Source organism: Pseudoalteromonas sp. PAR1, assembly GCF_947311895.1.
GTDB lineage: Bacteria > Pseudomonadota > Gammaproteobacteria > Enterobacterales > Alteromonadaceae > Pseudoalteromonas > Pseudoalteromonas lipolytica_C.
Genome location: NZ_CAMZMY010000007.1, coordinates 1 through 115343 on the forward strand (window position 1 = coordinate 1; position 115343 = coordinate 115343).

Genomic DNA, 115343 nt, shown 5'->3' on the forward strand with positions numbered 1-115343 from the left:
CAGTAGTGAAACGAAACAGCGCCGATGATAGTGTGGCATTTGCCATGTGAAAGTAGGACATCGCCAGGCTCCAAATTAAAGAAAGCCCGATTCGAAAGAGTCGGGCTTTTTTGCGTTTAGAGCTGTCAGCTTTCATGATCCAAGTTAAGAAAACTAAATAATAAAAATCGCGAAAAATACGGGATAGGCTGGGATGACTTGGGATTTAGTGGGATAACATTTTAAACAGTCTTTCAAATATTGAAAGTTTGGAGGGGCGGGCAATATTGCTAATGCCCACCCAAGAAAATCTAAATTGCAGCCTTATTGAAGTTTTGTATTACCTTATACTTTATATGTTCGTTTGTTGCTTCGATGATCTCAATTCTGGCACCTTTGTAGCCAATCACTTTTGAAGAGTCTAGATCGTATTCCACATCGTTATTAAACGCAGGTCTTGCGTGACTATTTGAAAACTCACGATAGCCGATGTTTACTTTACTACCAACCTTACCGCTATAAATTAATGTCTGCTGAAAAGAGTCATGCGTCAAGATAGGTTTTTTACGTCTCTCAAAGTTTGCATTATCTGTACATGAAGCAGCGTTAAAAGCAGTTATCACACAAAGTTCTTGTGTTCCTTTATAAGCCATTACTGCTCTCCAAGGATCTGCAATAGCGGCTTTATCTACCATACCACCTTCGTTGTCATTACTCGGCATGTAGGTTTCAGTGTCTTTATCTTCTCCCTTCTTAATGTAATAGCCAGCATGTAGGTCATACGCCCAACTAACTTCTACTTTATAAGGTAAATATATAGCATCATGTTCTGAGTATTTCCCCTGTCTGAGCATGACATCGCCGACATACGCAATGTTTACACTGTCAATTGCAGGCTCACTAATTTGAGTCGACACTGGGATATAGTTGTAATCTGGGGAGGCGCATCCACTAAGAACAGCTGCACATGCAATGGCTAAAGTTGGTTTCCAATTTGATTTTGACAAAAACATATATAGTTCCATTTATTGTAGTTAATGTAGTTGTACATATTGTACAGCTGCACTTAGTTTAAGATATTTAAAGTAAATTATCACTTGAATAAAAAAACAACAGGGAAAATTCATGTTAATTTTTGCCATAAAAAAGCCCCTTTCGGGGCTAATTGGTTGGTTAGAATAGTTCAGGTTGTATGCGTTTTGATTCAGCTGCATGTATGGCCCGAACAATTTGATAGATGCGTTGTTCAGAATATCCATATTTCTTAGCAAGCTCTGTGTGGTTATTACCGCGAAAGTCTTGGTAAATTTGGTTGTGCTTAAGTATGGCATCAAGCCCAACACCTTTAGGGATATAAACACTCATACCACCACACTGGTGGCGAAAGTCATCGACTATTAACGTTGCCAATTTTGTAGCTTGTTCTTCATCGACTTTATTCTCTAAAAGCTTACGTTCTATCGAGTCAAGGAGTACTAATAGAGTTTCAGCTGTTTGCGCTTTGCCACTCATGTTACCTCCGGTATTTTGCTATATTCTCTTGCCACTTACGGGTTGACTCTTCTAACGTTTCCGGTCGTTCGGTTCTTACTTCGATTGACTTGTTAGCAGATACAACGGTTTGCTTAGGGTGGCTTTGAATAAACTTTTGTTGCTCAGTCTCAAGCACCTTTTTAAGGTAGGCATGATCATCACCCATACGTCGATAGCCATTGCGTTGCCAATGATCTCGAATACTCGTAACGGTAATGTTTAATGACTGGGTGAATACTGCTAAATCGAACTCTTTGGTTAGCTCAATAACATCTTTGCTAAGTTTTAATTGTCTAGCGCTCGATAGGTCTGACTTTTCAGGCGTGAACAATTGAACATAATTAGCAAGCGCAGCACTTGCTTGACCTGGTAATGCTGTATAAATGCAAAGCAGCTCGTCAGATGCTTTATTAATAGCTACTGCAGATATATCTAATAGACCACGACAATGTGGGCATTTAGCGAGCTTTTGCATTACTTACCCCCTTTATGTCATCTGAAGACTTACCAAAACGGCGAATAAACTCGTTGCAGTCTTCATAAGCTTGTAGCAAGTCTAAATAGCGAACACGTTGCATGTGTGTAGGCATATTTAAACGGCTAGCTTGTAACTTGGTTTGAATGGCAAACATTTCGCTAGGTTCATCAAGCTCATCTGTTTTTAGCTCTTTGTAGTAGCGTAAAACAGCGGGGATCTTAACCATCATTGCTTGTTTCATTAAGCGTAAGTGGTAGCGTTTAAGGCGCTCAATTAACTGGTTGGCTATTGGTACCATCCAATCTAGTCTCTCAATCTCTTTGCCATCATTTAAGCCTTTTGATTGCTTAGCAGCCCACTTTTCAAGAGCAATATAACTACCGTTCTCGATTAACTTATGGGCTTTCATTACTGTCCAAACTTGACCTAGCTTTTTAAGTAATGGTTCTTTATCAAGTAATGCCTGGTCTACTTTACGGCGAACAGGTTTTTGCTTTTTAAAGCCGAGCTTTTCCATGCCTTTGATTACTTTATCTAACTGCTTTTTATCCATTTGCGTGGTGCTGTCACAACCAGCCCAAGCTTTTAAGTTGGCGCGATAAACATCGTCTTCCATATTCAGATCACGCTTAGCAATTTGGATTAATTGTATTAACTTTTTCATTGGTCCTCCAAAGCCGCCCGAAGGCGGCTAATCGTTAAGCAGATTGGCTAATGGGTTGATGCACTGCTAAGGTTTCCTCTTTAATAAACTCAACCTTTGATCCTGCATTATTGATTTTCGCTTTGTTGAAACTCTTAAGCGATTTTTTATATGAGGGAGACGAAAACATAGCTCCACCATTCACACGCACTTTAAATGTTTCGGTACTCATGCTGTTTGCTCCGTTTCATTTAGGTGCTCAATAGGCACATGAACAGGTTTAATAAAGAACTGTTCTTTTTGGTTAAATGTGATGCCTGGAATATCTTTAATTTTTTCACGGTGCTTGATAAGGCCAGGCTTATTTACGGATGTTTTAACGCTGAGTAGATCTGATAGCTTAAGTTGTTCTTGTAGCTTTTTAAGAGCATCAATCACATCTTGGCCGTTCTTCACTGTTACTGATAACGGTGGTGTGCGAGTGCCAATTTCGCCTACATCAAATACACGCGACTTTTTGCCTGCAGGTACTATGTCTTGCTGGTTTGCGGTAAAGAAAATTTGTGCTGATTTACTCAGTACTTTAATTTCGTTGTTGATCGCCGTTGTTTTATCTTTTAAAGACGCTTTGGCATCTTCAATAGTTTGGTTCGTGTGAGCTGTGGCAATTTCTAGTTCGGTTTGCAATTGGCCAATCCGAAAAATTGTTTGCTCGAGTTCTTCTGAGCTGCTTACAGACAGCATATCGTCTGACTTTACGCGGCGGTTTGGTTGTTTAGCCATGGCTTTCATCCTTCATATTATGGATTTGGTTTTCAAGTTTGTGGGTCGCATCTTGCAATTGCGCTAAGGTATTAAGCGCATCTTGCTTACGGCCCGATAAAATCTCGCCATTAACCAGCTCAGTAAGTTGTGCAATGGTATAAATTGTTGGCGCGGTAGAATGGGTAAAACGTTGAGTGCTTATTTGGGCTGTTGCACTATTCATGGTTACTTCCTCAAGCTGCTTTTTCTTGAAGCCAGGCACGCGCATCTTTTATAACTTGTTGTGCGTCATCGCCTGTGAATGGCAAACCAATATCACCAATAACAGCTTGTGCTTTTGGTGTTAGGTTCTCGATAGTTACGCGGGTAGTCACTTCAAACTGAAGCAAGTACTTTGCACGTTCTTTCTCTGTTTCTAACTGGCTTAGTAGTGCTTTGTTAAGCTCAGTAATTGATAAATAGGCCACGTTAAGCTCCTAAGTTGTGGTTTAGTTTCTGGTGCTCTTGTCCGTTAACAGGGCGATGCAAAGACTCTTGACGGCCTGCAGCTATGCCGTCGAGTACAGCCTTTTTGGTATTAGCTTTCTTGCCACGCTTTAAAGTTGCTGAACTGGTTAGGTCGGGGAACTCTTGCGCCAAATAACGCTCAATAATGCTGGTTTCTTTTTCGCTAAGGGCGAACTCTTCAACCGTGCGAGCAATACCAAACACCCAGCCTTCAGCAAAGCGATCGCCTCGCGCTACTTTAGTTGCACGCTTACATTGTTTAGGTTGCTGCTTTACATAGTCTTGGCGAGTTTGTTTTAGCTTGGTCCAAAGTACCTCGTAGCAGTATTTAGCAAGTTCTGGCTGCGGGTTAATACCAATAAATGAGACTTCAGAATTGCTAAACAAACTTGACGACATTACAAAGCGCACACCAAATACACGCTTGATTAAATGCAATAAAGCAGCGTGGTAGCTCACTACTTTTTTGCAATCCGTTTCAACGCGTTCATGCTGTACATAGCTAAAATCAATGTCGCTTTCGCTAATCTTATGTTTGCGCATTAAGTTTTGTGCTTGGCGCATAGCCGCAGCTGCTTCGTGCTCATTGGTTGCCTGTTTGGCAAGCGCTAAACACTGACGAACTTTTTTTAGAATGCGAGAATCCATCACTAAACCCTCACGTATTCTTCAGCTAACTCAGCCGTAATACGCTCTTCACCTACATCAGCGGCTTCGTTCATTAGGTTTTTCATTAGCGTGTTAACGTTAAGTGGATAACTCATATCAACCATTTCATCCGGTCGGCCTGTTGTGCGGCCAAACTTGCGAATACCACGTAGTGCTTGTTGCATCTTTTCGATAGCGGCAGGCTCTATCACTTTTTCTGGTACCAGATTGGCGGCTTTGAGTTTGTGATCGATGTACTCTTTTAACTCGGTACCAAGCGGCGGCACTTGTAGCTTATTTACACGGTATGCAAATTCGCGCACGTTCATTGAGTTAAGTACTTTGTCGAGTTCGGTTTGGCCGATGATGCAAATGCCAATTAACTTAGTGAAACCTTCGCTTAGCTCCCACAGCACTTTTAATTGCTTAATGGTTTCTTCATCTAAGCGGTGGCCTTCATCAATAAGCAAAATGTGACGGTTGCCAGCGTTGCAGCTGCGCGTTAGTTCTTCACGAATAATTGCATCACGGTCTTCGCTACTACGTGGCAGCTTAGAAATATTCAGCTCACGACAAATAGCCTCACTTATGGTGTTTGACGCTATTTGTTTTTTATCGATACGGGCAGGTCGAATAACGCGAATGTTTGGATGCTTTGCGCGTATCTCTTCAATGGTAAAGTTCATCATCACAGTTTTACCACTGCCGCACTCACCGACAATCGCCATTAAGGTACCAACTTTTGCACAGTTGATAATTGACTCAATTACATAACGTTGCTGTGTGCCTAAGTAAACGTGATCAATGCTGTAAATCTCGTTATCCCATGGGTCGCTAAGAACCTTAAAATGTTGTCTTGCTCGTGGTGTAAGCATTTTTGCCTCCGGTGTTTCAAATACAATGTGCCCGTTAATTGAATCTTCATGACCAATGATCAGGCGTCTGGTTTTATTGCTATGCTTCCACTGGCTGCCAGTGGTTACTGCATTGCTGTGTGGATCATCCAAATAGATTTGGTAAACGTTGCTTTCGGTTACTAAGCCATTCTCAATTGCATAGCACTCAAGGCCGCGTTTAACTGCTTCGCGGGTTTTTTCGCGTTTAGGAAATTCAGACTTAGTCACAATTTTGTTAAGCGTTGCTTCGCTGGTTTTCACATCTGCATGTAGGTCTAACCACTGCACTAACTGCTTGTAAGTGATATTGCGGTTCGCCATCATGCGGCCTAGTTTTATCTTCCAGGTCTTTTGGCTGATCTTCTTTTTGTGCTCATTAGGTTCGTTCATGCCACCTTCCTGTATTGGTTTGGATAAGTGGCGAGTACGCGCTCAAAAAACTCGTCGCGTTCTTTTTCGTCATTGAAAATGTACTGGCCTTTTTCGTCGGCAAGTTCAGTCCAGCGCTTTGCATCAATAAGCTTTACATGCACCATGTACACTGTGCGTGTACGGCCAGATACAACGTTAAACGGTGCGCGCTCTGCTTTGCGTAGTTGATGTTTTTTACTGCATCCCATGGTGGTTCTCCTAACGGGTAAAATTAACCACGTTTAAGTGGTTTGGTTTGTCTAAGGTTGCTAGCTCGTCAAGTAAGCTAGGTAATTGGTTTGCCTCGATACTGCGATCAGCAAGGTATGTTTTTTCTTCGGGGGTAATTGGTGTGCCGCGCTTGGCCACAATGGCTTTGCGTAAAGCAACACCGCTTAATCGGTTAGTTGGTTGCTGCAGGCCTGTATCAACTTGCTCACCACGAACACGCATAAAGTCTGGTGTTTGCAGTTCGTTTAAATGGCTATGCGCATCGAGTGCGCCACCAAAAGGCACCGCTTTTTTGCCGCGTTTGGCTTTTGCTATTTGCTCATCGCTCATGCCAGGGTAAGCATCACGCTCAGCTTGTTTACGAGCAGTATCAATGGCGGTGTCTTTAGGCGCTTTCATCTGTTCGCCAATCACAGCCCCAGTAATATCAAAGCCCGCATCATCAACTTCTATTGGTGCAACAGTGTGTATTTGCTGCTCGCCTTGATACTTGCAGTACACTAAAATTTCGCCACTCTCAGAGAGCGCCATAGGCAGCACAAGTACTTTTAGGCCTTTGTAAATACCAACCAAACCATCAAGCGCATATTTTTGGCTGCGTTTAACAGTAGGGTGTACAAAGGTGATCGATAAGTCGGGTTTAACCGTGCGGGTTTCTTCTTTATGAGTAAGCAGCCAACGACAAATGTCTTCGCTTGGTAGGTCACGTACTTTGCCGTGTGCCATACGTTTCATCCAAAACTCATAGCGGCCTTTACCATGGCGGCTGTGTTTTGCTGAATAGTTAGGTATTTGGTCGGCGTTGTATGCGTTTTGCCATGCAATAACACGTTCGTTCAGTTCTGCTACGCTGTTTACAGGCTCAAACATCAAACGTGATTCAAATAGCTTCTCAACTAAGTTGTTCGCGTTTTCTACTTGGCCTTTCGCGCGAGCGCGGCCCACTTCATGATCAATTACATCAACACTTAGTGCATCAAGTGCGCGAATAACAGCCCCAGCGGTGTTTGCTGAGCCTTTATCCATTACTAAAATGTCGGGTAAACCACGCATTGGGCACTTTTCATCATTGTGTAAGCCCCAGCACCACAGCAAAAAGTCATATAGGTTTGCCATGGTTTCACCCGCACTTTCGTAATAACGAACACGAACTGCACCAGAGTAATGATCGGTAAGAACATAGCGCCAAACGCGTAGGTTCTTTATCTTTTCAAGGTTCTCTGGCTTGTTTTTATAAAACTCGTCATCGCTCATAAAGCGCTGAACACGGCCTTTTTTGCCACCAGGTGGGTAGTAAATTAAGCATAAGCTTGGATCTACTTGATGTACGTGGTTTGGATAAAGGCTACGTAACTGCACATGTGCTGTGCTTTGGTTAAGCATTCTTGCTGTGGCGTTTTGCTCACGTAATAACTTACGCACTGTGCTTGCGCTTTTAAACTCACAGCCATTGGCCGCTAAAATGCTCATAGCATTTGGCGTCTCAACGATTTGTTTGCCATTTTTACGACTGCCTACAGCCAGCATGGCTTTTAGTTTATCGAGGCTTTCAGGGTCTTGGCTGCTTTGGCCTTTGTCAGCTCGCGCTTTACGGCCACTGCTGTAACCGAGTTTTGCTAACTCACGGTAGAAGGCATCTTTACTTAGCCCTAGGCGCTCTTTAGCTTCAGCTAAAATCTTGCCTTTTTCGCCGTGCTTTGCGTTTTCGATTCGCTGTTTAAAACCAAGTAAAATATCGTCAGCCATGATGCTTACTCCTCGTTACTCATGGCGCTGTCGTTTAGCTCTTGCAATACATCAAGGCTTGGGCGCATTTTTGGTAGGTAGCCCTCAAGAATGCTTGATGTTTCAAGCCAAGCTTGCGCAAAGTCTTCTGCTAAGGTCTTAAAGCTATGCAGTAAACCAGCAGCAAGGTGCTCTACAACTTGTGGCGATAAATCGTCGTTATCTAAAAAGTGATCACGTAAGGCCATTAAACGGCTAAGTGATTCTATAGCATTGCTTTCATACTTAGTGGCTTCAAATAGCAGGTGTTTAGTTTGGTCTTTCCAGGCATCGGCTTTGAACTTGGTGCTTTCAAGTTCTGTTTGATAGTCCATGGCTTTCATTTGGTACTCGTCGCGCATACGAATAGCCACTTGGCGCTGTGAGTCTAACTCTTTGGTTTTTAGCTTCTCGGCATCTAACTCTTTTTTGTGCTGCGCTTTTAGGTCATCAATTAGCTCTTTTACCGCCTCTTTGTCACCTGTCTCTACTGCTTCAGACTCCATAACAAGCGTTTGGGCTTCTTCAGGTAATTGACGTAATGCTCTTAAATCGCGGTAACCTAACTTCATTTGCTGAGCTGCTTCGAAAAATTCTTCACCGAACTGTTGAAGATTGCGAAGTCGGTTATCTATATTTTGCGAATCGGTGTGCAAAAAATGTTTGCAGCATTCGTCCCAAGTCGTAACTGTTACGAGTTCGCCATTTTCATTAGAATAAGTTAGTCCTTTGTAACTCTTAGATTCTTTTATTTGTTGAACAACCTTTAACTCCGTAACAGTTACGAGTTTTCCTATAAAGTTGAAAGCTTGAATTTGACCAAGTTGTAGAAGTGAATCTTGCTTCGAGGCAAGTATCTTAGTCGCTTCGACTGTAGCTTGCTGTTGTTGGGGTGATAATTCGGTTGTCATACGATTGCTCCGTAATTTTTACGATCTTGTTCAAGTTGCATAGCACGCTGATTAATCGCCAGTTGTGCGCTGTTGGCGATGGTGATAAGGGCAGGCCCCAAACGTACTTTGTTTTGGTCCCATGGGCAGTGCTCAGCAAAACCTGCATGGATCAGATTTTTAATAACTGACGTTGCTTGTGGTTGACTGATACCCATACGCTTGGCTAGTTCGCCAGGGCGCATACCATCGGCTTCATGACCACTTAACGCTTTAATAGCGTTCAAACCACGTTGCATGGTGGTTGATAGGTATTGTTCACTCATGCTGGCACCTGCTGAGTTTGGTAAAACTCTTTTAGCTCTCTTACACAGCTTGGACAGGCGCTATCTATGTCGATATGGCTGGTTTTAACTTGTCGCCAACCCATGTGATTAGCAGCTGCTATAAAGGAGTTTTTCGCTATGGTGCCGTGCTCTTTGCGTTTACAGCAGTTGCACTGCAAAGTGAACGTTGCAACAAACATATCCAGCTGCTCAGTGGTGATAGGCTGAGTTAGTAAAATAGTGTTTTGTAAATTTGCTTTTCTACTTGCAAAGGTTGTTTTTTGGACAAAAACGCGTTTTTTAGATAGATCTTGGTCTTTGATGGTCATGGTTTTTTCCTTAATTAGAGACGTTCTGGATCGGGGCTGAGGTCAAAACTTGTTTGCGGTTCATCTAGCTTTTCAGCTTCAAGTTTTTGATAGGCGAGTTGTTGCATAAGCAGCACGATTTGTTCTGCGACATATTGTGCATTGCCTGCACCTTCTTCTAGCTGCATAACCATACCGATCACTTGATTAGCGAATTGATTTAAGTGTGTAAGGTTACTGCTACTAGGCTTTTTGCCTTTGGGCATATCCACAATGAGTTTATCTAGACTGTGTGCCATATACATTAACGGGTATTCGCGCCCAGTAGCTGCCATATAAGGAATCAGTAAGCTGGTGGGCATATCGCCGCTGCCTAAATGTTTATAAAGCATATCAGTACTAATTCCTGTGCGGTCTGCAATACGTGGTACGCTCATTTGACGTGTCGCTTGTGCATGCTCTTTACATAGCTGAAGGGCTTCAGGCAGGCTTCGCGCAACAATACGGCCCCACTGACGGCGTTTTGGCTTAGTCATAACATGCTCCAATTTGCAAGCTTGAGCAGGTAAAAAACACGTTCCAAAAATAAACAATTTTTAGAACTTCACATTTAATACCCCTTAACACTAGGCTGAATAAAACACCGTAACTTGAGGGGAAAACATGCAAAATTACACTGTACAAAATGTGTTGGTTTGGCTCTGTATTGACGATAAACCCATGCCCAACATTACGTTTACGGCTTGTAGTGCTGTAACACTTAAGCATTTGATTATTGACTTGAGCCGCAAGCGGTATATGCAGCGGCGTATTACTGTGCGCACACTGTATAAGCAGCGTAGCAATCAGTTGCTGACCTTGCTGTGGTTGTGTGAGCAGCGACGAGCGCATTTTAATCATGGTTCTGGTCCTTTGGTTGACTTAGTTCTTAACTGGTTACTTAAGCCTTATGAGGCGAGTAATTGTTTAAGCTCTTCAACACCTTGTTGTCTCTGTTTACCTTTTAAAAACCTAGGGCGAGAATATGACTCAACATGTGGAAAAACTTCTTCAACAGATTTATCAAGGAGTTTAGAAATGGCTTTTGCAACGCGAAGAGATTGTGTATGCCCACAAACTACGCCAGAAACAGTAGCAAGATTGACGTCTAGCGCATCAGCAAGCATTGAAAGGGTATAACCTTTAGCTTTAATAGCTTGTTTAATTTCTTGTGCTTTCATAGTACATTACCTTTTGAAGTAACCCTTTTATGTGGTTTTGGCGAACAGTACATAAAACGGTTTAGTTAAGATTCGGGTCAAGTATAGGGTTCATATGTGAACCCTGTCAATAATAAAGATAAATATATGAAACCTTTTTTGTTGCAAGAAAGAGAAAGGCTTAACCTAAAGCAAAAGGATGTCTTTGAGTCTATAGGTGTAAGTAAGGTCACATACTACCGTTGGGAATCGGGCTCTCCGATACCATCTGATAAGCTAGCAGAACTAGGGAAGATTGGTTTCGATATTCACTTTGTAGTAACTGGCGAGAGTTCAAAAAAGTTTGAAAGTGAAGAAAAGGTGTCTAAGGGTTCAGAAGTGAAACGTCTAGTTGAGCCTGATGAGTCAGATTTTCTACCTTCGAATTTATTTTATGTACCAGTAATTGATGTGGAAGCTTCAGCTGGTCACGGTTCAATAGTTGTAAATGAAGCCTATACTGAAAAGAGTATGGTGTTTGATTGCCATTGGTTATCTAAACGAAATTTAAATAAAAATAATTTAGTGGTTATTACAGCTAAGGGGGATAGTATGCACCCAACTATCCTCAGTGGTGAGCCATTAGTGGTTGATACATCTCCCTTAGATAACTTTGTAGATGGTATATACGTAATAGATTTAGATAGTCATTTGTTGGTTAAACGCTTGCAAAGGCAGTTTACCGGTGGAATTAAAATACTATCAGATAACCCAGCATACGAACCTCAATTTGTCCCTCAAGATAGTTTAGATCAACTCCATATTGTTGGTCGAGTTGTTTGGATGGGAAAGGACTTGTAAACAATACATGGAACCTCTAGGGCAATGCAATAAGCAAGGATGCGGCAACACATTTCAGTTACCCCTCCTTTAAATTTTAAAAAAATATTAGGAACTGCTATGGCAATAAAGCATGTAATTGTTCATCAAGTCAGGCGTGACAATACTGGCGACAAATTAACAATTCAACTACGTGATAAAGAAAATAGCCTTGATGGTTTAGCTGGTAAGCTATCTGAAGATTTGCTTGAGTTATTTAGTAGTGCAAGCCTTAGTATTGGTGAGTTTCAGGTTTTGGACGATAAAGAAGCTCAACCTGTTTTTGAGCAAAAACTGAATAAGTTTTATGACAACAAAGACAATTGTGCAAACTTCCCTGAACTAACTAAAGTTCTTGCAAGGCGATATGAAAGTATACTTGTAAGTAAGCAGTTAACCTCGGTAAAAGGTGGGTACTTGGTGTTTTATCACTATGAAACCCGAGGGGATAACTGGTTAGCAGTAGCAATACTAAATAAAACGGATGGCATTGATATTTCTAATAAACTAGATGTTATACCAAGTCAGGTTTTAGATTTGAAAAAATTACATCTTGGCGCTGCTATTAATCTAACACAGTGGCAAAGTGGCCTAAGTACACGTTATATCCGGTTTAGAACAGGCCTTGCTGTTGAGGTAAGGGATTATTTTGAAGAGTTTATAGGCTGTCAGCGTGATAAAGAGGCCGCTAAGCAAGAAACTAAAGCGCTCAAAAAAGCGATAAGAGGCTTTGCTAAAGAAAAATATGATTTTACAGATGAACAAATATCAGGGAAGATCACAGCCGCACACGACTTCATAACAGAGCAACAAAAACTAGGCAATCAAGTTCTTTTAAGCCAACTTGCAAATCGTGTTTTCCCTGATAAGCCAGACGAGTTTGTAAAAAATGCGCGAGATAAATTTGATTTACCAGAGGATCTTGCTATTCATAAGCCTAGCTTACGCTCCTATAAGAAGATTTCAGGGCGTGGTAAAGGAATGGCAATTAGCTTTGATAGTGATATGCTTGGTAAAGAAGTACAATACGAGAACGGAATACTCACTATTAAAAATATACCAACATCTTTAAAAGCGTCTTTAGATGAAGAGATTGCAGCAAGAGAGAAAGATTTAGAGTAATCATGTCTGCCAACATAACCGATGTTTACAGTATAGTTTTTAATAGGCTCCAAAATAAAGTTTTTGGGGCTGACACTGTTACGGGCTGGTTACAACTTGATGCGCAGATGCTCACTTTCTTAAGCAAACTCGAAAATGCTGAACTGACCGATGGTGGGTCATACGAATACACTAAAGCTAACAAACCATTAGGAGAAAAAGCTTTAGAGTTTATTGATGAAAAGTTTTTTGCTGAAGATGTTCTTTTTAAGGTAGAGCTGCACCGTAAGAAAATTCATAGTCGCTTTGTTGTGTGTAACAACTGGAATGAATTATTAGCTTATGAAGAATGCGTAAAGAAACCTGTAAACAGTGTTTTTCTAATTGAGGCAAATGAGGTTTTTGATGCAAATAGCGGCTCTGAGAAATTTATTAATTACCAAAATGTCAGTAAAGTTTTTACTTTAATTCATAATCTGGCGAAGGAAACTGAGGGGGGAGATAGAACAATCTTCTATGAGCGGCCTCTCGCATTTGAATTCACTTTATCAGAGTCAGACCTAGACCACCCAATTGATCTTGATGTTTTAGATAAAATCCTTAGTAAAGATTTACACAAAGAGGCTATCACCTGTTTGCTTTGCAAGGAATTAGTGAGCTTTTTAAAAGATGTTGATGTAAAAAAACGTTTTAGTTATTTAGTACAACACTTGAGCTCGTTAATTTTTAACGTTCAACTGAGCTACCAAGGGTATGTTGAAAACTACACTTTCGATAAGGTAAGAAAGGAGTATCAAGAAAAGCGCTCTGAATATACTCAGAAAGTTTATGACGTATTTGATAATGTAGCTACAAAGCTTTTATCACTCCCCGCCGGTATTTGGTTTGCTACAACTCAAGTTGAAGCTAGCACATTTGGGAGTATGGAATTTGCTAAAAATGTGACGGTGTTAGTCACTGTTACTTCCCTTGTAGCGATCTTAGTATTCAATCTTTTCGGGCAATTCTCAAACCTTAAAATACTAAAAAAAGAATACGTTAGTGTATTTGAGCAATTAGCTTTAAATTTTGAAGATGAAGCAGATGATATTCTCAGAGCAAAAGGTGAAATCTTAAGTGCAGAAACAAAAGTACAATTGAAACTGGGCTTTTCTATATTTGTTTCATTTGTCTTGCTAGGGTTAACATTTTGGTTATTTTGTAAAGCTTATAATTGAGTCTCTGGAACTATATGCGAGTAATGCCAAAAATAATTAATAATAATTATTATCCAATAGAAAAGTTATTATTGATGTTTAGGGAGCACCCAAATTTAGTTTTTGTAGGTAATGACTCACCCTTTAATCAATTTCCTGAATTAGTAAAAAGCTATGAAATTTTACTTGAAGCAATTGGTATAGATTTTAGTGATTTTCATGATGAAGATAAGCGACTAGAAGGTACCAAGATTTTAAACCAACTAACTAGAGATGAGTTCATTAATGAATGGAGACCAATAGCCCACAGAGTGGAGCTTGATGACTCTGGTGTTAATGCCAAAGTTCGCTATAGGAATGTTGCATATAATCTGACTAGCAAAGGTTTGGATTTGGTATTAAAGCTTGAAGCTCATAATGACGCCGAACGCAGGCATAACGATACTCATAAACACAATACATTAATGCGCTGGATTGCAGGTTCTTCTTTTCTCTTATCACTAGTGGCTGTTAGTGTCTCAGCATACTTGGCCTATATAGCTAACCAAAATATGCAACTAAACCAACAGCGCTTGGAAATACAGCAACAGCAAATTAAGTCATTAGGTGAAAAAGTACATCAGCAAGAAGAGCAGACATCTGAATTGGGCAAAACTAAGAAAGCAGATAATAAATGAAAGCAGATTTAACAAATATCAATCATTATCCGGTAGAAAAACTGCTTATAACGCTCCGTAAATACGATGAGTTGGTTTTTCCTGAAGCTGACTATTTCATTGAGTTATACCCTGAATACAAGAACAATTGCATCAAGTTATTAAAAGAATCAGGAGTTGATGTTACAGAAGTTCAAAATACAAATTTATTTGAATATTGTGAGATACAACTTGGAAAATTAGTTAAAGATGGCTTAATAAAGCAGTGGGAAAAACAAGAGGCTGTTAATAGAGTTATTGAAGCAAGTGACAATTCGCCCTTAATTCTTTCTCATAAAGTTTATACTCTTACAGCCAAAGGCCTTGATTTTGCGTTGAAGATAGAGGCTCACAATGACACAAATACTCATAACAAGCTGACTAGACAAATAGGTCTGGCTTCATTTTTGATAGCATTTTTATCTTTAATGGTTTCGGGCTATCTAACGAATAAAAACATTACTATCAGTGAAGAAAGGCTAAAAATATCACAAGCTAGAATAGAGACATTAGAGAAGCAGCTTCTAACTAATTTTTCTAAAGAAGAGCTTATGGAATCGGTTCTAGAAATTGTCGAAGAGCAAAAACAAACTGCTCAGAATGAGTCAACCAAAGAGACTCCACCATTTCAGAACTTGAAAGTTGAGGAACAAACAAAAACTCCCAACTAATTCTCATTTTTACTAAAACCCTTTAATTTAGCCCCCCAGCAAATAGCGCCACACTGGCGCTATGAAAACACAAAACTTTGCCGACCTTACCCCGAATTACAGCCGTGCGTTTTTATTTTGCATGGACTGGATATATGAGGCAGAAGGAGGCGACTCTGATCATAGCGCCGACAAAGGTGGGCGAACGCGGTATGGCATAAGCCAAGCTGCTTACCCGAATGTTGATATAGCTAATTTGACATGGCCTCAAGCCATGCGCATTTATCATCGTGATTTTTGGCGTGGTAGCCGTGCTAAAGAACTGGCTGAGTATGGTTTATATGAATTAGCCATGTTGCATTTAGATTCTGCTATTAACCATGGCGTGCCACTGGCCAATATGCTTTTGCAGCAAGTATTGCGAGTAAAGGTTGATGGCATATTGGGTTCACGCACCTTTGCTGCAGCCATTAACGCAAACCAAACGAACTTAATGGTTGACTACTTTGCACGCCGAGCCAGCAAATACAGCCGTATTGTAGTTAATGATCCTAGCCAAATTGCGTTTTTATTTGGCTGGCATCGTCGCTTATTTAAGCTTGAAAACCGCATCGAGCGCGTTATTCGTGAACTTAAAATGAGTGAGGCAGCATGAAAAGTTATCCTCACTACGTTAAGCGTGGTCGCGAAGCGCGCATTACTACTTACCAAAATGGTACCAACCCAGACCCACAGAGCATTTGCCCTGTGGGCGACCCCACTTTAGTTAATGCATTTTTAAAAGGCTGGCACTCAATTAGCGGTGTTCGCCTTGAAGCCGAAGCCCGCATTGCAAATACAGCAAAAATAAACAGGAGTAACCCCCGTGGATGAATATGTTAAGTGGTACCCGTGGGTACAAGGTGTAGTTTTATTGGTGTTTTTTGTGGTGGTGTATGCACTTAAAAAGTCATTTGCTAGCAAGGATGATGTGACGGCACAAGACAAGCGCTTACAAACGGTAGAGCAAACGTATGTGAAGAATGAAGATTTTACTGAAGTCAAAGCGGCTGTACAACGCATCGAAGTTGAGGTGAAAGACTTACCTCAAAATGTCAGTGCGTTAAGTAAAGAAGTCGCCAAGCTACAGGGTGAAAATAACCATTTACATGATCTTTTAAAACGCATTGAGCATCCGCTTAATTTGATTGTTGAATCAAAAATATCCGGTAAACAGTAATGCGAAATGAGCATGAACTAGAGCTTTGGAGTGTACTTTGTTTGGTAATCGCTGGGTTCTTTTTTTTCATGTACGTGTGTTTTTGGCTTGTTTTTGCGTTTGGCCAATTTGTTATTGCGTTTATTTATGAGCGCTTTTTTAAGGGTGAGGACAATGAAAAACCTATTTGATGCTGATCAGCGTTTAGTTATTTTGCGCGCCTTAAATGAGGCGGCAGGCTATAGCGCTAACTGCAGTATGTTGAGTTGTGTATTAGCAACCTATGGCCACAATATTAGTCGCGATAGAGTGCGTGCCCATATGCGCTTTTTAGAAGATGTGGGTTTGCTCACTATTGATGTGGTGGGTGATAAAACCTTGGTTGCACGGATCACTGAGCAAGGCGCTGATGTTGCCACTGGCCGTAAGTCGGTTGACGGTGTTAAGCGTCCAGCACCAGGAGGCAACTAACATGGCACGCGGCAATAAGATTGAGCGCTTACCTGAGCATATACGTGAAAACCTGCGCGAGATGCTAGGCACTAAGCAATACACTTGCCAGCAAATTGCCGATGCGATTAACGACGAACTGGCGAACATAAGTGGTGAGCAAACCGATGTTGAGTCAATTGATGACAATACGGTTTGGCGTGAAAAAAAGCGTATTGAACAAATTAGCCACGATATTAAACAAAGCCAAGCTTATGTTGAGGCGCTATCGAAACAATGCGATTTATCGAGTATTGGTGATACTGGCCGAGTGTTAATGAACCTACTGCAAAGCGCTGCATTTAAAACGACCTCTAATTTAATGAGCCAAGAAGATCCGATTGATCCTGAAACGCTTGGTGATTTGGTTTTAAGTATTAGCCGGTTGCAACGCAGTGCCAACTATAACGCTGACTTAGAAAAACAAATTGCTGAGAAAGCCCGAAAACAAGCGTTAGCCGAGGCACAAGAGCAAGCTGAAAGTGCAGCTAAAACGGCAGGTTTAAGCTCTGGCAATATTGATTTAATACGCCGTGCCATTGCTGGGGAGCGTTTGTAATGGCAATGGACACACAAGAGTTAACGTCGATTTTATTACCGTACCAGGCTGAATATGTTTGGGACCAGTCGCCCGTTATCATTTATGAAAAGTCGCGCCGTATCGGTTTAAGTTGGGGCGAGGCTGCAGCGAGTGTGCTTGATGCTGCGGCAAGTAAAGCAGCTGGCGGCATGGATTGCTGGTACATCGGTTATAACAAAGACATGGCCGAAGAGTTTATTCGTGACTGTGCGAACTGGGCTAAAAGCTTTAACGAAGTGTGTGATCACGTAAGCGAAGAGATTATTACTGATGAAGGTAAGGATATTCTTACTTATGTAATTCGCTTTGCCAGTGGCTTTCGAATTATTGCGCTGAGTTCCAGACCATCAAACTTACGTGGTAAACAAGGCCGCGTGATACTTGATGAAGCTGCATTCCACGATAATTTAGATGAACTTATTAAAGCCGCTTTTGCCCTGTTAATTTGGGGCGGTAAGGTGCGCATTATTAGCACCCATGATGGTGAAGAAAACCCATTTAACTTACTCATTAAAGAATGTCGCGCGGGGAAAAAACCATACAAGGTTTACCGCACAACATTTAGAGAAGCGCTAAGCCAAGGCTTGTATAAGCGCATTTGTGCCATGAAGGGCTTAGAGTGGACTCAAGAAAAAGAAGATGCCTGGGCGCAAGAAATATACGACTTTTATGGTGATGGTGCAGCAGAAGAACTTGATGTGATCCCAAGTGCAGGTGGTGGTGTTTACATTAATCGTATGCTGGTTGAACGTTGCCAGCATCCAGATAGCAAAGTCGTTCGCTTAGAAAAGCCTGATGATTTTGTTACGAACCCTGAGCGTACTCGCATAATTGATGATTGGCTGAAAGACACAATTAAACCGTTAATTGATGCCATGCCAGGTAAACGAACTGTGTTTGGGCAAGACTTTGGCCGAAGCGGTGACTTAAGTGTGCAATGGCTTATGCAGCAGGAAAGCCCTACTAAATATCACACGCCATTTTTAATTGAGTTAAGAAATATTCCGTTTGACTGCCAAGAACAAATTACCTTTTACCTGCTCGATAATGTGCCGCTGTTTTTTCACGGCAAATTTGATAGCCGAGGTAATGGCCAATCGTTGGCAGAAAAAGCCATGCAACGTTATGGCGAAAGCCGAATTGATTGCGTGATGTTATCGCGGCCTTGGTACAACCAATTTTTCCCTAAATATAAAGCTGCACTCGAGAGCAAATTAATTACCGTGCCTGAGAGTGAAGATCTAGTGGCTGATCATCGGCGCGTTATTTTAGATAAAGGCCAGCCAAAAATGGATGATGGCCGCGACAAAGGCAGTGATGGTAAATGGCGACACGGCGATACTGCTGTTGCGGGTGTACTGGTAAATGCAGCGACTTTGGAAGAAGGCGAGCCAGCTGCAGGTGTTAATGTGCCTAAAGCTGAAAACTCAATGAATACTCGACCATCTCGCTTGCAAGGCCGAACACGTGCAGGCGGTTTGTTTAGACGAGCAATTGGCTATTTAGCTCCAACTACCAAAGTAACACTTCAGTACTTTAACGGCTCTGAATGGATATTTATTGGCAACTTTAGAAATGAGCAACTTGCTTGGATTAGTTTAGGTGGCGATGACTTCAACTATCGAACCATAAATGAAAGTGGCCAAGTACTAACAGATAAGTCTGGGTAAAAATCAAAAACTAAGGGTGACGCTCTCAGAGCGATTTTAAGCGTTTGCAATGTGTTTTGAGTGCCATTGCACGGAAAATTTTATTTAGCGCCGCCTAGGCAAATGTAAAAGATTTACAAAAGGGTTAAAAAGCTATGTTTGGTTCAAAAAAGCGCAAGGCAAAACAAGAGGCAGAATTTGCAGCAAAAGTTGCTGCAATTGTTACTGAAACAATTGCAAGCAACACTGCTGCAAATGAATCAGCTACCACATTTAAAGAAGCAGCAGGTGCTATGGCTGGCTCAATTGATGCTGATGACCACTTATATTCAAAGCTCTCTGGTGATTCTAATCGTAACTTAAGTGGGCCAACACGCGCGCGTATGAACAAAATAGCGCCTTACCTTTGGCAAAGTAACATGATTGCTAACCGCATTATTGAGTTACCGCTCGCGTATTTATTGGCGGAAGGCGTAAAAGTCACGAACGAGGATGAAGACTATCAAGCCGTCATCGATGCATTTTGGACGCACCCAATTAATAACATGGCTATTAAACTTGAAAAGAAAGTGCGTGAGCTGTCGATATTTGGCGAGCAGTTTTACCCTGCTTTTGTTAATCCGCTGAGTGGCGAAGTGCAATTAAGCTACCTAGACCCTGCCCATGTTGAGGAAGTTATTTACGACCCACGCAACCCAGAGCAACCAGTTGGTGTAAAAACCAAGCGTATGACAAATGGCCGACAATACATTTATAGAGTGGTCATCAATGGCCCAGAGTCGGTGTTTACCAAACAAACACAGCGATTACGTGAAGGTTTTAATGATGGCGATATTTTTTATTTTTCAATTAACAGCTTTTGCGCCCACGGACGGGGCAACTCTGATTTAACTGCGCAGTGTGATTTTTTAGATTTATACGACGACTTTATTTTTGGTGAAGGCGATCGTGCTGAAAACTCCCGGGCGTTTGTGTGGGATGTTACGTTAAAAGGCGCTGACCAAAATAAAGTAAATGAACGAGCTGCACAAATTGAAAGCAACCCGCCAAGACCAGGCTCAGCGAATGTGCATAACGATTCAGAAGAATGGAAAGCAGAAAGCCCCAGCCTAGGCTCTGGCGACACCGAAGCCTTAGCCAAATTATTTAGAAACCACATGCTTGGTGGTGCGACTATGCCACCAAGTTGGTTTGCTGATGGGGGGGATGTTAACCGTGCGAACGGCGAAGCCATGGCCGAGCCGACATTTAAAATACTTGCTATGCGCCAGCGCTACATTATTTACATGCTGCACGAAATAGCGACCTTTGTTATTCGTCAGTACTACACAGCAACCATGGGCATTGAGCCAGACCGCATGGTTGAAACTGATGTGTTTAAGTCAAAGGTGGTGATGCCAGAAATGACTGCCAAAGATATAAGCCGTTATGCTGCGGCACTGCAGCAAGTTGTGGTAGCGGTAAACCTTGGGATTACACAGGGCATTATGACCGAAGAAACGGGGTTAAGTGTGATTGCATCAATTGCGGACCGATTAGGTGTTGAGATTGACCCTGAGCAAGAGCTTATAAACGCGCAAGCTGCTATTGCCAAAAAAGCGAAAGACCAGGTAAAAGCCGACACCTTTAACGAGTTTGATGGTGCAGACGATGCAGGCGTAGATGATGACACCGAGTGAACGCACCAAGGCCTTTAATAAAGCCCGTACAGCACAGCTCAAAGCGCTACTTAAAAATAAGCAGGGGCTTTGGGATTCGCTGTTGCGATTGCTTGAGCTTGCTGAAGAAAACACGCAAACCATTTTACAAGGACAGCCGACAGATTGGCAGCAATGGCATTATGGCAAGTTGCAGGGGCAAATTAACCAGGTGATGCTTGAACTGGGTGAGCGAAGCGCTGCACAAATTAAAGCTTTTTCACAAACCACATGGGTGGCAGGTATTAATTTAATTGATGCGCCACTTAAAGCCGGCGGTGTAACGGTAAATGCTATGACGCAGCTTTTACAGCATCGTCAACTTGTGGCCATTGATAATTTTATGGTTGACCGAATTAAAGACGTGTTAAGCGGTAAGGCTGATTATATTCGATCGCAACTTGGGCTTGTGATGATGGGGGCGCAAGATAGCGAAACCGCTAAAAAAGCCATAGCAGAAAGTTTAGGCGAGAAAAAAATGTGGCGCGCTAAGGCGATTGTAAACACTGAGCTTAGTCGCTTGTATAACACAGCAAGCCATATGCGCATGAACGAAATTGGTGATGCAGTACCAGGCATGGAAAAAGAGTGGCGTTTAGGTCGGCGTAAAGAACACCGCGTTAGTCACTTGGCCGCAAACAATACTCGCGCTGCAGCAAATGAACCTTTTACTATTGGCGGCATTAAGATGATGCACCCTCATGACCCCAAAGCACCGGCAAAAGAAACAGTCAATTGCAGTTGCTTTACGGTACCCGTGATGAAGCACTGGGAAGTTGATCCGAATCTGACAGTAAAAACTTAGGCAAAGGTAATGATTTTTTTACGAAGGTTGTTGGCATTGGCCATAAGCGAGAAGGTTATTATTAAAGCGCCAGATGCGCCGCATATAGAAGATGTTATTTGTCGCGCACGATTTTCTGAAACCATCTCCGTTAGAGCTAATTGGTTTGGTAAGCCGCTTGTATTAAATGCTGATGGTTCAGTAATTGGTTTACCAACCGAGTGGAATGCTTACTGGGAAAAGTTAGAGGATAAAGCATGATCATGTTTGCATTTTATAAGGTTAAACCACCTAAATTCTTTGCGATGAAAGAGCAAGCTGGCTATACGCGTTTTAACATATGGAAATTCAATTTTATATGGATGGATAACACGCGAGCTTCAAATATGTTAACGACTGAAACACAGTCAACGTTTATTAAAGTGAGGAAACAGAAATGACACTATTAATTTTATATGCGTATTTATTTATAGGGTTTGGTTTTGCTTTGGCATCGTGGTTAGAAGCGGCCTCTACCAATGTTAAAAGTAAAAAGAGTGTACCGGCCTTTTTTAAGGTTGGGACTATTTTTATTTTGTGGTGGCCGTTCATTGCTGTTTACTGCTACCGTGCCTATGTAAAACGAACGGTACCACCTATCGATTGGGATGCGCTTAACAAATAAGAAAACGTGTTTGATTATGATGGCAAGGTCGTTATTATTTTAAAGGGACTTTTATTATTTTGAATTAGCCATCATAAGGACACGTTAAAAATGGACCAACTAGAAAGAATTTGGCAACAAGTATTAAAAAATAAAGATTCGGCAGCGGCATTACTAACACTTATAAATGAACATAGCGATTTACTGTATTTGTGGAAAGAACCTCGCTTTGAGAGTGAACCTCAACAATACCATGTAAAAATTATTGAAAAGTTAGATAACCCGTTTAGAGATGAAGACGATGCATTGTTTGATGAATACCAGCCTATTTTGATACCCGATATTGAAAACGACCTTACTGATTTAATCGAGAAAAGCGGCGTTAAACCCATGGACTGGGGAAATGAACTCACTTAATTTTCCTAAAACCCTTTAATTTAGCCCTTCAACAAAACCCCTTACCTTAAAGACTCATTAGCCATATTCACAACCATTGAGGGCAACATAATGAGTCTTTTTGCTTTACTTACTAAAGGCCATGCTGTTTTAGAAATTGCATCTAAAGCGCTTGAGCTATACGAAGAAGTCGTTGACTTAGACGACGATAATAAACCTAAAACCGATGAACGTGGCAACACGCTTACCAAAAAACAAACCCGCCAAGTTAAGCCAGATGAAGTGTTCGACTATAAAGTTGAACGCGAAACAGGCGTTGTTAAAGCGTTAACTAAAGCAGGCCAACGTGTTGAAGGTGTACTTGCTGTTGCAGACCTTGCTAAAGCGGTACTTGCCAGTGATGGTGAGAATACCAGTGAGCTTGCACACGCCTCTGATGATGCTGCTCAAGCATTGCTAGCTAAAGCAGAACAAGAAGCGGCAGCAAAGGCCAAAGCTGCCGCTGATGAAGCAGAAGCTATTATTGCCAAGGCCAAAGCAGAAGCTAAAGCACTTTTAGAGCAAGCTGAAAAAGACGCTACAGCAACAAAAAAAGCGCCAGCTAAAGCTGCGGCTAAGTAAGGGGCTAAATTATGTTGACCCTTTTACCAACAGGAACCGGCTTTTTAGGCAATCGCGCATTTGTTGAGGCTAAATCATCTGATTATCACGATGTGATGACGCTTGTGACTGCAGAGCTGCGTAAGTTGCTGGCAACTAACTCGCGTGATAGCTGGGTTGATATTACAGCTTTTTATGCTGACAAAGTGGTTGTTCGTAAAGATGGCCGCTACTGGGCATACCCTTATGCGGTGAGTGAGTTAAATCAGGTGACGTTTGAAAACGCCATTGAAGTCGTCAAAGAGTACAAGCCCTCTGACGTGGTTAAGTTAACAGAAGCCTGGTATGACGAAACTAAGTTTATTGAAGCCAGTAATGTTAAACCTAGTAAGTTTTTAGTGACCTTGATTGAGGTGGGTAAAAGCTTAAATGGTGTTGACTATCCTGCCCACGTTCTGCGTGAAGCAGCCCCTTTGTTTAACGGTGCTAAGTGCATGGTTAAGTCTGATGACGACCATCTTAAAGGCACTGCCCAACACTTTAATAACCTGATTGGCCAGTTCAGCAATGCACAATTTGTTGAAGGTGTTGGCGCAGGTAAAAAAGGTGCACTGCAGGCTGATTTAACTGTGCTTGAAAGCTCGGGTTATGCCACTAAATTGCGCGAAGCCGTTGATAACAATATGCAAGACCTGTTTGGTTTAAGTATTGATGTGGACGGTACGGCCTCTGGTAAAAAGGGCAGCCGCACAGCTAAGAAGTTCCTCAAAGTTAATTCCGTCGATTTGATCATGGTACCTGGTGCAGGTGGTCGGATCGTGTCATTTAAAGAAGCTCATAATCAAGGCAATGTCATGAATGAACAACTAATGCGCCTACTCGAAGCGCTTAAAAAATCGAACCCTCAGCTTGCAGCATCTGTGACAGCTGAAGATGATGAAACAGCCATTGTGCAATTAACTGAAGCACTGGCTAAACACGGTGCCCCTGATGCAGGCCAAGGTAAAGGTTTAACACTTGCAGACGTAAACAAAGTGATTGCAGACAGCCAGCGTTTGGTTGAAGCAAAGCAAAGTGCTGTGGCTTTAATTAATAAGTCGACTTTGCCAGACGCCGCCAAAACGCGCTTGGTAGAAAGCGTGCAAAGCAGCGAAGACGTAAGCACTGATAAGGTGCAAAAGCTGATTGATAATGAGATTAGCTATTTAAGCAAGTTTACTGAGTCGGGCAAAGTGAACATGCCTGAAGGCGCGCAATACTCCGATAACCCAAGCGGTGTAGAGCTGCTTACTGCACTATTTGATCCGGCTAATAAAGACGTAGTGAGCTTAAAAGAAGCTTACATTGATTTGACGGGGGATAAGCACTGTACAGGTCGTTTAAACGACTGTAGCCGCACGCGAATGGTCGAAGCACTTGATAGCGATAGCTTACCTAATGTGCTGGCCGATGTTGTAAACCGCCGAGTAGTTGAAGTGTATGGCAGCTTAGAAAAGTACCAGCTATGGCGCAAAGTATTCCGTGTTGCTACTGCGACTGATTTTAAAGATCAGAATGTGACTGAATGGGGTGGCTATGGCGACCTACAAGAAGTACTTGAAAGTGGTGCTTACCCAGAACTTGCGAAACCTACCGATAGCAATGCGAAGTATCGCGTTAGCAAAAAAGGTGGCTTAGCAACCATTACTATGGAAATGATTAAAAATGATGACCGCAACATCATTACGCAAATTCCTAATAAGCTGGCTCGTGCCGCTGCGCGCACACTTAGCAAGTTTGCGTGGGATTTCTACCTAAACAACCGCAATGCCCCAGATGGCAAAGCACTGTTCCATGCTGATCATAACAACTTGTTTAGTACAGCACTAAGCCAGGAAGAGTTAATGGTGCATTGGCGCGCCATTATGAATCAGCAAGAGCTTGATACAGGCGAGATGCTAGAAATTGAGCCAGCGTTCTTGTTGTGCTCGCTGGGTAATGTAGATGCAGCCTTTGACTTGTTCCAACGCATGCAAAATAACGACAAGGGTTTTGCGCAGCAATTAAACCTTGAAATTCTGCGTGTGCCTGGTGCGACTGATCCAAATGATTGGGGCTTAATGACCGACCCTAGTGAGCTTGCCAACTTTGAAATGGGCTTTTTAGACGGCATGGAAAACCCTGAGATTTTCACACAAGACATGCAAAACGTGGGCACTGTGTTCACGAACGACCAAACCACAATGAAGATGCGCCATATTTATGGTGGTCAGTGTACTGACTTCCGTGGTGCGACTAAAGCGCTGGTTCTTTAATTCCTTGGTTCCTCTGGTGATTAGATGACACGGTTGCGCACGGATGCGCTTTATAAGGTGTTTTAACTATGTATGCAGACAGACTCCCAGCTTATGTACAAGACCAAGCAGGCATTTTAAGCGCTGATGAAATTGCCAGTGCCTATGCCGATATGCTGGCGAAGTACCAAAAAGATACGGGTATCGATGAGATTGCTGCAGAGCATGTGGATGCCTGTTTAAAACTCGCAGCGGCAAGCTGCATTGATAAGTTGGCCACGTATTACGCCAACGATGATAACAGTACGATTTCAAGCGATAGCGTTGACCACGGCACTAAAGCCGACAGTTTCAGACGCATCGCCAACGGTTACCGCAGCCAGTATGCGGCGGTTGTCGTTAATGACAATAAAAGCAGTGCGCATGGTAAGGCTGTGCAACTGCCTAAGCGCCAACGGTTGCGCTAATGCCTGTGCGAATTACAGCAAAGTGCTTTGATGCATTGACTGAGCTTTGGCAGCACTCACCAGCAATGGTGCAAGAGCAGCTCTCGAGCGCAATGAATGAGTCGGTGGCTTACGCACAGTATCAAGTAGTTAGTAGAACCCCTTTGGGTAGCGGCGATGGTGGTCATTTAGCCGCCAGTATTAATAGTGAAGTTTTAATAAACCCAGCTGTGAGTATTGGTTATGTAGGTACTAGCAAGCTTTACGCTGAAGCCGTAGAGCTTGGCACTAAACCACATATGCCACCAATTGAACCCTTAGTGAATTGGGTTGAGGCGGTACTTAGCCTTGAAGGTGATGAAGCAGAACGAGTAGCGACATTGATTGCATTGAAAATTAATGCGCGTGGTACGACTGGCAAGTTGATGTTTAAAGAAGGGCTTGAAGCCAGTGAGCCATATATACAGGCACGGTTTAACGAAGCAATGAAGTTGATGATTAATAAGTTGGGTGGCGCAAATGCTTAACCAGGTAAGAACGGCGATTTTGAATGTGCTCAATAGTGCGAATGTAGGCACCTTTTATAAAAAAGAGCGCTTTAGCAAAAACACTCAAGAGCTAAAAGCCATGTATGCCCAAGGTGATGGCATTAGTGGCGGGTATATCCGATTAAAGCGCCGTAAACGCCAAAACCCGTACGCCACTAGAACAACGGTTACTTATACCTTTGATGTGGTTTTTTTAAAGAGCTTTGTAGATGACGAAGATAGCCAAGAGCACTTTGAAAATGCCATTGAATCTTTAGATGACGCATTTGCAGGTGATCCATTACTTAATGATTTGGTTGATGACCTGGACGAAGGCGACGACACAGGGCTGATTTTAGATGACCACTCGCCAGTGATGTTCTGTGGTGTGTTGTGTCATCAGGCGCGTATGCGTTTAACAGTGAATGTAAGTAGTTAGGAGAGCAGCATGAACGAAAAGCCAAGCCAAGGCGGCAGCTATATAAAAGACGCCAAAGGTAAGTTGAAGCTCGTGGCCAGAACACAGCCTGAGAGCAAAGCTAAAAAGCAAGCGAACAAAGTTGAAGACAAAGGTGCAAGCAAATGAAATGGTCACAAACCAGCCTGTTAGCGGCAATTGAACAAACGTATGGCACGTTGCCTGGTGCAATGCTTGCCATGCTAACTAAAGATATTGAGCTACGCCCACTTGAAGGTGAGGAAGTTGAGCGCGGTTTAAATACGCCTTACTTAGGCGCTGAAGAAAGCATGTTTACGAATGAATATGCGGGTATCAGTTTTAAAGTTGAACTGGTAGGCAGTGGCACATTAGGCGTTGCCCCAGCGTGGGGGCCATTAATGCGCGCCTGTGGTATGGCTGAAGTTATTGTGGCTGATACCAGTGTTGAGTACACACCTATTTCAGATGCACCTGAATCAGTGGCTATGCACTTTCAGCTTGGCCGTAATAAGCACACTTTGTTAGGTGCACAAGGCAATGTGAGTATTGAGCTTGAAAAAGGCATTCCTTATTTATCGTTCGATTTTAAAGGCCTTTATGTTGCGCCTGAAGATAACGCATTACCAACCGCCGACTTTAGTGCATGGCCTAAACCTATTCCGCTGGGCGCAGGACGCACCACTGACTTTTTATTACATGGCTTCGAAGTTGTGCCGTCGAAACTTAGCATCGATGCAGGCAACGAAGTGGAGTTTGATCCAACGCTTACTACGGCAAAGATTGAGTTTTTAGACCGCGCAATGTCTGGTTCGGTCAATATTGCTGCGCCTAATGTGGCTGATATTGACTTTTTTACTCGAGCAAAAGATTCGACAACCGGCAATCTGCAAATTAAGCACGGCCCTGCAGGTGGTCACCGCGTAACGATTAGCTGCCCTAAAGTGCAAGTGAAACAGCCTAAGTATGTTGAGCGCACTAAAAAAGCAGAGCTTGAAATGGCCCTAGCTATTTTACCGCAAACAGGCAATGACGAGTTTAGCCTGTTACTTGATTAATTCGTTTTAAAACACTTTTACACCAGGAGAAAACAATGGCTTTTTCAATTGTGACAATGCAGAACGTGCAAGTTAAGCAGCCCGTTAAGTTTACCTTTGATGGCAACAGCCACGAGTTTACCGCTGAATTTAAACTACTTGATGATGACGCAAATGAAGCGCTTGCCGAAAGTGGCGACCACGAAATGATTAAGCGCGTGCTAGTTGACTGGGGCGATGACTTTGTTGATGAAGGTAATGAGCCATTGCCATTTAACGATGACAACTTAGCTAAATGTTTAAAAGTGAGTTGGTGGCGAACTGCTGTGCTTGATGCCTATTTTGTGGCTGTAGCTGTGGCTGGCAGAAAAAACTACTAGAGGCTGCCCGCTATTGGGTAGCCGACGAACACCCCGACACCAAACATTTACTTGAAGTTTTAACCCAGCAAAAAGCACCCAAGGAAGTCATTGACCAAGTAAAAGCGCAAAACAAAGAGAAACATTTTGATTTGTACAGCTGTAATGCTGAAGCAGTAAATGCGTTTTTAATGGTTGAAACACAATGGCAAGGAGAAGGACGCGGCCTTGATTATTGCAATGCTGAAGTCGCTTGGCGGCTAGCTGAGTTAAACATTACCCCTGATATTTTTAAAAAAATTCAGGTGTTAGAAGTAGAAGCAATGAACGCAGCACGAGAGCAGCATGAGCAGATATAACTTAAGTTTAAAAGTACTGTACGATGGCAAAGCAATTAGCCAGGGTACGCGTACGAATACAAACGATATACGCTCGTTACAACGACAAGCGCAGCAGCAAGTTGCGCAAAATCGTGCGCTTGAGTCTAGTAATAATAGTGTTGCCCGCAGTTATACCAGCCTTGCCACTGCTGTTGGTGGCTTTATGGCTCTTAATTTTGCACAGCAGCAAGTGCAAAACATTGGTCAGATCCAACTACTTAATGCCCGTTTGCAAGGGCTAACCACATCAAGCCAAGAATACGCCCAAGTGCAGAATTACTTGATAGCAACAAGTAATAAGCACAACCAAGTGTATTCAACAATGGCTGATAGCTACAGCAAGTTATTAACTCTGCGAAATAGCGGGATTGTTACCGATACTGAAAGTAAGCAATTGCTTGAAGGCATGAGTAATGTAGCTAGTAAACTGGGCGCTGATTCTACTCAATTAGGGCAATCACTTTATGGTATGGCTCAAGGTTTTAGTGCAGGCACTTTGCGTGCAGAAGAACTTAACCAAATAACAGAGCCTTTACCTGGTTTATTGCAAAGCTTAGATAAAGCGGCGGGCCTTGTGTCTGGTGGATTTAGGCAAATGGTTGTTGATGGGAAAGTTAGCAGCCAGTTCTTTAAAGAAACGCTTATTAAGGCTTTTGATGATTATGAAGGCGCAGCACAAAGAATTGCAGGTACTATTCCTGCGGCGCTTAATCGAACTCAAACAGCCTATGAGCAATTAGTTAATCGTATTGAGCAGCCTGTTAGTGCAGCACTAGTGCCAACAATTGATACGGTGACAAGTGTTTTAAAAGAGCTAACAACTAATCAAGAGCTTGTTGAAGACATAACAACTGCAGCTACTGCACTGGCTACTGTTATTGGTGGGCGTTTAGCTTCAAGCCTTGCTGCCAGTGCTGCGGGTTTTGTACAAGCAAGTATTGCTGAGGCCCGTTTATTACAAGAGACAGTAAAGCGCACTGCTGCTGATGTACTTTCAGCAAAAGAGACAGTGAAGCGAACTGCGGCTGAAGTAGCCTCAACTCAAGCTTCACTGAGAAAAGCCCAGGTAACGGCTAAGTTAACGGGGAGTATAATAGCTCTTACAGCAGCTGAAGCTAACGCTACAAAAGCAACTCTTGCGCACTCAGCAGCTGAAAAAAATGCAATAGCTACAAAGGTTGCCCACGCAGCTGCAGCACGTAATGCCAATATAGCGCTTAGAGCTTTAAGTGGCACGATGCGTTTACTCGGTGGTCCTGCAGGTTTAGTGATGTTGGCTGCTTGGGGGATTTATGAGTTTGCGAAATCAAATGAAGAGGCCACGCCAAAGACGAAAGCCCTTGCTGATAATGTATATGACCTAAGCGCTGCATTTGACTCTTTGGGTAATAAGAAAGTAACGACTCAGATCCGTTCTAATCAAAATCAAATTAATAAATACACAGTTAAGATCCAAGAAGCGTACGAGAAAATTGCAGAGCTTAAAAAACAAGAGGAGTCTGCAAGTACAGGCCGTGCTGCATCTGCTTATAGTCGTCAGATTAGAAGCCTTGAAAGTTATATTAAAAATCAGGCTGCTTTACGTGCTGAACTTTTAAATAGTAATTCAGAGTTAGCTAACTTTGAGGCTAATTTAGGTAAGGTTAAATTTACAGCGCCGACGGAACCTAACAAAAACCCTGAGCAAAGCTCGAGTGACCTTTCTGCTTTTCAAAAAGCGAATGCCTCTTACCAGCAGCGCTTAGCCTTGCTAGGTAAAAACACTGAGCTTGAAAAACTTAATTATGAAATTGCCAGCGGTAAATACGCCAAGTTATTACCCCAGCAACAACAAGAACTGCGTAACCTTGCCAGCTTAATTGATGAAAAAAACAAACAAGCGGATATTGAAAAAGACTTTACGCAGTTAACAGAAGACCTATTGACTGAAGAAGATCGTATTCGTCAGTCTTATACTCGTCGTACAGAGATAGCTAGAAATGCCCTCGATGAGCAAGGCAAAGACTCTGCTCGTTATGCTGAAATTGAGCTACAGCTTCGCCAGCAACGTGATGCCGCATTAGAAAAACTTGAATCAGACAAACAAGCGCGTGAAATACAGCGCCAGAATGAAGCCCGCCAACGTGAAGACCAAATTCGTCGTGATAGATATGAAACTGAAATTGCTGAGTTGCAAGGGTTTCATAGCCGTATTGAAGCTGAAGAGGCTGCGCATGAAGACCGTAAACGCGCTGTTCAACTTAGATATGCAGGTAACTATGGCCAAGTAGTCCAGCAGTTCGTTGATTTTGATCGTGCCAGTGGTAATGACCGTGTTGCCATTGGTTTAGAAATTGGTGAGAACCTAGCTGGCCAATATGCAACGCACAGTAAAAAGGCTTTTAAAGTTCAGCAAACACTGAATATTGCTAAGGCTTTAATGAGTACCTATACAGCTGCAGCTGCGGCACTTGAATTGGGGCCAATTGCTGGACCAATTGCTGCGGGTGTGATTACTGGCCTTGGTTTGGCTCAAGTTAAATCTATAAGAGATCAAAAACCACCTGGTTTCCAATATGGCGGTTACACCAATAGTAACAAGCTGATTGAGATTGGTGAGCGCAATACGCCTGAGCTTGTAGAGCTAAATGGTAAACATTATTTAGCGGGCGGTAATGGTGGCCGTGTGTTTAACCCTAGCCAAATGAAAGCGGCAGGAACTGCCGGCACTGCAGCAGGAGCAACTAACGTAAATGTAGTAATAAGACTTGTTGAAGATGCAAGCCGTGCTGGCACATACGAGAAAAACCGCTCAGAAAATGGCGACGAACAAATTAACCTATTTGTTGCTGACATTCGAGGTGGTGGCCCTATGTCTGAAGTGTTAGAACGCACTTATCCAAATATGCAGCGCACGGGAACCTAAGATGATCAATTTCCCAAGTTTGCTGCCTTTACCACGTTTAAAAGATGCAGCTTATAAACGACAACCAAACATTCTTCGGACAGAAATGAGCACTGGCCGAGCACGCCAGCGCCGTAAGCATTTAAGTGTACCAACTCATATGGAAGCAACTTGGCGCTTGAGAAAAGACGAAGCGACAGTGTTTGAAGGTTTTGTTGATCATGGAGTGAATTTAATTGACTGGTTTTTGATGGATATTTTAACGCCTCGAGGCGTTGTTAAGCATCATGTGCGGTTTATGAAAGATCCACTAGAGAACATGAAACCAATAAGCGCTTTGGTGTGGCAATACCAGGCGCAGATTGAAATTAAAGAATATAAAGCAGCGAGTGAGGAAGAGGCGGCTATAAATGCGCTAGCACCGAACACGCTAGAAGAGTTTGTGAATGGTGTTCAAAGCGCCTTGAGTACATATCAGGAGAATTAAAGTGGCCAAGTCATTTTTTAGTTTAGTTACAGAGCTTGAGACCTTACTTGGTCAGTTGAATACTATTTTATCAGGTGATGATGATGAAACAGTACAAGTTAATGGCATAACAAAAGATAGTATTTCAAAGGCTATCAGAGACAAGTTTTCAGCAATTCAAGCTATGGTTCAAGGTAGATTAGCATTTGAAACTAAGGCAGAAATGGACGCCGCTGGTGCACCAGCGAATGCTGCTCTAGCGGAAGTTTGGAATGATCCTGACCCATTAAACAGTGGTTTATATGGATGGAAGGATTCGGCTTGGATTAAAAGCAACTTTAGTACTGCATCAAAACAATTTGATAAATTTGATATTGTTAATGCTGTAACAGCAAATGCGGTCTGGGAATTTGTCAAAAATGATATTTTAAAAATTGACTCAAAAAACCTCGTTGACAAGTCAGAGATTCGTGCTGGCTATTATTATAGCCCTGGTCTTAATAAAATATTTATATCCGATTCATATCGTGTAAGTGGCTTTATCCCTGTTGAAGAGGGAAAAACTTACGTGCAATCTGGTGGTGATGGTATTGGAGCGGGTGGTTACTTTACATCACGACAAGATGAAGCGGCAGTGGGTCAAATACAAGGCAACCCATTTACAGTTCCCGTAGGTCAGGGAATTAAATATGTTGCTATTAATATTACAGGTAATTGGGATGAAGGTTTTGATGAAACATTTCAACTAGAGGAAGGCACTGACAAAACTGAATACTCTCCATACCAACGTAGGTTACCTCTTGCTGCAATTGAGAATAGTCAAGAACTGGCCACTTTTGATTTTATCGAACAAGCACTAATTTTGTTTTCTAAGAACTTGCTTGATATAGATAAAACTCAGTGGACTAAACGTTTTTCTCCTGGTAGTAATAAGCTACAAAATGCAGACGGCACAAAGCTTGTTGCGAGTGACTTTATCCCTGTTGAAGAAGGAATGACTTATTCTATAGGTGGAGAGGAATACAGTGCTAACTCGTTAGTTGATTCGAAAATTGGTTTGTTTAATTCAAATGGATCTATAACAGCAATTTCAGAGTTGTCAGATTTCAAAATGACATTAACTGAAGAGCAGAATTATATATTCACTGTTCCGACAGGATATAATGTTAAATATGTTATTTTAAACTTATTTGTTACTGGTGACTTACCTTACAATACATTAAAAGGCAATGTTCAGTTTAATAAGGGAGACACGCCTTTTACGTATACAGCATATAATAAAATGCTGACCCTAAAACCAGAATCATTTCCAGATCCATCCTTTTTTTCAGATGATGACTTCATTTTCAAAGTTGGTAGTCACAATCTAATTAACCCGATGCTAGTTGACTATGTAAATCGTTATTCATCAGGAGCTAAAGCTTTTGTACCTGATGGATTAGGTATCGCATGTAGTGAAGCAATACCAGTGGAAGAGGGGGAATGGTATGTTGCTTCTGGCGATGCTATTTATGGTCAAGGTGGTTACTTATCTGGGAAGCAGCTTATTAACACAAACGTAGTTGATAATATTATTTTCGTAACTCCAGTATCTGGCATTGGAAAAGCTTTTCTCGTTCCGTTAGGGATGGGGATTACGCACGCTGTCTTAAATCTACATAAATTCAACAACGCACCTGAAAGCACCTCACTTAATGGTAATGCTCAACTTGAAAGAGGTGAAGTTCCGACAAAGTATGAGAAATATCAAAAAAAGACGACAATAAAAGAGGAACTTTTACCTAGCAAAGCTACTGCCCCTGTAAGCGCAACCCTTAATCCAGATGCTTGGTATAAATTTGTTGAGGCTGATAATGGAAGTTATCTATCTGAGAAGCTACCTGTTTTCAGGAAGCATTGGTTAAAACGTGATAAAGATTTGGTTGTTGTTAATACAGGTACTTCTCTAACCGCGAGGTCAACAGAACACTGTACAGCTCATGATGACGCTAAATTTAGACCACCTTTAATGCATAGCAATAACTTCGCGTCACTATTTTGGGATAAAGTTCGTTGGGACCTACAACAATATCGACGATATGACAGTGGATTTTTCATTGAAAATGGTAGGTTTTCTTTATCTTCAAATTTACCAGAGTGGGACGATGGTCCATATCGCAATGGTTTAACTAAGTACTCTCAAGATTTAGGAGCTTCGGTATCATTTTACGTGCCAATTAACGCTTGGCAGTTCAACTTTATATATCGAACCGATACTACTGCAACAGAAACCGCCAAGGTTACAATTGCAGAAGGCGACGGAAAAATGGAAGTTTTAAATGAAAGTGGTCAATGGGTTGAAGCAAATGGTTTTATATTTTCAATGCGTGAAGCTGAACCACAGCAACGTAGCGTAAGTGTTCCAAAGGCAAGTGATAACACTTATGTAAATAGAACTATAACATCCAAAGGAAATACAACATATCAAAAGCGATTAAAGATGCGTTGTAAATCTGCACTTATCGACAGTCGAAGTGAAGTAAAAAATGTGATTGTTAGTAACAGCGGTTCTGGTGGTCGCTTTATGTATTGGGGTGTTGAATGGTCACCAAGAGAGTACATGATAACGTACATCAATGCCGCTCGTGGCAGTCATAATACACAAGCACAAACAGAGCTTGGTCTTCCACGTTTTGCTGATAATGAAGTTTGGAGTTTTAAACCTGACTTAATGTTCTTTGAGTTGCCTATTCATAATGATGGAGCATCTGGCAGTAATAGCTATAGCACAGTTGATTATTGGGAACGCTTAACAAACCACTTTGTTTTTGATCCTAATTATGAATTAAGTATGAAAGAGCGTTCATCTTATTTTGGTTTGAATCCTGAAATAGCGATGTTTACAAGCTCAATTGCATGGAATTTTGGTGGCATTGATGATGATGGCTCACTTAAATTTAGCGAACAAGGAGATGGAAAAATATTAACAGCGCTGGATAAATTCACATTAGCTCATCAGTGGGTTATTGAAAATCACCCTGAAGTCATTTGCATAAATGCAGCTGAACGTTGGGTTGATGCAGCAATAGCTATTCATGGTGATTTAAAGAAAGCGACTGTGGCGAGTGGTAAAAATGGTAATACATTTACGAATGAGGGTAGCCACTGGAATGATACTGGTAGCAAGATAATAGCAAAGGCAGTTTTGCCGATAATTGACTTTAAATAAACTAAGTATCACTTGAATATTTCAGGAGTAAATCCATCATGAGCCAAGTACTCCAAACCCTTTACGCTAGTGCCCCAACGAATGACTTGCCAATTCATACATTAGAATTGCAAGCCCCTTCGTTTGGGGTGATCCGTGTTTGCTCTGGTTATGATGATGTTACCGCCGGAATTGAAGGTGGTGAGATGGTTGACTTTGAAGCTTGCACATTAGGGGTTTCTTTACCTGAGCGCTCAGTAAAAGGCCGCCAAGATTTACAGTTTCAATTAGACAATATCACTGGCCAGTCTTTACAGGTAGTTGAGACTGCATTTGAAGCAGGTGACAAGATAAAGGTAACTTACCGTGTTTATACAGCTAGCTATTTAGATGAGCCAGGCGAACAAGCACTCAAAATGACCGCAGTGAGTGTAAAAGCCAATGCTCTAAGAGTTAACGTTGTAGCATCGTTTAACGACTTAGTAAATGCAGCTTGGCCAACTGACCGATACACACCAGATTTTGCGCCAGGCTTAAAGTACTTTAGTTAAATGAACCATCTTAATGATTACATAACTGTCCCATATATTGAGGGCGGCAGAACAATGAAGGGACTAGACTGTTGGGGTTTAACTCGCCTAGTTCTTCATCATATATATAACCTACCGCTTTTTACTTCTTTTGGTCATGTTCGCTCTGAACATAAAGCAGAGTTTACAGGTGCATATTCACTCTTAGTTGAAAAGTTCGAGGTATGTGCTGTAAAACCAGGTGCGGTGATATGCGGTTTTACAGGTACAAACCTCGTGCATATGGGGGTGTGTGTTGACGTAGATGGCGAAATTCATGTGCTACATACATGTAAAAAACATGGTGCATCGTTTGTTAGAATAAGTGTTTTTAAAAGGCTTTTTAGTGAGGTTGAAGTGTATGAATACGCAGGTTGATATAAATGTATATCCTAACAAATTAGACCTTACTCTATTTGAGCCTTGTAAAGGTAATGAAGGTGAAACATTACATCAATGGCTTGTTTCAAACGTGCCTGATTATGTTGAGTCAGATACACCACTCTTTAGTGCTTTTATAAATAGTAGAGAAGTTCATCCTAGTGAATTTAAAACAACCACTTTAAATAGAGGTGATGATGTAAAGCTAATTGTTGAAGCTAAAGGTGCTGCAGCTATCGCTTATGCAATAATCGCTGTTGTAGCTGTGGGTGTAGCAATTTACGCGACTAACCAAATTCCTGATAATTACAACAGTACTACGCCTGATGGCAGCTCTATTTATGACGTCAATACTCAAGGAAACAAACCAAAGCTTATGGGAGTTATCCCTGAGAACGCTGGCCATCACAAGGTGTTTCCTGATTACTTAACTATGCCCCGCAAAGAATACATTAATAATGAACAATGGCTTTATTTAATGTTGTGCGTAGGTAAAGGCAGTTATGAGTTATTAGATGAGAATATCTTAATAGCAAATACTCCAGTTAGCCGTTATGTAGGCGATATCGACTATCAAGTTTTTGGTCCAGGAGAAGATGTTAGTGGTCATGAAGCACATAGAAATGTTTTTACATCAAGTGAAGTAGGTTCTACATCAGGTAGTGCTGGTATCGAGCTGAAAGGTAAAACAACAAATACAGGTGGTGAAAACGGTAGATATATTTACTCGTTTAAAGACGATAAGATTATTGTTCATTATGAAGAATTCGATGCTGAATTAAATAGGCCAATAAGGTTTAAGGTTACACCTCCTTTTGAACTAGATGAAATTTTATCTATTAGCAATACTTTTGAAGGGCAAAATGATGGTGATTATCGACTTATAACAAAGCATTCATTGGGAAGTCTTGTGCAGAAAGTGACTTCTTCAGGTTTTAGTGATAGCACTTGGCTTGAATTTATCGAAGAAACTAACTCAACTGCTATTGTGAGTGTTGAATATTTAGGTGGTGATGGTGAGTTTAGCGGCCCATTTTTCGCGTGTCCCGCTGGTGAGAAAACAAATAAAATTTGGCTGGATTTTAAACTGCCTCAAGGCTTAGGCGAGTTAGATGACGATGGTAATATTTTAAATAAAGTCGTTGAGGTTTGGATCGAATATAGGAATGAAAATACCAGTGTCTGGACATCGATGATCCACATATTTTCTAACAGTACAAACGATGAGCTCGGTGAAACTATCCCTATAAATTTGCCTTCTAAGATGAGGCCAGAAGTTAGAGTTAAGCGTTTCACGGCAGCTACTGATGATACTCGTATTTTTGATGATGTTTTCTGGACAGGATTAAAAGCCGAGTTAGCTAGCGCTACCAGTTATCCTGGAGCTACTACAATCGCAGTTAAAATTCGTGGTACTAATGCATTAGCAGGTTCAGCTGAGAATAAGTTTAATGTGATACCAACACGAATTTTACCTGTGTATGAAAATGGTGTTTGGAGTGAACCTAAGCCAACGACTGATATTGCTCCTTTCTTCGCGCACGTGATTCAAAGCGCCGGACATAGCCAAGATAAAATAGGTTTAGATGAGCTAGAAGCTTTGCATACTATTTGGCATAACCGGGGTGATGAGTTTAATGCCGTGTTTGATACTGGCAGTACATTATTTGCGGTTTTAAAAAGAGTCTTAGCACCTGGCTTTGCAAAACCCGTATTAGATTACGGTAAGATTTTACCAGTTCGTGACCAACCACGTACTATTCACAAACATATGTATCAGCCTGATAACTATATCGGACTATTAGAAAGAGATATAAAACTAATCGATGATGATGAGCATGATGGTATTGAAGTCGAATACTTCAGCCCTGTCACTTGGAAGTCTGAAACAGTGCTTTGTTTGTTACCAGGTGACTTGGGTATCAACCCAGATAAGATCCGTGCATTTGGAATTACAAACAGAGATAAAGCCTATCAATATGGTATGCGTGAGCGTCGAACTCGCCGATACCGTCGAACTACTTTTAACTTCACAACTGAAATGGATGCACTTAATTCGAGTTATCTTGATTACTGTGCACTAGCTGATGATATACCTGGTTACGAGCAGTCAGGAGTTGTTGAGTACATTATTGGTAATTCAGTATATGTAAATGTAGAACTAAAATGGCAAAGTGGTCAGTCACATGTATTGGCTCTTAGAAAACCAGACGGTACATTATCAGGTCCTTATACAGCATCAATAGGCTCAACAAGCAATGAAGTTGTTATAAATGAAGCGCTAGACTTTGAGCCTGTCTTCGATGGCTCAATAGAACCACCTTTATTTATGTTTGGCATTGCTAGCCGCTGGTGTAACAATGTATTAATAACAGATATTAAACCTTCATCAACTGATAGAGTAAAAGTTACAGCTCAGCGCTATGATGAAAGGGTTTATCTCGACGATGATAGTTTAGCGCCTACTTAACATAATAAGGAAATAGAATGGACGATAAGAACTTGATGATACGTGTGCTAGAGTGGGCTACAAAGCAAGAAAAGTTCACCTTCCAAGAGTTATGTGCAGCGGTAAACTTGAGCGAAGTTGAGCAAGATCAGCTGAAGCTATTAATTCATCATAAGTCGTTACTTTTTCATCGTCACAGTACTTTCATAAGCAGCGTGGATAAGCCTGATTCGAATATAGATATTTTTGCAAGCGCGGATGATCATTTCAAGTATCTAGAATATGTTGAGCTTCAAGAAGCTAGGGAGTCAGCTAAAGATGCAAATAAAAAGTCCTTGGTAGCGATTTGGATAGCTGTTGTCTCTATGTTTGGCTCAATTGGCTTTTCAATCGCTTCAATGGTTTCAGATATTAATGTTCCTGATAAGCTGTATGGCGCAATTCAAAGCACCAATCAAAATGTTCTAAATGAACTGGTAGGTGTCAGAAAAGAACAAACAGAACTCAACGACAAGTTAGAGTTAATAGAAGTTAAGAACGTGTGCTTAATTAATACAGATCCAACTTATAAATAAGCATCTAATTCTATTTAAATATGTTAAAGCTTATTCAAAATACTTAAAGCTTAAGTTTTCGCATTTTTCGCGATTTTCTACCGCGACTTTTCGCGGCTTGCATCACTTTCAGCCGTCAGACGTCAGTTGAAATGTGGGGTTGTCCTGTACAGAGTCGTCCTCATCACTCTCCTTGCTTACCCTCCAGGTAGGTTGGGTAGAGCGGAGCGAAACCCAACGAGTTAGCGAGTTGCTAGTTAGCAAGGGTAAAGTTGAATTGTTGGGTTGTTTAGTAGAGAGTCTCCCTCAGCAACAACCCCCGTAGGAGGCACTTCAGTGCCGAATTCAGACCAGAACAAACACATTCATGGCTAAAGCCATTCCTACAAGTACACTTTGCCTAGAACCTAGAACCTAGAACCTAGAACCTAGAACCTAGAACCTAGAGCCTCCGGTAGAGGAAGACGCAGCACCAAACACCCACACCGCGCAGCTGACGGCTGAAAGCTGATAGCTCGGTGTCACTCACACTGCTGTATTTCTCTCACATCGCCGCGGCCATCGCTTAGATAGCATTGTTCTAGCAACGAGCAGTAGCAGATCTCGGTTTTGATATTAAAGCGTTGGTCATTTACCTTGTCCCACTGAGTTGCATTGAAGCCTGTTTTCTTAAAACCAAAAAGATTAAGTTCAGCGCCTGAGGCTAATAATCGGTTATTACTAACGCCGGTATACAACCAACCAAATTTTTCAAAGAAATTGATCTCTGGCGATTCATTTTGCAACTTATTTAATTGCTCTTGGTAAGCATAGATGTCAAAGCAGCAGTCTTTTATTACTTTAAATATCTCTGTATACGACTTTTCATCATGGAAGAATTTTACGTATTTAATAATGGCTGGACCTGATCCTGAATTTTTAATGTTGATAGTGATTTCTTCATAATTTTTTTCTTCATTAAAATTCCCCGTCATCACTTCGAGCCATGGCCAGGTTGCGGCTTTTACTTGTCGTTCTGCGGCGCTGGCTTGCAAGTAAGTGGCATAAAAGGAGGCTGCGGAGATAATAATGGCACAGAGTGCGAGAAATAGGTTTAGCCGCTCGTTGGTAAACCATGCCTTGCGCTGGCTGCTGGCTGGTTGAGTGTTTTGCTGGGTGGTCTTTGTTTGCTCTTCAACGTTAGTGTCTTGTTCTGATTTAACTGTTGAACAGCTTGCGTCCTGTTGCTGATTATCCATAATTTTTAGTTGTTGTTTTTATAGACTAACAAAGATACAACTTTAATTGGATATATAAAAGAGACAGGGAGTAAAACTCCCTGATTTGATATTAACTATTTGAGATAAACACGGTGAGCTTTTCACCCACTCTTAAATTATCTCTTGAAAGGTTATTCCATTGTTTGAGTTTAGTGATACTGACTTTGTATTGCTTTGCTATCTTCCAAAGGCTATCGCCAGATTTCACCTTATACTCGATTTGTTGATCAGCCAATTGCGGCAATATCAGTTTTTGACCAATACGAATGGTGTTTGTTTTTAGGTTATTGAAGGTTTTCAGCTGGCTAACTGTTACTTTATAGTTCTTTGCAATCACACTTAAGCTATCACCGCGCTTTACTGTGTAATGTTGCCATTGGCTATAATCATTGCTCTTTTGATTAGCTAATAGAGTTTGATAACTTGCCTGCTGATCTTTTGGGACCACAATATGTGGCGCATCAATCACCGCGGGATATCGGATAACGCCATGGTTCAGCTCTTCTAGCTCTTGCCATTTCGCTTTGTCTGCCAAGATCACTGCACCAGTTACTGGTAAGGTCGCAATAGCCTGCTCATTCTTAATCGCAGGGAATATCATTTTTTGGTGTTTTAATAATTGTGCTGCGGCCAGTAGCTTAGGCACGTATTGTTTGGTTTGCGATGGTAGCTTTAAGCTAAAGAAGTCCGTCGACTTACCTTGTTTTTTATTACGAGCAATTGCCTGTAATACACGTCCTTCACCAATATTGTAAGCAGCAATAGCATGATACCAATCGCCATCAAAGCGTTTATAAAGGTATTCCATAAAATCCAAAGCTGCGCGGGTGCTGTCGATCACATCTTGGCGACCATCATACCAAGGGGTAATTTTTACTTTGAAGTATTTGGCGATTGAGGGGGTGAGTTGCCATAAACCCGATGCATGTTTGTGCGAATAGGCACTGGCATCAAAATCGCTCTCTATAAGCGGCATTAGAGCGAGTTCTATTGGTAAGTCACGGTTTTCTACTTCTGTGACGATATGATACAAATACGGCGCTGCACGGCGGCTTATTTCTTCCATGTAATTTGGATGAGTAAGGTACCAAGCAATGCGCTTTTGCACATCTGGATGACTTGAATCGCTAAACTGTAATTGAATGCGAATACGCTGCCATACGTCATCAAGTTCACTTGGTTTTAGCGGTGTCACCGCGTCTACTTGTTTTGTTTTAGCTTCTGCAACCACAGTGCCTGGATTTGCCTTAATTATTGGCTTCTTTTCAGGGAGAGACTCAGGGGCAGTCTGACAGCCTGTTACAATAAGAGAAACAACAACAAGGCCTAAAAATCGATTTAAAAACACGTATTAAAATACTCCGTTAACTTAGGTGCGGGTAAACTAAAGCGCCTAAGCTTAACATAGGGTGAGCTAAAAATGACCATTAGATTAACAGCTCGCTAACTTACTCACCCAATTGAAATTAAAACGAAATACTAACTTGTAACCCAGCGTAACCATGGTTTTGTGCTTCCCAATAACGGCTGTCTATTTCTCGGGCTCTGGCATAGATCTCTATTCTGAATGGCTTTGAGTCCACGCCCATACCCACACCAACATAGCCATCAATATTATTGTGGTCGTCATCATAGCGGTCGCTATAATCATGGTCTTTTCGGTCGTCGTATACAGCAAGCTCAATTAAATCTAAGCCCACTTCGCCATAGACAAAAAAGTCACTGAAATAGCCAAATTTGATGCCGCTATCTAAGGTTAGAAATGTCTCCCGATCACCTTTTTTAGTAAATACTTCTGCTGAGCCTAGTGCCGTTGTAAATGCTGCGCCAAAATTACTGTAGTTATTTTTAGCCATAAATTCGATGCCGGCTGAGGTGATTGAATCAGTACTATTATGCTCTGATTTAACAAACAGGTTCATATCTGGGCTGTCATAAATACCAGCAAAGCTTGTAGCAGGAATGAAGGCAAGTGATGAAAACAATGCTAAGGCGAGATACTTCATATTGGTTAGTCCATTAAACGTTAATGGGTACATGATACCAAACGGCGCCTTAGCAAATTGTAAGTAATTGTTCTAACTGTGTAAGTTAACCGAACACGCAGCGAAAGCAGGCTCCTTGTTGACGTTTGATATATACCAGATCGCCGCCATGATTGAGCATGATCTGGCGCGATAAACTTAAGCCTATTCCTGAGCCTTGTTGCTTGGTAGTAAAAAATGGCACAAAAATCATCTCAATTACATGGTCGCTGATACCTGTACCATTGTCGCTGACCTCTAAATACAGTTGCTGATTAGCATTTTGTGCAATGCTTACTTCAATGCACTTTGCTGACTCTGGATTATTTAACTGCTTTAGTGCATCAAGGGCATTTGTAAGCAGGTTTATTATTACTTGTTCAACTTGGCCCCTATCTATCATCACTAGCTGTTGGCTTTGCACCGATAAATTCAACGTAATATTAAGTTGCTTAGCTTGCTGTGAATGCAGAGCGACAACTTGCTTAGCAAGATCTGCCAGAACATGTGGCTGTAGGTGTGGGGCGGGTAAGCTACTAACCTTTTTAAATTGTGCTATAAACTCGCCTAAATGCTCGGTTCGCGATGCGAGTGTTGATAAGGCGAGTTGCAAGTCTTGTTTATCTTCCTGATCATCAAAACTAAGCTCAGTTGGCAGCAGTGCCGTACAAGTTTGTGCTAAAGAAGAAAGTGGCGTAATCGAATTAGCGATTTCATGGGTTAGTACTTTTGTAAGGCGCTTATAAGCTTGTTGCTCTTTTAATTGCAGCTGATCATGAATCGATTGCAAACTGATCACTTTACGAACTTTACCTTGGATTTCGGCTATGCTGATTTGCACAGATAACGTATCGTGCTGCTCACCATTTTGCCATGGCACGGTATTACGGCTATTTTGCTTTGCGTCTTGGACTAGGTTGGCTATTACACCTAAATCATCGATGTGCTTTACAGCTTGTCCAAGTAAACGGCTGACCGCCGGATTGCTTTCAATAATAGTGCCTTGTTCGTCACATACTAATACTGCTAAATCGATATGAATTAATAGCGCTTGTAAGAACTGGGCTTGTTGCTCTGCATTAAAACGCGCAGCCTGAATTTGTTGTTTAACCTGCTCAAATTGCTGTTGCATAGGGTGTTGGTCGCCAAAGCCTAATGTGCTGTCTCCATTCGCTAAAGCGCGAAACACCATATCTGCACGCCTTGTTTGGCGTTTAAATAAATTAAAAATTTGCGCGGCACATACCAAGTTTAAAATAACTAAAAGTGCCGAAATTGCAGAAAACTCGCTTTGCTCTACTTGCCAAAACAAAGCAATTGATAAACCGATTAATGCGGCTAATAGGCTGGCTAAGCTAATAAAGTTTCGCATCGATTAAAGTCCGTATTTTTCTAGACGACGATACATGGCTCCGCGTGTTAGGCCGAGGGCTTTAGCTGCATGACTCACGTTCCCTTGAAAATGCTTTAATGCTGCTCGAACGGTTCTCTGCTCGATGATTTCGAGATCAAAAGTGTCGTAGTCATTGGCGCTTGAAGAGATGTCATTTGTACTAATAGCTGCACTTGGTGAGCTTATCACTGAGCTTATATCGAGCTCTGAGCCTTCCGACAGGATGACTGCTCGCTCAATTGCATGGGCAAGTTCACGGACATTGCCTGGCCAATGATACTGGCTTAAACGTGCCATATCAGATGCTGCAATCGAGAGCTCACGTTTGTATTTATGTGCAAAGTGCTGCAAGTAGTAGTTACACAGTAATGGAATGTCTTCACTGCGCTCACGCAGGGCTGGTAAACGGATCTCTACGGTATTAACACGGTACAGTAAGTCTTGCCTAAATTTGCCTTCAGTAACTGCTTGTTCGAGGTTTTCATTGGTTGCACAGATCAAACGAATATCAATATCGATGACTTTAGAACCACCAACCGGTGTTATTTGCCTGTTTTGTAGTGCTGCGAGCAGCTTAACTTGTTGGTTAAGCGGTAAATTACCTAGCTCGTCTAAAAATAAACTGCCACCATGGGCCAGCTCAAATCGGCCAATGCGATCTTCTTTCGCGCCAGTAAACGCCCCTTTTTTATGGCCAAATAGTTCGCTTTCAAACAGGCTTTCGGCTAGTGAGCCCATATCTAGACTAATGAAAGGCTGGTTTTGGCGCTGGCTTGCATTGTGGATTGCATGTGCAGTGAGCTCTTTACCTGTGCCACTTTCGCCACTGATCAATATGTTGGCATCGGTGTTGGCTGCTTTGTCGATAACCGAAAAAACCTGCTGCATGGCATCACTTTGGCCTAAAAACTCAAATGGTTGGTTGCCGATTGATTGCTGCAAGGCTTGTTTTTGTTTTGTGAGTTTACCAACTTGATGTTTGTCTTTAGCGTGTGAAAATGCCGCCGCTACAGCTCCGAGTAATTGCTCATTTTGCCAAGGCTTGGCAATAAAGTCAGAGGCACCGGCCTTAATTGCTTCTACAGCTAGCTGAATATCGCTGTAGGCCGTCATAAGCAGTACCGCAATGTTAGCGTCTTGGCTCATGATTTTTTTTAGCCAGTAGAATCCTTCTTTGCCACTAATTGAGTCTTGCGTGAAATTCATATCGAGTAACACAACATCTATGGCCTGATCCGCTTCATGTTGTGCGTTAATGATCCCTTCGATATCAAAGGGGTTATCTGTGGTTTTTACAACTTGATAATGCTGCTTTAAAAGTAATCGTGCGGCGATAAGTACGTCGGGGTTATCATCGACGATAAGAATTGATCCTGCTTGTTTCATAGCTATTTATTATTATTCCTTTATGGGAACACTAAGACTAATTGAAAATAGTAACAGTGTCCATTTATGGACGATATATGGATTTTGAAGTGTTCTATAAGCGGACACTTGATTATATGCACTCTTATTGTTTTTAATGTAAGTTACTGTAATTTAATAAAAATAAAAGTTGGCACAAGAGTTGTTTTATCTATAGGTAATTAGCACCTAGATAACTTAAAGGCGTCAACATGGATAAGAAAATTACACGCTCAACTAACAAAGCATTTTTTAAGAAATCACTCATTGCAGCGGCATGTTTAGCTGTTGCGGCAGCAGCTTATGGTTTCACGCAAACTGAGCAAACAGGTCGTAGTCAGCAAGTAAGCGCTACAAGCTTAACGATTAGCACAGTACAACAAGGTGAATTTGTTGATGCTTTAAGTCTTCGTGGTCAGGTTATGCCTCGCACTACAATTTACCTCGACACCATTGCCGGAGGCCAAGTTGAAGAGCGACTAGTTGAGCAAGGTGAGTTTGTTAAAAAAGGCCAACCACTTGTGCGTTTAAGCAATACCAATTTGCAGCTTGATGTAATGAGCCGTGAAGCACAGGTGACTGAGCAGCTTAACTTTTTACGCAACACGCAAATGAATATGGAAACCAGCCGTTTAAACTTACGCCGTGATTTGCTTGAAATCGATCTTAAAATCACACATTTATCGCGTCGCTTAAAACAAACTCAACCGCTAGTAAAAACGGGTGTGTTAGCACAAGAACAATTATCTGAAATTCAAGAAGACTTAGCGTATTACAAAGCGCGTAAAGAACTAACCCTTGAGCGTCAAAAGCAAGAAAACAGCATTCGTGAAGTTCAAGTTGCCCAGTTAAAAGACAGTGCCGACATGCTAGAGAAAAACCTACAGTTTGCGCGTAAGAACCTTGAAAACCTACTCATAACAGCACCTGCCGATGGTTATTTAAGTGAGCTTGATGTTGAAATTGGTGAATCAAAAAGCCGTGGTGCTCGCCTAGGGCAGATTGATATTCCTAATGAATACAAGCTAGTTGTGCGACTAGATGAGTTTTACCTGAGCCAAGTTCAAACAGGTATGCAAGTGCTTATTGAACATGAGCAAGGCGAAATTGCGGCAACAGTTAGCAAAATTGATAGTCGTGTTCAGCAATCACAGTTTCAGGTTGAGGTCGATTTACCCAATGGCACTAGCAATATAAAACGTGGGCAAAGCCTTGATGTACAGCTGATGCTAGGTGATAGCAAAGGCACTGCTTTATTACTTGAACGCGGCGCATTTTTTACCAGCTCAGGGGGTAACTGGGTTTATGTCATGGAAAAAGATGGCAATCGTGCAGTACGAAAAGACATTCGTCTTGGCAAAAAGAATCAAAACTATTATGAAGTGTTAAGTGGCCTAAGCGCCGGAGATCGCGTGATCACCTCTAGCTACAGCAACTTTGATAAAGCACAACAACTACAATTTTAAGGATAAAAACAATGATTAAATTAACTAACTTATCACGCGTATTCCGTACTCAAGATGTTGAAACAACAGCGCTTAATAGCATTAACTTACATGTAAACGAAGGCGAGTTTCTTGCCATTATGGGGCCATCTGGCTGTGGTAAATCAACATTACTCTCTATTTTAGGTATGTTGGATTCGCCATCGGCAGGCAGTTTTGAATTTTTAGGTGAAGACATCGCAGGGTTTGGTGAAAAGCAATTAGCGACACTTAGAAAAGCGTCGATTGGTTTTGTTTTCCAAAGCTTTAACTTAATTGATGAATTAACAGTATTTGAAAACGTTGAGCTGCCATTACAGTATCAAAATATCTCAAAAAGTGAACGTAAACAGCGAGTAGACGCAATCTTAAAACGTGTTGCAATCGACCATAGAGCAGATCACTTACCGCAGCAGCTATCGGGCGGTCAGCAGCAACGTGTAGCAGTAGCCAGAGCTCTGGTGATTAATCCAAAACTTATTTTAGCGGATGAGCCTACGGGTAACCTTGATTCAAAAAATGGTGATGAAGTCATGGCGATGCTGCGTGAGCTAAATCGTGAAGGTACCACGGTAATTGTGGTTACTCACTCAGAAAAAGAAGGCAATTATGCTGACCGTTTAGTGCGCTTACTTGATGGCCAAGTGATGGTAGATAAAGCTAACCGTGTTCAACAAACAGCAGAGGTGGCATAACATGATTTTAAGTTATTTGATCACCGCGCTGCGTGCGTTTAAAAACCAAAAACAGCACTTTATTTTAAATGTTCTGGGTTTAAGTGTGGGCTTAGCTGCGGCAATTCTAGTTGCTTTGTTTGCAAAAAATGAGCTTTCGTACGATAGCCAACAGCCTCATGCTGAGCGGGTTTATCGCGTTGGCCAAGACTTCTCAAAACTTGGTTTATCTGTGGTGCCTATTTTTAATTATGTGCAGTCAAAGCAGGCCGAAGATTACAGCCAAGTTGAAGAAGTGTTCGGATTAACTATGGTCGAGTTGACTCGTGAAGCCATGGTTGATGTGAGTTACCGCAACCAAGGCTATAAGTTAAATGCCTTATATGGTGCTACTGCAAATATTGAAAATTTCATTGCTATGGAGACGATTGCGGGTGACTTAACAACAGCAATGAGTACACCAGACAGCCTCGCTTTAAGTGAGTCAGAAGCACTGCGCATTTTTGGTCGCACCGATGTGATTGGTGAAACACTTACACATGAACAAGGACAGTACACAGTGCGTGCCGTGTTTGCTGACTTAGCAGATAACACTCACTTTGCCTTTAAAAACCTTGTTTATGTTAAGCATGATCCAAGCGAAATAGATATCAACAGTAGTTATGTTTATATGCGTTTAGCAGAGGGCACCGATACAGTTGCATTAGCTAAAACCTTAACAGAGCGCTTTTTTAGTGGTTCGATGCTGGATCAAGTTAGTTTAGAGCTGCATCCATTACTTGATTTGCACTTAACGGCTAAATCACCGTTTGAGATGAAAGCGGGTGGTGCTAAACAAGTGGTTATGATTTGCGTTGGTTTAAGCGTGTTACTTATTCTTATTGCAGGTTTTAACTTCATTAATATGACCGTCGCTCAATCGACGAAACGTGCAAAAGAAGTGGGTGTGCGTAAAGCGCTTGGCGCAAGTAAAGGCCAATTAGTAACGCAGTTTTTATCTGAATCTGTGTTGGTATCAATGCTTTCAATGGTGATTGCATGTGCTTTAGTGGAGCTATTTTTACCAAGCTTTAACCAATTAGTAGACCGCGAATTGGTCGTGAATTATGCCTCTGAATTTGGCATTGCCATTATTGTGGTCGCAATTGCTGTGGGCATATTAGCTGGGCTTTATCCTGCATTCTTTATTTCATCATTCAGTGCAAAACGCGTTTTAAGTGGTGACTTACAGCGTGGTAATACTGCAATATGGGTTCGTAAGAGCTTACTAACTTTACAGGCCTCACTAGCAATAGGTTTAATCATTGCCTCTGTTACTTTGTTAAAGCAATTAACTTACTTACAAAGCTTACCTTTAGGCTATGAAACAACACAAAGATTGGTTATTTCAGAGCTACCTGTAGGCGAAGTATTCACAAAAGAAAAAAATGCCTTAGTTAACCGTATTAGTGCAATTCAAGGCGTACAGCAAACAACAGTCATTGATACCCGTTTAACTGTTTCAATCAATAATACACTTATGCCAACATGGCCAAATGGTGAAGCGTCTGGCAGCTTAACGCCTGTTGTTGGCGCAAGCTACGATGTTGTAAAAACGCTAGGATTAAAACTGGTTGCTGGCCGTGACTTTAGTCGTGAATTTGCTGGTGATTGGGCAAGCCGCGAAAATGGAGTAACAAGTACGGGTACCATTGTGACTGAATCTGTCGCAAGGCAAGCGGGTTACACTAACATGAGTGACATTATCGGTAAGGTAATTAAAGACTCAGGTCGTGGCGTAGATATGCGTGTTGTAGGTGTGGTTGAAGATGTAAAAGTAGGTAATGCTAAAGATGCCAACTCAAATATTATGTTCTTGTGTGGCTTTAACTTCTTATCACCTGTGTCAGAATTAATTTTAACGATTGATCAGCAAAACTTGCCTTATATTAAAGCTCAGATCGCTGAAGTATTAGCAAGCTCAGCCAATATCTATGAGCCGAAAATCAACTTACTCGCAGACAACTACAAAACTCTGTTAAAAGGTGATGAGCGAATTTCGAATGTGGTTTTAATCTTTACCTGTCTTGCTGTGTTCTTAACTTGTTTAGGTACCTTTGGCTTGGCTTCGTTTGCAACAGTGCGTCGTCAAAAAGAAGTGGCCGTTCGAAAAGTGCTAGGTGCATCTCGCATCAGTATCGTAAATATCATCGCTAAAGAGTTCTTAGTGCTGGTGGCGCTCAGTATTGCTATTGCGTACCCAGTGACTTACTTCTTGGTAGGTGATTGGTTAGCAAACTTTAATGACCGCATTGAACAAGCTGTATGGGTGTATTTAGTTGCCGCCGCCGCGGTGGCCGTGATTACCTGGGTTACCGTTGCAAGTTTAGCCTTTAAGGCCGCAAGCACCAGACCATCGCTTATTTTACGTTATGAATAACAGTTAACTAGCTCCCAACTATAAGCCCAGCAATACAGCTGGGCTTTTTTACTTTTAAATACGACGCCATAAATGACAACCTACGTAGGACGTGCTTTAGCGCGTTAATATGTATTCTTTGTCGCCATAAATGACGACCTACGGTAGGGCGTGCTTTAGTGCGTTAATCTACTATATTTAATGTTCTACAATTTTATGAAAAAGGATTTTTCATGAGCTGGAGCCATTTAAAAAAAGGACGAGTTTCAATTCAATCAGGTGAATATTTCATAACGTCCAACTGCCATAACAGAAAAGCACTGTTCAGTGATCATAACTTAGCAAAAGTATTTTGTAGGTGTATTGAAATAAATGAATTAATACATCAATGTTGCTGGTTAACTTGGGTTCTTATGCCTGATCATTTTCATGGTTTATTAAGGCTTAGCGATAGTAGCTTGGGTAAAACAGTTGGTCATCTAAAAGGTCTTTCTGCTAGAGAGATAAATAAGAGACGTAGTTTTTCGCAAACGGTGTGGCAACCTGCTTACTATGACCATGCACTACGTAAAGAAGAAAGTAGAATAGCTGTAGCCAGATATATCGCAGCAAACCCTTTGCGAAAAAAGCTAGTTGATATTTTAGGTAGTTATCCATATTGGAATTCTGTTTTCTTGTGATTGGTTGTCGCCATAAATGACGACCTACGTAGGACGTGCTTTAGCGCGTTATTATGTATTCTTTGTCGCCATAAATGGCGACCTACGTAGGACGTGCTTTAGCGCGTTATTATGTATTCTTTGCCACCATAAATGACGACCTACGTAGGACGTGCTTTAGCGCGTTAATATGTATTCTTTGTCGCCATAAATGGCGACCTACGTAGGACGTGCTTTAGCGCGTTATTATGTATTCTTTGCCACCATAAATGACGACCTACGTAGGACGTGCTTTAGCGCGTTAATATGTATTCTTTGTCGCCATAAATGGCGACCTACGTAGGACGTGCTTTAGCGCGTTATTATGTATTCTTTGCCACCATAAATGACGACCTACGTAGGACGTGCTTTAGCGCGTTAATATGTATTCTTTGTCGCCATAAATGGCGACCTACGTAGGACGTGCTTTAGCGCGTTATTATGTATTCTTTGCCACCATAAATGACGACCTACGTAGGACGTGCTTTAGCGCGTTAATATGTATTCTTTGTCGCCATAAATGGCGACCTACGTAGGACGTGCTTTAGCGCGTTATTATGTATTCTTTGCCACCATAAATGATGACCTACGTAGGACGTGCTTTAGCGCGTTATTATGTATTCTTTGCCACCATAAATGACGACCTTGTGTCTACGTAGGACATGCTTTAGCGCGTAAGGATAGGGTTAAAGGTCTTTGACCTTCACCGCGGGGTTACCTGCTACTAGAGTATTTGCCGCGACATCTTTGGTAACTATTGCCCCTGCGCCAATCACTGAATTATCAGCAACTTTAATACCCGCAAGTATAATAGCGCCTGCACCAATCCATACATTGTTGCCAATGTTAATCGGCGCTGCAAAATTAGCTTTTGCTAAACGCTCGGTTGGGTTTACTGCATGCGATACCGCGAGTATTTGCACATTTGGGCCTATTAAGCAGTCATCGCCTATCGTAATTTGCGCATCAGATAGCGGTGCATCGAGTACAGTACAGTTAATATTTATGAAGGTTCGATCACCTATTTTAATACCACTGCCATAATCACAATGAAAACCCGCTTCTATAACAACCTGTTCGCCACACTGAGCAAACATGCCTTTTAGTCGTTTTAAGTTACCTTTACTTGGGCTTTTGGCAAATAAACGACAAACTTCATGGGCATTTTTTCGTTGTTCGAGTAAGGACTTATCGAGGCTATTAAACTCTTTCATCGGGTATGTTCATGGTTATATTTGCTAATAGCTTAGCGTGTTGGTGATGAAGATCAAAATTAAAGCTGTGTAGGTTAATGATCATTCACTTGCCATTTATATTGTTTCGTTTAAAATCTCACAACTTTCGAAACGAAACTTATGTTATTCACTTTATGACAAAACGAAACACTCAACAACGTCGCCATACAATCTTAAGCCAAGTGAATGAACTTGGTGAAGTTGCTGTTGAAGCGTTAGCTGAGCAGTTTCAAACTTCTGAAGTGACGATACGTAAAGATCTGACAGCCCTTGAAAAAAGTGGCTTGTTACTACGCCGTTACGGTGGCGCTATTGCATTGCCGCAAGAAATCGTTGCAAATAGCAACGAGAAAAGCGACTCGCTTCGCAAAATGGCAATCGCACAGGCGGCTGCAAAGCTTATTAAAGATCATAACCGCATCATCATTGATAGCGGCCGAACTACAGCGGCGATGATCCCTGAGCTTGCAAGTAAGCGCGGTTTAGTGGTAATGACAAATGCTATAAATGTCGCTAACCGGCTGCTTTCATTAGAAAATGAGCCAACATTATTGATGACCGGGGGAACCTGGGATCCGCATTCAGAATCGTTTCAGGGTCAAGTCGCGGAGAATGTTCTTCGCTCTTACGACTTTGACCAGCTCTTTATTGGTGCCGATGGCATTGATGTTGATAGAGGTACTACAACCTTCAATGAATTAGTTGGGCTTAGCCAAGTGATGGCTGAAGCTGCCCGAGAGGTTGTGGTGCTGGTAGAGTCAGAAAAAATTGGCCGAAGAATTCCTAATTTAGAACTGCCTTGGCAGCGTGTGACCACAGTTATCACAGACAACAACCTAAGCGAAGATAAACGCGAGGCGATAAAAGCGTGTGGTGTACAGCTGATCTGTGCAGAAATTGAATAACCCGTAATAAGACCGACAACACCTTATTACATTAAATTTATGACAACACATACCGCCCAAAGTAAAACGCTTTGGCCTGTGCAAAAGGAGAGATTATGTGTGGAATCGTTGGGGCTGTTGCAGAACGCCCAGTAAATAAAATTCTTGTTGAAGGCCTAAAACGCCTTGAATACCGCGGCTATGACTCGGCAGGCGTGGCTTTACTTAAAGGTAATAAGCTTAACACGGTTAAAGCTGTGGGTAAGGTTGCAAATCTTGAAGCGGCACTTAACGATGCAGCTGTTAATGGCACTACCGGTATTGCACATACGCGTTGGGCAACCCACGGTGGTGTAACCGAAGCCAATGCTCACCCACATATTTCGAACAGCGAAATTGCCCTTGTTCATAACGGTATTATCGAAAACCATGCCAGCCTTCGTGATGCATTAAAAGGCGACGGTTATGAGTTTTTATCAGAAACAGATACAGAAGTAATGGTGCACCTTATTCACCAACTTCGCCAACAGCACGATACGCTATTAGCATCAGTACAAGCAGCTGTTAAGCAGTTTGAAGGCGCATTTGGCACCGTTGTTTTTGATAAAGCGAACGACAACGAAATCATCGTAGCGCGCTCAGGTAGCCCACTGGTGATTGGTTTAGGTCTTGGCGAAAACTTTATTGCATCTGACCAACTAGCTTTATTACCAGTTACACGCAGCTTTATTTACCTTGAAGAAGGTGATGTTGCGCGTATTACCCGTGACAGTGTAGAAATCTTTGATGCAAACGGCGATGCAGTTGAGCGCGAAGTGATTGAATCAAACATTACGCAAGATGCATCAGGTAAAGGCGAATATCGTCACTACATGCTGAAAGAAATTTACGAGCAGCCGCTTGCTGTACGTAACACCCTTGATGGCCGCCTTCACAATGATACTGTAGCGATTGATGCCTTTGGCGAAAGCGCTCAGCAAATCTTTAAAGACGTAAAACACGTGCAAATTATTGCCTGTGGTACTTCATACCACTCAGGTATGGTTGCGCGTTATTGGCTTGAACAATTTGCTGGTGTGAGCTGTAACGTAGAGATTGCGTCTGAGTTCCGTTACCGCGAATCATTTGTACATGACAACAGCTTACTTGTGACCATTTCACAGTCTGGTGAAACAGCCGATACGCTTGCTGCACTTCGTCTTGCAAAACAGCAAGGTTACATGGCTTCAATGACCATTTGTAACGTACCTGGTTCATCATTAGTACGTGAATCTGATTTAGCCTTTATGACTAAAGCGGGTGCTGAAATTGGTGTTGCATCAACGAAAGCCTTCACCACACAACTTGTTGGCTTACTAATGCTAACGGCTTCGATTGCGCAAGAAAAAGGCTTAGATCAAAGTGCGATTGTAAATGCAATCAAAACACTACCTAACAAGTTAGAAGAAGCATTATTGCTTGCTGAGGGTATTGAAGATTTAGCTGAAGAATTCGCTGACAAGCACCACTCACTATTCTTGGGTCGTGGTTCACAATACCCAATCGCGATGGAAGGTGCACTTAAGCTGAAAGAGATTTCATACATTCACGCCGAAGCATACGCAGCGGGTGAGCTTAAGCATGGTCCTCTTGCGTTGATTGATGCCGACATGCCAATCATTGTTGTAGCACCAAACAACGAACTACTTGAAAAGCTTAAGTCAAACGTAGAAGAAGTACGTGCCCGTGGCGGTATTATCTATGTATTCGCAGATAAAGACTCAGCGTTTGAATCTGACGAAACAATGCGTGTAATCAACGTAAACCATGTGGATGACGTAATTGCTCCAGTTGTATATACAATTCCACTACAGCTGCTTTCATACTACGTTGCGGTTATTAAAGGCACCGACGTAGACCAACCTCGAAACCTAGCAAAATCGGTGACGGTTGAGTAAGTTTAGAGTTTATATTTATTAAGGCGCACTATGCGCCTTTTTTTGTACCAGTAATTCTGTTAGCTTAAAAAATTACCAATATTTCTTAAGGATAAGTCGTGCGACTATTTAAGTTACTCTGTATTAGTGGTTTTTTACTCTGTACTAGTCATGTAATGGCTGAACCAGCCGCAGATGATGCGGTTACAAATTACAGCCAACATACGCATACTATCGAATCAAGTAATCTTAGTGAGCAACGCACTGTCGTTGTGCAATTACCAAAAAGCTATCAAACACAACCAAACAAAAGATATCCCGTTATTTACCGTTTAGATGGGGCCGGTAATTTACCATTGATTAATGCTGTGCTTGAGCGCTTACAACAAGATGATCAAGCGCCAGAGGTGATTGTAGTTGCGATTGAAAGCACTAATCGACTTAGAGATTTTTATCCTACAGTGAACAAAGAGCCACAAGGGCCTGTTGGCGAAGGCGGTGGTGCAGCAAAGTTTTTAGCTTTTGTAGAGCAAGAACTGATGCCTTTGGTTAATAAACAGTATCGTACTCATGATTATAGAGTTATCGCAGGAGCCTCTGCTGCGGGTGTATTTGCTCTTTACGCAATGCAAGCTGACCCTGAGTTATTTCAAGCGCACATTGCTTATAGCCCTGCGGTATGGTGGAACTATGGCGCCCCTGCTAAGAGTCTAAATACCTTTGTTACTAAAGCCAAAAGTATTAACAGCTATGTATATATGAATATCGGCGAAGAAGCCGGCATTATGCGCGAAAGATACGATGATATGCAGCAAACGATGCAAAATAGTAAGGTGCAAAATCTGCGCTTTAAGAGCGACGCCTTTGCAGGCGTTTCGCATAACCTAACCTCAGCTGCTGGGGCATTTAATGCGTACCATGGCTTATTTTTATCTAAACATATGCCTTTGAGTGCATTGGACGATGATGTTTCATCAATTGATGCTTATTATCAACGCTTATCTCAGCAATGGGGCGAGCAAATAGCGCCACCTGACCGCGCTGTTAGGATGCTGGGTTACAGCTTAACGGATAACCAGCTATTTGAGCGGGCTATTGAGGTGTTTAAGTACAATATCAAAAACTACCCTAAATCAGCGTATGCACTGTCAGCTTTGTCATATGGCTATGAAATGCAAGGTAATGTTCGCCAAGCATTAGTTCAAATCGAGGCTGCAATAGCCGTAGCTGATGACTCGTATCCTTACCTAGATTACTTAAAAGAAACAAAAACGAGGCTACAAGCACAGTTGAGTAAGGTTTAATAATATGGCCAACTTAGCAGTTGGCTTTTTAAGCGCCCCTTTAATATTGAGCAAATATCATAAACCAGTGACTGTTATCTAAAAGGTATTTAACTCACTAATTCCTACTTACCGGGCAATAAATGCGCTAAAATCGCAGGCTATTTTAGTTATGAGCCCACACCTTTTATGACCTCAACCCTAAACCCTAGCAATTTCAACGAGCTTGGTCTTATACCTGAGCTACTTGCTCGATTATCTGATCTTGAATACACGCAACCGACACACATTCAGGCAAAAGCAATTCCGAGTATTTTGGCGGGCAGTGACTTAATTGCAGGAGCGAATACAGGTTCAGGTAAAACAGCGACATTTGCTTTGCCTATGTTGCAAAGGTGTTTTTTAGGTAAGGCTGTTAAAAAAACACAAGGTAAAGGTAACTTTGTTTCAGGGCTTATTTTAGTGCCAACGCGAGAGCTAGCTGTACAAGTAGCTGATAGCGTTAAATCATATTCTGCAAACTTTAATGGTGCGATTAAAACCCTTGCTATATTTGGTGGTGTCTCTGCTAATACGCAAATGCAAGCATTGCGAGGCGGTGCAGATATTATCGTTGCAACTCCTGGTCGTTTACTTGATTTGATTTCAAGCAATGCCATTAAGCTTGATAAAGTAAACACCTTAGTGCTTGATGAAGCAGACCGCATGCTGAGCCTAGGTTTTACCGAAGAGCTTGCTGAGCTATTAGCGCTTATGCCCGCTAAAAAACAAACTATGCTGTTTTCTGCAACGTTCCCAGAGCAAGTTACACTATTAACCCAAAAATTGTTAAATGAGCCTGTTGAAATACAAGTTCAAAGTAAAGATGAAAGCACCTTAGTACAGCGCGTATTTATGGTAAATAAAGGTGAGAAGACCACGGTTTTAGCGCACTTGATAAAAAACCATAAATGGCGCCAAACGCTGATTTTTGTGAATGCAAAAAAAGATTGTGAGCATTTAGCAAATAAGCTTGAAAAGCGTGGCATCAATGCACAAGTATTTCACGGTGATAAAGGCCAAAGTGAGCGTACTCGCGTAATCGAAAAGTTTAAAAATGGCGAAATCGAGGTATTAATTGCCACTGATATTGCAGCCCGTGGTTTAGATATTGCTAAATTGCCTGTAGTGATTAATTTCAATTTACCGCGCAGTCCTGCCGATTACATGCACCGTATTGGCCGAAGTGGTCGCGCCGGTGAAGTAGGGTTAGCGTTATCATTGATTGATTATGAAGACTTTCATCATTTTAAAATCATTGAAAAGAAAAATAAATTTCGTTTAGAGCGTGAAGAAGTGCCTGGTTATACCTTAAATAAAGCGAACCTTGATGCCGCACAAGCACTTAAAAACGACAAGCCCGTAGCGAAACCTGCGGGAACAGGTAAGAAAAAGAAAAAAAATAAAGCTAACCAACAAGACGATGTTTGGAGTGGCTGGAAGAAACCTTAATAGCCTTAAAATAAACCCCGCATTGCAGCGGGGTTTTTTCTTTTTAACAACCAGTTAAGAATTAAAAGTCAGTCGGTGCTGGTGGCACGGTGAGTGGCTTTTTCGGGTTGTCTTTTAGCTCTTTTAAAAGCTCTTCTACGGCACGCTCTATCGATGGATCTTTACCTTGGTAGATTAGCTCTGGGCGGTCAACCACCTTGATATCTGGGGTGACACCTTCGTTTTCGATGATCCAGTTGCCATCGTTATCTAAAATGCGGAATGTTGCCGCGATAACTTGGCCGCCATCGACAAGGCTTGGATTACCTGAAATACCAATTAATCCACCCCAAGTACGGGTACCAATAAGCTTACCTAACCCCGCTTGGCGGAAGTAGTAAGGAATAGCGTCACCGCCTGAACTTGAGTAACCATTGATCAGCATGGCTTTTGGACCATCATGAGCAAATTGTGGTGTTTTAGTTGGCTCAACACCACGGCGCTTCCAATAATTAAGCGGTTTACGGGCAAGCCAGGTGATCATGTGCTCAGGAATAAAGCCGCCGCCATTGTATCGGTCATCAATAATCATGGCGTCTTTGGTGGTTTGCGGCATGTAGTTTTTGAACATGGCGCGGTTACCTTCGTAGGCTGTATTTGGTAAGTGAACATAACCAATACGGCCATTTGATAGCTTATCAACGTAGGCTGCACGAGAGTTAACCCAATCTAAATAACGCAAACCTTGTTCGCTCGCTACAGGCTTAACGGTAACTTGCCATGCGCCTTTGCTGCGCGGTTTACTGTTAAGAACTAGCTCAACTTGCTCACCTTGGGTGTTCTCTAGCAATTCGTAGAAGTTAGCTACGTCTTTTACTGAGCGGCCATTTACGGCAATGATGTAGTCGCCGTTATGTGCTTTTACCCCTGTTGTACCAAGTGGTGAGCGGAAGTCTTCATGCCAGTTTTCGCCTTGGAAGATTTGCTCAATTTTTACGTATCCAGATGGATCGCTGGCAAGTTTTGCACCTAATAAGCCGTGCTTTTTACGCTCTGCTTTAGGCATATCACCCGACTGCACATAAATGTGGCCTGAGTTAATTTCACCTGCGATTTCACTGAGAATGTAATCTAAGTCACTACGGTGTGAGATAGCATCAGCCATAGGTTGATACTTGGCTAAAATTGCGTCCCAATCTTGGCCGTGATGGTTTTCGTCGTAGAACCAATCACGTAATGTACGCCAGCCTTCAACATACATTTGCTGCCATTCGATTTGTGGCTCAATTTTTAAGGTCATGTTACTAAGATCTAGCTTATTCGCTGCTAGGTCTTGTTTTGCTTTAGGCTCAATTAAGCTGTAATCGTTACCCGCATGCACTAACAGGTGCTCACCATTGCTCGAAATAGTGTAGCTGCTTACCCCTTTAGCCACAGTTTCAAGCTCGCTGTCGTGAGCTGTGCCTATTAATTGTAGGCCGCCATTAGCCAGTGTTAGCACGCCATCTTTTACAGCCGTTAAACTGCGATAATCCCCAGCCGGTGCATTTAAAGCGGTTACACGCTGCATAAAGTCGCTGCTTTGCAGGGTATTACTGTTTTTCTTATCGTCATCTTTTTGTTTATCGCTGACGATCGCTGTTTCATCACTTTGTAGTGCGATAAGTGGTTTGATACTGTCATTTACGGCAGCGGCATAAATACGCGTTGCACGATTAAACATGTAGTCAAACTCGTAGCTGCTAAAGGCTAAGTTAAAGTCGCGCTCAGAGCTGAAGTACAGGTATTGACCATCAGGAGAGAAAGTTGGGTTTTGCTCATTGGTCATTTCATCCGTTAAGCGAGTCACTTTCTTTTTATCAATATTGTAGTGCCACAGTGAGGCATAGCGGTTTTCATTGTTTTTTACATACACAATGTCTTCGCTATTTGGCGACCAAGTATACTGGCGAATACCTTCTTCATCGTAGATGCTGGTATCAATTTTGTGCTGTTTACCCGATTTTGCGTCTATCCACCAGAGTGTGTGATTCTTATCTGCAAATAACAGTTTTGAGCTATCAGGTGACCAAATTGGTGTAAAGCGCCAAATAGTGCCGTTGCTGGTTAGCTGCTTAGTGGCATTGTTGTCGCTGCGATCTTTTAAGTAAATTTCGTATTCGCCGCTTTCATCGCTCATATAAGCAATATAACGACCATTTGGCGACCAGCTTGCGTCAATCTCGCGGCCTTTTGCTGTGTAAGATAGGTTACGTGTTGGGCCTTGTTTAACCGGTACGCTAAATAGCTCACCGCGGGCAGTAAAGAGTGCACGTTTACCATCATGAGAAATCGACATTGAATCGATAAAGTCACTCACATTTTTTGTGTACGGCATTGCGTATTGACGCACACCAGCAATGTTAATGCTCAGCTTAGTGCTTTTTTGAGTTTTTGGGTCAAAGCGATAAAGGTAACCACCATTTTCATAAACAACAGCATTTGGGCCAGCTGATGGCCACAGTACGTCAAAGTCTTTATGGTTGGTTAGCTTCTTAGGCTCAGCACCTTTTTGGTATTGATACAGGTTAAGGGTGTAATCACGGTCAGACACAAAGTAAATGTTGTCGCCAACCCAGGTTGGTTGCTGATCGGTTGCGCGGTTACTAGTTAGCTGCTCTGAGGTATTGTTTTTTAGATCGTAAACCCAAACATCTTGTGCGCGACCGCCCCGGGTGCGTTTCCAAGTACGAAATTCACGGTCAATCGGGGTGTAAACATATTTGCTACCATCTGGCGAAAGCATACCGCCGCCCGTTTCAGGGATAGCGAGAGGCTGCTCAAGGCCACCGTCAGCAGGCACCATGTATGGACGACCCATACGTTTACCCCACGGTGTGCGGTTAGCACGAAATACCACATTTTTGCCATCTGGTGTCCAATCGAGAACACGATAATCAAAACCACCGCGTGGTGGCATTGGGCCAACATCGTTGTAGTAAGTGAGTTGTTTTAAGCCAGAACCATCGCTGTTAATTACATAAATTTGGCGGCTGCCATTGTATTCGGCTGCAAACGCAATGCGTTTACCGTCAGGTGAAAACTTCGGAAAGGTTTCAAAGCCAATATGGTCGGTTAAGCGTTTGCTCTCGCCTGTTTGCGTATTAGCAATGTAAATATCACCACCGTACACAAAGGTAACATTTTGATTATGAATATCTGGAAAACGCAATAAGCGCGTATCTTTTGTTTCGTAAGCTGATGCCCAAGGTGCCAGTGTCGCAGCCATGGCCAGTGCCAACGTTGTTAGTTTTTTCATGGGATTACATCCTATTTTGGGAACTGTTACATCATAACAATTCAGTTTTAAATAGCGATGCAGTTGCGATGAACGCAGTGTTACAAAATGTGTCTAAAAATCAAACGATGGAATGGGGCTATGTATTTAGGGGAGTGTCGGCTAAAGCAGGCTTTAGCCGACAAATCATTACTTGTAGAATACTTCTACAGTGCCTTTTACTTTTAATAGTAAAGGTTGGCCGCGGCGATCTAGCGCTTTTGGAGAAGCGATTTTGATCCAGCCTTCGCTGATATTATATTCTTCAACGTCAAAACGCTCTTTGCCGTTAAGTTTTACACCAATTTCATGCTCGAAAACTTCTTCCACATAAAATTTACTACGTGGGTTGATAGAAAGTTGGTTTGGTAATTCTGGTTTTTGTGTATCAGTCATAGTTGCGATCTGCATTGAATAAATTGTGCGCCATTGTAGGCAATACCTGGCATTGGCTCAAGTATCTAAATGGCAAATTTATTGTTTACTCGCAGGCTTGTTCTGAATGCTCAACACACATAGCTATAGCCTCACTCTTTTTGTCGTAATCGAAGGTGAGGCAGTAATCAAAACGCATGGTTAGCTCAAGTGTTTGATCATCAGTACGTTCAGGCCATTGCCAATCTCTCACTATTTGCCTTGCTGCTTTTCTAACGTCTTTACTAAAGCGCTTAGGTGCTGAGTTCACGATATTAAGGTTTTTCACAACACCATCGGGAGTAACTGCAAAGTTAACAATCGCGCAGCCACTACCTTGCTGATTAAGTAGCCCAGTTGGGTATTGCACATAAGGTATATGATCAAGACGTTGCCATGTTGGCTTACCTGTGGAGGTGTCGAGTACCTGTGCTTGAATATCAACAAAAGGGTTTCGGCCTGATAAATCAGGGTTAGCGAATGAACTTATAGATGTGCATACGAGCGTTAATGCGAAAAGTGATTTATTCATAGTTTTCCCTAACTTGATTGTTTTTTATTCATTTTTTGATACTAGAGGTGAATTTGCATTATGTAAACAAAAAAAGATAGGTAAAAATTCGGAACAAAGTGATTTGTTATACTATATCAATCTGTTTATTTATGTTATTTTATAACAAAACATATCTATCAATTTCTACAATTAAGCCTTATGAAGTACTCAACTCTTAGTTTAGCATTAGCTGCGGCGTTTGCAGCGAATACATATGCAGCTGATAACAGCGATATAGAAACGATCACCATTGAGCATAAACAAGCGTTCCGTGGTGATATTCCAACAAAAGATTTACCACAGTCGATCACCACATTAAGTAAAGACATGCTCACCGATAACGGTATCACTAAGTTTCGTGACGCACTGGATTTTTCTGCCAGTATCAGCCGTAAAAATAATGGCGGGGCGCTGTGGGATAGCTACTCAATACGTGGTTTGTCGGGTAACGAAAATATGCCGTCTGGATATTTAGTTAATGGCTTTAGTGGTGGTCGCGGTTTTGCAGGCCCGCGTGATGTATCAAATATTGAATACATCGAAGTATTAAAAGGGCCGGGCTCAGCTCTTTATGGTCGCTCGGAGCCGGGTGGCACAGTAAACATTATTACTAAAAAGCCCCAGTTTTATCAGCAAGGGCAACTTCAAGCCGAGTTAGGTAGCGATGATCACAAGCGTATTCAAGGTGATTACACTAATGGTCTAAGCGATGATTTAGCATTTAGAATCAATGGTGCATGGCAAGATAGCGACAGCTTTAGAGACTATGTTCACCATGACAAATTCGTCATTACTCCTTCGCTTTATTATCAAATTAACGATAACTCATCACTGACCTATGAGTTTGAATACGTTGACCAACAGCAAATGTATGACCGCGGTATTGTGGTGCTAAATGGTGATTTTGATACCGTGCCTGAATCGCGCTTTTTAGGTAATCCAAATGATGCGCCAACTAAGGTGCACTCACGCGGTCATCAATTAAATTACAGCAACGATCTAAACCAAGATTGGAGTTTGTTATTAGGCGCCAGTTACCGTACTGCAACATTAACGGGTTTTTCGTCAGATGCTGAGCTTTCACCATCGCGACAGTCATTATTTGATGATGGTAGAACTTTAACTCGCCAGCACAGATACCGTGACTATGAGTCTGATGATTTATCGCTGCGCTTTGAATTAAGCGGCCATTTTGATGTTGCCGGTATCACCAATCATGTACTGTTTGGTGTTGATGGTTACGACTATGAGCTACGCACGGGGCTTTATCGCTACCGTGGTGGTAATGGCACTTACACCATTGATATCTATGAGCCAGAGTACAGCACCACTGAAGGCCCTGAAGTAAGCATGCAGTACGAAAATAACGAACAGCAAAATGCGTACGGTATTTACCTGCAAGACCAACTAGATCTAACCGATAACTTAAAAGTGATGTTAGGTCTGCGTTTTGATGAAATTGAACAAGATATCTTTGAAACTAAGTCTGGTGTTGCATCAAACAGCAAAGAAAACCGCATTAGTCCACGTTTTGGTGTGGTTTATGCCCTTAATGACGACATTAACTTTTACTCAAGCTATTCAGAAGGCTTTTTACCACTAAGTGGCACCGATGCCGAAGGTAAGCCATTTGGTTTTGAAGAAAGTGACTCGTTTGAAGTGGGTGTTAAGTTTAGTTACGCCAATATCAGCGGTACGCTTGCTTATTTTGATGCAAGTAAGAGCAATATGCTGGTGGCAGATCCAGTAAATGTGGGTTATTCAGCACCTGTTGGTAAAGCAAATAGCACAGGTTTTGAGTTAGACTTAACAGGGTCATTGGGTGATAACACTGAGTACACCCTATCCTATGCTTATGTTGATGCCGAAACTGCCACAGACAGCATAAATGTTGATTGGTTAGTGCCAATTCCTAAAGGCAGCCCGCTTGTGAACGTACCGAAGAATAATCTTTCGATTGGCTTAAACCATGACCTAAGTGTATTTGCACAAGACATAAAGGTTGGCGGTCATTATCAATATGTGTCTGACCGTTTAGGCGACCCAGCTGATTTAACCTTCCGATTACCTAGCTATCAAACCGTTGGTTTATTTGCTAAATGGCGAGCGACTGAACGTACAACGGTGTCACTGAATGTTGATAACGTGTTTGATGAGCAGTATATCGCCAGCTCTTACAATGCATTGTGGGCCTACCCGGGTGCACCAACACAATTCAAATTAGGTTTAAGCTATGACTTCTGAGCAAGTTAAAAGCCGTATTCACAGTATCGACATCATGCGTGGTGTCGTTATTCTGCTGATGTTACTTGATCACGTGCGAGAGCGGTTTTTCTTGCACATGCAGGTGGCCGATCCCATGGTGGTTGATACCACTTCGCCGGGGCTTTTTTGGAGCCGCTTTGCTGCGCACTTTTGTGCGCCAACCTTTATCTTTTTAACCGGTTTGTCGGCGTGGCTTTATAGTCACCCAGCAAGTGGCGTGGCGCGCTCAGCACGAAGCTTTTTAATCAGGCGAGGGCTTTTTTTAATCGCCCTCGAAGTGACACTGATTTGTTTTTCGTGGATGGGTTACTATCACACCATTTGGCTACAAGTGATGTGGGCGATTGGCCTTTGTATGCTGGTGTTAGCAGCATTGATTAAGCTGCCACGCAACCTATTGCTGGTGCTTGGTTTAGTTATCGTATTTGGCCATAACTTACTGACCCCAATCAGCTTTACGCCCGATGAGTTTGGTTACTCGCTGTGGACGATTTTGCATGACCGAGGCTATCTATCACAAGGCGGTTTAATTGACGTAAAAATTAGCTACCCAGTGCTGCCTTGGATTGGCGTAATTTTATTGGGTTACTGTGCAGGCCCTTTATATGCGCACACTCAAGCGGCAGATTCGCGTAAACGAGCATTACTGCTGTTAGCCCTGTTATGTGTGGGATTATTTGCGCTGCTGCGTGGTTTTAATATTTATGGTGAAACCTTGCCGTGGCAAACGTTTAGCACCACAACCGAAACCATGATGTCGGTATTTAACGTGACTAAGTACCCACCTTCACTGAGCTTTTTGCTGATCACGTTAGCAGGCATGTTTGTTGGCTTATGGTTATTTGAAAGACCACTTAACCGCTTTACTAATGCGCTGCGAGTGTATGGCTCTGTGCCTATGTTCTTTTATATTTTTCACCTCTATGTACTGCTGTTTATGTATCAAATAGGCATGCTGATCTGGGGGGCAAATCAAGGGCAATATTTAGGAGTCAGTGATATATCAGGTATTTGGTTTATTACTTTGTTGTTGGCAGTAGGGCTTTATTGGCCAACCAAGAAGTTTAGTGAATACAAGCGTAAGGCTAACAAGCCTTGGTTAAAGTATTTATAATTAACAAATAATAGGTTGCTAGCTCCTGTTTATACGGGGGCTGGCGGTTTATTAAGTTGCTATTTGGGTGAGTTTTTGCGATATTAATTATATTATAATATTAACAGGAAGCTAATAAGATGACTCTGCCTAGTTCTCAATCTGCAAATGCTATTCGCATACTTGCTGTCGATGCCGTTCAACAAGCTAACTCTGGCCACCCAGGTGCGCCTATGGGTATGGCTGATATTGCAGCGGTATTGTGGCAAAACTTTCACCGCCATAACCCATTAAACCCAGACTGGTCTAACCGTGACCGCTTTGTGTTATCAAATGGCCATGGTTCAATGCTTCAATATGCATTGTTACATTTAAGCGGTTACGACGTAAGCATCGAAGATATTAAGCAATTCCGTCAGCTTCACTCTAAAACACCGGGTCACCCAGAATATGGTTACACACCGGGTGTAGAAACAACTACGGGCCCATTAGGTTCTGGTATTGCTAACGCAGTTGGTATGGCAATCGCTGAAAAAACCTTAGCAGCGCAATTCAATAAGCCAAAGTTTGATATTGTTGATCACTTCACTTACTGCTTTATGGGTGATGGCTGTTTAATGGAAGGTATCTCGCACGAAGCATGTTCGCTGGCAGGTACGTTAGGTCTAGGCAAGCTAATCGCATTTTGGGATGACAATGGCATCTCTATCGATGGTGAAGTAGAAGGTTGGTTCACCGACGATACACCTGCACGTTTTGAAGCTTACGGTTGGCAAGTTATCCGTGATGTTGATGGTCACGATATGAATGCAATTGCGGGTGCAATTGAAGCGGCACAAAGCAACACTACGCAACCAACACTAATTTGTTGTAAAACAGTGATTGGTTTTGGCTCGCCAAATAAATCAGGAAGCCATGACTGTCACGGTGCACCACTTGGTCACGACGAAATCGTTGCAGTACGTGAGCAGCTAAACTGGCCGCACCCTGCATTTGAAGTTCCACAAGAGGTTTATAACGAGTGGAATAATCAAGCGAGAGGCCAAGAGCTTGAAGGTGCATGGCAGCAAAAATTTGCAGCTTATAGCAAAGCACACCCTGAACTTGCAAAAGAATATACACGCCGTGTTCTTGAAAAAGCATTACCAGCTAACTTCGCTGAATTAGCTGATGAGTACATTGCTAAATGCCAAGCCGACATGCAAAACATTGCGACACGTAAAGCATCACAAAATGCGATCACCTTCTTTGCTAACCAGCTTCCTGAGCTAATGGGTGGCTCTGCCGACCTTGCCGGTTCTAACTTAACCTTATGGCCAGAAGCAAAAGGTTTACAAGATGCTGCTGATGGTAACTACGTATTCTATGGCGTACGTGAGTTTGGTATGAGCGCAATCATGAATGGTATTGCATTACATGGTGGCTTCATTCCATTTGGCGCAACTTTCTTAATGTTTATGGAATACGCACGTAATGCAGTACGTATGGCTGCATTAATGAAAGCGCAGAGCATTTTTGTGTATACCCATGACTCAATCGGTCAAGGTGAAGATGGTCCAACTCACCAACCAATCGAGCAAATCGCTAACCTTCGCATGACACCAAATATGACTGCATGGCGTCCGTGTGATGAAACTGAAACTGCGGTAGCTTGGCGCCAAGCGTTATTAAAAGAAACCGGTCCAAGTTCACTGATCTTCAGCCGTCAGGGTACAAAAGCAATGGCACGTGATGCACAGCAAGTTGCTGATATTGCAAAAGGGGGTTATGTACTTGTTGATAGCGAACAAACAGCTGAACTTATCCTAATTGCAACGGGTTCTGAGGTAGAGCTAGCTGTGAATGCTGCCGCTGAACTGACAGCACAAGGCAAGCAAGTTCGCGTGGTATCTATGCCATCAACGAATCAGTTTGATAGCCAAGACAAAGCATACCGTCAAAGCGTGTTACCAGCTGGTACACCAAAGATTGCTGTTGAAGCTGCACACCGTGACTTCTGGTTCAAGTATGTTGGCCAAGATGGTGATGTACTAGGTATGGATACATTTGGTGAGTCAGCGCCTGGTGCAGTATTGCTTGAACACTTTGGTTTCACAGTGGCAAACCTAGTTGCAAAAGCAAACGCATTACTTGCTGAATAAAGTGACTGGTAAAAAATTATCGTAATCGCAACACGATAAGCCTGCTTTTACTAAAAGGCATGCAATAAAAAAGCCCGCAAACCTTGGTTTGCGGGCTTTTTGCTGCTTAAACAATCGGCTTAAACTAATTCGCTTAAGATTGACTCTAGTTTCTCTTGGTCAATTGCGAACTGACGAATACCTTGGCTTAGCTTTTCAGTTGCCATAGCATCTTCATTCATTTCCCAGCGGAAAGCTTGCTCAGTCATGGCTGCTGGCGCTTCTGCTTTTTCAGTTGCTGGTAATAGTTTTTGAGTTAAAGGTGCGTCAGTTGCAGCTAGTTCAGCAAGTAACTTAGGGCTGATAGTTAAACGGTCACAACCTGCTAATTCTTGGATTTCACCGATGTTACGGAAGCTTGCGCCCATTACAATCGTGTCGTAGCCGTGCTTTTTGAAGTAGTTATAGATATGCGTGACTGACTTAACGCCCGGATCGTTAGCGCCGTCGAAATCAGCGCTTGCATCTTGTGCTTTGTACCAGTCAAGAATACGACCAACGAATGGTGAAATTAGGTAAGCACCTACTTCGGCACAAGCGCGTGCTTGAGCAAATGCAAATACCAGCGTTAGGTTACAACGGATACCTTGCGCTTCAAGTACTTTAGCCGCTTGAATACCTTCCCATGTTGAAGCAATTTTGATTAACACGCGCGATGTGTCGATACCTTGCTCTTTATATAGAGCAACAAGCTCAAGTGCTTTATCAATGGTTGCTTGAGTATCAAATGATAAACGCGCATCCACTTCTGTTGAAACAAAACCCGGCACTTGCTCCATTAATTTAGAGCCAATTAATACCGCTAGCTTGTCAGCTGCTTTTGTTACAACTTCAGCTGCGTCACTGCTTTGTGCTTTTGCCCATGATACGGCTTCGGCAGCAAGTGGGCGATATTTCTCAATTTGAATCGCGTTTAAGATTAGTGATGGGTTCGTTGTTGCATCTTGCGGTTTATATTCGTTGATTGCTTCAAAATCACCCGTGTCAGCAACAACGGTTGTCACTGCTTTAAGTTGTTCTAATTGACTAGACATAGTTTTCCCATTCTTATCATACAAAAGTTAATGTAGTGGCTTTAACCTATTATTTGTGCTGAAAAAACAATCTAATCTTCCAGAAAAACTGCGCAATAAATCGCCCGCCAGCAGCAAATAATCCTGTTAATAATATTTTTATAATACCTTTACAATCTGGTATTGTTGATATTATCATACAAATAAAGATAATGACTAACAATGTTAGTAAGCAATTAGTGAAAGGTAATTATGTCTCGTTATACGTTGGGATTAGACTACGGGTCGGACTCGGTAAGAGCATTACTCGTTGATGTTGCGACTGGTGAAGAACTTGCCAGCCATTTAGTAAACTACCCGCGCTGGGCACAAGGTTTATATTGTGACCCAAGTAAAGATCAGTTTCGTCAGCATCCACAAGACTATATTGATAGCCTTGTAGAAGTAGTAAATGGTCTTTGGTCACAAGTTCCAGCAGGTACTGCAGACAAAGTAGTGGGTATGAGCTTTGATACGACAGGCTCAACACCTGTAGCAATTAATAGCCAAGGTACACCACTGGCATTAACTGAAGAATTTGCAGAAAACCCAAATGCAATGTTCATTTTGTGGAAAGACCATACGTCTATTAAAGAAGCAAATGAAATCACTGAAGCTGCAACTAACAACGATGTGAACTACCTTTCACACATGGGCGGTATCTACTCTTCTGAGTGGTACTGGGCCAAAGCATTACATATTTTCCGCGTTGATAGCAGTGTTAAAGCAGCCACTTATTCATGGGTTGAGCACTGCGATTGGATGACCGCGCTAATGTGCGGCACAACACACCCTGAAGCATTAAAGCTAGGTCGTTGTGCAACGGGCCACAAACAAATGTGGAACGAGCAGTGGGGTGGTTTCCCACCAAACAGTTTCTTCAGCAATATCGATCCACTATTAGATGGTGTTGTTGATACGTTAAATGCAACGACAGAGCCAAGCGACCAAGTTGCTGGCAACTTAACTGCTGAGTGGGCCGAGAAGCTAGGTTTACCACAAGGTATCGTGATTGGTTACGGTGCATTTGACTGTCACATGGGCGCAGTAGCAGCCAATGTTCGCCCTGGCGTTCTAACTAAAGTAATGGGTACTTCAACTTGTGACATCACAGTAACGTCTAAAGAACAGCTAGGTGATACCTGCGTTAAAGGTATTTGTGGTCAAGTTGATGGCTCAGTGATCCCTGGGCTAATTGGCTTAGAAGCCGGTCAATCTGCATTCGGTGACTTATACGCATGGTTCAAAAACCTAGTACTTTGGCCAACTCGCCAACTTACAAATCTATCTGACGCTGAACAAGCGTTAGTTAACAAGCTAGAAGATTCAATCTTAGTTGATCTATCAAAAGCTGCGGCAGCACTGCCTGTAACAAGCAACGATGTAACTGCGCTTGATTGGGTAAATGGTCGTCGTACGCCAGATGCTGACCAAAGCGTTGCCATGGCATTAACAGGCTTAAAAATGGGCACTGATGCACCTAAGTTCTTCAAAGCACTTGTTGAAGCAACTGCGTTTGGCGCACGTGCTATCACTGAGCGTTTCCGTAGCGAAGGCGTACCAATCGAGTCAGTGGTTGTTATCGGCGGTATTTCTAAAAAATCAGACTACGTAATGCAAACTTGTGCTGATGTTTGGAACTGCCCAATCGACGTTTTAGAAAGTGAGCAAAGCTGTGCATTGGGTGCGGCAATTATGGCTGCGGTTGCTGCGGGTGAGCACGCAACAGTGGCAGATGCTCAAAAAGTGATGGCGTCGTCTGTATGTCATCAATATTTACCAAACCCTGAGCGCGTTGCTGTGTATGACGAGCTTTATGCCAACTACCAAGCACTTGCAAGCTATGTAAACGGAGACAAAGCATGAGTTTTACTGAACTAAAACGTGAAGTCTATGAAGCGAACATGGAGCTGCAACGTCGTGGCTTAGTAATTTATACCTTTGGTAACGTATCGCAAATCGACCGCGACAAAGGCGTGATTGCGATTAAACCAAGTGGTGTATCTTACGACCAAATGAAAGCCGACGACATGGTGATCGTCGACCTTGAAAACAACATTGTTGAAGGGTCTATGCGTCCGTCTTCTGACACCAAAACACATGTTCATTTATATCGCCACTTTGATTCAATTGGAGGTGTAACACACACGCATTCGACCTATGCAACTGCATGGGCGCAAGCAAAACAAAGCATTCCTTGCCTTGGCACAACTCACGCTGACTATGTACACGGTGATATCACCTGTACTCGTGAGCTAACCGATGAGCAAGTGAATGGCGATTATGAATTAGAAACCGGTATTCAAATTACTGATGCGTATCAAGACCGCGATCCGAAAGCTGCACCTATGGTGATTGTTGCGGGTCATGCGCCTTTCACGTGGGGTAAAGATGCCGCTCAGTCTGTATACCATGCCGCGCTACTCGAAGAGATTGCACGCATGGCGTATTTAACACGCACTTTAGATCCACACGCAGCTGAACTTAAAAAAGCAGTGATGGATAAACATTATCTACGTAAGCACGGTAAAAACGCGTATTACGGTCAGAGCAAATAGCAAGAATTTAGAGGATTATTAACATGACGACGATGACGAAAGAAGTCTGGTTTGTTACCGGCTCACAACATCTTTATGGTCCTAAGGTGTTAGAAACGGTTGCCAAAGACAGCGAAGCAATTGTAGCGGGCTTAAACAGCGAAGCGAACCTACCAGTAAACTTGGTATGTAAGCCTACTGTTAAGTCACCTGAAGAAATTCACGCTGTTTGCCAAGCGGCAAATACGGATCCTAACTGTGTTGGTTTAGTTTTATGGATGCACACTTTCTCACCTGCGAAAATGTGGATTGCTGGCCTAAGCGAATTACGTAAGCCTTGGTTACACCTTCATACTCAGTTCAATGCAGCCCTTCCTTGGTCTGACATCAACATGAACTACATGAATACGCACCAAAGTGCACACGGTGACCGTGAGTTCGGTTTCATCGGTACTGTAATGCGTAAAGAGCGTAAAGTTGTTGCTGGTCACTGGCAACGTGCTGACGTACAACAGCAGTTAGATGACTGGTGTCGTGCGGCAAAAGGTTGGGCAGAAAGCCAAACACTTAAAGTTGCGCGTTTTGGCGACAACATGCGTCAAGTTGCAGTTACTGAAGGTAACAAAGTTTCAGCGCAAATTACTTTTGGTTATGAAGTACACGCCTTTGGTGTCGCTGAGCTTGTAAAAGTGGTTGATACTATCACTGAAGAAGAAGTTGATGCACAGTTAGAGCTTTATAAGCAAGACTACGTAATTGCTGACGAAACTCTACAAGACGATTACGCAGTGAAAATGCTACGCAACGAAGCACGTTTAGAGCTTGGTATGGAGCGTTTCTTAGAGAAAGGCGGCTTTAAAGCATTCACAAACTGTTTTGAAGACTTATCAGGTCTTTCTGGTCTTCCGGGTCTTGCTACACAGCGCCTAATGTCGAAAGGCTATGGTTACGGTGGTGAGGGTGACTGGAAAACAGCTGCTATGGTTCGAATCATGAAAGTAATGGGTGAAGGCCGTGACGGCGGTTGTTCATTCATGGAAGATTACACTTACAACATGGGTGAGACTGACCAAGTACTTGGCGCGCACATGTTAGAAGTGTGTCCTTCAATTGCAGCACAAAAGCCACGTCTTGAAGTTCACCAGCACACTATCGGCGTGAAATGTGATGTAGGTCGTTTATTGTTTACAGCAAAACCGGGTGCTGCAATCAACGTATCACCAATTGATATGGGTAACCGTTTCCGTATTCTAATCAACGAAGTAGATACAGTGGCTCCGCCAGCTGATTTACCTCACTTACCGGTTGCTTCAGCGCTTTGGGAACCAAAACCAAATCTATCTGTAGCATCAGCTGCATGGATCCACGCCGGTGGTGCACACCACACTGCATACAGCCAAGCAGTAACAACCGATATGATTATCGATTTTGCTGAAATGGCTGGCGTTGAAACGATGATCATCGATAACGATACGACGATCCGTGGTTTCAAAACAGAGCTTCGTCATAACGCAGCTTATTACATGCTAAAACGTGGCCTGTAAAACGAATATTTAAAGTACTTGGGCATGTGTTTAGCATGCCCTGTCAAATTTTGTTGTCGATTAAGCCAGTGATGAGCCTTGCTCCTCGCTGGCTTATGCTATTGTGAAGCGAAACTTTTTAGGAGTAGATATGATCGATTTAAGCGCCTACCAAGGCATTATTTTTGATATGGATGGCACCTTAATTGACTCAATGGGCAGTCACTTACAGGCATGGCAGAAAGCTTGCGAAGCCTATGGGTATCCATTCGATTACGACTACATGTATAGCTTAGGCGGCATTCCGACCGTTAAAACAATTGAAATGCTTAACGAAAAATTTGGTTTAGATCATGACCCCTTGGTTGTGGCAAAAGATAAACACCAGTTTTGGGTTGATTTACAACATCATCCACTAGTGATTGACGAAACCGTCGCAGTACTTGAAAAGTACCATGGTGTATTGCCTATGGGTGTGGGCACGGGGGCTGACCGCGAGCATGCAATTGATCATCTAACAGATACTAATTTAATTAATAAAATTGGTGCCTTAGTGACTGCCAGTGATGTTAGTAAAGGCAAGCCGAACCCAGAAACATTCTTAAAAGTAGCAGAGCTTTTAGGTGTTGAACCAAGTAAATGCGTAGTGTTCGAAGACACGCAAATTGGTTACCAAGCCGCCAAAAGTGCGGGGATGGATTGCATCATGGTGAAAGACGGCAAAATCCAACTTTAGCGATTAAATTTGCAATGACACCCTTATTTGTATTATAAAACTATAAATACAATTACAAAAAGGTTATTCATATGTCATTGCAATGTGTTTTCCAAGGTTTAAAAACAACTCATCAAACAGCCAGTTCGAACACGAAAAAGTCGCGCGGGCTTTATGCATTGTTGGTGACATGTGGGATTGCCCTTACACCAGCGTGTGCTCATCAAGGAGACAATATGACTACTTCCCCTTCAGCATCAATGACGGCCTATGGCGTACTGGCTGATCAAACGCCAGTTAATCAAGTAACGCTGACTAACAGCAATGGTATTAGCGTTGATGTAATCAATTACGGCGGCATTATCACGCGTATTGAAACGCCAGATGCAAAAGGCGAAATGGGTAATATTGTACTGGGTTTAGATAATCTAGAAGCATACACAAAAGCGACAACTTACTACGGTGCAATCATCGGTCGTTTTGGTAACCGTATCGCAAACGGTAAATTCACCTTAAACGGCACTGAATACCAATTAGCGACTAACGATGGTGACAACCATTTACATGGTGGTGTGCAAGGTTTCGATAAGAAAGTATGGAACATGACACCGTTCACGACGCAAAACAGCGCTGGCGTTACTTTAAGTTTAGTGAGCCCTGATGGTGACCAAGGTTACCCGGGTGAAGTAACGACTGAAGTAACTTACACGCTAACGAATAACAATACGCTAGATATGCAGTTTATTGCTACAACAAGCAAGCCTACCATCATCAATATGACGCAACACAGCTACTTCAACCTAGCGGGTAAAGGCGACATTCTTGATCACCAAATGCAAATTAACGCAAAAGTAATTACCCCTGTCGATGGCGGCTTGATCCCAACTGGTGAGTTGATGGATGTGGCTGGCACACCGTTTGACTTCCGTACTGCTAAAGCAATTGGTCAAGATATCAAAGCAAGCAACGAACAACTGAAACTTGGTAAAGGTTATGATCATAACTTTGTGCTTAAAGACACGCCAAGCAATAAGCTTATCGAAGCCGCGACGGTTTACGAAGCAAACTCTGGTCGTACGTTAACAGTTTACACAGAAGAGCCTGCGGTACAGTTTTATTCAGGTAACTTCTTAGACGGTAGTACTCAGCAAGCGTCTGGCTTAGTGCATAATTTCAGAAGTGGTTTTTGTTTAGAGCCACAGCATTTCCCTGATGCACCTAATCAGCCAACGTTCCCAAGCACAACATTACTGCCAGGTGACGTGTATTCAACACGCATCGTGTACGAATTTGGTACAAAATAAAGGAACACAAACGTGAAAACAACAAAGCTTAAAAACGCAATGCAAAAGGCTGGTTTAGCTAGCCTATTTGCCTTGTCGTTTGGTGCACTGACTGGTTGTCAGACTACGGCTGAAGACAACACAGCCAAAGCAGATGTCGCAGCCACAGCAAAAGCGCCAATTCAAGATGATGGTATTTTTACTAATCCTCTTTTCCCAAATGGCGCCGATCCATGGCTTGAGTATTGGGATGGTAACTATTACCTAACTACAACAACATGGACATCTGAGTTAGTGATGCGTAAATCACCAACACTAGCTGGCCTTGCTGATGCAACACCTGTCAATGTTTGGTCTGATTCAAACCCTGAGCGTTGTTGTAACTTTTGGGCGTTTGAGTTCCACCGCCTAAAAGGACCAAACGGCTACCGTTGGTACATGATGTACACAGCCGGTACTGATGGCACTTTAGATAACCAACACTTAAACGTATTAGAAAGTGCCGGTGATGATCCTATGGGTCCATACGAATACAAGGGCGCATTAATGCCTAACGTATGGAACATCGACGGTAACTATCTAACATACAAAGACAAGCTATATGTGATCTACTCACAATGGCAGGGTGATCAGCAATTAAACATTATTGCTGAAATGGAAAACCCATGGACTCTGAAGAAGAACTCACCACATACGGTGATCACGCGTCCTGAGCTAGATTGGGAAATCAGTGGTCGTAAAGTAACTGAAGGCGCTGAAATTTTACAGCACAATGGCCGTACGTTTATGACGTACTCAGCAAGCTTCTGTAATACCCCTGATTACAAACTAGGTATGCTTGAGCTTGTTGGTGACGATCCGCTAAAAGCGAGCAGCTGGAAGAAATACGACAAGCCAGTATTTGAGCGTACAGAAGAAGTGTTTGGCCCAGGCCATAACGGCTTTTTCACGTCGCCAGACGGCACAGAAGATTGGTTAGTTTATCATGGTAATGATTCGGTAGAGCACGGTTGTAGCGCGACTCGTTCATTACGTGCGCAAAAATTTACTTGGAACGACGATGGTACACCAAGCTTTGGTAAACCATTAACACCAGGTGTTGAAGTCGCACCGCCATCAGGTGAATACGGCCCACTGGTAACGCGAGTGCAAGGTCAGCGCTACCAATTAGTGAATGCAACAAGCGGCTTATGTTTAGACATTGCAGCTGATCCACAAGATGCACGTGCAGTACAACGTCAGTGCGCAAGCACCAATGGTCAATGGGTTATTGATGCAACAACAGATGGTTTTGTTCGTTTAGCTAACCGTGAAGACAGCAAGTTCTTAGAGCTTGAAAGCTGTAATGATGCCGATAACGCTAAGGTGCAATCTGCAGCATGGCGCAATAACTTCTGCCAGCAATGGAAAGTAGCACCAAGCACAGATGGTAATGTATCTATTACTAACCGTTACACAGGCAAACCATTAGCGATTGCTGGTTGTTCTGCTGCACAAAACCAAGCGGTTTTACAGCAAAGCGACGCAACAGCGTGTGGTGACTGGCAATTACGCCCAATGGGTAGTGTTGTCGTATTAAGCCAACAAAGTGGTAAAGCACTTAGCGTGGCTGGTACGGTTAAAGCAGGTACCAATGTTGAGCAACAAGCTTACACGCATAAAGATGCACAGCAATGGTTCTTCACACCAACAGATACTGGCTATGTAAGCCTTAAACAAAGCGCTGACAGCGAGTTCTGTGCTGCGATAGCTGATAACGCCTTAGTACCAGGTGCCAACGTAGAGATGGCGTCTTGTGCGGCGAAAACAGCACAGTGGCGTATTGCTCCAGTAGAAGGCGGTGGTGTTATGCTGATCAACCGCTACACAAAGCAAGCACTTGGTTTAAGTAACTGTGGTTTAGCTGAAAAAACTAACTTCGCACAACAACCTGATTTAGGTAATAAGTGCCAAGTGTTCCATCTGCGTGAACCAAATTAAGTTATAAGTAAAAAATCGACTCAACCAAAGCCACTTCATTTATGAGTGGCTTTTTGTGGCTGAAGACTGTAAGTTAGCGAGAGTAAAGTTCCAAGCTGAGCGGTGGGGTTGTTATGTGTGGCGTACCTCTCAGCACTTGCTCTGTTCATTTTTGGGTAGGTTGGGTAGAGCGAAGCGAAACCCAACATAATCCATCCACACCTTCATAACCCCTAATTAATTAAATAACCTAAAGGCTGCCATTGGCCACTATTTTTACTCAGGCTCAGAGTTTCTAGGGCATGCTCCTTATTGGTGAAGCTTGTTTGAAATTGAACCACTAAATATTCGCCATTAGGCATTCCGGGTAGTGATGAATATTCTTGTACATCAAAATAAGTACGAGACATTACGCGACCAAGGGGAATACGAAGTTGCTCTAATGCCAAGCGCCATTTTGGCTCTGGTGTGGCTGTCTGAAATATGTGATCTGTTTGCTGCCAACTCTGCAAGTATTCGCCGCTATCAACAAGCTTAAGCCATGCTCTTGCTGTTTCAATTGAAGTTGAATCTTTTGCTTGAGCAAAAAAGCTCATCCATAAACATGTAATCAATAAACATGCTTTAAACGTAAATCCATTTACTGAAACTAATAAAATGTTACGCATAGAATGACCTTACTTAATTCATGGGATGCAGCCATCTTACGTTTGGGTTGGTTAAATTCTATACTAAAAAAGTGCTATGAGAGGGTTTTTGAAGTGATGTATTAATGCTTATTTCTTATTTTGTGTTTTTGCTCGTTTTAACTGAGAGTGAAGTGTTTAGGTTTATTTTAAATTATATGCTTTTGTTTTTTAAATATAAAAACTATGTTTCTTCACTGCTTATTTTTTAAAGTAGGCGCTTAAAATATTGTGTTTTTAATGGTTAAGGAAGTTTCGTATTTGCTTGATCGATAATTCAGAGCCCGCATTTTCACTGTATTTTGCCCCTTTTTAGGGAGGTAAGAGGGAGTTAGCGATGGGAGAGTTACAAGAGTAAAGTTGGCTTTGGCCAGAAATATACTACCCAAATGTTGGGCCTTAGCTATTTGCCGTCACTTGAAAACCCTGATAATGCAAACTACCCTCAACGATGAACCAGCAAGGGTAAACTTTATATGGATAGTTCGCTTAATTCGTTACGAAAAAAAGCTGAAAAAGACCTGAGTAAAGCAACGCTTGATAGCAATGTTGTTTTGGTTGAAGACAGTGATCTTGATTTTACTATTATCAACAAAGTGTTATCACCTCAATATAATGTTAGCCGCTTCTCAACAGCTGAAGCATTGTTAGAGCAATTAGGTGATCTAAAAGTATCACTTTTCTTATTTGATTATCGGTTGCCCGGTATGGACGGTATCGACCTATGTCAAACCATTCGTAGTGTTCCTGCGTTTGAGCATACGCCCGTAATCATGTTGACGGGCGAAAATTATACAAACTTTGAATATAAGTTTTGGGACGCAGGATGTAATGATTTTATTGCTAAACCCTACAGTGCCGTAACACTTCAAAAACGTGTAGAAAAAGAGCTGAAATACAGTGCTTTGCTTGAGCAACATAAAGAAGCATCAATGATTGACTCGCTCACGAAAGTTTTTAATCGACGCTATTTAGAAGTGGTGATGAATCAACTGAGTGCAAGGTACGAGTCACCCGAAGTCTCTGTGTTATTACTGGATATTGATTATTTTAAAAAATATAACGACCGTTATGGCCATTTGGCAGGTGATGCAGCGCTTGTATCAGTTACTAACACTGTGAAAAGAGCATTAGCACGCGACACTGATTTTATTTCACGTTGGGGTGGTGAGGAGTTTGCTGTTGTTCTTCCACACACTAACTATGAAGGCTGTCAGTTGGTGGCAAAACGAATAATAGACCTATTGCACGAAGAGCATTTACCTCATGAAGGTTCACCCTGTGGCTACTTAACTATTTCAATTGGCGGGGTGACGGTTCCTGAATCTCCAAGAGATTGGAAGACACTTTTCTTAAAGGCCGACGAAAACCTGTACGAAGCTAAAAAGAGCGGTCGTAATCAATACTGTTTAAAGCCAGAGGTCTGAACTTTATACCAACACACTCATCAATACACCGGGATCGCTTATACCTGCTTCTTTTAGCGCGTCGCTAATTGATTGGCTAAGAGACATTATTTGCGTATGGATTTCCATGACCATTTTGGTCTGTGTTTCAACTTGCACTTTAACCGCTTCATCTTCTTGGTTTTTAAGTGCTTGCAGTTTGGCTAATTGCTCTTTGGCAAGTTCAAGCTGTTCTTTGAGTTTTTCTAGTTGTTCAACCATTTTGCGGATATGCGCAGGGAGTTCGCTAGATATTTCTTCTTTTTGCGTGGGCTCTACTTCACGACCTGAGAGTTTATTCATCTCTTGGCTGCTGAGTTTGTAGCCTACTTTTGAGTTGGTATTACTGACTGCTGTATCTGCGTTTGAGATATTTAACGCACTTGCTAATGAGTTAATAGCCATAATGAGAGCGATGAAAGTGAATGATATGTATGTATCGGCAAGGGGTACTAAAGCTTTAGAAAAAAGCCGGGTTTTCACCCGGCCTTTCCAGACAACAAATAGTTGAGGTGAGGCAGCTCACCTCACTTTGTTACTCTTGTGCAGCAGCTGCATCAAAGAGTGCTTTTATTTCTTCAGCGCTAATCGCACCGTTGAAAATTTTCAGTTCATCGATAGCACCGTTATAAGGTGTATCCCAGTAGTTAACACCGAGTGCAAACTCATTTGTTTCACCAGGAACCGTGAATACACGCGGGAAGCCATCGGTTTCTAGCTGTAATTCGCCGTTAACATACATCTTCAACACATCACCATTCGTACCATCAACAGTGAATGCAACATGTGTCCATTCTTTTGCTGGAATACGGCTATCTAGTTCTGCATTATCGAAGAAGGCACCGTTATTTGCCCATAAACGAGTTAGGCCTGTACCTGCCATAGATGGCACATAACTTAACCAAGAGCCTGCACTTGCACCTGCGAAGAACGCTGTAGTGTAATCAGTGAAGGTTTCAGGTTTTAACCACATAGATACTGAGTAATCATTGGTCGTGATTAAGTTATCCGGTAAACGAACACCTGAACCTTCTAGGAATACTGCTTGACCAATTACACCGTCAACAAAAGTTACGTTACCACCAGTATTGTTGATGAAACCACCCGTTGGTTTACCCGCTGCATACGCACCGTTTAATGCACTTAGGTCACCTTCGAAGCTGTATTCAGCAGGTGCAAGTGATTTTAAGGTTACATCGAATGACTTAGTATCAGTAAAGTCTTTGTACTTAATAGTTGCAGTTAATGTCACTACTTGGTCGCCAGCAGAGGCGCTAGGTTGAGTAACAACAGCTGTGCCATTAACCGGTTTTAAGTACTCTTCGTTGTTTGACGTCCAGCTAATACCAGATACAAATGGACCTACACGCGGTAACTCAAAGCTTTCACGTACTGCCGATACATCACCTAAATCAAGCGCATCAGTAATGAAGCTCTCAAATTTAGTCGGATCTGTCAGGTTATTGATAGCCGCACCATTAATATCTAGGCCGTTTAGCGCGTAGTCATAAACGATGAATTCATCAATTTGACCTTGGAAAGGTAAGTCCCAACCGTAGTTCACACCAAGGGCAAAGTTACCTGTTTGTTCGCTAAAGAAGTCAGGGCGAGGCATCGAACCTGCACGTACACCATCACGATAAAGTGTTGCAGTGCCATTAGCATAAGTGATTGCAATGTGATTCCAATCCATTACCGCTGGAGAGTCAGAAATGATTTGGTTCCACATATCAGTGCCATCATCAGCTAAATAACGGCTCCATAGCATTGGTGTTGACGTAAAGTGTGTACTACCTGGGATCAAGCTCATCCAACGTGCATCAGACGTTGATGCGAAGAATGTAGGCGTAAAGTTAGTTAGTACAGTTGGCTTAAACCAATACGAAATAGTGTACTCATCGCCTGTTACTAACTCATCAGGTAAACGTACGCCCGTTGCACCGTCAAAGTTAAATGCTTTACCTGTTTGACCTTCTGCGTATGCAGCTGTACCAGTACCCACATTTAACATGTTATTATCTGTTACGCCCGCATCATCAAGGTTACCTAAACCATCACTTAGCGAATCTTCGAATGCATAGTGTGCAATCGCATTTTTAAACTCTGGTCGCGCTTTTAGATTTACATTAAATGTTTTAGTCGTGCTTTCACCGTTTAAAGAGATATTAGCCGTTAAAGTAACCGCTTTATCACCGCGATCTGGCGTTGGAATGAATACTGAGCCTTCACTGGTGATGTAGTATTCATCACTGCTTTCCCAGTTAATTGCAGCACCGTCTTTACCTTTGGTTGGTAATGAGTAGCCTTCGTCAGCAATTGATAATTCAGTTTTGATATCAAGTGCTTCTTGAACAGTGCCCAGCACGTTTGCAGTATCCGTAATTTCATCACGTTTACTTGCCCAAATGGTAGCGCCTTCGCTTGATGTAGCTGATACAGTGACAGCCATTGCTTTAGTTGCATCATCCCATTGCCATTTAGCCACGCCAAAGTAAGTACCAGAATCTAACTCAAGTTTAATATTTGAGTCATCAATCATGTACCAGATACCTGGATCATCACCGGTTACTGAGTGATCTTCGTTTAAAGCAATATGCATTGAGCGAATAGCATCTGTATTTACATCATTGCCATGGTTGATAAATTTGTAATAGCCGTAAAGCTCATCTGCCACAACCATGTTGTCGCCTTCAAGCGGCACATAACGTTGTGGAGAAGCCATAGGCCAACCTAATGAGTTAATGAACATTTCATGTACGCGAACTTGGTGCGCTTCTGAAATGGTTGGGAACTCAGTCGATGTTTGCGGGAAACGCGTATGCGTAACTAAGATATGACGACCTGTCGCTTCATCGTAGTAAGCAGAGTTATGGCCCGGTGATTGGTAGCCCCATGCTGGTGCTGTTTCGCCAAGTTCTTGCGTGTACTCAAAGCCGCCCATTAGTTTTTCGCCGACCTCCAGACCGCCGATAGCTGCAATGTCATTACCTGCGTTATCTAGATAAGGGCCATCCGGTGTTTTTGAGCGAGCAACACGGATGTTGTAGCCACCATTAAGATCAAAACCAGCAACAGAGAAGAATAGGTAGTAGTATTCACTTTCTGGGCTGTACATGACAAATGCACCTTCCATCGCACGGAAGTCACCGCCAACTAGCTTTTTACCATAGCCTTGACCTGCTTCTGGCATACCTGTTTCTTCGTCCATTGCTAGCACGAAAATACCGCCAGAGTATGAGCCGTAAACCATCCAAAGTTTGCCATCAGCATCATAGAAAGCTGCAGGGTCAATGGCGTTAGGATCAACGGCACCATTCCATGTTGTCTGGCCATTATCAAGTGGGTAAGCTGCAAACTCAGCTTCTGTACGATAACCGCTGCGTAAGAAAATACCTTTGTTTGTATACGGACCTTCGATATTGTCAGCTTCAGCTAAACCAAGGTAAGAGCGGTTCCAGCATACTTCATCAACAACATCTGGTGTATCTGGGTTATCTTGTGCACAATGATTATAGTAGAACCAGAACTTGCCATTTGGCGCCTGAATAACATCAGCAGCCCAGTTTCCTGTGAAACCGTCTGTCCATTCAATGCCTTCGGCAATTTCACCTGTGTAGTTGTAATCAAATAATGGGCTTTCATTAACGGCTTCGTTAGCTGAAAGACTCGAAATCATTTCCCAGTTCAAGAGATCAGTCGATTTAGCGGCAGCAAGGTGTGACCCGAAAATATAATATGTGTCGTCGACTTTAACGACAGAAGGATCGTGCACGCTTACATTGGTAACCATTACACTACCTGATTCAGTGTATTCAACACTGCTGCTTACAGTCGGTTTTGCACTTTGCGGGTCGGCAACCGCTGGTGCTGTGTCAAGCTTAGTACCATCTTCTTTGCCACAACCTGTCACAGCCAAAGAGCAGGCTATGACCATGGCTAATTTATTTAATTTCATTTTATGTGTCCTCTTGAAACTGGGATTCATTTTTTTATTCGATTGTTGTCAATAAAATTGCCGCGCGCCTATATCAAACTAATAAGAACGTAGTATTGTAATTTTATAGTACGATTTAAAATGTGCAAATACTTTTGCAAAGGTAATTGATATGTAAATATGAAGTATCAGTGTTTACAATATGTACAGCGTGATTTTAATTTTTTCAAGTTGCCATTTTTGGCGTTTTTTTCGCTGTTTTTGCGCTATTAGGGAAGTTTTTGCTTATCTGAAAGTGGGGATTTTCCGTTAAATTTGCTTATTTGTATTACATTTTAGCATTAAAAAGGGCTCTTAAAGAGCCCTTTTTGATATTACTTGTCTTGTTTACTCAGACCTTCAGTGGTCATGATAATGCGCTTAAGTGTGCCATCTTCGTTGTAGTAAAGTGGCTCAATCGCCACTGAACGACGAAAACGCCCGCCACTTGGTTTGCCATCAATCGGTGGTACGGCACCCGTATGGTAAATAAAGTAGTCTTTACCTTTGTATTCGATAATTGATTGGTGGTTGGTTTCGCTGTTACCGGCTATCTCATTCAAGATACCTTTATATTCCCACGGTCCATGAATGCTTTTGCTCATGGCATAACAGATCTTCTCTGGGAACTCACATGCGTACGAAACATAGTAATTGTCGTTTTTCTTATGAACCCATAGCGCTTCGGTAAAGTTTGGTAAATCAAGCGTTTTAATTTCACCATCAAGAGACAGTAAGTCGTCGCTCAGCTTTACGTATTTTGGCATTAGGTTACCAAAGAACATGTAAGTATCGCCATTTTCTTCTGTATAAATAGCCGGGTCGATGTCGTCCCAATCATTTGGCGTGTGCTTGGTCATATCATCAGTAACAAGCGCGTGACCAATCGCATCTTTAAAAGGGCCTGTTGGTGATTTAGAAGTCGCAACACCAATTGCAAAACCTGGTTTTGTATCGTTGTGGCGAACTGTGGTAAAGAAATAGAAAGTGCCATCACGCTCAATCATGTGTGAAGCCCATGCTTCACCTTTAGCCCATTTAAAGTCTGTTGCTTTCATGATTGGGCCGTGTTTTTTCCAGTTCACCATATCTGTTGATGAAAAGGCTAACCAGTCGTGCATTTCAAAAAACACGTCATTATTAGGGGCTTCATCATGGCCTGTATAAAGGTATACGGTGTCATTGTGAACAAGTGCCGCAGGGTCTGCAGTAAATACATCGGTAAATAATGGGTTTTGTGCAACAGCTAAGCTGCTCGAAAAAAGTAATGGTAGCGCCAACGCTTTCAATTTCTTCATGAGTGTCCTCTGTGACTAATAATTGTTGTTCGAACTGCAGCTTTTGTACTTAGAGCTCGCTCTAAATGACCAGATAATACACAGTGTATGCCTGATTATACTGAGTAACTGATTGTTTACATCGAAACAAACCAGTAAAAGTGCAGCAAAAAATAACTCTATATTGTATTATTGTATTTTTATCATAGTAGCATCAAAATACGCCGGGTAAATAACTTGTTAGCCCTTTTTTTGTCGCTCTGGATGAACTAAAGACAAATTAAACAAGCAAACAAATAAACGCTAAGTGACTGATAATAATGGGTCTATATAAATTCCCAAAATAAAAGCGCAGCCCTTTTTGAGTTTGTAACGTGTTATAATTACAACGTTTTTTGTAAACATAATGGCACTAATTTTAATTTGGCTTTTTGAGTTGACTGTCAAATAATCATACAATATGATTAAAGTTCAGGCAGCAATGTATTAACATAATAAAATGTAGACACACTCGCGCACCGTTTTGACAACACACGATGCACAATGCAGTGGTCACTCTTCGGTAACTGAATGGGGAAAGTTCAGCGGACCGATATAACTATAATTTGGAGAACACCGCTTATGTTTAAAAGAACACACATAGCCAGTGCTGTAGTTATGGCATTTACCTGTCAATTTGCTTTTGCACAGGAGGAAGCACCAAACACTCCTGAGAATAACGTCGATGAGATGGAGGTTATTCAAGTATCAGGTATTCGCGGCAGTTTAAACAAAGCGCTAGATGAAAAACGTGCAAGCGTTCAAATCGTGGATGCAATTGTTGCTGAAGATATTGGTAAATTCCCTGATAACAACGTAGTTGAAGCACTACAACGTGTGACAGGTGTACAAACAACAGGCCGTGGTGCTGGTGAAGTAAGTGCGGTTTCAATCCGTGGTCTTACTGATGTTAATACCACAGTTAATGGCCGCGCTATCTTTACAGGTGCGGGTCGTGATGTGGCGCTGCAAGACATTCCTGCAAGTTTACTTTCAGGCGTAACAGTTTATAAAACCCGTTCGGCGGATCAAATTGAACGTGGTATCGCAGGTGCGATTGATATTAAAACCCACCGTCCTTTCAACTTCGAAGGTGAAAAAGTTGTTTTAGCGGCACGTGCGATTTACTCAGATCAACCAGATGAAGTTGATCCAAATATCAGTGCATTACTTTCTAATCGTTGGGAAATCGACGGTGCTGGTGAGTTTGGTGCACTTTTCAATATTTCTTATGCTGAAACACATTACCGCGATGACACCATCACAGCGGGTGCAGCGTTCCCATTCTTTACTGATAAACCACAGTACAACTACTCACCGTACTCACGTGTACCAAATGAATTTTGGACTCAAGGCACTGAGTTAGGTCTACCGACTGCGGCAGGTTCTACTTTAGACGTAAATGGTGAGCCAACTGAATACCTACTTGCACGTGATGCTATTTTTGGTACTTCATTCACTGGTCTTCGTAAGCGTCCAGCTGCGTCTGTCTCTTTACAGTGGGCACCAGATGAAACCCTAGAAATCACAGCTGAAGGCTTCTACACAGGTTACGAAAACGAATCGCAAAACGCGATGTGGTTCTCAAATACATTCGAAAACGGTAACGGCTTCATTGAAACTCCAACGGTGTTTGATGGCACTAATGTGGTTAAAGAAAAGCAAGCGATTGGCGCTGGCGGTTTCCAAAGTGGTGACTACTCGTACGGTAAAACAGATAGCTACTTATATGCGCTAGGTGCCGAGTGGCAAGCAAGCGATTACCTAACCATTAATACAGAAGTCGTTTACCAAGATAGTGAGTACGAAACAGACTTCTTCGCAATGCGTTTTGACCGCACTGCATATGGCTTAGATGTAGACTTTAACGATAAAGACGGCGTACCAGGTATTGCGTTTTGGGATGATCCAAACACAGCGGTAAACGAAGCAGATATGGCTGCTATCGAAAACTGGAATGCAGGTACTATTTATGACAATGGCGGCGGTAACGCGGGTGACGCATTAACCTTCACATTTGATGCTGAATACCTAATTGGTGGTACTTATTTTGATAAAGTGAAATTCGGTGGCCGTTACGAAAAACGTACTGCGCAAGAGTACACGCGTGGTCAAGATACTGGCATTGCAAACACATCTGTAGCTAGCTTAATTGAGCAATTAGCTGCAGCTGGGGCATCTGGTGATGGTTCTGGTATTGTGTTCCAAGTTGATGATTATTTCGATGGCCGTGCTGACGTCTTCGACAGCTTTGTAACTGCTGACGGTGGTTACATGCTAGATAACGGTGATGCTGTTCGTAGCGTATACGGCCTTGAAGCTGAAGACGTATACAAAACATTTGATATCGAAGAAAACTCATACGCGCTATATGCCACAACTAACTTCTTCTTAACTGAAGATATCAGCGGTGAGTTTGGTTTACGTTATGTAAGCTACGAGCAAGATATGGACTTTATTGCTGAATCTGGCGGCATGAACTCAAATGTATTTGAAGAAAGCTCAGCAAGTGCTGATAGCAGCGCATTACTACCAAGCTTAGTACTTAACTGGAATATCACTGATGATGTAGTGGGCCGTGTCGCGTACACAGAAACATTACGTATGCCTAACTTTGCTGACTTAAACGCGCTGCAATACTGGTACGATCCATTAACAGAAGGTGCTACATACGGTACTGGTACGGGTGGTAACCCAGAGCTTAAACCAACAGAATCAAAGAACTATGACGTATCACTTGAATGGTACTTCGCAGATACAAGTTCACTTTACGCAGCTTACTTTAAGCGTGAAATTGAAGGCTTAGTTGTTGCGGGTCGTAAGCAAGTAGTGCGCGAAGGCGATGATGGCGTAACACGCCCATATGTATTAAGTGCACCAGTGAATGCTTCAAACGGTGAACTATCTGGTTTAGAAGTTGGTTTAGTTTACTTCCCAGAATACTTACCAGAGTACTTAAACGGTTTTGGTGTGCAAGCAAGCTATACGATGCTTGATTCAGAGCAAGATACACCTGAATTCAATGAGCTAGGTGAAATCTCTGGTTATGTTGATTCACAAATGGCTGGTGTTTCTGATGAATCGTACAGCATCGTAGGTATCTACGAGCGTGACTCATTCGATATGCGCTTATCTTATGTATGGCGTTCTGAGTTCTACACAGGTAATGAAGCGGCAATCTTTGCTAACCCGATTCAATTCTGGAGTCGTCCTGAGCAAAGCTTAGATTTCCAATTTAGCTACAATGTGAATGATGATTTAGTGGTTACTTTTGATGCAACGAACATCCTAGATGACGTATATCAAAACTACTATGGTGAAGGTAACGACAACCTGTTTAACTTTGGTAACGGTATCTACTCACGTACATTCGCACTTGGTGCACGTTATTCTTTCTAATTTTCTTAAATAGACCCAAAAACCCCGGCTTAGCTGGGGTTTTTTATTGGTTTTTATAAACCAAACCATCGGTCGAAAAGAGTTGCGATTTAATAAGTATGATAATACTATTAATTAGATTAGCATTAAATTTACAAAAATAACGAACGCAATGGCCAAGCTGTGTAATATCTAGGGCTATAAATTTATTTGATACGCAATGTTGAAAGCTTTTTAGCATTGCTTGAAATAGTGAGCGGCGGCTCATTATTGACCAATTAGGGTGTTGTTGTATGGAATCTCAAAAGTTATCCGTTGTAGAAAAGGTCGGCTTTGGCGCCGGCGACATGGCAGTAAATGTCATGGTTGCAGCGTTATTCTATTTTATGTCTTTCTTTTACACCGATATCTACGGACTTGATCCGGTTGATATGGGTGTGTTGTTCTTAGTGGCGCGTTTTGTTGATGCCTTTACCGATCCATTAATGGGGGTGATCACCGACAAAGTGAAAACCCGTTGGGGTCAGTTCCGGCATTGGTTCTTATTTTTATCTGTGCCTTATGGTTTATCGGTCGTACTGTTATTTACCACGCCTGATTTCGACTACAACATGAAGTTAGCTTGGGCTTATGCCACGTACTTGTTTGCGACCTTGATGTTTACCGGTGTTGCTATTCCTTATATCTCTTACATTGGTGTATTAACTGCCGATCCTAAAGAGCGTTTGTCAGCTAATGGTTACCGTATGTTCTTCGCTAAGATTGCCAATGTAGTGATCGTATTTTCAGTGCCGCTACTTGCCTCATATTGGGGAGATGGCAGCTTGTCGTATGGTTATAAACTGGCAATGGCATTGGTATCGGCATGTGCCGTAGCACTATTTTTGTTTTGCTTCTTTACTACTCGCGAACGTATTACCCATGAGCCACAAACCGAAGGCGTACTTACGCAATTAAAAGTACTTATTAAAAACGACCAATGGTTACTACTGTGTGCAGCATGTGTGCTTGGTACGCTTGGCTATGCGATTCGTGGCAGTGTTGCTATGTATTACGCAACCTATTACTTAGGTGTACCAGATTTAGCAGGTGCCTTTACCAGTGCAGGTATTGCAGCATCTATTGTCTCAATGGTGGCAAGTACGTGGATCACCCAGCGTTACTGTAAAATGAAGCTATTCCGTCAATCACAAATTGCCGTGCTATTTATTTCATTACTAATGTACTTTGTAGTGCAGCCTGGCGATGTAATGACGGCGTTTGTGCTTTATATCATCTTGTCATTTGTGGTTGATTTACATGCGCCAGTGTTCTGGTCTGCCATTGCTGAAGCCGTTGATTACGGTGAAATTAAAGACGGCGTTCGTGCATCAGGTCTATCGTTTGGTGGTATTTCATTCTGCCAAAAAGCCGGGGGCGGTTTAGCGGGCTTAGCGGGTGGTTTATTACTGGCATTTTTTGAGTACAAGCCTAACGTTGAGCAAACCGAATTTACCCTAATGGGCTTAGCACTGATGCTAACTATCATTCCTGGTGTATTCCACGCCTTGCTAGGTCTGATCTTGAAAAAATACAAAATTACCGATGAGTACTATACGGATATGGTTATTCATAAACGCCTACCAAAATAACCACTCTTTAAACGCACACACTAAATAAGTGTGTGCGCTTTGCTCTTTAAAATAACAATTCGCTGGGAGACAACAGTATGAACACATTCAAAGTTAGCTATTTGGCAAGCGTTTGCGCTGCAATATTAACTGTGACCGGTTGCAGTGAGCTGCCAACAGACAGTAAACAAGCCGCTTCTGTGGAGCATGCTGAACATACCAGCGAACAACATTTATTTGCCCTAAATCAAGTAAGTTTAAGCGCCAGCCCGTTTTTACATGCGCAGCAAACGAATGTGCGTTATTTATTAGCTCTTCATCCTGATCAGCTGCTTGCTCCTTACCTGCGTGAAGCCGGCCTTGAGCCAAAAGCGCCTAACTATGGCAACTGGGAAAGCACTGGCCTTGATGGCCATATTGGTGGTCATTACCTTTCTGCCTTGAGTCTTGCGTGGGCAGCCACCGGTGACGAAGAATTAAAGCAGCGTTTAGATTATATGCTAAGCGAGCTGGAGCGCGCCCAACAAGCCACAGGTGGTTACTTAGGTGGTATTCCAAATGGCGATGAAATGTGGCAGCAGATTGAAAAGGGTGAAATCAAAGCCGACTTATTTAGCTTAAATGACCGCTGGGTACCGCTTTATAACATCGATAAAATTTTCCATGGCTTGCGTGATGCATATGACGTAGCCGGTAGTGATAAAGCCAAACAAATGCTATTTAAGTTAGGCGAATGGTTCTTAGCGACCACTGCAAAGCTAACTGATGAACAAGTTCAACAAATGCTGTATTCAGAGCATGGTGGCTTAAATGATGTGTTTGCTGACATGTACTTTATTAGTGATGATGAGCGCTACTTAAAGCTAGCCCGCCAGTTTTCTCATAACATCATTATCGAACCTTTATTACACAAAGAAGATAAGTTAACGGGCCTGCATGCCAATACGCAAATTCCAAAAATTATTGGCATGTTGAAAGTAGCAAATGCCAGCGATGATGAAGCATGGCAGCAAGGTGCTGACTTTTTCTGGAAAACAGTCAGCCAAGAGCGCTCAGTATCAATTGGCGGTAACTCAGTACGTGAGCATTTTCATGATAAAAGTGACTTCACGCCAATGGTTGAAGATGTTGAAGGCCCTGAAACCTGCAACACTTACAACATGATGAAACTAAGTAAGTTATTGTTTTTAAAAAGCGGTGATACGCGCTATTTAGACTATTATGAGCGCGCCACATATAACCATATTTTATCATCACAACACCCAGAGCATGGTGGTCTTGTTTACTTTACCTCAATGCGTCCTGGTCATTACCGTATGTATTCTTCAGTGCAAGATTCAATGTGGTGTTGCGTAGGCTCAGGTATTGAAAATCACAGCAAATATGGTGAGCTGATTTATAGCAATACTGGCAAAGAGCTATGGGTGAACTTGTTTATTCCAAGCACGTTAAATTGGCAACAGCAGGGTTTGCAGATCACGCAAGACAGCCAATTTCCAGATGATAACAAGGTTTCACTGACCGTGAATCGTTTGTCTGAGGGGCAAAGTGCTGAGTCGGTAATTCATATTCGTAAACCGTCTTGGCAGCAAGGTGAGCTGAGCTTTACTTTAAATGGACAGGCTGTAAGCGCAACCGAAAAAGACGGTTACTACAGCATCAGCCATGCATGGCAAAGTGGTGATAAGCTTGCCTTTGAGCTTAACCCTAAGCTTTATACTGAGCAGCTCCCTGATGGTCAGCATTATTATTCGGTGATGTACGGACCTGTTGTAATGGCCACCAAAGTACAAGCATTTGCCAATGAAAAGCTTAACTTTGTTGCTGATAATAGCCGCATGGGCCACATTGCTGCAGGGCCGACTTGTCCGCCAGAGGCTCTACCAATTATGCTGAGCGAACCAGAAAAATTTATTGCCGATCTCACTCGTAAACCGGGCCAAGAGCTCGCATTTATCGCCGATAAAAATGTGGCGATTGCTAAACAAGGTATCGATAACACTAAGAGCACAGAGCTAATTCCGTTCTTCCGCTTACACGATAGTCGCTATCAAGTGTATTGGCCGCAGCAAAGCGAAGCTGAGTTCACGCAATTTGTTGCCGATGCAAAAGCGGCTGAGCAAGCGAAAGAGCAGCTTCGTTTATTAACCGTGGATCAAATTACACCGGGTGAGCAACAGCCAGAAGTTGAACACGACTTTAAAGGTGAAGGAACCCGCGCAGGTGTTAATAATGGCCACCATTGGCGCGATGCGACAGGTTGGTTTGAGTATCAGCTTAGTAACCCAGAACAAAAAGCGGTTGCTTTGCGTGTTCGCTATTTTATTGGCGATGTGAATCGTCATTTCTCAATTAATTTAAATGGTGAGCAATTAGCAGCAGTTAGTTTGCCTGTAGGTAAACCAACTGATGAGTTCTACACCATTGATTACCCGTTAACAGAAGCAATGAAAAAGTCGAAAACGCTGACCTTACGTTTTGCTGCCGACAAAGACTCTGTTGCCGGTGGTATCTATGGTATTCGTTTAATTAACGCACAATAAAGAGTTGGCTATGTTAAGCAACAATGTGTTTGCGACGGCTAAAGAGCATGTTTTACCGTCGCTTTTAGATAATAGCGCTGAGCAACACAGTTTTTACCGAACACCGACAGGGCTTGGTTATCGAGTAATTGAGCAAGGTCAGGGGGATAAACCTAGTTGGGATGCCACAGTGACTGTACATCAACGGGTTACCCTTAAAAATGGTCGGGTGTTGTTCGACACTCGCAAGCAAGGCGCTGCTGTAGAGTACGAAATTGCAGAGGCGATAGTGGGCTTGCAAGAAGCGTTGCAATTAATGAATAAAGGCAGTCGCTTTGAGGTTTTAATCCCTGCACACCTTGCGCGCGATGTGTACAGCTCATTTATTGATAAAAAGCATCAGCAAGGTTGTCAAAGCCCCATGCTAGTTGATATTACCTTGGTTGATTTTAATTAATAATATCTAACTGGAGCCTCAAGCTAGCTCGCTTGAGTAAATAAAAAACCTGCAATTTGCAGGTTTTTTTGGTTTGAATAATTACTTTGTGAGCTTGGTTTTGAGCTTATTTAGGTCGGCGGGGTTAACAACCGGCCAATCGTTTTTCCAGCTCATAGGTAAAATACGTAGCTTTTGCACGCCGTTGTCGGCTGTTTCGTAGGCGTGTAATACTAAATAGTCTTTACCATCAAAGGTGTATGCAGCATTGTGGCCAAGAGCAGCCCAATCTTTATTACCTTCAATAACTAAGCTACCACCGCCATCAACCATAGATCGACCTTGCTGATCTAAATATGGCCCTTCAACGTTTTTGCTGCGACCTACGCGTACATTGTAAGTACTTTTTACCCCTTGGCAGCACTTATCAAATGATACAAATAGGTAATAATAGCCATTCTTTTTGAAGATATAAGGTGCTTCAATCGGACCATGTTCCGTGTTTGGACGACTCGCAATGTGGTGCCATTTTTCAGGTTTTGCTAAGCGCACCATGTCATCATCAAGTTGTACTAGTTTTAAACCGCCCCAAAACGAACCAAAGCTCATCCACGGTGTACCGTTATCATCTTCAATAATCGCAGGGTCGATAGCGTTCCAATCGTCACGCTCTGGCACAGACTCGACTACAATACCGTAGTCAATCCACTTGTAATCAGGTGACGATGGGTCAAGAGTTTCGTTAACTGTTACACCAATTGCCGAAGTGTTTTTGCCAAATGCAGAGACTGAGTAATAAAGGTAAAACTTACCATTTTTCTCGTACACATCGGGTGCCCATAAGTGGCCACCAAAATTAGGTGACACGCGTTTTGCCCAGCTAGGCTCGTCTTTAAATACCCGGCCTGTAAGTTTCCAGTTGGTTAAATCTTTAGATTCATAATAGGTAATACCAGGGCCTGTGCTAAATACATAATATGTATCGCCTTCTTTCGCCATCACTGGGTCGTGTACTTCAACTTGCTTTGCAGATACGGCTGCGGCAGAAAAAAGTAGCCCTGTTGAAAGCCACTTCATCGCTTGTGTCACGTTACTTACGGGTCTCATGCTTGAATACCTTTTGTTGTTTTAACTCTTGTGTTCATCCAGCTACTATATAATATGTAATACAATATTAACAATAAAATCGAGACGAAATACAGGACACATTATGCTCAAAAAAATATCTCGGCTAACGCTTGTTAGTGCGTTAAGCGCCTCGTCATTGTCAGCCCTTGCTGATGCTAATAGTAGCAAGACTTTAGCGCCTATTGATAACCCCATTGTACTTAAACGTGCCGATCCTTGGTTAGTTCGCGATGATAAAAGTGGCTGTTACACGTTTATAGGTAGTTCGCCGAAATTTGATGAAATTGAGCTGCGCCAAGCTTGTCGTTTAAACGATTTAAAATTAGCTGAGCCGAAGGTTATTTGGCAAAAGCGTGATAAAGGCCCTATGAGTGTCAATATTTGGGCCCCTGAGCTACATCAGATTGATGGCAGTTGGTATATCTACTTTGCCGCAGGTGATATCGAAAAGCCGTTTAGTATTCGCATGTATGCACTTAAGAACGACAGTGCTAACCCGATGCAAGGTGAGTGGCAAGAAATGGGGCAAGTCACCAGCCATCTTGATAGTTTTTCGCTTGATGCCACAAGTTTTACGCACAAGGGTAAGCGTTATATGATTTGGGCGCAGCAGAACCAACCTGCAACCTATAACTCAGCTTTATGGTTAGCTGAAATGGACTCACCAACATCAATTAAAGAACCGATTATTGCGATTACAGAGCCAACTCTTGATTGGGAAGTGCAAGGCTATAAGGTGAACGAAGGTGCTGCAGTCATCACCCATGGCGATAAAATATTTGTCACTTATTCAGCCAGTGCCACCGATCATCGATATGCAATGGGCTTGCTATGGGCAGATGTGAATGCTGACTTACTTGACCCTGCTAGCTGGCATAAAAAGGCTGAGCCGGTGTTCACCACCAATGCTGAGCTAGGTCGTTTTGGTCCCGGCCACAACAGTTTTGTGAAAGCTGAAGATGGTGTAACCGATTTAATGATTTATCACAGTCGTGATTATAAAGAGCTCAAAGGCACACCACTTACAGATCCTAACCGCCATGCGCGAGCACGTATTATTACGTGGGATAAAAACGGTTTTCCAGTGTTTTCACCTGAACTCGCTGATTAAAAAAGGGCGCCAATTGGCGCCCTACAACTTTGGGAACGAACGATTACCAGAAGCGGTAGTAAATAAAGGCAGTAATACCAATAATACCCGCGGTATGAATGTAATCCCACTTATCTAAGCCGGCAGCTACTTCTTTCATAGTTGCTTTATCTAGGCTTGAGAAAGTAAGACCTTTCAATTGTTCTTCGTCTGCTTGTTTGGTGAACATACTTACCACAATCATAATCGCAACGACCACGACAAATAGCAGAATACAGTAATATAACCAGTTCATTGTGGTGATCCACGCAAACGATGAACCTGTTAAATCATCTTTAAATGGCAGTAACACTAAGCGGATCATACCCAGTACAAACCCTGATACTAAGCCCACAAAACCCGCTGTTGGAGTGATGCGTTTACTACATAAACCTAGTAAGAATACCGCAGCAATACCCGGTGCAATAAGAGACTGCACACTTTGCAAGTATTCATAAAGAACATCGGCAATTAAGCTCATCACGGGTATCCATAGAAGGCCTAAAACAACAATCACGATAGTGGCAATGCGGCCTACTTTAAGAAGGTGCTTCTCAGTTGATTCTGGTTTGAATTTTTTATAGAAATCAATGGTGAACAAGGTCGCTGATGAGTTAAATAATGATGCTAAAGAGCTCATAAGAGCCGCTACTAAACCACCAATTACAATTCCCTTAACACCAGCAGGTAATAGCTCAGCAACTAACGTTGGGAAGGCTTGGTCAGCACTTTCATAGCTAATAATACCTTTAACATTTAATGCGTATGCAATCATGCCCGGTACTAAGAAGATAAATACAGGAAGTAGCTTTAAGTAACCGGCAAACATGGTACCACGACGGGCTTCTTTAATGCCTTTTGCAGATAAAACACGTTGTACGATGTATTGGTCTGTACACCAATACCAAAAGCCAATAATGAATGAACCAAACACAATGCCAGGCCATGGGAATTCAGCATCTGAAGCACTACGAATAAGGTGCATATTAGCATCGTTGATACGCTCAACTTCTGCCCAGCCACCTACTTTATCTAAACCAACAACTAATATGACTAAGGAGCCAATAATCAGCACAGGGGTCTGCAACACCGAGGTCCACATGATGGCTTTCATACCGCCAAGTACCGTATAAATACCAGTGATCACCACAAGGCCAATGGCTGAAATCCAAAAGAAATCGATACCCCAAATACTCTCAATACCTAAGATCGTTTTAAACGCGATACCACCGGCATACACTGTCACCGCAACCTTGGTTAATACATAACTAATCAATGAGATAACAGATAAGAAGGTACGTGATTTAGAGTTAAAGCGGCGCTCAAGGAACTCTGGCATGGTGTAGACTTTACTACTCCAATAAAAAGGCACGAAAATCCAACCGAGTAGTAGAATGATCCACGATTGCATTTCCCAGTGAGCCAGTGCCATACCCGATTGTGCACCTGAACCTGAAAGGCCCACTAAATGTTCCGAGCCAATGTTTGATGCGAAAATAGAGGCACCAATCACTAACCAACTTGCATTACGACCCGCTAAAAAGTAATCAGCGGTGTCTTCTTCTTTTTGTCGCATAGACATCACGACAACGCCAAGTAACAGGACAAAAAATCCTGCTAGCACTGCCCAGTCTAAGGTACTTAGTTCGACCATCGTGTGTTCCACCTAATTTTGAAAGAGAATTTTTGCTTTTTTAGTTGTCTAATAAAAATATTATATTATAAATAGGCCAAGTGAAAGAGATTTGTTAAAATAAGGTGACACTATGTAGTTGAAATGGTGACTTGATTGCGCAATTTATAGACACTTGTATTAGGCTATTTTTTGTTTGTTATTGATTTTAATCAATTATTTCCAGGATGACGGAATAGCTTTATAGATGTATCATATTACTCAGATCTTTTGAGGAACACACATGGCGCGCTTAGAAAATTTAAACCTATCACAACAAGTTACCAATGAGCTTGGTAAGGCAATTATTGTTGGAGATTATAACTCTGAAACGGGGCTACCAACCGAAGCACAATTATGTGAAGTGTATGGTATTAGCCGCACAGCTGTTCGTGAAGCAGTGAAAATGCTTGCAGCAAAAGGACTGATTTCTTCTCGTCCACGACAAGGTATTCGTGTTGAGTCGGCGGATAACTGGAATTTATACGATACAAGCGTATTAAAATGGTTGTTAGAAAGCAGCCCATCGCTGTACGTACTAAAAGAATTCTTACAAGTGCGCTTGGCGATTGAGCCACAAGCAGCAGCACTTGCAGCAAGAAGAGGCGACCAAGCAGCCATTGCAGAAATTAAAATTGCACTCGATAAAATGCAAGCGGCAGCAGAAGAGCCAGAAGGCGTAATGCATGAGCCAGATCTTGCCTTCCACACTGCAATTTTACATGCCAGTGGTAACCGTTTCTTCTATCAATTACGTGATTTTATTAGCACCGCATTACACGTGAGTATTCAACATACTACACCTGCTAAGGGCAATAAGAAGGCCATCGCTGAAGAGCACTTTAAAGTGTATAACGCGATTGCAAGCGGCGATCCTGAGCGTGCTAAAAACATGATGACGTACATGATTGATGAAGCAATGGCGTTTATTGAAAAAGAAATCGCTGATAAAGAAGCGGCTCAATAAGTATCGCTTTTTGACGTTGTAATTACTTTAAAACAAAAGGTTATCATGCCAAATTCAAACGAGCTAAAAACAGTTTACCCAAGCCTTGTTGGTAAGAGTGTGTTTATTACTGGCGGTGCATCGGGAATTGGTGAAGTAATGGTAACGCGGTTCTGCGAGCAGGGCGCGAAAGTCACCTTTGTTGATATTGCAACCGAGCAAAGCGATGCGTTATGTGCGAAATTAGCTGGTAAATATGAGTTTGACCCGCAATTTATCCATTGCGATATTCGTGATGTAGAAGCCTTAAAAGCGGCCATTGAGCAAACTCGTCAGCAACAGGGTGACATTGGTGTGCTAATTAATAATGCAGCCGATGACACCCGTCATGCCGCTGAAAATATGGATGTGAAATATTGGGAAGATAAGTTTGCTGTTAACTTACGCCCGTGTTTCTTTTCATCGCAAGCTGTGGTTGAACAGATGCAGCGTTTAGGTGGTGGTAGCATTATTAATATGGGGTCGGTTAGCTGGCGTATTAAGCAAACAGGTATGCCGGCTTATACAACTGCCAAAGCGGGGATCGAAGGTTTAACCCGTTCATTGGCTGCTTCATATGGTAAAGATAATATTCGTGTGAATTCACTGGTTCCGGGGTGGGTGATGACTGAGCGCCAAATTACTCATTGGCTAACCCCAGAAATGATTGAAGATGTTCGTTTAAGTCAGTGTATCAACGAAACAATTCAACCAGATCATGTAGTGAATGCCGCGCTATTCTTGGCCGCTGATGATAGTTGCATGATGACAGCACAATCACTGATAGTGGATGCAGGTTGGACTTAACTAAATTGTCAGTTGCATTAACTTAAAGCAAAGAAAAAATTTTACACAATTCAAATGATACTATAATAATAAATAATTATTTAAAACATTTGAAATCTCATAGTTAGGAAGGTGGTAAGAAAGTTTGACCGACTTTGTGCTTGTTTATTTAATTCTGATTATTGGCGCTTGCCTGCAAAGTGTTATTGGCTTTGGTTTAGGCATGTTATGTGTGCCAGTGCTTTACTGGTTAATGCCAGAGCTGGTGCCGGGACCAATGATTTTGAATGCGCTGTTTTTAACGTCGGTGTTAATGATTAAACACCGTGGCGCGATAGACATGAAACAAACAGGCATATCCATTATTGGTGGAGCTGTGGGGGTTATCTTTGCTGCTATTGTGATGTTGTATGTCAATGCGAAGCAGTATCAGCTATTGCTTGGGGTGAGTATTTTGGTGGTGGTGGCATTGTCTATCATAGGTATGAAACCGAAAATTTCCACCATTACAAGCTTGCTAGCGTCGATGTCGTCGGGCTTTTTAGGCACCACGACTTCTGCTGGTGGCGCGCCAATGGGGCTGCTCTATCAAGCTGAAGATAAAGACAAAATTAAAGCTAACCTAAGCGCCTTTTTCGTATTTATAAACTTGTTTGGCATTGTTGTACTGATGCTTACAGGCTCTGCCGATATGGCTGATGTGAAGTTGTTCTTTTTCTGCTTACCGGCAATTTTAATTGGCTGGGGCTTGTCGTTTGTGATCAACAATAACCTCAATGAAAAGGCCATTCGCGGCATCATCTTACTGGTTGCTGGTTTATCTGGCCTAGCACTTATTTTCATACACAGATAGAATGAGGATAGTTCAGCAGTTTGTGTAATGAAGCCTATGCTCGATGACACCATTAAAGTAATCATTTCTAGCCAATGCCAATTAGGCGAAGGTGCCTATTTTGCCAAGGCGCATAACTGTTTATTTTGGGTCGATATTTTAGGGCAACGTTTGTTTCGTTTAGATTGCCAATCAATGCGCGTTAGCCAGTTTACTATGCCAGAACCTATTTGCTGGGTGATGGAAACCGAGCAAGGCGAATTAGTAGCAGGCTTTGCTAAAGGTGTTTATAAGCTAAATAGTGAAGACTTTAGCCGCGAGCTAGTTTATGCAATAGATCACGAACCGCTACAAAATCGCTTAAACGATGGCAAAACGTCTCGCCAAGGCTTTGGCTTTTTTGGCTCAATGGACTCTCAAGAGCAAAGCAGTAGTGGCAAGTTATACCGTTTTGGTCATGGCCAGACTCCGACAGCGGTAGATCATGGCTACACTATTAGTAATGGCCCTGCGGTAAGTAAAAATGGCCAGTTTCTATATTCTACAGACTCAGATAAACAAACAATCTACCGCTTCACTCTGAGTGAGCAAGGCGAACTTGCTGATAAACAAGAGTTTATTCGCTTTACTGACAATATGGGCTTTCCTGATGGCATGACCGTCGATAGCGAAGATCATCTTTGGGTTGCCGCATGGAATGGTTATGGCATTTATCGTTTTGCTCCAAGTGGTGAGCAGGTGCAGTTTATTCGCTTGCCCGCACCGCGTGTTACGAGTGTCGCATTTGTCGGCGAGGAGCTCACGCATCTCGCGGTGACAACAGCGGCGGTAGGGCTAGAAGACTCAGTACTCGTTGATTACCCGCACAGTGGGGGCGTGTTTATTCTTGAGCCGGGCGTTAAAGGTATTGCTGAAACGCCTCTAAAACTATAGGTTTTCCATCACTTGATAACGCAATTCGCCAAGAAATGCGCGTGCTGCCGGACCTAGTTTGTCACCATCTTTAAAGAGCAAATGTAACTTAGCGCTGCGACTACTGTTATGAGTTAAATTGAGCGCTTTCATTTGCCCAGCAGCGAGTTGCTTTTCTATCGCAATTTTTGGTAGCCATGCAAAGCCAAGTCCATTACTGATCATATCAATCGAAGTGCGCATATGAGTAACGGTCCAGCGCTGATCGGCACCTAACCAGCCACCATCTTGTTTGTGTTTTTTTGCTGAGTCGCGAACAACAATTTGGCGGTGTGACTTTAAATCTTCGAGAGTGATTTCACGCTCTATCGCATGTAAAGGGTGATCTGGGTGAGCTACAGCGATAAATTCGATATCGCATAATTCTTCGTGAAAGTTTGCCGCTATCGGAAAGCCGGTAATGGCAATATCAACCTGATCGTTTTCGAGCAGCTCATTGCCCCCCATCAGCACAGACTCATGCAGTTCAATACGCAGTTGCGGGTATTGCGACGAAGTATCGTTAAGCACTTTATAAAGCAATTGCTGCGGAAAAATAGCATCAACAGCAATGCGTAATTTACTTTCGATACCTTCACCTAAGGTTTGACCTATGGCCTCAACTTTTGCAGCTTCATCAAGTAAGTAATTGGCACGGCGCAGTATCATTTCACCGGATTCAGTGAGTACTGTTTTACGGCCTTGGATACTGAATAACTTTACATTGAGTGCAGATTCAATCTTACCAACCGCATTATGAATACTCGATTGGCTTTTATGAATGCCTTGTGAGGCTTGGTTGAAGCCTCCAAATTCAACAACAGCACGAAACATGCGCCACTGTTCTAGCGTAATTCTTAGCATGATGTTCCTTTGCTTACTTAACTGCTTAATAGTACCTGTAAATGCTGGAAAAGTTTACTTTTTAGCAGTGGGCAACTCAATATACTCAAGCTCATCACCGGGAATGCTTGCAAAGCGCTGTGCTTGCCAATCTTGTTTTGCTTGCTCGATACGCTCTTTGCTATAAGCAACAAAGTTCCAGTGCAAGTAAGGGACTTTATTGAACTTACTGCCTCCGAGTAAAATAAAGCGGCTGTGCAGCAGAGTCGTTATTTCGTGTTCGCTGTCATCAAGTAGCACAAAGTCGCCTTGGCGATAGCGCGTATCAGCAATACTAATTTCACCGTAAATAACATACACGGCGGTTTCGTGATGAGGGTGCGGTTTAGTTATATGGCTACCTTGCGCGGCTACCGTATCTACATAAAACATCGGCGAGTAGCTTTTCACCGGCGAGCTTAAGCCATAGGCATCACCCACGATAAGTCGCATCAACACGCCTTTTTCTATTTTTTCAGGTAGTTGCTGTTTTTTGATATGTTCAAAGCGCGGTGCTATTTCGGTCATACTCTCAGGTAAAGCAACCCAGCATTGCAGGCCATTGATGTCGTGCTCGCTCGCCCGCACCTCAAGGCTTTCTCTTTCTGAGTGCACTATACCGCGACCTGCTGTCATCCAGTTAACATCGCCGGGTTCTATTTGCAGGCTATTACCTAGCGAATCGCGATGGTATATGCTGCCCGTAAATAAATAAGTGAGCGTTGACAGGCCAATATGAGGGTGAGGCTTTACATTTATGCCTTCACCGCGAGGAAAGTGATTCGGCCCCATGTGGTCAAAAAAGATAAATGGGCCTACCATTTTCTTGTCAAAATGCGGCAAGATGCGTTTTACATCGAGCCCACCAATATCGTGGCTGGTTGCTGTTAATAATTTTGCCATGCTCGCGCCTCTTAAAAATAAACTCAGCCAATAACCTAGGGTATTGGCTGGGATTAATATTATGCCTGACTACGCTTTGAAACTAGTTGATCTAGGCTGATTTTGCCTGCCCCAACACTCGCTAATGCTAAAAAGCCGCCAGCCATTGCAATGTTTTTGTAGAACATTAAAAATTGCATTTGATCATCAAGTTGAAAGTGGAATAACAAAGCACTGACTAGGCTGAAACCAGCAAAAGCGACAGCGGTTAGTTGTGTTAAAAAGCCCAGTAAAATAAATAACCCGCCCACAATCTCAAATGCAATCACAAACGGCAGTAAGAACTCTGGTAAACCTACTGATGCCATGTACTGTGCTGTTGCATCAAAGAATTCTATTTTGCTAAAGCCTGTTAGTAAAAAGATCGCCGATAAACCAATACGTGCCAATAAAGTGCTAATATTTTGTAATTGTGGTTGTGCTGTTATTAAAGTAAAAAGTTTCATAGTAGGTATCCTGTTTAGTTAAGCAGTGTGTCTGCGATGGAGTAACTATAAGTTCACTTTAAAAGAATTAAAAATTGTAAAATTAGTGTCAATCATTCTTTAAAAGAGAATTTAAAAGGAGGTTGAATATGAAGTTGTTGTTATTAATAGGGTTTAGTTTTTCGGTGGCTGTAAGCAGCTTGGTGTTTGCTAATCAAAATTTACCAAATAGCCGTCATTATGAGTTATTAGCTTCAGATATTGCGGTGCAGCAAAGCTGGCAAGTTAAAGACACAATTAAAGGTTATGAGATGCTGGAATATCAAATAAACCTTAATAAAGGCAATACCTTAATGGTTGATTTGGCTCCTTCAAACTCGAGTAACTACTTTAATATTTTACCAAAAGGTAATCCAACCGCTTTGTTTGTTGGCCCGGCAAAAGGAGATCATGCCGAGGTTAAAATTCCTGATAATGGCGATTATGTGATTCGGGTGTTTTTGATGCGCAATGCCGCGCGTCGTGATGAGCAAAGTAACTTTACAGCCGATATCACGGTAATAAAAAGTGCACTAAAAGGCATGCACCCAAGCTGGGATGTCGATGGTGATGGGATTAATGATTGCGAGAAAGACGGTAGCTGCGATCACACTGTTGACTACAGTCTTCCTCGAAAGTCGAATTAGGCCGCGTTTAGGCCTAATTAAGCGTATTATTCAGGCGCCACTTCAAGCGTTGTGAATAATGAGTAGCGTACGTTATCGATATCTGCCTCTGTTGGCTTTTGATCAACAGATGCTTCAATCAGATACATGTCGGCATGAGCGAAAGTCACCGTAAAGAAGCCTTTTTTATCGGTTGTTACTTTAACTTCGTCACGCTCATTACGGTAGCGAGCACTACCACGAACAATAGCAAGCTCAACGTCAGCAGCTGGTTTGCCATCCATTAATAATTGGAACTTAGCCTCTTCACCTGCAAACAGATCGTTCGGGTGAGTTGGGCCTGAAATTTCTAAGCCCTGACCAAGCAATGTTGGCTTAGAAGTGCCATTTCGGCTTACAAAAGTATCAACCGTTGCGATTGATTTTACAGTGCGTACGTCGGTTGCACCTGCCGGTAGGTCTGCTTCTTTTTTACCTGCAAACACACGACCGCGATTACCGTCTTTGTCTTTATAGAAAGTCATCAGCATTGGTTTTTGCTGCATAGCAATATGGTAAGTACCGTCTTGAGATAAAGTCACTGCCGCTGAATTTTTGCGTTTTAAGTAGTATGCGCGAATTGTTTCTTCAACCGGTTTACCATCTGGAGCAAGGGCAATTAATAGGTTGTCGTCGTACTCTGCGCCTTTTTCTTTCGGGCGGTATGCTTTATCTGGGCTAAACAACTCATTTGAAATACTGGCATCGATCATCACATAGTGAGTTTTCTCACCTGATAAAGAAGTGTGAGATGGCATTAACCAACGGGCATGTGCTTGTGCATAGCCAGACGCGATTGCTGTGAAGGTCACTGCGCCAATCAGCGCTGTTTTTAATAATTTTAATTTCATTGTTTGTCCTTAATTACTGGTAATGGTAACAAAGCTAGTAGCGAACTCTTTTTCGCCTTTAATTGTGACTTTGCCGTCTTTCGTTAAGTCGATTTCAACGCGGGTGTAATCTCGGCCACCTTCTTCACGAACAACCTCGACATTAAGCAGGTAGCTACCAGGTTTAACTGGATTACCTTTTAAATCTTTTCCTTGCCACTCAATGGTATAAGTACCAGGGCGTTTTGTTGCACCCGTCACACCATCGAAGTTGTCGTTGCTACGGCCGGCTTTTCGCCACCATTGACGTAAGTCTTTAAACCATTCAGCTTTTTCGACCCAAAGTGCAATAGTGGTAACGTGTTTACGTTCAGGTGTTTCTAGCCATAGCGCCACGTAAGAGCGATGATATGGGGAAACATCTAGCTCTGGTAAGGTGAACTCAACGGTTAGGTTGGCGTCTTTTGCAAAGCTCAGTGGGCTGAATAAACAGCTGATCAACAGAGCGGCGATTAAGTGGGCTTGTTTCATTAAGATACTCCTTTAAGTTGAGGCACCCAAACTAGATAAATGACCAAAGGCGTGGCAACACCAACAAGCGTTAACCAAAGGCCTGCGGCCCGTTTTTTACGGTTTTGAAAGAGAATAATTAATCCGGTGATGGCAAACAGAATCATCAAAACAGCCGAGATATCAATGACCCAGCTCCATGCTTTACCTGTATGGCGGCCTTTGTGTAGGTCGCCAATCAGGCTCATAAAGCCACCGGTTTGATAATCAATATTAAGTTCGCCCGTTTGAAAATCGATTTCGGCGTAAGCAAAGCCTGCTGGCAGCGGGTAGTCGAGCATCACCAAAGCATCTTCTTTTTCCCACTCAATACTTTTTACATTACTGAGTGAAAATTGCTGCTGCATGTACTGTTCTATATCAGGGTATAGGCTCGGTAACGTGTCGAGATTAGCTTGTGCTTTTTCGAATAACTCCGCAGAAACAAGTAGTTGGTTCTGACCATTATGTTTATCATTTTCGAGCCAACTAACGTGATTCAGAATAATGCCGCTGACACAAAATAAAATAAGTAAAAAGAATAGGGCAGTTGAAAGGTATATATGTAAGGCGCGGCTTACACTATAAAAGCTGCGTTTATTTAAAGAAAACATAATTAGGTGTATTTGTTTGTTATACGTATATGATAATGATTTGCATTAGTGATAACAAGCAAGTTTACGTTCTTTACATTTCTTTGCGTTAGAAATGAATAGCAAGATAAGCCATTACCGCAAGTTGCGAGCTAAGAAAACAAGCAAGCAACATTAAGCGGGTGTGTGTGGTCAGTTTAGTTTGAATTAGGGTTGGTTTATTTGGCGCTGATGGGCGGTTAATTAAATAGGCTAAAACGCTTAATTCAATCACCGCCACCAAATACATAACCCAAATTGGCGCGGCACTTTGTAGTAAAAAAACATACCCGATAGCCATGCCCAAACCTGCTAAGAACTTAGCGCGAGTAGGAACGACCTTATATTCTTGCCAAAACCTTAAAGGCTGGCCGTATCTAGGGTGGTTTAGCAGCCAGGCAGAGAGCTTAGGTGATGAGCGGGTAAAGCACGCCAATGCTAGTATAAAAAAGATAGTTGTAGGCATCACAGGTAATGCAATACCTATGATACCTAAACCCACCATCAATAACCCGAGTAATTGATAGCAGCCATTTTTATAGGCGGTAAACGCCGCTCTCACATTCATCAATAAAATTGGACCTGATAAAACTTAAATCGTTGCAGTGCTTGCTCTGCACCTTCTATCAAGGTGGCCTGTTGCTGTTCACTGAGCTCAAGGTTATCAATAAGGTGACTTAGTTGACAGCCTTTAGAGTACTTACTGGCTTTAGCAAGGTAGCGCGCACCACGTTGATTATTTAACTTTAGCTCAGCTTCAACTTGTTTACCTAATGTAGTTGCAGAAAATTGCGACCCTTCAACTACATACAGCCAACCAAGTACATAGGCAAAGTCGGCATTTTGAAAGCGACAGGGTTGATATTTATGATTTGGTAACGGGTGTTTTAAATCGTTTAAATCCTGCTCGATTAAAGATAATCGCGTACGATCATGCAAGTTATCTATATACTGATGTAAACCAGCATGTTCGTATAGACCTTTTAATTCTGATTGAAAGGCATACTGTAAGGTTAAAAACTTTTTATAGTTATCTAAATCAGCACTAGGCGCTAGTGCTAATAGATGATGGTCAATATCATCCGTGATGGTGTTTATCGCTTGTTTTAGCTTTTCAGCTCGAGAAAGTAGCTCGAGTATTGACATGAATATGTTCCTCTGCAACGTCTTCAAAGTAAATGCACGGGGTAGTTGATGTTGTCATAGGGTCTATACCCATAATTTCTAAGAGCTAATTTGATATAGCTACTATACAGCTTTTATCAATAAATTTAGCTCAGAATGGCGCTATATAATAATGATTTTCATTTGTATAGCTAGAAAATGTTTTTGCTAGAGGTACAGATCGGACCTGCATGAATAGAACTGTCAGCACTTGGGTCGTGAGGTAAGAAGTTTGCTAGTAACTACAGAGCGCTAAAAGTAGCGTAGAATTGTTGTGTGTTTTCGAGTAAAGATAAAGCAAGGAGACTAGCTCCTTGCTTATGCGTATTGGTGTTAGAAATAATAACCAATATTGATATTGAAGCGGGTTTCAGTCTCGTCGCTGTCGCCAGCAATTGAACCACCAACAAATGGTTGGTTTTTCGCTTGTACAAAATCAAAGTAAGTGAATAAACCACCTGCAGCGACAGATACACCGGTTACGTTCATCCATGTATCTTCGCTGTTGTCTGACTTGTCGTAAATAATGCCGTAGTCATTATAAAACTGCAGGTTCGTTACCGGACCCCATTCTACTGGAAGGCTATAAGCGATATTGGCATTGGTCATGGTCGCTTCTGCGGCGATACTATCGTAAAAGGCATAAGCACCCACGGCCATGCGGTTTACGTTATCAATATCGTAGTTATACTCACCATGCTGTAGTTGGAAATTCCATGGACCAATTGTGCTGTTTAAGTGCACAGCCCAGGCATAGTAATCGCCGGCTTTATCTTCACCATCATGTAGTCCGCCAGAAAGAGCTGAGACACCAAGCTCTGTTGTGCCACCGTCATGTTCAAAGTGATAGCCATATCGGCCAGAGAAAGTGTTGTATTCACCAATAGCATTGCCTGGTTCAGCGTATACACCTTCTTCGGCTGAGCGAAAACCAACTACATCGTAAGAGTAGCGGTCACTTCTGTCGCTTACATAACCGTCAACGCCACCTAACTCATCATTTTTGAAAAAGCCAAGATCAATTTGCCAGTTATCGGCCAGTTTACGTTTAAATAGTACACCTAAGTCGTGGTCATCTTCTAAACCAACATAGTAAGTGGTACCAAAAAAGTAGTTATGTGAATTATACGGCCAGTTACCAAAAGGGACTTTGGTAATACCTGCCTGCACCTGCCAATCTTCGGCAAAGTCATAGGCTGCGTAGGCATACTTAACAGCGGTCATGTAATCGAAAAAACGGATCTCAGCGTTTAGCTGCACATCACCAACATCACCTGCAAAATTAAGCCTGAAAATATCAAAGTCGAAGTCGCCACCACGATTTTTATTACCGTCATTGTAAGATGTATGACTAAAGTTGGTACGTACAGCGCCACCCACTTTAATACCTGATTTTTTCTCAGGTGTTGCTACAGCAGCTGTTTGCTGCTCAAGTTGCTTTTGTTGCTTTGCTACTTGTGCATCAATTTGCTCTTGCTTTTCAGCTTGCTGTTTTGACTTTTCTTCTGCTGCATCTAGCTTTTGCTGAAGTTGTTGCATTTGTTGCTGAAGAAGCTGTAACTGTTTTTGAAGGTCATCGATTTCAGATGCCTGACTAAGACTAGAAGTAGTGCCCAAAGCAATAGCAAGGGCTAACTTTGAAAGTTTAAGCATGAATAATCGCTAGTATTGGAATCGGTACTATAAAGCATAGATGATATTTGTGATGAACCCAAGACTAGCCACATAAAATTAATATTAATCAACTAGTTTAAATTTTCTTTATGGTTCAAACGTCTTTGTGATTGCGCCAACTTCTAGAAGTGGTGAAGCATCGAGCTGATCAGCATCCATCATAGCAGCGACTCGTTGCATAGATGAAAGTAGTAAGCTTTGCTCCCACTCTTCAAGGGCGGTGAATTTCTCTATGAAGTGTTCTTGTAAGGGCTGCGGAGCCTGATTAAGCAGCTGTTTTCCGCGCTCGGTTAAATACAAACTGACACGACGTTTATCAAGTTGACTGCGCACGCGCGTAATGAGCTCTCGGCTCTCAATGCGGTCTAAAATATTTGTCACGGTTGCAGGGCTTAAGTTCACATTCTGGGCAATGCGACTTGCCGTAATGCCATCGGTTTGTGCAACTTCGTTCATAATGAGTAGTTGTGGGCCGGTCAACCCTGATGTTTTATTGAGTTGTTTAGAGTGTAGGTCGATAGCTCTAATCACCTTACGTAACGACACTAATAGCTCGTCATACTTTTGCATGTTTCTGTCTCTTAAATTGGCGACGCTCACAGCCGCAATCGCGAAATATTACATGTCTAACAAATTGAGTTCAAATAAATAATGGCTATCTAAGCTATAAATACTGTTTAATATCGCTGGTTTTGAGGTGGATTATTTGTTTAGAGTAAGAATAAAAATTTAAATTTAGTCAATTAACTTTAGTAAATGTTCTTAGTACTTAACATGCACTTATAAAGTGACTTACCTTTTTGTAGTAAAACAATTTATGTAAATAACTAAATATTATTTACTAATGACGGTTGCATTGGGTAAGGTTGGTTTTTCTTTCATCAAATGGGACGAGTTATGAAGTTATCGCCATCAGTTACGATTGAGCAAAGTGAAAGCGGACTTGAGTTTATTAAGGTTGCAAGCGAGTTTTGTACAGCGACGATTTTTTTACAAGGTGCACAAATTACTGAGTTCACGCCAACCGATAAAAAGCCACTATTATGGGTCTCTGAATTAGAAGATTACCAAGAAGGTAAAGGTGTGCGAGGTGGTATTCCGATTTGTTGGCCATGGTTTGGTGTAAGCCAACATGAAGGCTGGCCTGCGCATGGTGTTGCTCGCACAAGTTTATGGCGTGCTGAAGAAGTAAAAGAACAAGACGATTCTATTTATATCAGCTTGTCATTGCCTATGACGCAAATTGATGAAAAGTATTGGCCTTATAAAACTAAGCTATTAGCCGAGTTTATTTTAACCTCTAGTTTAGAGCTGCGTTTAACAACCACAAACTTAGATAACCAAACCGTAAAGTTTACTCAAGCACTACACACATATTTCCCAACGCCTGCAATCGAAGAAACAAAAGTAGATGGTCTGCAAGGTGCGAAATACATCGAATTTGCAGAAGGGCCATTTGAGCAAAATGAACTCGTATCGTTTGCACGTGAAACAGACATGGTTTACACCGAAGCGAAAGATACGCAGCGTATCATCACGCCAGATGGCATTATTGAAGTAGGCCGCGAAAATTCAACATCGTGTGTACTGTGGAATCCATGGATCGAGAAATCAAAACGGTTATCAAATTTTGCTGATGACGAATATCACGTGATGTTGTGCCTAGAAGCCGCTAATGTACTTGACGATGCAGTAGAGCTTGCACCCGGTGCAAGCCATACACTTGCAACAAAACTACGCTGGGTATAATTTATAACATATAAAAACTCAGTGTTAGCACGTAAGGCCGGCACCGCTGGCCTTTACAAGGAATTACCGTGTTTAGTAATCAACAAATAGAAACCCTTCCAAAGCATCAAACGATTCAATTTCAGCCACTTGCAGAAAATGCTATCTGGCAAGTACAAATAAATTGGCTATTATTTTACATCCCATTGATGCTCACAATTATTGTGGTTAGGCACTTAAATCAAGGTTTGACCGAGGCTGTTGCAGCACCTTGGTTAGCTATTTTACCTGTCCTTGTCGTAATCTCCCTGAGCTATAACTATTTTAGTGTGCGCGCCAAAGGCGTGGCTGTACGCGAACATGATATTGCATTTAAACGAGGTTTAATTTGGCAACAAGTTACCCTATTGCCTATTTCTCGCGTGCAGCACACCGAAATTCATCGCGGCCCAATTGAGCGAAAACTAGGCTTAGCAACACTCAGGCTTTACAGTGCGGGTGGCATGAGTGCTGATCTGCATATTAGCGGGTTAACTGACGAACAATGCAATGATGTTCGCCAGTTTGTGCAGGGTTATGGTGATATCACATCAGCTCAAGATAATGAGTTTGCCGATGAATGATCAGCAATGGCAACGTGTCTCGCCATGGGCAATACTGTACTTTATTGTTCATTTTGCACTGCGCTTTATCAAAGATGGCCTTTTGAACTTATTGCCAATTTTGGTGCTATTTGTCACTCAAGTAGAGCAAAAAATGTTTTGGGGGCAGGTAGCCGCTTCAGTCGCTTCAGTATTTTTAATGCTATATGCCTTTGCTTATTATCGTAATTTTAAATATCGCATAACGGATGGTAACGAAATACTGCTCAATAAAGGGGTATTCAAGAAAGAGCGATTAACCCTAAAATTTGCTCGAGTGCAAAACGTAAATATTGCCGAACCTTTTTATTTTCAGCCGGTTAATTTAGTTAATTGTATATTTGATGCTGCCGGAAGTAGCGCTCAAGAAGCTGTGATCCCGGGAGTAAAGCTTAGCTATGCCGAGCATGTACGCGAACAAGTGATGGCGTTTAAGGCTCAGTTAGAACAACAAGAACAGCCGCCTATTGAGCAAAGCGAAGCCGTTGACAAGTCGCACACCTTAACGATTAGCAATGCTGAAATTGCTAAATTTGGTTTGATGTCGAACATGGCGATTTTGGCCTTAGCCGCACTGGCTCCATTTATGAATGTGATTCTTGAGTACCTCGAAAAAAATATCATAAACCGCCTTGAGGCCATGCTTAATGAGCAAGCTGCTTTTGTTGGCAGCGCCGCTGCAATAGCAGTGTTAATCATGGTTATTGCAATTGTTTTATGTGCCATTTTACTGTCTGTAGTGATGGCTTTAGTGCGATTTTTTAATTTTAAGCTTTATTTTCAGGACGATAAGTTTAAGCGTGTGGCAGGTTTATTTGAGCGTCAGCAACTATCGATTAGTGTTTTGAAAATTCAAAGTGTGCAAATCAAACAGAATATTATTGCGCGTTTGCTGAATCGCTTTACCTTGATTTGCCCACAAGTAAGTAGTGGCGGTATAGCCGCTGGGGTCGCGGCACATAAAAATAAACAAACTTTTGTGATGCCAGTCTTAACTAAAGAGCAAGTGCAAACTGTGTGTCGTTGGTTATTTCCTTGGTTTGTTGATTTAACAGAGCTTCACTTTATAAAGCCAGAGCGAGCTTTACTTTATAAAAACACACTTTTATACGTGCTACTGCCAACTATAGTTTCTGCTTTAATTTTCAATACTTTATTTAATGCTACTATGATGCTTTGGAGCATTTTAGTGGCTCTGTTGTTGATGATTGGTGTGTTTTTAAGTTATCAAAAAACAGGTATGGCGATGTATGAACATGATGGCCGTTTCTTTGCTGTATTTAAAACAGGCATGTTAGGTATTCAATATCGTGTTTTTGAAATTTACAAAGCGCAAAGTGTTACAACAACAAGCACTTACTTAATGCGAAGATCGCAGTTGAAAACCTTGTATATACAACTAGCTTCTGGTTCTGTATCAATGCCTTACTTAAAAGCAGAGCTGGCTGAGCAGTTTGCTGATTTCGCCCTATATGAAATAGAAGGCGTTGAGCGGAGTTGGTTTTAAATGAAAATAATTCTCAATAACTTTATTTTTGTGTTGATTTTAGGTATGATAGCGCAGTGTTAAGTAACTGGGCTCATAATGATTTATTTTTTACCTACTCTAGCTATCTTCGGTGTTGTCGCTTTATTGTACTTTGTTCACTCTAAAAAAGAGTGCACCGGGTTGTGTGTTAGCTTTGCTGTGACAGGCATCGCTTTGTTGTTAACAATGACCATGATGCTGGCTGGCTTAGGTGCGCTAAGAAGTAGTTTAATGTTTGCTGCGACTATTTTTATAATCTATCAACTGCTCGGTTTAGTTAGGCCAATTAAAATAGATTAATTTCTTACATTTTTTTACTACAATCACTTAAAAAATGTACGCATACTAATCCTTGAACTAAGCAACTTGCTAATCAAGGATTGTGATGAAAAAAGCCCTATTAACGTTGGCGCTACTTGCCGCTGGCCACGCTTCAAGTCAAGAGACTTGGCAAACTATTCATACCGAACACTTTAACGTACATTTTAGTACGCAGAACCAGCAATGGGCCCGCTCCGCGGCAACCGAACTTGAAATTGTCCGCGATAAGGTATTAAAACAGCAAAACCGTGCCCTTGATGAAGTCGTCGATGTGTTGGTTTTCGACCCATTCAACGCCTCGAATGGCTTTGCTCTACCGGTGACAAACAAGCCTTTAATGGCCTTGTTTACTACACCACCGCAATCTGACACCGTGATTTCTAATACTGATGGTTGGCAGCAACTATTGATTTTGCACGAATATATTCATTTAGTGCACCTTGCTCAGCCTACACGAAGCGATTTACGCCAAGCTATTCGCAATAGTTGGGATATTTACGATTTAGTTGATGGTGAAATGCCGCGCTGGGCCGCCGAAGGGTATGCAACCTTACTTGAGTCGAAAATGACTGGTCGCGGGCGTTTATACGATAACCTTTCAGAGGCAATACTGGTTGAATTTGCACAGCAAGGTGCGCTGCCTCGGTATAGCCAGCTAAGCAGCACCGAAGGGGGCTTTTTAGCTGGTTCTATGGCGTATTTAATGGGGTCTCGCTTTCTTGCATGGCTTGAAGAGAACTATTCAGCGCAAACTCTTGATGCAGTTTGGACGCGCATGCAAGCGGTTAAATCGCGTGATTTTGATGAGGCCTTTAGCGGCGTATTTGGCGACTCACCAGAGCGACTCTATCGTCGTTTTATTGCCGAATATACCTACAAAGCTATGGCTAAAGAAGTAAGTGAGCAAGCACTTACAAGTAAGCTTTGGTTAGAACTTGATTTATACGCCTCGAACCCTGTTTTAAGTTTAGATAACAGTAAACTTGCTATTGTTGAGCGAAACAAAGATGACGAAACGCGTTTAGTTATTTACAGCACTGATGATAATCAACAGGCAGCAGATGACTTTGCGAAAGAACAGCAAGCGCTACTCGATGATGACCCTGCTGATATTGCTGATAAAGCACCGCGTGTTTTTAAACGTAAACAAAAACATGTGCTTCATCAAATTAATAGACAGGGCATAAAAAACCCACAGTGGTTAGACGAAAATACACTGTTCTTCACCGCCACCACAACCGTTGCTAAAGGCGCAATTCAGGGTATTTCTGACTTATACCGTTATGATATCGAGACCGGAGAGGTCAGTGCATTGACGCATCATGCAGGGCTGCGCCGTTTTACAATTAGTGATAACGGACAAACTGTTTACGCTGAGCAAGCTAAGCATGGCTTCTCGGAGCTGGTGCGGTTTGATCTCAATACGGGTGTCGCAACACCTTTATTTGAGAAAAGCCTAGAAACGGTTTATGACTATCCATTATTAAGCCCTAATAAAACTCAGCTTGCTTATTTAAAAGCGACATTGAATGCTAATTGGCAGTTGTATATACAAGATTTGGATGGTCAGCAGTCTCATGCCGTGCCTATGCCTGAAGGCTATCAGTATGTATCACAGCCCAACTGGCAAGCTGATGGCAAAGGACTTTATTTTGTAGCGGGTAAAAATAAAGCTCTCGATTTGTATCATTATGATCTTCAAAGTAATTCACTAAGCCAATTAACACAAGGACAAGAAGCTGTCGCACACCCAATGGCAATGAACAATGGTGAACTTTTGTATTTATCGATCACTGCTGAAGGGCCTAACATTAAGCATTTTGCTGAGCAACCACACGGATTAGAGGTTGTTGAGTTTGCTAAAAGCGCAGCTCCGCCGCGAGGAGATGTAACGAGCGAAGTATTACCTGAGGCGAAGATTTACCCGCAAAGCCCAACTGAGCCAGCCAATTATGATGTATGGCAGCAAAAGCCGACTTTTTCGCTGGCATCTCAATATTATTCAGCTTCATCTTCACTTCTTACCCTTGGGGTTAAAAGTAGTGACTTTTTAAAGCAGCTTGATTTACAAGCAGGCTATAGTGCTGATTTACATGATAAAGCATTGGAAGGGGTATTCGCGGCGGTTAAGTACTCGAAATTTGATTTAAAATTTAAAGCGTTGTTATTTGATTACGACCTTGAAACAGTAAGGCAATACCATTCTCAAACGTCGCTGGACTTAAGTAACACTGGGGCACATTTTGCCATGAGTTACCCAATGCAGTTTCAACAACTTAGTATCACACCGAGCCTCAGCTATAACTACAGTGATTTTAGTGAAGGGGATGATCAATGGTTAACAGTTGGACTTGAACAAAAATGGCAACATGATAGGCAGCGTTATGGTTTTGCTCAGTCTGTGAGTGCCCAGTGGTTGTCCGGTGATACTGACTCAAACAATTGGCAGGGCTATAACTTTGCCACCGTATTAAGCGGTTATGCCTTTGATATTCCTGTTTATGTTAATTTCGCTCAGCAATATCGCGATGACAGCGCACTTGCTTTAGGTGGTTATGAGTCAAATTTAATTAATCAAGAAACGCAAAGTGGCTTTATTGTTGCTCCAGAACTGCCGTTTATTAGCCAGCTAGGTGAGCGCTATAAAGGTTATGGCGGGGGCATAAGTTACAAAGATTCACTGCCTTGGCTTTACTACCAACAGCATCAGGTTGATAACCGAGTCTATGCGCAAAGTTACGGGCTCAAATGGCAGGGAGATTTTAGTTTTGGTATGGGGCCTGCGGGCTTGAATGATGTAAATATTGACTTTGGCGTCGCCCGAGTAGAAGGCGACGACTTTGAAAATGATTTACGAGCATGGCTAAGTTTTTATTACTCGTTATAACTTAGTGTTTTTCAGATAAAGCGAAAAGCTTGGTGTGATAAAGCGCCAGTTTTTCGTCTTTATTTTCTATCTCTATGGCTTTTTCTAGCCACTCTTTACTGCGTTGTTTATTGCCTTGCTGATAACTAATAATTGCTAATTCAATATAGGGTTCAGATAAGTACGGGGCTAACGCAATAGCATTTTCAATCTGTTGCTTTGCTTTGTAATATTTACCATTGTTGCGAGCGTTAATCGCGGTTGCTAGCAATTCAAACGGATCTTGCTCAAGCAAAGCCAGTTGTGAGTTGATTTGCTCAACTAGTTCAGGATCATTAAGTTGCTTGGCGAGTACTGCGTAGTTGTGCAGTAAATTAGTATCATCAAGGTCATAGTGTATAGCTGTTTGGTAAATTCGCTTTGCGCCCGCTAAATCACCCGATTGGCGATGTAAAACTGCGGCTAAATTATAAAGTGAGGGTGCATGTGGTGTGTATTCGTTAGCTTTTAAAATGTAGCTGTAACTTAAATTGAATTGCTTTTTAGCCAAGGCCTCGCTTGCTAGGTTACTATAATAACGGCTAATTAAGTCTTTTAAATCGGCACGGCCTGAGTAAAAGCTACCACGCGCTGGAAAGTAATCGATGACAGTGCCTGGTTTTACTAAGTAATGCTCGTCCTCATTTAGTGGTGCGTAAACTTTTGTTCGAAAATGGCCCGATACATACACTATGTTGCTTTGTTTACTGTAAACCGGTTCACTCGACACCGCCTGAAAGCCTGTTTTAAGCCCAGCAAGCTGAGCATAAGCTTGGGTTAAAATGGCGAGACTAATACAATTACCTTGCTGCCTACGTAATGCCTCTTGCGCACTAAGGGTGGCACTATAATAGTTAAAGTTAGTGAGTTTATTTTCTAGGTAGTGATAAAGAATTTCATCGTCTCTTAAGTAGCCACCTTGGCGCTGCGTGAAATAATCAAGGAAACGTTTTTGTTCATCAGCAGGTAAAGTAAATAACGCGGGATCAGGTAATTCTACTTGTTGAAATTTCTCTGCGGCCATCAAGCTTGCGACACTAGGCGGCGCAGCAAGTTGTTGTTTAGTGCTTTTACAGCCAATCAAAAAAGCACTTAACACTAATGCATATATAACTGATTTCATTGCTTTCTCCTGCTGAGCACTCTTTGTTCAATGTACCCATATTGCCATAACTATTCAAGCTGCTTAAAAAGTGTCATTGATTGTAAACACCCTGTATGGATATCTTGCCAGCAAGCGGTTGTTTGTTTTTTATTCTTTATTGCATTCTAGCGTTCTCTCATTACAATGCCGCGCTCTTTTAAAATGCATAAAAAACAATGGTTTACTTTGTTTTTATGGTTAATTTATAAATTGCTAACTTATTAACTAAATTGTAACGAGAGAGGTCTATTTTGGCGCATTTTTTGCCGGTTATTTCATGCTTTATTTTGGCGTTTAGCTTTTATCCGCTTTTAAATAAAATCCGTAAAAATCGCAGTGTGTCGGGCGTTT

109 protein-coding genes and 1 pseudogene (1 of these 110 running past the window's edge) are annotated in these 115343 nt (G+C 42.2%); 66 read left to right on the forward strand and 44 right to left on the reverse strand.

The features are described 5' to 3' along the window. Positions 1 to 290 precede the first annotated feature (290 nt). From QL229_RS07350 to QL229_RS07430, 17 genes are all read right to left on the reverse strand, one after another. On the reverse strand, positions 291 to 992 hold the full coding sequence (locus QL229_RS07350) for a hypothetical protein (protein WP_085065475.1): 702 nt from the start codon (positions 990 to 992) through the stop codon (positions 291 to 293). Positions 993 to 1152: 160 nt separating this feature from the next. Continuing rightward, complete coding sequence (locus tag QL229_RS07355; RefSeq protein ID WP_029773211.1) at positions 1153 to 1491, reverse strand: Mor transcription activator family protein; 339 nt, start codon at positions 1489 to 1491, stop codon at positions 1153 to 1155. Position 1492: 1 nt separating this feature from the next. Beyond that, positions 1493 to 1987: a hypothetical protein gene (locus QL229_RS07360; RefSeq protein ID WP_281546666.1), complete on the reverse strand. Its 495-nt coding sequence runs from the start codon at positions 1985 to 1987 to the stop codon at positions 1493 to 1495. Beyond that, positions 1971 to 2654 carry a regulatory protein GemA gene (locus QL229_RS07365; RefSeq protein ID WP_029773209.1) on the reverse strand — a complete coding sequence of 228 codons (684 nt, stop codon included), beginning with the start codon at positions 2652 to 2654 and terminating at the stop codon, positions 1971 to 1973. The genes QL229_RS07360 and QL229_RS07365 overlap by 17 nt, the downstream gene beginning before the upstream one ends. 34 nt (positions 2655 to 2688) lie before the next feature. After that, positions 2689 to 2865 (reverse strand): hypothetical protein, encoded by a 177-nt coding sequence (locus tag QL229_RS07370; RefSeq protein ID WP_274167730.1) that lies wholly within the window; start codon positions 2863 to 2865, stop codon positions 2689 to 2691. After that, positions 2862 to 3416 carry a host-nuclease inhibitor Gam family protein gene (locus QL229_RS07375; RefSeq protein ID WP_281546667.1) on the reverse strand — a complete coding sequence of 185 codons (555 nt, stop codon included), beginning with the start codon at positions 3414 to 3416 and terminating at the stop codon, positions 2862 to 2864. Before QL229_RS07375 ends, QL229_RS07370 begins: the two co-directional genes overlap by 4 nt. Continuing rightward, the gene (locus QL229_RS07380; RefSeq protein ID WP_029773206.1) at positions 3409 to 3621 is read right to left on the reverse strand and encodes a hypothetical protein; all 213 of its coding nucleotides are present in this window, start codon (positions 3619 to 3621) and stop codon (positions 3409 to 3411) included. Before QL229_RS07380 ends, QL229_RS07375 begins: the two co-directional genes overlap by 8 nt. Positions 3622 to 3631: 10 nt before the next feature. Further along, positions 3632 to 3865, reverse strand: a complete 234-nt coding sequence (locus QL229_RS07385; protein ID WP_281546668.1) for a hypothetical protein — start codon at positions 3863 to 3865, stop codon at positions 3632 to 3634. Between the two features lies 1 nt (position 3866). After that, complete coding sequence (locus tag QL229_RS07390; protein WP_281546669.1) at positions 3867 to 4553, reverse strand: DUF2786 domain-containing protein; 687 nt, start codon at positions 4551 to 4553, stop codon at positions 3867 to 3869. 2 nt (positions 4554 to 4555) lie between these two features. Then, the gene (locus tag QL229_RS07395) at positions 4556 to 5839 is read right to left on the reverse strand and encodes an AAA family ATPase (protein WP_281546670.1); all 1284 of its coding nucleotides are present in this window, start codon (positions 5837 to 5839) and stop codon (positions 4556 to 4558) included. Further along, on the reverse strand, positions 5836 to 6069 hold the full coding sequence (locus tag QL229_RS07400) for a hypothetical protein (protein WP_029773201.1): 234 nt from the start codon (positions 6067 to 6069) through the stop codon (positions 5836 to 5838). Before QL229_RS07400 ends, QL229_RS07395 begins: the two co-directional genes overlap by 4 nt. A gap of 10 nt (positions 6070 to 6079) precedes the next feature. Further along, entirely contained in the window at positions 6080 to 7837 is a 1758-nt protein-coding gene (locus QL229_RS07405) for a hypothetical protein (RefSeq protein WP_281546671.1), read from the reverse strand. Between the two features lie 5 nt (positions 7838 to 7842). Next, entirely contained in the window at positions 7843 to 8766 is a 924-nt protein-coding gene (locus QL229_RS07410) for a hypothetical protein (RefSeq protein WP_281546672.1), read from the reverse strand. After that, the gene (locus QL229_RS07415) at positions 8763 to 9071 is read right to left on the reverse strand and encodes a MarR family transcriptional regulator (protein WP_029773198.1); all 309 of its coding nucleotides are present in this window, start codon (positions 9069 to 9071) and stop codon (positions 8763 to 8765) included. Before QL229_RS07415 ends, QL229_RS07410 begins: the two co-directional genes overlap by 4 nt. Continuing rightward, on the reverse strand, positions 9068 to 9400 hold the full coding sequence (locus QL229_RS07420; RefSeq protein ID WP_281546673.1) for a hypothetical protein: 333 nt from the start codon (positions 9398 to 9400) through the stop codon (positions 9068 to 9070). Before QL229_RS07420 ends, QL229_RS07415 begins: the two co-directional genes overlap by 4 nt. A 14-nt stretch (positions 9401 to 9414) precedes the next feature. Beyond that, positions 9415 to 9915, reverse strand: a complete 501-nt coding sequence (locus QL229_RS07425; RefSeq protein WP_253039599.1) for a hypothetical protein — start codon at positions 9913 to 9915, stop codon at positions 9415 to 9417. A gap of 411 nt (positions 9916 to 10326) precedes the next feature. Then, on the reverse strand, positions 10327 to 10599 hold the full coding sequence (locus tag QL229_RS07430) for a helix-turn-helix transcriptional regulator (protein ID WP_281546674.1): 273 nt from the start codon (positions 10597 to 10599) through the stop codon (positions 10327 to 10329). A gap of 96 nt (positions 10600 to 10695) precedes the next feature. On the opposite strand from QL229_RS07430, the gene QL229_RS07435 reads away from it, so the two are divergent. The 32 genes from QL229_RS07435 (at position 10696) to QL229_RS07590 (ending at position 39083) form a co-directional block, all read left to right on the forward strand. Further along, the gene (locus QL229_RS07435) at positions 10696 to 11418 is read left to right on the forward strand and encodes a S24 family peptidase (protein WP_281546675.1); all 723 of its coding nucleotides are present in this window, start codon (positions 10696 to 10698) and stop codon (positions 11416 to 11418) included. A 99-nt stretch (positions 11419 to 11517) separates the two neighbouring features. Continuing rightward, positions 11518 to 12558 (forward strand): nucleoid-associated protein, encoded by a 1041-nt coding sequence (locus tag QL229_RS07440; RefSeq protein WP_281546676.1) that lies wholly within the window; start codon positions 11518 to 11520, stop codon positions 12556 to 12558. Between the two features lie 2 nt (positions 12559 to 12560). Beyond that, on the forward strand, positions 12561 to 13754 hold the full coding sequence (locus QL229_RS07445; protein WP_281546677.1) for a hypothetical protein: 1194 nt from the start codon (positions 12561 to 12563) through the stop codon (positions 13752 to 13754). A 23-nt stretch (positions 13755 to 13777) separates the two neighbouring features. After that, positions 13778 to 14410 (forward strand): hypothetical protein, encoded by a 633-nt coding sequence (locus QL229_RS07450; RefSeq protein WP_281546678.1) that lies wholly within the window; start codon positions 13778 to 13780, stop codon positions 14408 to 14410. Further along, entirely contained in the window at positions 14407 to 15099 is a 693-nt protein-coding gene (locus QL229_RS07455; RefSeq protein WP_281546679.1) for a hypothetical protein, read from the forward strand. Before QL229_RS07450 ends, QL229_RS07455 begins: the two co-directional genes overlap by 4 nt. Positions 15100 to 15160: 61 nt before the next feature. Then, complete coding sequence (locus QL229_RS07460; protein ID WP_230237635.1) at positions 15161 to 15733, forward strand: glycosyl hydrolase 108 family protein; 573 nt, start codon at positions 15161 to 15163, stop codon at positions 15731 to 15733. Then, on the forward strand, positions 15730 to 15951 hold the full coding sequence (locus QL229_RS07465; RefSeq protein WP_281546680.1) for a hypothetical protein: 222 nt from the start codon (positions 15730 to 15732) through the stop codon (positions 15949 to 15951). The genes QL229_RS07460 and QL229_RS07465 overlap by 4 nt, the downstream gene beginning before the upstream one ends. Next, positions 15944 to 16297, forward strand: coding sequence for a DUF2730 family protein (locus tag QL229_RS07470; protein WP_281546681.1), 354 nt, complete (start codon positions 15944 to 15946; stop codon positions 16295 to 16297). The genes QL229_RS07465 and QL229_RS07470 overlap by 8 nt, the downstream gene beginning before the upstream one ends. A gap of 153 nt (positions 16298 to 16450) precedes the next feature. Next, entirely contained in the window at positions 16451 to 16747 is a 297-nt protein-coding gene (locus QL229_RS07475; RefSeq protein ID WP_253039588.1) for an ArsR family transcriptional regulator, read from the forward strand. 1 nt (position 16748) lies between these two features. Beyond that, positions 16749 to 17324 (forward strand): phage protein Gp27 family protein, encoded by a 576-nt coding sequence (locus QL229_RS07480; RefSeq protein WP_029773185.1) that lies wholly within the window; start codon positions 16749 to 16751, stop codon positions 17322 to 17324. Continuing rightward, positions 17324 to 19015 (forward strand): hypothetical protein, encoded by a 1692-nt coding sequence (locus tag QL229_RS07485; protein WP_281546682.1) that lies wholly within the window; start codon positions 17324 to 17326, stop codon positions 19013 to 19015. The genes QL229_RS07480 and QL229_RS07485 overlap by 1 nt, the downstream gene beginning before the upstream one ends. A 134-nt stretch (positions 19016 to 19149) precedes the next feature. After that, positions 19150 to 20673, forward strand: coding sequence for a hypothetical protein (locus QL229_RS07490; protein WP_281546683.1), 1524 nt, complete (start codon positions 19150 to 19152; stop codon positions 20671 to 20673). After that, positions 20660 to 21496, forward strand: coding sequence for a hypothetical protein (locus QL229_RS07495; RefSeq protein ID WP_029773182.1), 837 nt, complete (start codon positions 20660 to 20662; stop codon positions 21494 to 21496). Before QL229_RS07490 ends, QL229_RS07495 begins: the two co-directional genes overlap by 14 nt. Before the next feature lie 9 nt (positions 21497 to 21505). After that, complete coding sequence (locus QL229_RS07500) at positions 21506 to 21736, forward strand: hypothetical protein (RefSeq protein WP_281546684.1); 231 nt, start codon at positions 21506 to 21508, stop codon at positions 21734 to 21736. Between the two features lie 175 nt (positions 21737 to 21911). After that, complete coding sequence (locus QL229_RS07505) at positions 21912 to 22139, forward strand: hypothetical protein (RefSeq protein ID WP_281546685.1); 228 nt, start codon at positions 21912 to 21914, stop codon at positions 22137 to 22139. A 90-nt stretch (positions 22140 to 22229) separates the two neighbouring features. Then, a complete protein-coding gene (locus tag QL229_RS07510; protein ID WP_281546686.1) occupies positions 22230 to 22535 on the forward strand; it encodes a hypothetical protein in 306 nt (101 codons plus the stop codon). Positions 22536 to 22625: 90 nt separating this feature from the next. Next, positions 22626 to 23135 (forward strand): hypothetical protein, encoded by a 510-nt coding sequence (locus QL229_RS07515; protein WP_281546687.1) that lies wholly within the window; start codon positions 22626 to 22628, stop codon positions 23133 to 23135. An 11-nt stretch (positions 23136 to 23146) separates the two neighbouring features. After that, on the forward strand, positions 23147 to 25408 hold the full coding sequence (locus QL229_RS07520; protein WP_281546688.1) for a hypothetical protein: 2262 nt from the start codon (positions 23147 to 23149) through the stop codon (positions 25406 to 25408). A 68-nt stretch (positions 25409 to 25476) separates the two neighbouring features. Next, positions 25477 to 25854 carry a hypothetical protein gene (locus QL229_RS07525; RefSeq protein WP_281546689.1) on the forward strand — a complete coding sequence of 126 codons (378 nt, stop codon included), beginning with the start codon at positions 25477 to 25479 and terminating at the stop codon, positions 25852 to 25854. Then, positions 25854 to 26360 carry a hypothetical protein gene (locus QL229_RS07530; protein WP_281546690.1) on the forward strand — a complete coding sequence of 169 codons (507 nt, stop codon included), beginning with the start codon at positions 25854 to 25856 and terminating at the stop codon, positions 26358 to 26360. Before QL229_RS07525 ends, QL229_RS07530 begins: the two co-directional genes overlap by 1 nt. After that, positions 26353 to 26799: a hypothetical protein gene (locus QL229_RS07535; RefSeq protein ID WP_188730622.1), complete on the forward strand. Its 447-nt coding sequence runs from the start codon at positions 26353 to 26355 to the stop codon at positions 26797 to 26799. The genes QL229_RS07530 and QL229_RS07535 overlap by 8 nt, the downstream gene beginning before the upstream one ends. Before the next feature lie 9 nt (positions 26800 to 26808). Next, positions 26809 to 26946 carry a hypothetical protein gene (locus QL229_RS07540; RefSeq protein ID WP_281546691.1) on the forward strand — a complete coding sequence of 46 codons (138 nt, stop codon included), beginning with the start codon at positions 26809 to 26811 and terminating at the stop codon, positions 26944 to 26946. Next, the gene (locus QL229_RS07545) at positions 26943 to 27854 is read left to right on the forward strand and encodes a phage tail tube protein (RefSeq protein ID WP_253039571.1); all 912 of its coding nucleotides are present in this window, start codon (positions 26943 to 26945) and stop codon (positions 27852 to 27854) included. The genes QL229_RS07540 and QL229_RS07545 overlap by 4 nt, the downstream gene beginning before the upstream one ends. A gap of 35 nt (positions 27855 to 27889) precedes the next feature. After that, entirely contained in the window at positions 27890 to 28213 is a 324-nt protein-coding gene (locus QL229_RS07550; protein ID WP_281546692.1) for a hypothetical protein, read from the forward strand. A gap of 170 nt (positions 28214 to 28383) precedes the next feature. Then, positions 28384 to 28551, forward strand: a complete 168-nt coding sequence (locus QL229_RS07555) for a hypothetical protein (protein WP_348649176.1) — start codon at positions 28384 to 28386, stop codon at positions 28549 to 28551. Next, entirely contained in the window at positions 28538 to 31477 is a 2940-nt protein-coding gene (locus QL229_RS07560; RefSeq protein ID WP_281546693.1) for a tape measure protein, read from the forward strand. Before QL229_RS07555 ends, QL229_RS07560 begins: the two co-directional genes overlap by 14 nt. Position 31478: 1 nt before the next feature. Next, positions 31479 to 31943 (forward strand): hypothetical protein, encoded by a 465-nt coding sequence (locus QL229_RS07565; RefSeq protein WP_281546694.1) that lies wholly within the window; start codon positions 31479 to 31481, stop codon positions 31941 to 31943. A 1-nt stretch (position 31944) separates the two neighbouring features. Further along, positions 31945 to 35130 (forward strand): hypothetical protein, encoded by a 3186-nt coding sequence (locus tag QL229_RS07570; RefSeq protein ID WP_281546695.1) that lies wholly within the window; start codon positions 31945 to 31947, stop codon positions 35128 to 35130. Between the two features lie 38 nt (positions 35131 to 35168). Beyond that, positions 35169 to 35660 carry a DUF1833 family protein gene (locus tag QL229_RS07575; RefSeq protein WP_281546696.1) on the forward strand — a complete coding sequence of 164 codons (492 nt, stop codon included), beginning with the start codon at positions 35169 to 35171 and terminating at the stop codon, positions 35658 to 35660. Then, on the forward strand, positions 35661 to 36056 hold the full coding sequence (locus tag QL229_RS07580; protein WP_348649178.1) for an NlpC/P60 family protein: 396 nt from the start codon (positions 35661 to 35663) through the stop codon (positions 36054 to 36056). Then, positions 36040 to 38529: a host specificity factor TipJ family phage tail protein gene (locus QL229_RS07585; protein WP_281546698.1), complete on the forward strand. Its 2490-nt coding sequence runs from the start codon at positions 36040 to 36042 to the stop codon at positions 38527 to 38529. The genes QL229_RS07580 and QL229_RS07585 overlap by 17 nt, the downstream gene beginning before the upstream one ends. A gap of 17 nt (positions 38530 to 38546) precedes the next feature. Then, positions 38547 to 39083 (forward strand): hypothetical protein, encoded by a 537-nt coding sequence (locus QL229_RS07590; RefSeq protein WP_281546699.1) that lies wholly within the window; start codon positions 38547 to 38549, stop codon positions 39081 to 39083. Positions 39084 to 39583: 500 nt separating this feature from the next. Here the strand turns inward: QL229_RS07590 and QL229_RS07595 are convergent, their stop codons facing one another. The 5 genes from QL229_RS07595 to QL229_RS07615 all read right to left on the reverse strand — a co-directional run bounded on the left by QL229_RS07595 (position 39584) and on the right by QL229_RS07615 (position 45124). Continuing rightward, the gene (locus QL229_RS07595) at positions 39584 to 40300 is read right to left on the reverse strand and encodes a hypothetical protein (protein ID WP_281546700.1); all 717 of its coding nucleotides are present in this window, start codon (positions 40298 to 40300) and stop codon (positions 39584 to 39586) included. Positions 40301 to 40391: 91 nt separating this feature from the next. Then, positions 40392 to 41669, reverse strand: coding sequence for a LysM peptidoglycan-binding domain-containing protein (locus tag QL229_RS07600; RefSeq protein WP_281546701.1), 1278 nt, complete (start codon positions 41667 to 41669; stop codon positions 40392 to 40394). 118 nt (positions 41670 to 41787) lie between these two features. Beyond that, entirely contained in the window at positions 41788 to 42327 is a 540-nt protein-coding gene (locus tag QL229_RS07605) for a hypothetical protein (protein ID WP_281546702.1), read from the reverse strand. 85 nt (positions 42328 to 42412) lie between these two features. Then, positions 42413 to 43717, reverse strand: coding sequence for an ATP-binding protein (locus tag QL229_RS07610; RefSeq protein ID WP_281546703.1), 1305 nt, complete (start codon positions 43715 to 43717; stop codon positions 42413 to 42415). Positions 43718 to 43720: 3 nt separating this feature from the next. Next, positions 43721 to 45124, reverse strand: a complete 1404-nt coding sequence (locus QL229_RS07615) for a sigma-54 dependent transcriptional regulator (protein WP_281546704.1) — start codon at positions 45122 to 45124, stop codon at positions 43721 to 43723. A 230-nt stretch (positions 45125 to 45354) separates the two neighbouring features. On the opposite strand from QL229_RS07615, the gene QL229_RS07620 reads away from it, so the two are divergent. The 4 genes from QL229_RS07620 to QL229_RS07635 all read left to right on the forward strand — a co-directional run bounded on the left by QL229_RS07620 (position 45355) and on the right by QL229_RS07635 (position 50378). Further along, entirely contained in the window at positions 45355 to 46608 is a 1254-nt protein-coding gene (locus QL229_RS07620) for an efflux RND transporter periplasmic adaptor subunit (protein WP_253040166.1), read from the forward strand. Between the two features lie 11 nt (positions 46609 to 46619). Continuing rightward, entirely contained in the window at positions 46620 to 47321 is a 702-nt protein-coding gene (locus tag QL229_RS07625; protein ID WP_281546705.1) for an ABC transporter ATP-binding protein, read from the forward strand. Position 47322: 1 nt separating this feature from the next. Then, a complete protein-coding gene (locus QL229_RS07630; protein ID WP_281546706.1) occupies positions 47323 to 49719 on the forward strand; it encodes an ABC transporter permease in 2397 nt (798 codons plus the stop codon). 212 nt (positions 49720 to 49931) lie between these two features. Then, a complete protein-coding gene (locus QL229_RS07635; RefSeq protein ID WP_281546707.1) occupies positions 49932 to 50378 on the forward strand; it encodes a transposase in 447 nt (148 codons plus the stop codon). Positions 50379 to 51082: 704 nt separating this feature from the next. Here QL229_RS07635 and QL229_RS07640 read toward each other — a convergent pair. Then, positions 51083 to 51610: a sugar O-acetyltransferase gene (locus QL229_RS07640; protein WP_281546708.1), complete on the reverse strand. Its 528-nt coding sequence runs from the start codon at positions 51608 to 51610 to the stop codon at positions 51083 to 51085. 155 nt (positions 51611 to 51765) lie between these two features. On the opposite strand from QL229_RS07640, the gene QL229_RS07645 reads away from it, so the two are divergent. From QL229_RS07645 to QL229_RS07660, 4 genes are all read left to right on the forward strand, one after another. Continuing rightward, a complete protein-coding gene (locus QL229_RS07645) occupies positions 51766 to 52536 on the forward strand; it encodes a DeoR family transcriptional regulator (RefSeq protein ID WP_235383080.1) in 771 nt (256 codons plus the stop codon). 95 nt (positions 52537 to 52631) lie between these two features. Continuing rightward, a complete protein-coding gene (glmS, locus tag QL229_RS07650; RefSeq protein ID WP_135923059.1) occupies positions 52632 to 54452 on the forward strand; it encodes a glutamine--fructose-6-phosphate transaminase (isomerizing) in 1821 nt (606 codons plus the stop codon). 155 nt (positions 54453 to 54607) lie between these two features. Then, positions 54608 to 55735 (forward strand): alpha/beta hydrolase-fold protein, encoded by a 1128-nt coding sequence (locus QL229_RS07655; protein ID WP_281546763.1) that lies wholly within the window; start codon positions 54608 to 54610, stop codon positions 55733 to 55735. A 168-nt stretch (positions 55736 to 55903) separates the two neighbouring features. Continuing rightward, positions 55904 to 57205 carry a DEAD/DEAH box helicase gene (locus QL229_RS07660; protein WP_281546709.1) on the forward strand — a complete coding sequence of 434 codons (1302 nt, stop codon included), beginning with the start codon at positions 55904 to 55906 and terminating at the stop codon, positions 57203 to 57205. A gap of 61 nt (positions 57206 to 57266) precedes the next feature. On the opposite strand, the gene QL229_RS07665 is transcribed toward QL229_RS07660, so the two are convergent. The 3 genes from QL229_RS07665 to QL229_RS07675 all read right to left on the reverse strand — a co-directional run bounded on the left by QL229_RS07665 (position 57267) and on the right by QL229_RS07675 (position 61446). Further along, a complete protein-coding gene (locus QL229_RS07665) occupies positions 57267 to 60482 on the reverse strand; it encodes a S41 family peptidase (protein ID WP_281546710.1) in 3216 nt (1071 codons plus the stop codon). A gap of 168 nt (positions 60483 to 60650) precedes the next feature. Then, positions 60651 to 60896 (reverse strand): DUF3297 family protein, encoded by a 246-nt coding sequence (locus QL229_RS07670; RefSeq protein ID WP_171040424.1) that lies wholly within the window; start codon positions 60894 to 60896, stop codon positions 60651 to 60653. Between the two features lie 85 nt (positions 60897 to 60981). Beyond that, positions 60982 to 61446: a TonB family protein gene (locus QL229_RS07675; RefSeq protein WP_281546711.1), complete on the reverse strand. Its 465-nt coding sequence runs from the start codon at positions 61444 to 61446 to the stop codon at positions 60982 to 60984. A 180-nt stretch (positions 61447 to 61626) separates the two neighbouring features. Between QL229_RS07675 and QL229_RS07680 the strand changes: the two genes are divergently transcribed. The 3 genes from QL229_RS07680 to tkt all read left to right on the forward strand — a co-directional run bounded on the left by QL229_RS07680 (position 61627) and on the right by tkt (position 66966). Continuing rightward, positions 61627 to 63711 carry a TonB-dependent siderophore receptor gene (locus tag QL229_RS07680; protein ID WP_253038994.1) on the forward strand — a complete coding sequence of 695 codons (2085 nt, stop codon included), beginning with the start codon at positions 61627 to 61629 and terminating at the stop codon, positions 63709 to 63711. Further along, positions 63701 to 64846: a heparan-alpha-glucosaminide N-acetyltransferase domain-containing protein gene (locus tag QL229_RS07685; protein WP_281546712.1), complete on the forward strand. Its 1146-nt coding sequence runs from the start codon at positions 63701 to 63703 to the stop codon at positions 64844 to 64846. Before QL229_RS07680 ends, QL229_RS07685 begins: the two co-directional genes overlap by 11 nt. Positions 64847 to 64965: 119 nt before the next feature. Then, positions 64966 to 66966, forward strand: coding sequence for a transketolase (gene tkt, locus QL229_RS07690; protein ID WP_253038997.1), 2001 nt, complete (start codon positions 64966 to 64968; stop codon positions 66964 to 66966). A 119-nt stretch (positions 66967 to 67085) separates the two neighbouring features. Here the strand turns inward: tkt and tal are convergent, their stop codons facing one another. Then, positions 67086 to 68039 (reverse strand): transaldolase, encoded by a 954-nt coding sequence (tal, locus tag QL229_RS07695; RefSeq protein WP_253038998.1) that lies wholly within the window; start codon positions 68037 to 68039, stop codon positions 67086 to 67088. 231 nt (positions 68040 to 68270) lie between these two features. Here tal and QL229_RS07700 point away from each other — a divergent pair, with 231 nt between their 5' ends. From QL229_RS07700 to QL229_RS07725, 6 genes are all read left to right on the forward strand, one after another. Next, positions 68271 to 69923: a ribulokinase gene (locus tag QL229_RS07700; RefSeq protein ID WP_054562996.1), complete on the forward strand. Its 1653-nt coding sequence runs from the start codon at positions 68271 to 68273 to the stop codon at positions 69921 to 69923. After that, the gene (locus QL229_RS07705; RefSeq protein ID WP_063528078.1) at positions 69920 to 70615 is read left to right on the forward strand and encodes an L-ribulose-5-phosphate 4-epimerase; all 696 of its coding nucleotides are present in this window, start codon (positions 69920 to 69922) and stop codon (positions 70613 to 70615) included. The genes QL229_RS07700 and QL229_RS07705 overlap by 4 nt, the downstream gene beginning before the upstream one ends. A 23-nt stretch (positions 70616 to 70638) precedes the next feature. Continuing rightward, positions 70639 to 72138, forward strand: a complete 1500-nt coding sequence (gene araA / locus QL229_RS07710) for an L-arabinose isomerase (RefSeq protein WP_055198523.1) — start codon at positions 70639 to 70641, stop codon at positions 72136 to 72138. Between the two features lie 130 nt (positions 72139 to 72268). Beyond that, the gene (locus QL229_RS07715) at positions 72269 to 72853 is read left to right on the forward strand and encodes a beta-phosphoglucomutase family hydrolase (RefSeq protein WP_281546713.1); all 585 of its coding nucleotides are present in this window, start codon (positions 72269 to 72271) and stop codon (positions 72851 to 72853) included. A gap of 71 nt (positions 72854 to 72924) precedes the next feature. Continuing rightward, positions 72925 to 74136, forward strand: coding sequence for an aldose epimerase family protein (locus tag QL229_RS07720; protein WP_281546714.1), 1212 nt, complete (start codon positions 72925 to 72927; stop codon positions 74134 to 74136). A 12-nt stretch (positions 74137 to 74148) separates the two neighbouring features. Then, entirely contained in the window at positions 74149 to 76095 is a 1947-nt protein-coding gene (locus QL229_RS07725; protein WP_281546715.1) for a family 43 glycosylhydrolase, read from the forward strand. A gap of 212 nt (positions 76096 to 76307) precedes the next feature. Here the strand turns inward: QL229_RS07725 and QL229_RS07730 are convergent, their stop codons facing one another. Further along, positions 76308 to 76742 (reverse strand): DUF4019 domain-containing protein, encoded by a 435-nt coding sequence (locus QL229_RS07730; RefSeq protein WP_281546716.1) that lies wholly within the window; start codon positions 76740 to 76742, stop codon positions 76308 to 76310. 494 nt (positions 76743 to 77236) lie between these two features. On the opposite strand from QL229_RS07730, the gene QL229_RS07735 reads away from it, so the two are divergent. Beyond that, on the forward strand, positions 77237 to 78187 hold the full coding sequence (locus tag QL229_RS07735) for a diguanylate cyclase (RefSeq protein WP_135923043.1): 951 nt from the start codon (positions 77237 to 77239) through the stop codon (positions 78185 to 78187). Positions 78188 to 78190: 3 nt separating this feature from the next. Here the strand turns inward: QL229_RS07735 and QL229_RS07740 are convergent, their stop codons facing one another. The 3 genes from QL229_RS07740 to QL229_RS07750 form a co-directional block, all read right to left on the reverse strand. Further along, positions 78191 to 78688: a hypothetical protein gene (locus QL229_RS07740; RefSeq protein WP_281546717.1), complete on the reverse strand. Its 498-nt coding sequence runs from the start codon at positions 78686 to 78688 to the stop codon at positions 78191 to 78193. A 52-nt stretch (positions 78689 to 78740) separates the two neighbouring features. Continuing rightward, positions 78741 to 82160, reverse strand: a complete 3420-nt coding sequence (locus tag QL229_RS07745; protein ID WP_281546718.1) for a LamG-like jellyroll fold domain-containing protein — start codon at positions 82158 to 82160, stop codon at positions 78741 to 78743. 353 nt (positions 82161 to 82513) lie between these two features. After that, positions 82514 to 83476, reverse strand: coding sequence for a glycoside hydrolase family 43 protein (locus tag QL229_RS07750; RefSeq protein ID WP_054562986.1), 963 nt, complete (start codon positions 83474 to 83476; stop codon positions 82514 to 82516). A gap of 600 nt (positions 83477 to 84076) precedes the next feature. On the opposite strand from QL229_RS07750, the gene QL229_RS07755 reads away from it, so the two are divergent. From QL229_RS07755 to QL229_RS07770, 4 genes are all read left to right on the forward strand, one after another. Continuing rightward, positions 84077 to 86893, forward strand: coding sequence for a TonB-dependent receptor (locus QL229_RS07755; protein WP_281546719.1), 2817 nt, complete (start codon positions 84077 to 84079; stop codon positions 86891 to 86893). Between the two features lie 272 nt (positions 86894 to 87165). Beyond that, positions 87166 to 88503: an MFS transporter gene (locus tag QL229_RS07760; RefSeq protein ID WP_054562984.1), complete on the forward strand. Its 1338-nt coding sequence runs from the start codon at positions 87166 to 87168 to the stop codon at positions 88501 to 88503. 77 nt (positions 88504 to 88580) lie between these two features. After that, positions 88581 to 91025 (forward strand): glycoside hydrolase family 127 protein, encoded by a 2445-nt coding sequence (locus tag QL229_RS07765; RefSeq protein ID WP_253039006.1) that lies wholly within the window; start codon positions 88581 to 88583, stop codon positions 91023 to 91025. A 10-nt stretch (positions 91026 to 91035) separates the two neighbouring features. Then, a complete protein-coding gene (locus QL229_RS07770; RefSeq protein WP_253039008.1) occupies positions 91036 to 91461 on the forward strand; it encodes an FKBP-type peptidyl-prolyl cis-trans isomerase in 426 nt (141 codons plus the stop codon). 81 nt (positions 91462 to 91542) lie between these two features. Here QL229_RS07770 and QL229_RS07775 read toward each other — a convergent pair whose 3' ends face one another. Continuing rightward, entirely contained in the window at positions 91543 to 92517 is a 975-nt protein-coding gene (locus QL229_RS07775) for an arabinan endo-1,5-alpha-L-arabinosidase (RefSeq protein ID WP_253039077.1), read from the reverse strand. Between the two features lie 133 nt (positions 92518 to 92650). On the opposite strand from QL229_RS07775, the gene QL229_RS07780 reads away from it, so the two are divergent. Further along, positions 92651 to 93679 (forward strand): family 43 glycosylhydrolase, encoded by a 1029-nt coding sequence (locus tag QL229_RS07780; protein ID WP_281546720.1) that lies wholly within the window; start codon positions 92651 to 92653, stop codon positions 93677 to 93679. A gap of 43 nt (positions 93680 to 93722) precedes the next feature. Here the strand turns inward: QL229_RS07780 and QL229_RS07785 are convergent, their stop codons facing one another. After that, positions 93723 to 95351: a sodium:solute symporter gene (locus QL229_RS07785; protein WP_138557842.1), complete on the reverse strand. Its 1629-nt coding sequence runs from the start codon at positions 95349 to 95351 to the stop codon at positions 93723 to 93725. A 262-nt stretch (positions 95352 to 95613) separates the two neighbouring features. On the opposite strand from QL229_RS07785, the gene QL229_RS07790 reads away from it, so the two are divergent. The 4 genes from QL229_RS07790 (at position 95614) to QL229_RS07805 (ending at position 98905) form a co-directional block, all read left to right on the forward strand. Further along, entirely contained in the window at positions 95614 to 96336 is a 723-nt protein-coding gene (locus QL229_RS07790) for a FadR/GntR family transcriptional regulator (protein ID WP_253039012.1), read from the forward strand. Positions 96337 to 96381: 45 nt separating this feature from the next. Beyond that, positions 96382 to 97161: an SDR family oxidoreductase gene (locus QL229_RS07795; protein WP_253039014.1), complete on the forward strand. Its 780-nt coding sequence runs from the start codon at positions 96382 to 96384 to the stop codon at positions 97159 to 97161. A 124-nt stretch (positions 97162 to 97285) separates the two neighbouring features. Then, positions 97286 to 97993 (forward strand): sulfite exporter TauE/SafE family protein, encoded by a 708-nt coding sequence (locus QL229_RS07800; protein WP_135923030.1) that lies wholly within the window; start codon positions 97286 to 97288, stop codon positions 97991 to 97993. A gap of 27 nt (positions 97994 to 98020) precedes the next feature. Next, complete coding sequence (locus QL229_RS07805) at positions 98021 to 98905, forward strand: SMP-30/gluconolactonase/LRE family protein (RefSeq protein ID WP_281546721.1); 885 nt, start codon at positions 98021 to 98023, stop codon at positions 98903 to 98905. Here QL229_RS07805 and QL229_RS07810 read toward each other — a convergent pair. Genes QL229_RS07810 through QL229_RS07820 form a run of 3 tightly spaced genes read right to left on the reverse strand, consistent with a single transcriptional unit; the run spans position 98900 to position 101193 of the window. Next, positions 98900 to 99787, reverse strand: coding sequence for a LysR family transcriptional regulator (locus QL229_RS07810; RefSeq protein WP_135923029.1), 888 nt, complete (start codon positions 99785 to 99787; stop codon positions 98900 to 98902). The two genes, QL229_RS07805 and QL229_RS07810, sit on opposite strands and share 6 nt — an antisense overlap. Before the next feature lie 54 nt (positions 99788 to 99841). Then, a complete protein-coding gene (locus tag QL229_RS07815) occupies positions 99842 to 100708 on the reverse strand; it encodes a pirin family protein (protein WP_281546722.1) in 867 nt (288 codons plus the stop codon). Between the two features lie 59 nt (positions 100709 to 100767). After that, positions 100768 to 101193: a DoxX family protein gene (locus QL229_RS07820; protein ID WP_281546723.1), complete on the reverse strand. Its 426-nt coding sequence runs from the start codon at positions 101191 to 101193 to the stop codon at positions 100768 to 100770. Positions 101194 to 101321: 128 nt separating this feature from the next. On the opposite strand from QL229_RS07820, the gene QL229_RS07825 reads away from it, so the two are divergent. Further along, positions 101322 to 101858, forward strand: a complete 537-nt coding sequence (locus QL229_RS07825) for a hypothetical protein (RefSeq protein WP_199527189.1) — start codon at positions 101322 to 101324, stop codon at positions 101856 to 101858. 26 nt (positions 101859 to 101884) lie between these two features. Here the strand turns inward: QL229_RS07825 and QL229_RS07830 are convergent, their stop codons facing one another. From QL229_RS07830 to QL229_RS07860, 7 genes and pseudogenes are all read right to left on the reverse strand, one after another. Beyond that, positions 101885 to 102727: a DUF4198 domain-containing protein gene (locus QL229_RS07830; protein ID WP_253039022.1), complete on the reverse strand. Its 843-nt coding sequence runs from the start codon at positions 102725 to 102727 to the stop codon at positions 101885 to 101887. A gap of 9 nt (positions 102728 to 102736) precedes the next feature. After that, entirely contained in the window at positions 102737 to 103237 is a 501-nt protein-coding gene (locus QL229_RS07835) for a DUF2271 domain-containing protein (RefSeq protein ID WP_253039023.1), read from the reverse strand. After that, complete coding sequence (locus QL229_RS07840) at positions 103237 to 103869, reverse strand: PepSY-associated TM helix domain-containing protein (protein WP_199527192.1); 633 nt, start codon at positions 103867 to 103869, stop codon at positions 103237 to 103239. The genes QL229_RS07835 and QL229_RS07840 overlap by 1 nt, the downstream gene beginning before the upstream one ends. 196 nt (positions 103870 to 104065) lie before the next feature. Then, positions 104066 to 104455 (reverse strand): annotated as a pseudogene (locus QL229_RS07845) (YbaN family protein); the annotation flags it as partial. Continuing rightward, on the reverse strand, positions 104455 to 105033 hold the full coding sequence (locus tag QL229_RS07850; RefSeq protein WP_281546724.1) for a biliverdin-producing heme oxygenase: 579 nt from the start codon (positions 105031 to 105033) through the stop codon (positions 104455 to 104457). The pseudogene QL229_RS07845 and the gene QL229_RS07850, both read right to left, overlap by 1 nt. Before the next feature lie 351 nt (positions 105034 to 105384). Beyond that, on the reverse strand, positions 105385 to 106704 hold the full coding sequence (locus QL229_RS07855) for a porin (RefSeq protein WP_135923021.1): 1320 nt from the start codon (positions 106702 to 106704) through the stop codon (positions 105385 to 105387). 108 nt (positions 106705 to 106812) lie between these two features. Next, positions 106813 to 107295, reverse strand: coding sequence for a MarR family transcriptional regulator (locus tag QL229_RS07860; RefSeq protein ID WP_135923020.1), 483 nt, complete (start codon positions 107293 to 107295; stop codon positions 106813 to 106815). A 327-nt stretch (positions 107296 to 107622) separates the two neighbouring features. On the opposite strand from QL229_RS07860, the gene QL229_RS07865 reads away from it, so the two are divergent. The 5 genes from QL229_RS07865 to QL229_RS07885 all read left to right on the forward strand — a co-directional run bounded on the left by QL229_RS07865 (position 107623) and on the right by QL229_RS07885 (position 113830). Beyond that, positions 107623 to 108474 carry a D-hexose-6-phosphate mutarotase gene (locus QL229_RS07865; RefSeq protein WP_281546725.1) on the forward strand — a complete coding sequence of 284 codons (852 nt, stop codon included), beginning with the start codon at positions 107623 to 107625 and terminating at the stop codon, positions 108472 to 108474. 68 nt (positions 108475 to 108542) lie between these two features. Then, on the forward strand, positions 108543 to 109076 hold the full coding sequence (locus tag QL229_RS07870) for a PH domain-containing protein (RefSeq protein WP_135923018.1): 534 nt from the start codon (positions 108543 to 108545) through the stop codon (positions 109074 to 109076). Next, positions 109069 to 110601, forward strand: coding sequence for a PH domain-containing protein (locus tag QL229_RS07875; RefSeq protein WP_281546726.1), 1533 nt, complete (start codon positions 109069 to 109071; stop codon positions 110599 to 110601). Before QL229_RS07870 ends, QL229_RS07875 begins: the two co-directional genes overlap by 8 nt. A gap of 78 nt (positions 110602 to 110679) precedes the next feature. Next, positions 110680 to 110922, forward strand: a complete 243-nt coding sequence (locus QL229_RS07880; RefSeq protein ID WP_135923016.1) for a hypothetical protein — start codon at positions 110680 to 110682, stop codon at positions 110920 to 110922. 85 nt (positions 110923 to 111007) lie between these two features. Next, positions 111008 to 113830 carry a hypothetical protein gene (locus tag QL229_RS07885; RefSeq protein ID WP_281546727.1) on the forward strand — a complete coding sequence of 941 codons (2823 nt, stop codon included), beginning with the start codon at positions 111008 to 111010 and terminating at the stop codon, positions 113828 to 113830. Position 113831: 1 nt separating this feature from the next. Here the strand turns inward: QL229_RS07885 and QL229_RS07890 are convergent, their stop codons facing one another. After that, on the reverse strand, positions 113832 to 114971 hold the full coding sequence (locus tag QL229_RS07890; protein ID WP_281546728.1) for a tetratricopeptide repeat protein: 1140 nt from the start codon (positions 114969 to 114971) through the stop codon (positions 113832 to 113834). A 272-nt stretch (positions 114972 to 115243) separates the two neighbouring features. Here QL229_RS07890 and QL229_RS07895 point away from each other — a divergent pair, with 272 nt between their 5' ends. Continuing rightward, positions 115244 to 115343: the beginning of a PQ-loop domain-containing transporter gene (locus QL229_RS07895; protein WP_135923013.1), read on the forward strand. Its footprint extends 515 nt past the window's final position; the window shows 100 of its 615 coding nt (coding positions 1–100); it begins with the start codon at positions 115244 to 115246; the stop codon falls past the right edge of the window.

Coding starts and splice junctions, on each gene's coding strand:
- QL229_RS07350 (WP_085065475.1), bottom strand. CDS start 992: ATGTTTTTGTCAAAATCAAATTGGAAACCAACTTTAGCCATTGCATGT.
- QL229_RS07355 (WP_029773211.1), bottom strand. CDS start 1,491: ATGAGTGGCAAAGCGCAAACAGCTGAAACTCTATTAGTACTCCTTGAC.
- QL229_RS07360 (WP_281546666.1), bottom strand. CDS start 1,987: ATGCAAAAGCTCGCTAAATGCCCACATTGTCGTGGTCTATTAGATATA.
- QL229_RS07365 (WP_029773209.1), bottom strand. CDS start 2,654: ATGAAAAAGTTAATACAATTAATCCAAATTGCTAAGCGTGATCTGAAT.
- QL229_RS07370 (WP_274167730.1), bottom strand. CDS start 2,865: ATGAGTACCGAAACATTTAAAGTGCGTGTGAATGGTGGAGCTATGTTT.
- QL229_RS07375 (WP_281546667.1), bottom strand. CDS start 3,416: ATGGCTAAACAACCAAACCGCCGCGTAAAGTCAGACGATATGCTGTCT.
- QL229_RS07380 (WP_029773206.1), bottom strand. CDS start 3,621: ATGAATAGTGCAACAGCCCAAATAAGCACTCAACGTTTTACCCATTCT.
- QL229_RS07390 (WP_281546669.1), bottom strand. CDS start 4,553: ATGGATTCTCGCATTCTAAAAAAAGTTCGTCAGTGTTTAGCGCTTGCC.
- QL229_RS07395 (WP_281546670.1), bottom strand. CDS start 5,839: ATGAACGAACCTAATGAGCACAAAAAGAAGATCAGCCAAAAGACCTGG.
- QL229_RS07400 (WP_029773201.1), bottom strand. CDS start 6,069: ATGGGATGCAGTAAAAAACATCAACTACGCAAAGCAGAGCGCGCACCG.
- QL229_RS07405 (WP_281546671.1), bottom strand. CDS start 7,837: ATGGCTGACGATATTTTACTTGGTTTTAAACAGCGAATCGAAAACGCA.
- QL229_RS07410 (WP_281546672.1), bottom strand. CDS start 8,766: ATGACAACCGAATTATCACCCCAACAACAGCAAGCTACAGTCGAAGCG.
- QL229_RS07415 (WP_029773198.1), bottom strand. CDS start 9,071: ATGAGTGAACAATACCTATCAACCACCATGCAACGTGGTTTGAACGCT.
- QL229_RS07420 (WP_281546673.1), bottom strand. CDS start 9,400: ATGACCATCAAAGACCAAGATCTATCTAAAAAACGCGTTTTTGTCCAA.
- QL229_RS07425 (WP_253039599.1), bottom strand. CDS start 9,915: ATGACTAAGCCAAAACGCCGTCAGTGGGGCCGTATTGTTGCGCGAAGC.
- QL229_RS07430 (WP_281546674.1), bottom strand. CDS start 10,599: ATGAAAGCACAAGAAATTAAACAAGCTATTAAAGCTAAAGGTTATACC.
- QL229_RS07440 (WP_281546676.1), top strand. CDS start 11,518: ATGGCAATAAAGCATGTAATTGTTCATCAAGTCAGGCGTGACAATACT.
- QL229_RS07445 (WP_281546677.1), top strand. CDS start 12,561: ATGTCTGCCAACATAACCGATGTTTACAGTATAGTTTTTAATAGGCTC.
- QL229_RS07450 (WP_281546678.1), top strand. CDS start 13,778: ATGCCAAAAATAATTAATAATAATTATTATCCAATAGAAAAGTTATTA.
- QL229_RS07455 (WP_281546679.1), top strand. CDS start 14,407: ATGAAAGCAGATTTAACAAATATCAATCATTATCCGGTAGAAAAACTG.
- QL229_RS07460 (WP_230237635.1), top strand. CDS start 15,161: ATGAAAACACAAAACTTTGCCGACCTTACCCCGAATTACAGCCGTGCG.
- QL229_RS07465 (WP_281546680.1), top strand. CDS start 15,730: ATGAAAAGTTATCCTCACTACGTTAAGCGTGGTCGCGAAGCGCGCATT.
- QL229_RS07475 (WP_253039588.1), top strand. CDS start 16,451: ATGAAAAACCTATTTGATGCTGATCAGCGTTTAGTTATTTTGCGCGCC.
- QL229_RS07480 (WP_029773185.1), top strand. CDS start 16,749: ATGGCACGCGGCAATAAGATTGAGCGCTTACCTGAGCATATACGTGAA.
- QL229_RS07485 (WP_281546682.1), top strand. CDS start 17,324: ATGGCAATGGACACACAAGAGTTAACGTCGATTTTATTACCGTACCAG.
- QL229_RS07490 (WP_281546683.1), top strand. CDS start 19,150: ATGTTTGGTTCAAAAAAGCGCAAGGCAAAACAAGAGGCAGAATTTGCA.
- QL229_RS07495 (WP_029773182.1), top strand. CDS start 20,660: ATGACACCGAGTGAACGCACCAAGGCCTTTAATAAAGCCCGTACAGCA.
- QL229_RS07500 (WP_281546684.1), top strand. CDS start 21,506: ATGATTTTTTTACGAAGGTTGTTGGCATTGGCCATAAGCGAGAAGGTT.
- QL229_RS07505 (WP_281546685.1), top strand. CDS start 21,912: ATGACACTATTAATTTTATATGCGTATTTATTTATAGGGTTTGGTTTT.
- QL229_RS07510 (WP_281546686.1), top strand. CDS start 22,230: ATGGACCAACTAGAAAGAATTTGGCAACAAGTATTAAAAAATAAAGAT.
- QL229_RS07515 (WP_281546687.1), top strand. CDS start 22,626: ATGAGTCTTTTTGCTTTACTTACTAAAGGCCATGCTGTTTTAGAAATT.
- QL229_RS07520 (WP_281546688.1), top strand. CDS start 23,147: ATGTTGACCCTTTTACCAACAGGAACCGGCTTTTTAGGCAATCGCGCA.
- QL229_RS07525 (WP_281546689.1), top strand. CDS start 25,477: ATGTATGCAGACAGACTCCCAGCTTATGTACAAGACCAAGCAGGCATT.
- QL229_RS07530 (WP_281546690.1), top strand. CDS start 25,854: ATGCCTGTGCGAATTACAGCAAAGTGCTTTGATGCATTGACTGAGCTT.
- QL229_RS07535 (WP_188730622.1), top strand. CDS start 26,353: ATGCTTAACCAGGTAAGAACGGCGATTTTGAATGTGCTCAATAGTGCG.
- QL229_RS07540 (WP_281546691.1), top strand. CDS start 26,809: ATGAACGAAAAGCCAAGCCAAGGCGGCAGCTATATAAAAGACGCCAAA.
- QL229_RS07545 (WP_253039571.1), top strand. CDS start 26,943: ATGAAATGGTCACAAACCAGCCTGTTAGCGGCAATTGAACAAACGTAT.
- QL229_RS07550 (WP_281546692.1), top strand. CDS start 27,890: ATGGCTTTTTCAATTGTGACAATGCAGAACGTGCAAGTTAAGCAGCCC.
- QL229_RS07555 (WP_348649176.1), top strand. CDS start 28,384: ATGGTTGAAACACAATGGCAAGGAGAAGGACGCGGCCTTGATTATTGC.
- QL229_RS07560 (WP_281546693.1), top strand. CDS start 28,538: ATGAGCAGATATAACTTAAGTTTAAAAGTACTGTACGATGGCAAAGCA.
- QL229_RS07565 (WP_281546694.1), top strand. CDS start 31,479: ATGATCAATTTCCCAAGTTTGCTGCCTTTACCACGTTTAAAAGATGCA.
- QL229_RS07575 (WP_281546696.1), top strand. CDS start 35,169: ATGAGCCAAGTACTCCAAACCCTTTACGCTAGTGCCCCAACGAATGAC.
- QL229_RS07580 (WP_348649178.1), top strand. CDS start 35,661: ATGAACCATCTTAATGATTACATAACTGTCCCATATATTGAGGGCGGC.
- QL229_RS07585 (WP_281546698.1), top strand. CDS start 36,040: ATGAATACGCAGGTTGATATAAATGTATATCCTAACAAATTAGACCTT.
- QL229_RS07590 (WP_281546699.1), top strand. CDS start 38,547: ATGGACGATAAGAACTTGATGATACGTGTGCTAGAGTGGGCTACAAAG.
- QL229_RS07595 (WP_281546700.1), bottom strand. CDS start 40,300: ATGGATAATCAGCAACAGGACGCAAGCTGTTCAACAGTTAAATCAGAA.
- QL229_RS07605 (WP_281546702.1), bottom strand. CDS start 42,327: ATGAAGTATCTCGCCTTAGCATTGTTTTCATCACTTGCCTTCATTCCT.
- QL229_RS07610 (WP_281546703.1), bottom strand. CDS start 43,717: ATGCGAAACTTTATTAGCTTAGCCAGCCTATTAGCCGCATTAATCGGT.
- QL229_RS07615 (WP_281546704.1), bottom strand. CDS start 45,124: ATGAAACAAGCAGGATCAATTCTTATCGTCGATGATAACCCCGACGTA.
- QL229_RS07620 (WP_253040166.1), top strand. CDS start 45,355: ATGGATAAGAAAATTACACGCTCAACTAACAAAGCATTTTTTAAGAAA.
- QL229_RS07625 (WP_281546705.1), top strand. CDS start 46,620: ATGATTAAATTAACTAACTTATCACGCGTATTCCGTACTCAAGATGTT.
- QL229_RS07630 (WP_281546706.1), top strand. CDS start 47,323: ATGATTTTAAGTTATTTGATCACCGCGCTGCGTGCGTTTAAAAACCAA.
- QL229_RS07635 (WP_281546707.1), top strand. CDS start 49,932: ATGAGCTGGAGCCATTTAAAAAAAGGACGAGTTTCAATTCAATCAGGT.
- QL229_RS07640 (WP_281546708.1), bottom strand. CDS start 51,610: ATGAAAGAGTTTAATAGCCTCGATAAGTCCTTACTCGAACAACGAAAA.
- QL229_RS07645 (WP_235383080.1), top strand. CDS start 51,766: ATGACAAAACGAAACACTCAACAACGTCGCCATACAATCTTAAGCCAA.
- glmS (WP_135923059.1), top strand. CDS start 52,632: ATGTGTGGAATCGTTGGGGCTGTTGCAGAACGCCCAGTAAATAAAATT.
- QL229_RS07655 (WP_281546763.1), top strand. CDS start 54,608: ATGGCTGAACCAGCCGCAGATGATGCGGTTACAAATTACAGCCAACAT.
- QL229_RS07660 (WP_281546709.1), top strand. CDS start 55,904: ATGACCTCAACCCTAAACCCTAGCAATTTCAACGAGCTTGGTCTTATA.
- QL229_RS07665 (WP_281546710.1), bottom strand. CDS start 60,482: ATGAAAAAACTAACAACGTTGGCACTGGCCATGGCTGCGACACTGGCA.
- QL229_RS07670 (WP_171040424.1), bottom strand. CDS start 60,896: ATGACTGATACACAAAAACCAGAATTACCAAACCAACTTTCTATCAAC.
- QL229_RS07675 (WP_281546711.1), bottom strand. CDS start 61,446: ATGAATAAATCACTTTTCGCATTAACGCTCGTATGCACATCTATAAGT.
- QL229_RS07680 (WP_253038994.1), top strand. CDS start 61,627: ATGAAGTACTCAACTCTTAGTTTAGCATTAGCTGCGGCGTTTGCAGCG.
- QL229_RS07685 (WP_281546712.1), top strand. CDS start 63,701: ATGACTTCTGAGCAAGTTAAAAGCCGTATTCACAGTATCGACATCATG.
- tkt (WP_253038997.1), top strand. CDS start 64,966: ATGACTCTGCCTAGTTCTCAATCTGCAAATGCTATTCGCATACTTGCT.
- tal (WP_253038998.1), bottom strand. CDS start 68,039: ATGTCTAGTCAATTAGAACAACTTAAAGCAGTGACAACCGTTGTTGCT.
- QL229_RS07700 (WP_054562996.1), top strand. CDS start 68,271: ATGTCTCGTTATACGTTGGGATTAGACTACGGGTCGGACTCGGTAAGA.
- QL229_RS07705 (WP_063528078.1), top strand. CDS start 69,920: ATGAGTTTTACTGAACTAAAACGTGAAGTCTATGAAGCGAACATGGAG.
- araA (WP_055198523.1), top strand. CDS start 70,639: ATGACGACGATGACGAAAGAAGTCTGGTTTGTTACCGGCTCACAACAT.
- QL229_RS07715 (WP_281546713.1), top strand. CDS start 72,269: ATGATCGATTTAAGCGCCTACCAAGGCATTATTTTTGATATGGATGGC.
- QL229_RS07720 (WP_281546714.1), top strand. CDS start 72,925: ATGTCATTGCAATGTGTTTTCCAAGGTTTAAAAACAACTCATCAAACA.
- QL229_RS07730 (WP_281546716.1), bottom strand. CDS start 76,742: ATGCGTAACATTTTATTAGTTTCAGTAAATGGATTTACGTTTAAAGCA.
- QL229_RS07735 (WP_135923043.1), top strand. CDS start 77,237: ATGGATAGTTCGCTTAATTCGTTACGAAAAAAAGCTGAAAAAGACCTG.
- QL229_RS07745 (WP_281546718.1), bottom strand. CDS start 82,160: ATGAAATTAAATAAATTAGCCATGGTCATAGCCTGCTCTTTGGCTGTG.
- QL229_RS07750 (WP_054562986.1), bottom strand. CDS start 83,476: ATGAAGAAATTGAAAGCGTTGGCGCTACCATTACTTTTTTCGAGCAGC.
- QL229_RS07755 (WP_281546719.1), top strand. CDS start 84,077: ATGTTTAAAAGAACACACATAGCCAGTGCTGTAGTTATGGCATTTACC.
- QL229_RS07760 (WP_054562984.1), top strand. CDS start 87,166: ATGGAATCTCAAAAGTTATCCGTTGTAGAAAAGGTCGGCTTTGGCGCC.
- QL229_RS07765 (WP_253039006.1), top strand. CDS start 88,581: ATGAACACATTCAAAGTTAGCTATTTGGCAAGCGTTTGCGCTGCAATA.
- QL229_RS07770 (WP_253039008.1), top strand. CDS start 91,036: ATGTTAAGCAACAATGTGTTTGCGACGGCTAAAGAGCATGTTTTACCG.
- QL229_RS07775 (WP_253039077.1), bottom strand. CDS start 92,517: ATGAAGTGGCTTTCAACAGGGCTACTTTTTTCTGCCGCAGCCGTATCT.
- QL229_RS07780 (WP_281546720.1), top strand. CDS start 92,651: ATGCTCAAAAAAATATCTCGGCTAACGCTTGTTAGTGCGTTAAGCGCC.
- QL229_RS07785 (WP_138557842.1), bottom strand. CDS start 95,351: ATGGTCGAACTAAGTACCTTAGACTGGGCAGTGCTAGCAGGATTTTTT.
- QL229_RS07790 (WP_253039012.1), top strand. CDS start 95,614: ATGGCGCGCTTAGAAAATTTAAACCTATCACAACAAGTTACCAATGAG.
- QL229_RS07795 (WP_253039014.1), top strand. CDS start 96,382: ATGCCAAATTCAAACGAGCTAAAAACAGTTTACCCAAGCCTTGTTGGT.
- QL229_RS07805 (WP_281546721.1), top strand. CDS start 98,021: ATGAAGCCTATGCTCGATGACACCATTAAAGTAATCATTTCTAGCCAA.
- QL229_RS07810 (WP_135923029.1), bottom strand. CDS start 99,787: ATGCTAAGAATTACGCTAGAACAGTGGCGCATGTTTCGTGCTGTTGTT.
- QL229_RS07815 (WP_281546722.1), bottom strand. CDS start 100,708: ATGGCAAAATTATTAACAGCAACCAGCCACGATATTGGTGGGCTCGAT.
- QL229_RS07820 (WP_281546723.1), bottom strand. CDS start 101,193: ATGAAACTTTTTACTTTAATAACAGCACAACCACAATTACAAAATATT.
- QL229_RS07825 (WP_199527189.1), top strand. CDS start 101,322: ATGAAGTTGTTGTTATTAATAGGGTTTAGTTTTTCGGTGGCTGTAAGC.
- QL229_RS07830 (WP_253039022.1), bottom strand. CDS start 102,727: ATGAAATTAAAATTATTAAAAACAGCGCTGATTGGCGCAGTGACCTTC.
- QL229_RS07835 (WP_253039023.1), bottom strand. CDS start 103,237: ATGAAACAAGCCCACTTAATCGCCGCTCTGTTGATCAGCTGTTTATTC.
- QL229_RS07840 (WP_199527192.1), bottom strand. CDS start 103,869: ATGTTTTCTTTAAATAAACGCAGCTTTTATAGTGTAAGCCGCGCCTTA.
- QL229_RS07850 (WP_281546724.1), bottom strand. CDS start 105,033: ATGTCAATACTCGAGCTACTTTCTCGAGCTGAAAAGCTAAAACAAGCG.
- QL229_RS07855 (WP_135923021.1), bottom strand. CDS start 106,704: ATGCTTAAACTTTCAAAGTTAGCCCTTGCTATTGCTTTGGGCACTACT.
- QL229_RS07860 (WP_135923020.1), bottom strand. CDS start 107,295: ATGCAAAAGTATGACGAGCTATTAGTGTCGTTACGTAAGGTGATTAGA.
- QL229_RS07865 (WP_281546725.1), top strand. CDS start 107,623: ATGAAGTTATCGCCATCAGTTACGATTGAGCAAAGTGAAAGCGGACTT.
- QL229_RS07875 (WP_281546726.1), top strand. CDS start 109,069: ATGAATGATCAGCAATGGCAACGTGTCTCGCCATGGGCAATACTGTAC.
- QL229_RS07880 (WP_135923016.1), top strand. CDS start 110,680: ATGATTTATTTTTTACCTACTCTAGCTATCTTCGGTGTTGTCGCTTTA.
- QL229_RS07885 (WP_281546727.1), top strand. CDS start 111,008: ATGAAAAAAGCCCTATTAACGTTGGCGCTACTTGCCGCTGGCCACGCT.
- QL229_RS07890 (WP_281546728.1), bottom strand. CDS start 114,971: ATGAAATCAGTTATATATGCATTAGTGTTAAGTGCTTTTTTGATTGGC.